The organism is Microcoleus sp. Z1_B2 (assembly GCF_036700325.1).
Classification (GTDB): domain Bacteria; phylum Cyanobacteriota; class Cyanobacteriia; order Cyanobacteriales; family Microcoleaceae; genus Microcoleus.
The window spans coordinates 1-115,050 of record NZ_JAUBOQ010000023.1 but is presented as its reverse complement, the minus strand read 5'-3'; the positions used below and the strand labels follow the sequence as shown (position 1 = coordinate 115,050).

Sequence of the window (115,050 nt, the reverse complement as noted above, 5' to 3'; positions counted from 1 at the left end):
TAATAGACCGAGGGCTTGACCTCTCTTTCTACATGGTGATGATGATGACTTAATTCTCTGCAGTCTTCAGGGTTTTTTACCCTTATTTTTTTTCCGTCTCTACAAAGACGCAGTGGGATCACTGGGATACTATTCCTTTTTCCGTTGTTAAAACTCCGGGTTGCTAATCTGAGGGAATAGGAGCTGATTGCGTCTAATTTTCATCAATTCCGCAATAGGTGCATGGCAAAGCTCCCTCCCTACTCCCTCCGCTTCGCTGCGCCCACGATTTACCGTATAATCATTCAAAAGCTACTATGACGGCGTTGCGATCGCCTCGACGACCGTAAGGCTACCGATCTATTTCGGAATTCCCATAAGCTTGAGCTTGTGTCCTTGTAAAATCGCACAACTATCAGCAACTCTAAGCTAAAGCTATTAAAAATATTAAAGTTTTATAATATTAAAGTTTTGAGAAAGTTTTGAGGCGGTCGTCACAAGGGTAACTTTTTTCAAGATTATAGCCTCCTGTTTTACAGTCCTTAAACATTGCTTCGATACCACTGCGACATTTAAACGCTGTTACAGCTTGTTTCAATTTGGCGATATTGGTGAGTCAATACCAGTCTTCATCTTCGCCACTATTTCGATATTTTCGTTGCCCATAACCAGCGACATCAAAACAGCCCAATCCTTGCTGCTGATTTTAACTCCTGTCACATAAAAGCTCGTACCTGCGACTAAACCACCCTCACTCAACCGCTTAAATTCTTCTCCTTCTTCTTGAATATAGCGTCCCTGTTTTACTCTCAAAACACACCTTATGTTCTTTTCACACAGCCCACTTGCCAGCTTAACGATCGCAAATTCAGGCGTTTCCTAAAAGGACCATTTTATATTTTTTTAGCAGACCAAGAATGCTGCAGATTAAGCTTTGTTGTTCTCGGATGTTGCTACAGCCACAGCGAAGGCAATATCTGCTAGTACAACGGTCAAGCTCTCTTGTTCCCAATCAGGCTAATCATCAACAGATTTTTATCTCGCCACGGCGTTCTATCAATGGCGACCTTCAACTCTTGTTTCTTTTTAAATTGACTTCTCCAGATATATTTAAGCACAGGAAACCAAAGCTTTTCAATCTTGAGCAGAGGTAGCTTGAGAAATCGTTGAATAGAACGTCGTCCGCTCTCAAACATGATTGGGTATCGCATCAATTTCGCCAATAACTCAATACTCACTTGTTTATGGGTTGGGAGCAGAAAAACTAAAATAGTCACAGTCAAGTATTCGGTGTTTTTGAGCTGCTGTTGGAAACAAATTTGGTATGATTGAGGTAACATTTTTAACTGATGGGGCTTCTTAACAAGACTGACCCCATATTTTTTTACCAAAAATCGGTTCTAGCCCCGTCATCTGTATTGGTTGATATATTTTACCATAAGCTCAGGAGAGCTAGAAACGTTATATATTCCTGCGTCTCGGATTGATATAAAAAAAGAAAATTAATAGTGTAGGTTTTGTTTCTCAACCTAACCTACACTATTAATAATTTGTGTAAGGGGAATGTTTATTCCTAACTCTCATTCTTCACGACACGGAAGTTACGGAAATACGGATAACTGTTGTTTTCCTGATTCCTTCTTCTTTTTTGCTTATTCCTTCTTCTTTCAACCTCCCAATTCCTCGTTACTAATTCCCAAATGACTCGCTTAGCCACAACAATAGAAGCCATACTTTACCTAAAAGGTCAGCCAGTGTCGATCGCAGAAATTGCCGAGATTGCCAAGTGCGATCGAGCCGAAGCCGAAGACGCCATCATCGAACTCATGTCTGACTCGTCCCACCGCGACAGTGCATTAGAAGTCGTCGAAACCCCCACAGGATACAGCCTGCAACTCAGAGAAGAGTTTGCCAGTTTAATGCAAACTTTAATACCTCCAGAATTAGGTGTGGGAGCTTTGCGAACGCTGGCTGCGATCGCCCTCAAAGGCGGCATCGCTCAGCCAGACTTAGTTAACTTGCGAGGTTCAGGCGCTTACCAACAAGTGCAGGAACTTGTAGAGATGGGTTTCGTCCGCAAACGGCGACCGAGTGAGGGGCGGTCATATTGGTTACAAGTTACCGAGAAATTTCATCGGTACTTTCAAGTAGACCAACTGCCAAAACAATTGCAACTTGACTTTCAGGCAAATTTGTACCCAAGCAATGACGAGTAGTTTGAAGTAGAATGTAACCAGCCAGAAATTAAGAATCGCCAAATGGTTTTTCACCCTGACTTTGACACATCCAATGCCCAACAAACCGCAGTCAATCCACTGCTGAAGTACCTCCAACACCAATCCCCGGAGGTTCTAGCCCGCGTCGCCAAGTCTGTGAGCCCCGACATCAGAGAAATAATCTCTCATAACGTTCAAGGACTTGTCGGCGTTTTGCCTTCAGAAAATTTTAACGTCGAAATTACCACCGATCGCGAAAACTTAGCAGGTTTGCTAGCTTCAGCGATGATGACAGGCTATTTTTTGAGGCAAATGGAGCAAAGGATGCACCTAGAAGAAAATTTAGCAAGCACCAGCTCGATTCAACCAAACTCACCCAAAGACAAGTAAAAAGATCAACGGGTTGGGGAAGCCAGAAAGATGAAAGTTGTTCAGAAAAATCCATAATCCTGAATCATGGAGGCACAGGGAATTAAGAAACCGGGCTGTTAACCGGATATCCCTAGCGCTACACCGAGGCTTTTGGTAAAAAAACCCGGTTACTGCTTCCAGGACTATAAAGCATCAGATTCATCTTCCATCCTCCACCCTTGCAACTAATACCAATTTCAAAAAAGAATGCAACTGTAAATAAGCTCCAAATCCTTATGCAGTAAATCATTCTTAATTCTTTAATCGAAAATCGAAAATCGAAAATCGAAAATGGTATTACCCACTGGTCGAGCTACCCGATAGGGGAAAAGCACCCGGACGTACTTTAATGTTCTGAACTTGACCCAAACGGTTAATTTCCACTTCGAGTTCTTTGCCCACAGCAGTGTTTTCCACCCGTTCTTGCACGTCCCCAGGAGTGTTAACCGCAATTCCGTCAACTTTTTGAATGACATCTCCGGCGCGCAAGTCGGCTTTTTGAGCGGGGGAATTTTCCACGACTCGCGTCACGGCTACGCCTCGATCGAGGGTAATTTTATTATTATCGAGCTGTTTGTTGAGTTCTGCCTTGGTGGCGGCAGTCAAGCTGACCATTTGAATGCCGAGATAGGGATGTTCGGCTTTACCTTTGGCGAATAGCTGATCGGAAACTCGTTTGGCGGTTTCGATCGGAATTGCAAATCCCAAGCCCTGAGCGTCCGCGCGAATGGCGGTATTGATGCCAATTACTTCGCCTTGGTCATTGAGCAGGGGGCCACCAGAATTGCCGGGGTTGATGGCTGCGTCGGTTTGGATGAAGCGGACTCGCTTGTCGGGGATGCCGACTTGAGAACTCGATCGACCCGTAGCGCTGATAATGCCCACAGTCACGGTATTGTCGAGACCTAAAGGATTGCCGATCGCGATCGCCCACTGTCCCGGTACAATATTGTCCGATCGACCCAAAGCCACCTGCGGCAGTTCCTTAGCATTAATCTTAACCACAGCCACATCCGTCAGCGGATCGACTCCCTGCACCTTACCCTCAAACTCCCGGCCGTCTTTGAGCGTCACCTTGACAGTATCCGTCCCGGAGACAACGTGAGCATTAGTAACGATGCGGCCGTCAGAAGTGAGAATAAACCCGGAGCCCGTACCTCTCTTGACTCGTTCTTCCGGCTGCGGCAAATTCTCCCCAAAAAACCGACGAAACAAAGGATTTTTGAATGCTTCGGGCACTTGATTCGCCACCTTGCTTGATGCGTCAATCCGCACTACAGCCGGACCGACTTTTTCGGCTGCTTCAGCAATAAAATTGGGATTGCTGCGATCAACCGCCCGATTTTCCTGAAGTGGAGGAGACGCATAGGGGGGGATTTGCTGGCGTACTACTGGCAAAACCAATCCGGTTTCCAGATTGTTTGAGCCTTGCAGATAGCGATTTCCCAACCATCCCATACCTCCGCCGATTGACAGCAGAGTCACATAAAGGGTCGCTTGCTTAAAAGATAAACTCATTTAATAACTCCCGCTAAATACCTCATCCCCGCAGACAGGTTCCGAATCAAGCATTTTTGTCTTGGCGACGGGAAGGAAGCGGGGCGGGGCGTACCGCTTCCTCAAGAACATAGCTGCTGTTAACAGGCAGGCGCTCATAGGCATCACAGGCAATTTTTGCCGGATTTGCCAAGAGCGACTCAAACTAATAATTCTCATCCTAACTTGGCTTAGCCTGGGATTTACAGTCTGGGGGTGGCTAGAGCTTTCAAATATGCAATTTTACAGGATTTTAAAATTGTCAACTGTCCGAAAGGAATACTTTTTTATGTACATAATGACTTTTAAACGCTTATTTCCGCTGATTTTTGCACTAATTTGGTCGATCGCACCCGTTGGGAAAACGGCGGCAAATACCGAAATCCCACCTGCAAATCTTCCTTTAGGTACACCTGTGGAAAACCCCGACCCAGCCCGCGATTGCCCGAGTCCGGCTATGTCTCGGTTGCGCCGCCACACTGTGGCCCAGGGCGAAACAATAGAAAGCATCGCGCGGCAGTACAGTGTGATTCCTGGGGCGCTGATCGGGATAAATCCGATGTTGCGGGGCGGTGGAGTATCTGCTGGAAGTGCGATCGTCATTCCTCCGTACAGTGGCATCGAGGTAGAAGTGCCTGCGGGATCGAATTGGCAAAAACTGGCAGAAGCTTACAAAGTGCCTGCAGATTTGCTATTTGAGGCGAATGGGTGCAGGCCTTTGGGGAAAACGGTGTTTGTGCCAGCGGTGAATAGGTCGATCGGGCCTTCTATCAATCCCGATGCAACGCCATCGGTGGAAGGATTTCCGCTGCCCGCCCCTGCAGTGGAAGCTTTGCGTTACGGGCGGCAATTGCATCCGGCGCGGCGCGAATTTTTTTTCCACAGTGGGGTAGATTTTTTGGCGTCGGAGGGTACGCAGGTTTTGGCGGCGGGCGAAGGGACTGTCGCCTTTGCCGGGCCACAGGGGGATTACGGGAATTTAGTGGTGGTGAACCATCAAGCGGGGAAGCAAACGCGCTACGCTCATTTGAAAGATATTGCGGTAAAAGTCGGTCAAAAAGTGCAGTCGGGAGAAGTTTTGGGAACTGTGGGGACGACGGGAAAACGGGACATTCCGCCATCTCATTTGCATTTTGAAGTTCGGTACAATTCGGGTTTGGGTTGGGTTGCTGAAGACCCGCTGCTTTATTTGCAAGCGACTATTAAAAAATAGGATTGTTAGTGTGCTGGGGGTGTGACAACCCGCCCCAAATCCAGACGGGGCAAGGATTAATCTGTGTTGTGGTAAAAAAAGATAGGCAGCAGAATTATTACACGATTGCCTATCCCAAAAAATATGTTACCAACATTTTACGAGACTCACTGACAGAAACAACTGACGCAAACCCCGTTTATTTTACTCACAATCTTTTTGAACCTGATAGAATCCGAGAAACAAGTAACGATCGCACTAATCGGGTTCCCATTAATCACTTATTGGTGAACAACTTATTGCCCGGTCGCACATTTCTCTCAAATTCGATCGCCCATCCACCAAAAACTCGATCGCACATTTCTCTCAAATTCGATCGCCCATAAACCAAAAATCCGATCGCACATTTCTCTCAAATTCGATCGCCCTGAAACCGAGTGAAAATTTGTCTGCTTTGTGACACAGCCCGCCGGGGGTTGAAACCCCCGTCTCATAGCTAAAGTCGGTTGAAACCGACTGAAAATTCGCATGAAACCGATACACATCAACTAACTCTTCAGTCCTCTTTCAGAGGACTTTCGCTATGAGACAGGGGTTTCAACCCCTGGCGGACTCGGCAACGAACCAACTAGCCCCAGGCGCGGAAAAACTAAGGGACTAACAAATCAAATTCGATCGCCCATCCACAAAAAACCCGATCGCCCATCAACCAAAAATCTGATCGCCCATCAACCAAAAATCCGATCGCCCTTAAACCAACTCCACATCACACTGAAATTCCAAATGATGACTGTAGGGGCGGTGCCCCCGTGCCCGCCCGACTATATCCATTATCGCCGCCGTGTCAAACCCTCTACAGAACTAACCGTATAGACATTAGGTAAAAAGTCAACATTTGGACCTGAAGCTCCTAGAAGATCGAATGATTGTGGACGATAATTAACAGTATCAAATAGTTCTCCTCCCGCTCCATTCCCAATCGAAACTTCTAATAAATCCTCCCGGCTTGCACTACCCGGCCCTCCTAGCTCTGTGCCGATATTGGTTAAAATGAAATTAAACTCGCCTTGACCTTTTTTATCTTCTGGAATTAGAAAACTGTTAAGTCCAAGACCTTTTTGAGCAGCACCCGTGATATCTATATTTCTGCTATTGTTGTCTGGATTCGAGTATTTGACATTCAGGTTAGCAGTCCCCTGATAAGGGATAGCAGAAGGTTTTACCTCTATTTTTAAGAAGGGAGTGGATGGTGTTGGTGGAGGCGTTACAGGAGTAGTCGAAGGTTCATCGCAGAAGTCTAGCCCCAGATTCTTTCTGAACGTCTTCATTATTTCGCCACTCTTAGCTCCAGTTATATTAGCAACATTGTTGTAAAGCCCAGAGGTAAAGTTATAAGCAGTATCTTTTGCGAAATCCTCTACTTTGCCGAATAGCTCGTTGACATATCCTTCTCCTATTTTTTGGGTTATCCGACGACCCACCGTGCTATTGATTGCAGACCGAACTGCTTGTCGTGTTACCTTTAATGCACCTGCTTGCAGAGGACGAAGAGCGTTAAGTGGTTTAAGTAGTTTGTTGAAAGGAATCTGACCATAGACTGCTTCTGCTAGATCTTTGTCTTCACCATACAGGGCGACGCAAGCAAGGTCTAACACTTTCACACCAAGGGCAAGCGCTCCTAAAACACCACCTACCGATCCTCCTATTAGTGCACTAGCACCTAATGACACTGGAGCTATTGCGAAACCAACTCCTGTAGAGATCGTAGCTGCTAGAGCAAGTCTGTCAGAGACATCATTTTTTTCCAGAATGTTACAGAATTCCTCACCACGTTCACAGGGTGTTTTTTGATTTGATGTGGTTGTCGGCGTGGTTGGTATTTGATTGGGCGTGCCACTTGGGTTGACTACGGTATCGATTGTTTCCTCACGACCGCTGGCATCTTGCTGCTTGAGAATAATCGAGCCGTCATCTTGCCGATCGAAAATTGATTTGCTGGTCGATCCTTGAATTTGACTCTCAATGCGCTTACCGTCAGCACTCATGGTAAGGGTGTGAGCGGGCATACTGCTTTGAGGACCTGGTTGGTAGCGCAACTCACGAGCGCTGATTTCATCACTTGATCGCTTAATATTGACAACATATTGACTGCCATCGCTGCCGTTCAAAATGAAATCATAGGTATTCGGCCCGGTACTGCGGACAACTGGTGCTTCATAGGTAACAGTCTCTCCTGGGAGGGCGGGATTAGCATCCAGATTAACGAAGCGACCGCGTAAATCGTCAGGTGCCGCTCCCTGAACAACTCCCAATACTGAATTGGTGGCAGCAACACGAATAATCGTACTCGATCGATTGTTGGCGACCGTTGGTTGGAGAACTAAATCTGCCTCGGTGAGATCGAGATCGATACCAATGAAATCTTCGCTTTTATTAAAGTCTGTCAGAATGTCTGCCTCGCTCACGACAGACGTAGCCGTATTAGAGCGCAGCACGAAGGCATCGTTTCCAGAGCCACCCGTTAGTGTATCAATGCCAAAATCGCCTATGAGCAGATCGTTACCAGTTTCACCGTTGAGAAGGTCATTCCCAAGACCGCCCCGCAAAACATCGTTACCTTCGTCGCCAAATAGCGTGTCGTCTCCCTGATTGCCATTTAGAGCGTCTACGCCCGTTCCACCGCGCAATATGTCGTTGCCCTCGCTACCGCTAATAGCGTCATCGCCTTCGTCGCCCGCGATCGTATCCGCACCGACACCGCCGGAGAGCAAATCGTCACCAGCACGACCGGAGATGAAGTCGTTTCCTGCGTTACCATTCAAAAAGTCTTGTGCGGCAGAGCCTTCTAGGGTATCGTTACCCCCCAGGCCGAGGATACCTTGGATATACTGACCTGACAGATCGGGTGTCGCCGTAAACAGGTCGCCACTCTCAGATAAGCGAAAAGCCCGACCATCGCTGACTTGAGAAGCCGATCGCCCGATATCCCCATCAACACTACCGGAGATAAAGTCCTTTCCCGTGTTACCATTCAAAAAGTCTGGCGCGATCGAACTTTCTAGCGTATCGTTGCTTCCCAAGCTAAAGATATTCTGGATATTCTGAGCATTCGATACCGTCTCTTGAGTGGTGGCTTTTTTCGAGCCACAGCCGCAATCCGCTTGATTCTTGGCGCTGCTACCGTTCAATATGTCATCGTTCTTGTCCAGCAAAGCTAAATTGTCAGGCATATACTGTTGCTTTGTGTTGGTGATTTAAGAAATCTACCTCACCTGTCTCATCTATGTCATGGCTGAAAAAGCCCGAAAAAGACTGAAAAAGCCCGAAGTTTCCTTAACTTTATATTTCTTCACTTAACCCATGCAGCCCAACGACGATCGCCCGTTGCAAGCCGTCCCTGACGATAACGAATTGCTGAAATTGGTCGATGGTCTAATATTTGAAAAAACAGGTAAACATCTCAACACGCTACAGCAGTTAGTGTTGCAGGGAATGTATGATGGCAAAACCTACGAAGCGATCGCCCGCGACACCCGCTACACTACAAAATATGTCCGAGAAGTCGGCTACAAGCTACTCAAAAGTCTCTCCGCAGTGATGAATGAAGAGATGCAAAAAGGCAATCTCAAAGCTGCGATCGATCGCAGAAATATTAGCAATACCTCAAACTTCGGCAGAGATTATATTCAATACGTCGAATACGTCCACACCCTCAATCTCAACCCCTGTCCTTCTTTGCCTAGCAAATCTAACAACGAATACGCCACTGAATCCAGCAGATTCACAACTCAGATCGAACGGCTCGAAATTGATGTAGCTGATGTCGTTTGTAAGTTGCACAGTCAAGGTATCGAACCCTGCAAAATCGCTCAGTTGCTTGGTCTGCCAGATGTGACGATAGAAACAATATTGCGTGAATTATCATAGCTAAGATGCGAGATATTTGTAGGGTGCGTCGCTGGGAGATTTTCTAGTTGATTTAGAGATTGTCGATCGCGACTAACCCTAGGATATAAAGTAAAATATAATTAATTATCTCGAAGTTCTTTTTCTTGCAAAAGTTGGGTAGCCCAAACCCGATCTTCTTCCGATAGAGACGGTACGGGTTCTCGCTCGTAATCGATCCGATAATCATAGCCAGCGCGATCGTAAACACCTGCAAATAATTCTGGTAAGTTAACAATAGGTTCTACATCTTCCTCGCGCAAGGGAAGCGGAAATATAGGTAGAGAATCGCGAAGATTAAAAGCATAAAGTTCGGCAAACGGACGGCGATTACTGGGACTGACCAAAACCCGATAATCGCTTTGAATAGAATTATTAAGAATGGGCATAGATTCCCATTTTCGTAGTAAATCGATTTCGACTAAATTGGTTAAACTACCTAAAATACTCTGGCGTTTTTTCAGATAAGTAATTCTTCCTTCTCCACTACGTTTGTTGACAGGAGAAAGAATCTCAATTGCAGTGACAACTTGTTTCGTTGCCATTTCTCGCACTTCCAAGTAAGTCTGTTTAATTTTTTCAGGAGCAGGCACTTTAACAGTAGTCGGAAGTGTTATACTTACAGTGGCAACTGAACCTGTAGGAATATTCGGGTTATTAGATTGACGCTTAATCGCGACATCGGGGATACCTACTAAAAGGGAGTCGCTGTTACTGTCATTTGGATCGGTAATTTCATAGATTCGTTTGTCGATTGCAACCTCATATTTAGGCCGAATTTGAGGCATGATGGTATCAGCGATCGCGATAATCAATCGATTGTGAGTTTCCTGCCAGAAATCGGGGTGTTCTAAGTAGGGGTCCATTCCAGGAAAAGGTGAAGGCATAGGACTGTTCTCCGATGTATTGACTCTCAAATCATTTTAGCATTTTAAATTTTGTAGGGTGCGTCGCTGCGAGATTTTCGAGTGTCCCTCAAAAGTAGGGACACGGCAATGCCGTGTCCCTCCAAAAGCAATGCCGTGTCCCTACAAGAGCGACGCACCCTACGGTATCTACAACAATGTCGTAAATATCAACTACAAAACAGCCGCCACAGTAGCCATCAGCAACCCTTGAAACAATTTGACCCCATCAGTTTCGCCCAACATCGGATCGGAAGCCCTCTCAGGATGCGGCATCATTCCTAATACATTGCCTTGGCGATTGCAAATACCGGCAATATTATTTAACGAACCGTTGGGATTCCCAGCATCGCTAATTTTGCCCGCCTCTGTGCAGTAGCGAAACAGCACTTGCTCGTGCTCTTCTAGTTCTGCTAATGTATCCGCATCAGCATAATAATTGCCTTCACCGTGGGCGATCGGCAAATCGATGATTTCACCCGTAGTATAAGCCGCAGTCCAACGAGTATTACCGCGTTCGACTTTCAAAGAAGCGCGATCGCAAATAAAATTCAATCCCGCATTCCGCACCAGAGCACCGGGCAACAAACCAGCTTCAGTCAACACCTGAAAACCGTTGCAGATGCCTAATACAAGCTTTCCTTGTTTAGCGTGTTCCGCCGTAGCCCGCATCGCCGGAGAAAAACGGGCGATCGCGCCGCACCGCAAATAATCTCCGTAACTGAAACCACCGGGAATTACAATGATATCAATATCCGAAATATCGGTATCTTCGTGCCAAATCATGCGAGTTGGTTGGTGCAGTAACCCTTGAGTCACCCACACCACATCGCGATCGCAATTTGAACCCGGAAAAACAATAACTCCAAATTTCATAAGCTCAAGGAAGAAGGAAGAAGGAAGAAGGAAGAGGGAAGAAGGAAGAAGGAAGAAGGAAGAAGGAAGAGGGAAGAAGGAAGAGGGAAGAGGTGTAAACTTAAGACTGAAATCTTATGTTTCTCTCGCTTGTATCTAAGTCTCGATCCCCCTAAATCCCCCTTAAGAAGGGGGACTTTGAGTGTTCCGAATCCCCGCTTTTTAACGAAGACTGTGAATGCTCTTGTCCCCGCTTTTTAGCAAAGACTTTCAGAACCCTCTTGTCCCCCCCTTATTAAGGGGGGTTAGGGGGGATCGAAGAGCTACGGGCGATCGAATTTAGGCCGCCGCTGTCTCCACAGCAACAGGAATTTCAGTCAAATCAAAGCGATAATTTTCAATCACTGGATTGGCCAAAAGTTGGTCGCAAACGCGATCGAGTTGTTCGCGGGCCTGGGACTCACCAGCAGCAGTCAGCGTCAATTCAACGTATTTCCCGATTCGCACACGCTCAACATTGTCGTATCCCATGTGTTGCAAACCAGACTGTACGGCAGTGCCGGCGGGATCTAAAACAGAAGGGCGGAGGGTAACATAGATTTGGGCAAGATATTTCTGAGTCACGGGAATGTTGCGGTAGGTGATGTGAAAGTTAGCCCCATTGTATTCTACAACCGAGCTGCGCGCCGATCGCCATTTGGTTCGCCCAAGTAAGATAGCCTAGAAACAGGGACAGATGTGATTCCAGCAGATTACACAAAAAAATTATGAGAACCAACCGCACCCGCAGTCAGGAGCGTATTTTACACTTGCTCAAGCACTTGAATCGATCGCTCTCAGCGCAAGATATCTACTTAGAACTGCGTAACAGCGACCAAAGCATGGGCCTAGCAACCGTTTACCGTTCCCTCGACGGTTTAAAGCGAGAGGGGTTCGTTCACGTCAGAACTCTCGCTAGTGGCGAGTCTCTCTACGGTGCCGCCCACCAAGACCAACACCACCTAACTTGTCTGGAATGTGGCGCGTCCATTACGATCGACGAATGCCCCGTCCACCACTTAGAAAGCCAACTACAACAATCTCATTCTTTCAAGATTTATTATCACACTTTGGAGTTTTTTGGATTGTGCGATCGATGTACTTTGGCTCAAGAATCTTAGGATCGCGAATTAAATAACTTACAATTTTAATTGTTATTGTGGGATGGGCGTCCCGCCCGTCCAAAAAGAACGGGCGGGACGCCCATCCCACTTTCAAGAGTGGAAGTTATTTAATTCTCATTCCTTAGAGAAGTTATTAGTCATGAGTGATATCAATTCCGGTTGCACGAGCGAAATGATTGTTGACTGTTGATTGCTGAGTGTTGACCGAAAGCATCCAGGATACCCGCCACGTGATTCATTCCGAAAGCAGACTCAGGACCGGTGAAATAAAAAACCTGTATCCGATAAAGGAGCCCCCGAATTTATCGGTGGGGTCAATGCTTCAATTCTTTAATCTAAAATCTAAAATCTAAAATCGATTGACTGGGTGTTAAACCGCCGAGGCTGGTTTTGTTTGTGTAGGGACAGATTTCAACCTGTTGTTTTATTAACTAGCTCAAGGATGCAAAAACTCTAAATGGTCTCCTGGAATCGATCGCAATTTTGCAGCCGAGCCTTGCATTTTCAACCTACCCCGTTCTAACATGATAATCCAATCGGCGCGATCGATCACTCGCGGCCTGTGACTGATAAAAATCGTCGTTTTCCCGTGCCGATACATCAACAACTGTTCTAAAACTTCCGCTTCGCTTGCGGGGTCAAGCCCTGCGGTAGATTCGTCTAAAATCAATACGGGTGGGTTGTTGAGAATGGCGCGGGCGATCGCCAATCTCTGTCTTTGTCCGCCAGAAATATTCGCTCCAAACTCCCCTAAAACAGTTTGATATTTATCCGGCAATTGGCTAATAAATTCATCCGCGCCCGCAATTTTACACGCTTTCACAATCTGTTCAAAGCTGATATCTGGACTGCCCAATCGAAAATTTTCTAGAATCGAACGGCTCCAAAAATGCGCTTCTTGGGGAACCAATACTACCTGCTGTCTGAGACTGTCAAGAGACAAATCCTGCAAGTTGTAACCGCCTATTCTAATATTACCAGCTTGCAGCGGGTACAGACCAGCAATTACTTTGGCTAGCGTACTTTTTCCGCAGCCGGAATGGCCGATTAAAGCAATTGCTTGACCGCCGGGAAATGTGACAGAAAAATTTTCCAGCAAATCAAGTCTGCCGGGGTAGTGAAAATTAACACTCTTGCAAACAATACCGTCGCGGTCTTGAATAGTTACAAAAGGTTTATTCGTATTGTCTTTAGTTTCCGGTTCAGCATCGATCACTTCCGACAGCCTTTGAGTTGCTGTCTGCACGCGAGTCATTTCATCAGTAAATCCTACTAGCGAATTTACCCAATTAGTAACGTTTTGATTCATACTAATAAACGCTAGCAACTGACCGATACTCAATACCTTGTCAATCACTAAACCGCTACCAAGCCACAGCAGAGTAATGCTGCCAGCAGAGGCAACAAAACTCGAAAATATATTGTTGAGAATGCCAATTTGTGTAGTGCGGAAAGTCAGCTTTGCTAAGCGACCGAAGCGGGTTTGAAATTCTTCCCAAAGTTGCTGGCCGCTGCTAGTAGTTTTGACCGTCAGCGCGCCTTTAAAAGTTTCTACTAAAACGCCTTGAGTTTCGGCTTCCAACACCAATAAACTGCGCGTTTTTTGCTGCAATGCGGGCAGAAATACCACTGTAGAGGCAGTCATTAACAGAGCTATAGCTGTAGCGGCTAACGTCAGCTCCTTGCTGTAAAATAACATAAAAATAAAAGAAACTACAGCTATAAAAAATTGACTAGGCAAGCTGATAGCGACTTGAGAAACTAATTTATTGATTTCTTGGATATCTTGTAATCTACTGACAATTTCGCCACTGCGTCTAGTTTCGTAAAAACTCAAAGGCAATCGCAGGAATTTGCGCGCGAATTCCATCACCAATCCCAATTCTAAACGCTGGGAAAACTGAGCAATTAAGTTCGATTGTACCAATCCTAAACTGCTGCTAAAAAGGTTCATAACTATAACTGCGATCGCCACGCTTGCCAGGAGTTGTCTGTCTCCCCGCACCAGGATGTCGTCGGTGAGCATTTGAACTAGAAAAGGCGAAGAAATTGACAGCAAACCCAACACTGCATTTAGCAAAAATGCTTCCATTAAAAGCGGGCGATAAATCCCAATCCGGCGCATCCATTTTTCTAAAGAATTGGCGGGCGGTTGACCCTCTGCTGCTGCAAAAAACCGCTCAGCATCGGGTTCTACTAGCAAGCACAGCCAATCTGTCCAAGCTGCTGCTAATTCTGCTTTAGAAACATAGCGCATACCGACGGCTGGATCGCCGATCGCATATTGGTTGCCCTGTTTTCCGTACAAAACAACCCAGTGAGAGCCGCTCCAGTGAATAATCATCGGTAGAGGGGCATCATCGAGCTTGTCTAAAATTGCAGCGGCTGCTCGCACCGATCGAGCATTAAAGCCGATCGCCTCAGCACCTTGTTTCAAGCCAAGTAAACTCGTCCCTTTTTGGTCGGTGCCCGCACATTCTCGCAAGCGGCTAATAGTAAAATTTTGTCCGTAAAATTTCGCGATCGAAGCCAAACAAGCCGCCCCGCAATCTTCTTCGCTCTGCTGGAGAACAACCTGATATTTCTTAAACCTGTTAACTTGTCCGAATAATGGCACTTTGCCGATCAAAGGGATGTTCTTTAACATTTTGCAAAATGAATAATGGTAGAGCATAAAGAAGATTACTCATCACCAACTACCCAATCAGCAAAAAGCACCCATAAAGTTATGGGTGCTTTCTCGATTCCACAGTTATAAATCTGAATTGACTAGCACTAAACTTTAGTAGTAGGCGTAGCGGACTACTCTTCTGTATGAACCGTCGTAATTCCGGCGGTACACGACCCAACTGCGCCGCTGCCGGTGACAATTGTATCGATTGGCATAATAGTGACCGCCGTTGACGCTAGCTGATTCTTCAGATGTAAGTTCAGCAAACAGTGAATTGTCCTTTGTTTCTTTCATGATTGGACTCCGTTTAACTTAATAAAATTGAAGGAAAACTAGAAATATTATTTAATTTCTAGACCCTAGTGTAAATACTGAGTAATACTTCTTGTGGTTCTGTACGACCTCCGGAATACTACTGATAAAATTTCAAAATTTACTCGATCGCACAACTTGACTCAGCTATCTAAACCACTAGGGTTGGGTAAGGGCGATCGCGGCTCGGATCGTACAGATAAAACTGCCTAGGCGGTGGCAGGAAAAACAGCATATTCAGGCCATAGCTGCTGCTGTTATCCGTCTCGCTGTTGTTATTAGCGCTACTAACACCGCTGGTAATGCAGCCACCGTTGACAGTAGCAGATTCTCCATCGGTTAGTTCGATGAAGAGTGAACCTTGTTGGTTTTCTGGCATAAATAACTCCTATTGATACCTATGTACTTACTTACTACCTACGCATACAGTAAAAACCCGGTAACAGCGCCAAAAGTTATGGCGGAAACGCCGTATTTTCATGACCGCGAATTTCTTCATGTGATACCCGCCACGTGATTTATCCGTGCAATCAATCCCAAATCGAAAATCCTCAAGAAAGAGCATTTATCTCGCGCAAGTCAATCCAAAATCTAAAATCTAAAATCTAAAATCGAATGACAGTAGCCCGCTGGCTTCACTCCTCTTGATATTTGGCGAACTTTGTGGGTGGGAACGGCAAAGCTGTGCGGATTTTTACCTTTACCCTGTGAATTTTGATTTAGACTTCTAAACCTATTCTTGGTTTCCGGAAAGGTGAGAGTAAAAGTGACAAAAGAAATCAGCGATCTCTCCCTCTTCCCCAACTCAAAACTCCAAACTCCAAACTATTCCCCTCTCCCCCTTGCCGCCATGTCTCTGACTCCCGAAGCCACACCCGCTGAAACCTTTGATAACGACCAGTTTTTGCCCCCTGTCAGCCGCTGGACGACTTTGGGGGGCATTTTGATGGTGGCGACCTTTGGCGGGGCGATCGCCCTTGCTAGCGTCACCAAATACAGCGCTACAGTCAAAGCAGACGCGATCGTCCGTCCAGCCGGAGAAGTGCGCGTCGTGCAAGCCGCCACCGAAGGAACCGTCGAAAGCATTGCTGTCAGCGAGAATCAGAGAGTACAAGAAGGAGATGCGATCGCAGTTGTAGATGCTTCGCGTTTGGGCGCTCAACAACAGCAGTTACAAGAAATAATTAATCAGTCTCAAACCACAGCACAGCAAATCAACCAGCAACTTCGCGACTTAGAAAATCAAATTTTGGCCAGCGCCCAATTTAAAAGCATCCAAAGTGAAACTTCCGCCCAACAGGAATTAATCGAATCCGCTTTAGTAAAAATCGCCACACCGCTGCCGGATGTCGCCGAGAGACTGGGCCGAAGTCGGCGGGTTTTGCTCGTCAAGCGATCGTCCATTCAACAACAATTAATTCAAGCTAAAAAAGAACTAAATCAAATTGAGTTAAAACTCGAAAATAGCGTGATCCGCACGCCCACGGATGGTACAATTCTCAGATTGGAAGTACGAAATACTGGTCAAACCGTACAAGCCGGCAGTGCGATCGCCCAAATCGTCCCCAGCGACGTACCCCTGGTAGTCAAAGCCAAGGTGACATCCCAAGACATCGCCCGCATCCAAATCGGTCAACCCGTACAGATCAGGATTTCGGCTTTACCTTTCCCCGATTACGGCACATTAAAAGGAACTGTCAGCGAAATCGCCCCAGATGCGATCGCCCCTCAAAATCCCACTAATAATTTAGGTACAGCTTATTACGAAGTGGCAATTAAGCCCGAACAAACTTATTTAACAAAACTCAAATCCGCCAAGGGCCAATTCTTCGGCAACCCCCAGGCTAATGTCCCCCGCCAGTATTCGATTCAATCGGGAATGGAAGGCAGAGCCGATATTATTACCGGCGAAGAAACTATTCTGACATTTGTTTTGCGGAAAGCAAGGTTGCTGACAGATTGGTAATTAGTCAGTTGTCAGTTGTCAGTCGTCAGTTGTTAGTTGTCAGTCAACAGTCAGCAGTCAGCAGTCAGCAGTCAACCGCCAGAAAATTAGTGGCTCTGAAATTGAAATAACGTGTCAATATAGAAATGTGAGTTCAATTCTATTCTTTCCTCATGGGCAAACAGCGCGTTCTTTCTGGAGTTCAGCCAACCGGCAATCTTCACCTAGGCAATTATCTCGGTGCCATTCGCAACTGGGTAGAAAATCAAAGTCAGTACGAAAATTACTTCTGCGTAGTCGATTTGCACGCAATTACCGCACCGCACAATCCAGCAACTCTAGCCTCCGACACTTACACGATCGCCGCACTCTATTTAGCTTGCGGCATCGATTTAGAATATTCTACTATTTTCGTGCAATCCCACGTCTCGGCGCACACAGAACTAGCATGGCTGCTCAACTGTATTACGCCGATTAACTGGCTCGAAGATATGATTCAGTTTAAAGAAAAAGCAGTTAAACAAGGCGAAAATGTCAACGCTGGTTTGCTAAATTATCCGGTGTTAATGGCAGCAGACATTTTGCTTTACGATGCCGACAAAGTGCCAGTGGGAGAAGACCAAAAACAGCATTTGGAACTCACCCGCGATATTGTCATCAGATTAAATCACCAATTCGGCACACCCGAAAAGCCCGTATTGAAACTTCCCGAACCCTTAATTCGGACTGACGGTGCGAGGGTGATGAGTTTGACAGATGGCACGCGCAAAATGTCGAAATCTGACCCTTCCGAACAAAGTCGAATTAATTTATTGGATTCGCCAGATGCGATCGCCAAAAAAATCAAGCGCTGCAAAACCGATGCCGTGCGCGGTTTGACTTTTGACGACCCCGATCGCCCCGAAGCTAGAAATTTGCTGACACTTTATCTCCTGCTTTCCGGCAAATCTAAGGAAGAAGTAGCCACAGAATGTGAAAACATGGGTTGGGGAGATTTTAAACCCTTGCTGACAGAGACGACAATTAATGCCCTCAAACCAATTCAGGATAAATACAAGGAAATAATCGACGATCCGGGATATTTAGAGTCTGTACTACGTCGTGGAAGAGAACAAGCAGAAGCTATTGCTAATCAAACTCTAACTAAGGTTAAGACAGCTTTCGGTTATTCTTTACCTGTTTAGTGGTTTGTGGTTAGTTGTTATTGGTTACTGGTTAAGAATAACAACTGCCAACTGTCAACTAACAACTGTCAACTGTCAAATAACAAATAACCAATAACAGAAAAATAATCATGAACCGTTTTCGCACAGCCTGCACCACCCCCGGAGAATTTATAATTACCGCCGAAGTGGCCCCGCCAAAAGGTGGCGACATGACTCACACAATTCAAATGGCCCAACGCCTCAAAAACAGAGTGCACGCCATTAATATCACCGACGGGAGTCGCGCAGTGATGCGAATGTGCCCCCTAGCAGTTTCGGCAATTTTAGTGCAGCACGGAATTGAGCCAATTTGTCAAGTTGCTTGTCGCGATCGCAATCAAATTGGTCTGCAAGCCGATCTCATGGGAGCCCACGCTTTAGGCATCCGCAATGTATTAGCACTTACAGGCGATCCCGTCAAAGCGGGCGACCATCCTAAAGCAAAAAGTGTATTCGACTTGGAATCAGTACGACTGTTGCAAGTCATTCAAAAAATGAATGGCGGCAAAGACTGGAATGACAAACCTTTAACAGACGGATTTACCGATTTATTTGTCGGTGCTGCCGTCGATCCGCAATGCCCCAGTTGGTCTGGTTTACAAAGTAGATTTGAGAAAAAAGTAGAGGCTGGAGCACAGTTTTTTCAGAGTCAATTAATAACAGATTTTGAACTTTTAGATAAGTTTATGCACAATATTGCTGCGGGCTGCAACAAGCCAGTTTTAGCAGGAATATTTTTGTTTAAATCAGCTAAAAATGCTGAATTTATTAAAAAATACGTGCCGGGAGTTCACATCCCACAAGAGACGATCGATCGTTTAGCAAAATCTCCAGAACCCTTGCAGGAAGGCATAAAAATTGCTGCCGAACAAGTCAAGCTAGCGCGGCAGATTTGTCAAGGAGTTCACATGATGGCCGTCAAACGAGAAGATTTAATTCCTCAAATTTTGGATTTGGCGGGAATCGAGCCACTGAGCTAAAATTAACCCACGGGGCGGGTTTGAGCAACCATCAATGTTCTAAAACTAACGATCTCGTAAACCCGCCCACCCCGCTACCATTTTGAACATCAATAAAAAAATCATGCTTCAAACTGTAGACAATCCAACAATTTCTCCTGCGGCCGAACAGCGTTTTACTTGGCGCGGTTTGACATGGCATCAATTCAAAGCAATTCAAGCTAGTTTTGAAGACGTGCCGAATGTACGCTTATTTTATTGTGATGGAGTTCTAGAAATTGTGGGAATCAGTAAACCTCACGAGGCAATTAGATGTCTGATTGCAGCGCTACTGAGCAATTTTTTTCAATTTAATAGAATACAATTTTTTCCGAGTGGCAGTTACAGTCAAATTGTTGAGGGGAAAGTCGAGTATCAGGCAGATTTGTCTTATTGTTTCGGAACAGATAAAGATGTTCCCGATTTGTGTATTGAGGTAGTCATTACTAGCGGTAGTCCGATTAAACTTCAGAAATATCGACTGATGGGAGTCCCGGAAGTCTGGTTTTGGGAAGATGGCACTCTAGAGCTTTACCATCTGCGAGAGGAAGGTTACGATCGCATTGCTAGCAGCGAAATACTGCCGGAGTTAGAGTTGTCTTTGCTGAAGCGCTGTATTTTGTTTGCTTCGCCTTTGGATGCGCTTGAGGAATTTTCTAGAGGAATGGGCGATCGGGAAAATTAATCGACCAACTACTTTTGAAATAGCTCGATCGACTAAACGGTTATTAAATAGGAGCAACTGGCAATGACTGACTCAGAAATACTTAATTCTGATACCATTAAAACACTAAATACTAGCATATCCGAAGTTACAGTTTACACCGATCGCGCTTTGGTGACGCGCCGCGGTACGGTATCTCTGACGGGAAACGAGCGAGAATTGGCGATCGCCTCTGTACCCGCAACCCTCGACACAGAGTCAGTCAGGGCCACGGGTGCGGGTACAGTTGCAGTGCGATTGCTGGGAGTGCGAACCGAAACAGTGTTTAGCAGCGAACCAGTGGGCGATCGCACCGCCGAATTAACCCAACAAATTCAGGAGTTACAAACCCAAAGACGGGGAATTAACGACAAAATAACCGCCAGAAAAATTCAGCTCAAATTTGTGGAAGGTTTGAGCGAAAAAAGCGTCGGATTCTTTTCCAGCAGCATCGCCAAACAGCAGGTAGGTTTAAACGAAACTGGCGAATTGCTCAACTTTTTAGGAACTAATTACCTAAAATACATAAGTGCGATCGCCCAACACGAAAAACAGCAGCGCGAATTAGACAAGCAAATAGAAGCTTTGCAGCAACAGTTGCGCCAAGTACAAACTCCCCATTCTCAGCAAAGCTTTAACATCATTGTTGCCATTGAACCCAGCGGCATCGGCAATTTTGAACTAGAAGTTTCCTATGTAGTCATGCGAGCCCGTTGGACTCCCCTTTACGACTTGCGAGTCAACACTAACAACAACCAAATTAATCTCAATTACCTAGCCGAAGTCAATCAAAATACAGGCGAAGATTGGACGGGAGTAGCGCTGACTTTATCTACAGCAAAACCCGGAATGGGAATGCTACCCCCCAAATTAGAATCCTGGTATATCGATATTCTTCGCTCAAAATCGCCTCCAGCAGAATTTCACAGAGCGGGAATGACAAGAAGTATGGCATCATACGATTCTAAATCAGGTGCAAACGAAGTAGCATTAGCCATGATGACTGAGCCTAGTGTTTCTGCAGCACCCGAACCCATAGAAGCTCAAACCGCCACAGCCCAAATATCGAAAGAAGGCGGCACCGTCTCATTTCAAGTAGGCGGAAATACCAAGATTCCCAGCGACGGCACACCGCACAAAGTTACTATTTTCGGCGAAAATTATCCGTTTAAACCTGAATATATAGCCGTCCCGCGATTAGTCAGTTTTGCCTATTTGCAAGCAGTTGTTGTGAATCCGCTGACAGGTGCAACTCTGCTTCCCGGTAAAGCAAATATCTTTCGCGATAACACTTTTGTCGGCAGTTTGCAGTTAGAAAATGTTTCCCCCGGCCAAGAATATAAACTGAATTTAGGAATAGATGAACGGTTAAAAATAGAGCGGGAATTAGTAGAAAGACAAGTAGATAAAAAACTGATCGGTCAGCAGAGGCGCACGAGTTACGCTTATCGCTTAAATGTGACAAACTTGCAGCAGGTGCAGGTACACCTGACACTACAAGAGCAATTGCCAGTCAGCCGCAATGAACAAATTAAAGTGCGATCGACTCTCACTAATCCGAAGATAGTAGCAGGTGAAATGGGACTGCTAGAATGGATAATGTCTCTGCCGCCGCAAGCAAAGCAAGAGTTATATTACCAGTTTGTTGTCGAACATCCTCCCGACTTAACTGTCACGGGTTTAGATATTTAATATTAAGTAGGTAAAAAGTTGTTTCTAATCAGGACTAAAGTCCTGATTCGTCACCACGTATGAGGACTGAAGTCCCGATAAACTATCAAATTTACCTGTAATTGGTAAACTGCAAAGCCATCGGATAGTCTTCTTGCTTCAAGCGTTGAATCACCAACTGCAACTCATCCTTATCCTTAGCCGAAACCCGCACTGCATCACCTTGAATCGAGCCTTGAATCTTTTTAAACTCATCTCGAATTAATTTAGTGATTTTCTTGGCAATTTCCTGGTCAATCCCTTTTTTCAGTTTGATTTCTTGGCGTACTCTAGTACCACTAGCAGCTTCAATTTTCCCATAATCAAAAATTTTCAGAGACAAATTGCGCTTGGCGGCTTTAGTTTGCAAAACAGTGTGAATTGCGTCGAGAGTAAATTCGCTGTCCGTATTGACAGTAATTGCTTCAGCGCCCAATTCTAGAGTGGTTTTTGTATCTTTCAAATCGTAGCGGCTTTGAATTTCCCGCACAGTTTGGTCAACAGCATTGACTAATTCTTGCCGATCGAACTCGCTGACAATATCAAAGGAATAACTAGCAGCCATAAATTAGTAATTGGTAATGGGGCATTGGGCATTGGGCATTGGGCATTGGGCATTGGCCAAACAGGGCATTGGGCATTAACAACTAACCAATAACCAATAACCAATAACCAATAACCAATAACCAATGACTACTGAAAATTAGCCGTTAACAGCCATTAAACTGAAATAGAATAAAGAAACAGTGCAAGAAGAACTAATCGCAAACATGAGCGATCGCCCCAGTGGCACATTGAGAATATAGAAAACCGAAAACAACAACCGGGCGATCGTAAAAGCGATCGCAGCCCAACCCGCCGGTTCCGAATCTACCCCCGTCACAAAAGCCATCAAAGCCGCCGCTGAAAACAGCATAAACGTCTCAAACGAATTTTGGTGAGCCCAAGTTGCCCGCTGAGCGTAAGCAGGCAACCTCTCAAACATAGCGCGGGGGGCTGCTTGGTCATAGCCTAGCTGCAAGCGGGCGAACGCCACCACCAAAAACGGTGCGTACACCAGCGCAGCCGCAGCAGCAATACAATCAAGCAGAATAACCGACACAGGTAATCCCAACAGCATCATCCGCCTCGCAGTTCAATCAAAATAGAACAGAGTAACCACCTTGCGCTGTTCCTCCGCATCCTGGCAAGTTTTCAGCAAAGTGTGGCTTTCGTGAAAAGCAAAACATATCAGTTGCTGGCAGCGAGAAATAATCTCCTGATTGCACATGGCGCTTGCTTCCGGGAGAGACAAGCTATCATTTTTGGGATTTTCTACCAAATGTATCACTTGTTCGAGTTGGTCGCGAGACTCCCGAGGCTGGCGACTCATGCTTTGTGGCAAAATCACCGTCAGCAGATTAGGATCTGCTCGCATTGCCCCCCGAATTGCGGCTGAATTGGTGCCTGTAGCGCCAGAAGTGATGAGCTGATTGCCTCCCAGAACTATGGCGTAGCTCAGCATCTCAATTAGCTGCTGGTGGGTAATAGGAACGTGGCGAGAACCCAAAAGAGCAATCCGCTTGGAGCCGGTTTGCTGGATCGCCGCAAGTTCTTGTAAAAAATCATCTACTCTGGGTAGCTCAATTGATTGACTCAAAGAATTTATTAAATTAAATAAAACTACGTTGTGGATTTTAGCAGACTCACTAGCCATTGCCGCCAAAAAGAAGTTAAGAATTGCTGATTTACGGGATCAGACTAGAGGAGCGGGAGAGTTGAGGAAGCCAGAGATCAAGGTAGAATTCAAGAAAAATTGAGAATTTAAGAATTTTACCTTTTTATTTATTTAAACAAAAAGTTCTCTCTGCCGAATACCTTCTTCTCTCAGCTCCGGCTCTCTTCTTAATGGACTCGATCGCCCAGGCCCAAGGATGCCATCATGCCATCAAGGTCAAAATGTTCTGCCATTAGCTGAGTAACGCATTCCACCTTGATCGGTTCGTGCAGGCGCACGCTGCCAAAGGTGCTGTCGATAATTTCTACCGTGGTTAAGGTATCCAAATCAACAGACAAAACCGGAATTTCCATTTCTTCTGCCCTGCCAATCACTAGGGGAGAAGGAGGCAAGTGGCCTGTCAAAATTAAGCACTGAGTCGAGCTCTCCAGAGCAGCTAGCTGAATGTCCGTGCGATCGCCCCCCGTCACCACCGCCATATTTCTCGCTTTGCGGAAATACTTCATAGCCGAACTAACATTCATCGCGCCAATTGTCAAGGTTTCCACCATCAAGTCCAAACGGTCTCGACGGCACAGCACATCAGCTTTTAATTGGTGCACCAATTCTTTGACGCTGACACTTCGCAGCAAAGCACTTCTCGGCAGCATTCCCAAAACTGGAATACCCGCAGCCTCCAGAAAAGGCCGCACAGTCGCCGTTACCGATTCGAGTTTGTCCGAGGGAACGTCATTGAGTACCACGCCCAGCAACCGCGAACCCAAACGCTGTTTAGCCGACAGCAAATCGTCTATATACAGATCGATCGGGCGAGCTACCAACAGCACAGAGGCATCAACTGTCTCAGCGATTTGAGCCAAAGACAAGTCAAACAGACTGCCTTCCTCCAAATTAGCTGGGCCTTCTAACAGCGCCAAGTCTCCGCTGGGAGCTTGCAAATATTGCGCTAAAGACTGGCGGTAATCTGTCTTGTCTTCTCCCCGCAAACGCTTGTGAACCGTCTCTTCATCCAAATACAGCAGTGTTGACGGCATCTGACTTTCTGAGAGATTCAGCGTCTCTACGGCGAACCGCACGTCTTCGTCCTCTATCCCAGCTCCGGGCGAGCTCAAACAGGTTCCCAGAGGTTTGCCGTAGGCGACTGCCAGTCCTTTTCCCCGGAGTCCGAGTGCCATCCCTAGGGCGATGGCAGACTTGCCACTGTAAGCTTTTGTGGAACCGATCAGCAAATATTTAGTCAATTTGGGTACGCCTTCAATCCTCAATGTGCACCTGTCTATTTCAATAAATTTAGTTTTTCAACAGTATTTCTGAACTGAGCCTCAATTTAGAAATAATATATTATACTCGATTATACTCGATTATACTCGATTTTGGGCAGATTGTTTTTTGGCGAAAATTTTTTATTTACCTGTTCGCAACCATTTTCTTCCCATTCTTTTTACTTGATTTTGGAAAACCAGTTTTTAAATTGTTTGTTTTGCCAGCAGTTTTTGATAATTATTTATCGCTGATATTTTTTTAATCAAAAATTTTAAATTATAAATTTTTAGTCATGTTTCTTGCTATAATTAGATATTAATACCGACTTTTATCAAATAAATATAACAGGGTATAAGTGGGAATTTGACTAGGAATAACCTATTAATAGGGCTTGGTGCAGTTTTTGTTGGGTATATACCAATCCTCGCATCATTTGTGAATTTCTTACCCCCTCCGCTTCGTAAGGGAGGGTTGGGGTGGGGTAAAAAAAATACGACTCCTGCAAGGATTGTTATAATACAGGTATTTTGTAGGAATCAAGCCCGGTGCTTGCCCGATCATTCTTGCATATAATCGACAATCGATATAGCAATCATAAATAATTCATGTAAATTTGTAGGGGTAGTGCTAAGAGTGCCTACCCCCTATCTATCGGGGCAACTGGGCGTGGGATTGCCCCTACAATAATTACGCGAATGATTTAGGGTTGCTATATGTATTATTAGTTATTCATTATTAGTGCGATCGCCCGCGTTAAAGCTGAACACTGGCAATGCGAGCAATAAGCTCCTTATAATCGGGATTCTAGCTTCTAAACACATAAATTGTCGGGCGGCGCGGGCTGGAATTTCGGCAGCCTTTGGGCTGATTGCGATGCTAGGCAGATCGCCGTCAAGGGCTGTAGATTAATTTTCCTTGGGCGGATCTACAGCGCTTTCCTCTCAGCTACCGAGTCGCAAAATTTGAACGAAATCGGACGGCGCGATTCGCCTAACGGCGATAGCTTCGCTCGCGCTTACTCGCACAGCACCCATGTCCGAAATAGACTTTTGGACTTTTACCAGAACAAAGTACAGTAGTTTTCAATTGGATGAAATACAGGTAGCGAACTCTGTATCACGCTCAACTGAAAACTGCGGTAGATTTACTTTAGCAATGGGGATAAGTGCTGACCCCCAAAGGGATTATTGAGAACGATCCAACAACTCACTTACTATTTCCGCTTCTCAAATAAAATTGGCTCCCCAATCATGTAATGTTGCCGTCGTGGCTTTACACTATTGGTGGGTCAGTTATAGCGCCCGTCAATCGATTTGAGATTTGAGATTTGAGATTTTAGATTGAAGAAAGCAAGCCCACTGATAAATCCGGGGGCTGGCGATCGGGATTCTGAGCTTTTTTCTCGATCCCCGAATCAATCCGGGGGCCCCGGATTAAATTGCTTGATTGTCAATTGCGGACTTTCGGGAGTGCGACTATCGATTTTAGATTTTAGATTTGAGATTTTAGATTGAAGAAAGCAAGCCCACTGATAAATCCGGGGGCTGGCGATCGGGAGCGAGGAGCTTTTTTCTCGATCCACGAATCAATCCGGGGGCCCCGGATTAAATTGCTTGATTGTCAATTGCGGACTTTCGGGAGTGCGACTGCGGTGAAAGTTATTCATCCATTCGCATCAGCTTGCGGTAAAACGTTTTAGAAAAATCGACAGTACGAGTTCGCTGAAAAGTCAGGAGAACCTCAATTAAGCAACTAACAAACTCAGAGCTTTGCATAGTCACTTCGTAGCTGAGTTCAGCATTGCCGTCAAACAACACCCGACAGCGGGTTAAGTCGATCGGCAGCGACGAGATATTCCAACTAGCGACAAACGGCACGCTCTCCCCGCCGTCAATTTTTCTTGCTCCCTCCAAGGTTTTGAGCTTGTAGAGGCCAATAGCGTGCGGTAAAAACTTACGCCTGGGCTCTTGACAGAAAGGCGCGTAGACTTTCACTTCTTTGTCATCGGCTGGCTTGAGTTGAGGAATAGACATATTTCCACCTCAGACAATTATTACTAACAGATAGTTTAGATCCCCTGAAAAAACTAGCAGATATTCCAGGTCGATCGCAAGCAAAAGTCAAGCTAAATACTCTATGCAGTACCTGTTTACCAGGGCCGTACAATCACCGAACCCGCTGGTTGTCCTCCCGTCCGCTTTCGACAAAAGCCCAGAAACTGATACAGTAGATGCTTATATCTAAAATCAAAAACTATTGGTGGTTGAATCAAGTAACCTATGCAGGAGAGTTCTTGGCCAGAAAACGACGCTCGCAGCGAGCTTAACTTGGACATCTCTGATTTAGCTCAAGAAGAGCTCAAGAGTTTGACCTCGAACTCGAAGCTGAGCAAAGTATTTGCTATATCAGACATTGGCGACAGGGTGTTTGACGCGGAAACAAAAGCAGAGCTCCCGGTGGCGGTGTCTGTGCCGGGAACTCCCTCCTTTCCTCAAAATCTGTACCGGGGAAGGCGCGGAAAAGCTGCCGCAGTGCTGGCTGCGATTTGGGCCGGCACGATCGCCCTGCACTTGATTTCTTGGGGTGCGTGGGTAGTGTGGGGGTTGACGGGACTGCTGTGGATGCAAGCATTTCGAGTTTTGTTTGCCCAGCCCAAGCCCGCACTGCCGCCTCTTGCGGATGAAAGTCGAGAGGATTGGCCCTATGTGTCGCTGCTGGTAGCGGCGAAAAATGAGGAAGCGGTGATTGCCCGATTCGTAGAATCCATCTGCAATGTAGATTATCCGATCGACCGCTACGAAGTTTGGGCGATCGACGATCACAGCAGCGACGCCACGCCGCTAGTATTGGAACAGCTAACCAAAAAGTACCCCCAGCTCAAAGTATTTCGCAGAGGAGCAAATGCCAGCGGCGGCAAGTCGGGAGCACTGAATCAAGTGTTACCGCTGACTCGCGGGGAATTTGTGGGAATATTTGACGCCGACGCGACGGTAACGCCAGACTTGCTGCGCCTGGTACTGCCGGTGTTCGATGCAGAAAAGGTAGGGGCTGTGCAAGTCAGAAAAGCCATCGCCAATGCTTCGGTAAATTTTTGGACTCGCGGCCAAGAAGCAGAAATGGCTCTCGACAGTTTTTTCCAGCAGCAGCGGATTGCGATCGGCGGCATTGGAGAATTGCGCGGTAACGGCCAATTCATGCGCCGCACCGCCTTGGAAGGCTGCGGAGGCTGGAACGAGGAGACGATTACCGACGACCTGGATTTGACGGTGAGGCTGCACCTAGACCGCTGGGACATTGAATTTCTCTCTTTCCCAGCCGTGTCAGAAGAAGGAGTCACTAACGCTCGCGCTCTGTGGCATCAGCGCAATCGCTGGGCAGAAGGTGGCTATCAGCGTTATCTTGACTACTGGCGGCTAATTTTGCGGAACCGCATGGGAACTGGGAAAACTTGGGATTTATTTGGATTTTGGGTATCTCAATATTTCTTACCCACAGTAGCCCTACCCGACTTTGTGATGTCAATTGCGCTGCGCCGGATGCCGATCGCCAGTCCCATAACTTTTATGACCCTTACATTGTCGGTGGTGGGAATGTTTGTCGGTTTGCGCCGCACTCGCAAAGAAACCAAATTTGACGTAAGGCGAGTTTTTCTCACCGGGCTGCAAACGCTGCGGGGTACTGTGTATATGTTCCACTGGCTGCTGGTAGGGACTGTAACGGCTCGGATTGCGGTACGGCCCAAGCGGCTCAAATGGGTCAAAACCGTCCATCAAGGCGCTGTTAATAGCCTCAAGTAAACAATTCGCAGAAATATCTCGGCACAGTATGGCCGAAAGTCCGAAGATTTTGCGAGACAAAAAAACACCAACGCTCGCCAAATATCTCCCTGCCAGATCCTAAGAGTAAAATTTGGCAATTTCGAGAAAAAAACACTTTGAAACAGCTTAGGTAATAGGTAATCGGCGAGCGGTAATAGCGAATAAGTAATCGGCCATACAAAAGTCTAAAATTAAAAGATAAAAGCGAGAATTTTTAACTTTTAACTTGACAAAAAACCAATTACTATCTATTAATTATGAATTGCCAATTAGGACGAATTGCTTGTTGCCAACTACCCGTCACCCGTAATTGATAAATGGATTTGTTAGAGTACCAAGCTAAATCATTATTTCGCCAGATGGCAATTCCGATTTTGCCGTCGCAGCGGATTGACAATCCCGCTGACCTCAAAGGACTGAAAATTCCTTACCCCGTTGTACTCAAATCGCAAGTGCGGGCTGGGGGACGGGGCAGGGCCGGCGGTATCAAGTTTGTAGAAAATACGATCGATGCAGTAGCAGCAGCCCAAACAATTTTTAATTTGCCGATCGAGGATGAATATCCCCAAGTCCTGCTGGCAGAAGCAAAGTACAACGCCGACCAAGAATTGTACTTAGCGGTACTCCTAGACCCCGTAGCGCGACGCCCGGTGCTTCTGGGGTCGAGCCAAGGAGGTATGGATGTCGAAGGGTCGATCGACCAAATGCAGCAAGTTGCCGTAGATCAAGAATTTTCCCCATTCTACGCGAGGCGTCTCACGCTGAAAATGGGATTGCAGGGAGACTTGATTCAATCGGTGAGCACTATTGTCGAAAAAATGTACCGACTGTTTGTCGAAAAAGATTTAGATTTAGTAGAAATCAATCCTCTCGGCATCAGTCCAAGGGGAGAGGTAATGGCTTTAGACGGTAAAGTCACCGCCAACGACGATGCCTTGGGACGACATCCAGATTTGGCAGCACTCTCGGAGAAGAAGCTCTTGGGCGGGTTGGCACGGGAAAGAAGAAGTCCCCATGCTGGGGGCGATCGCTCCCATTCCCAGTCCAAGGTTCAGCAGTCGCCGGAGTTTGACCCCAAATCTAAATCCCCAATCTCGAATTCCGAATCCCTGCAATTAATCGAACTAGACGGGAATATTGCGATTTTGTGCAACGGAGTGGGCCTGACAATGGCAACTCTAGATGCTGTAACCCACCAAGGAGGAAAACCAGCTAATTTTGTGAATATTGGTTCCCTAGACCGCTACTATGCAGCAAATGCCCTGCGCGATCGCGTGGAGTTGGGTCTGGAGTTAGTCGCTCAGGATAAAAGCGTTAAGGTGATACTTGTAAATATTTTGGGCAGCGCCTCCAAGACTGAGGAAATAATCGCTGCAGTAGCCGGCTATTTGGAACGGAAAGCTCGCGCTAACCGCCACATCCAAGTTGTGCTGCGACTGGTAGAGATCGATGCTGATGCTGTTAAAAAGCGTTTGGGACAGTTGCCGGTGCAGCTAGCTAGCACTTTGGATGAGGCTGCGGCCGCTTCTGTATCCTCCGCCAAGTAGGGGCAGTCGATCGGCAAAAAATGAGATTTCTTTACAGATGAAGGCCTTCTGCTTTTTACAGATCGAGTGTCAAGTGGGAAAAAGTCAATCACCCGGCGCTGCTCGGAGTACCGAGACAGCGCGGGCACAGAAATTGCCTAGTTGACCAGTCTAAGTGGTTCGCCCACTACGTTTAAGGTAAGTGTTGAAGTACCTACCGGAGGATGCGTGCTAGTCTTCCGCTCTAGAACTTAAAAGTTAAACAGGTGTAAGGGTTAAGCCAGTGCTTTTAAGATAGTTACCGACCTTAAACATTGACGAAGCAAACATTACCCCGTAAGGGAGGACTTAAATGTCTAATTTGGTTTTTGTACTTGATACCAAAAAACGACCGCTCAATCCAATCCGCCCAGGATTGGCACGTAAATTGCTAACTATTGGCAAAGCTGCTGTCTTCAAAAGGTATCCATTTACGCTAATTTTGAAAGTAGAGGTAACAGTACCGCAAAAACCAATCACTCTCAAAATAGATCCTGGCTCTCGAACTACTGGAATTGCGTTAATACAAGGAGAAAACGTAATCTTTGGTGCAGAGCTAACACACCGAGGACAAGCTATTAAAGCCAGCCTTGAATCTCGCCTTTCATTGCGTAGAGTCAGGAGAAATCGCCATACCCGCTATCGTCGGGCTAGATTCTCAAACAGGACTCGCCCTAAAGGTTGGCTAGCCCCAAGTTTGCAGCACCGCGTCGAAACAACACTGACATGGGTGACTAGATTGATGAAACTCGCCCCCATTGCTTCTATTGCTCAAGAGCTTGTCCGATTTGACTTACAGCAATTAGAAAACCCAGAAATTTCTGGAATCGAGTACCAACAAGGCGTTTTGCATGGCTATGATATCCGCGAGTATTTGTTGAACAAATGGGAGAGAAAATGCGCTTACTGTGGTGAAATAAATACACCATTACAAGTCGAGCACATTCATCCCAAAGCCAAAGGCGGAGCTAATCGCATTTCTAATCTTTGCCTTGCTTGCGATGCTTGCAACAAAAAGAAAGGTACTCAAGATGTTGAGCAATTCTTGTCTAAAAAGCCAGAGATTTTGAAGCGGATTCTATCTCAAGCAAAACGTCCGTTAAAAGACGCAGCAGCCGTCAATTCGACTCGTTGGACATTATTTAATCGACTCCGTACAACTGGCTTGCCTGTTTCTACAGGTAGTGGTGGCTTAACGAAGTTCAACCGCATTCAATTAAATTTACCTAAAACTCATTGGCTAGATGCAGCTTGTGTCGGAAAGGTTGAGTCATTGAAGATTTTAACAAGCAAGCCACTATCGATCAAAGCAACTGGTCACGGGACACGTCAAATGTGCCGCACTGGCAAATTCGGCTTTCCATCTCGCTATGTTCCCCGGTTTAAGTTTGTTAAAGGTTTTCAAACGGGAGATATTGTCAAAGCGATTGTAACCTCTGGCAAGAAAATTGGTACATACGTTGGACGTGTTGCCGTAAGAACCAGTGGCTCATTCAATATTTCCGCCGAGCGAATTAGTGTCAGGGATTAGCCACAAGTATTGTTCAGTTATTCACAGAAAAGATGGTTATTCGTATGCAGCATAAACCTTGCCCCCCTTTTCCTCTCGCCGCTGACCTGGGTACAGGTACAGCGGGAGTCTCCAAGGGGGAAGAAAGATGAATTTAACTCCTGAAAGCAAAGTCCTAGTACAGGGCATTACAGAATCTCCCGCGTCCACCCGCGCCGCCCTGATGATGAAAGCATACGGCACGAATGTAGTCGCCGGTGTTAGTCCCGGTCGGGGGGGGCAGGAAGTGGAGGGAATTCCGATTTTTGATTTGGTAGAACAAGCAGTGGCGGCAGTGGGTCAGGTTGACACTGCGGTAATTTTGGTAGACGCTTACTCCGTGCTGGATGCGGCTCTAGAAGCGATCGCCGGAGGAATTCGGCAAATCGCGATCGTCACAGGGGGAGTGCCTCCTCTGGATATGGTGCACTTAGTCAGAAAAGCAGAAGCCACCGAAACTTTGGTAATCGGGCCCAACAGTCCGGGGATTATTGTGCCCGACAAACTGCTGCTGGGAACTCACCCCAAGGAATTTTACACTCCCGGCCCGGTGGGAGTAATCAGCCGCAGCAGCACTTTGACTTACGAAGTTGCCCTAGAACTGACGGAGGCCCGGTTGGGACAGTCGATGGCGGTTTGTATTGGCTGCGACGCGATTGTCGGTTCTTCTTTTATGCAGTGGCTGCAAATTTTGGACGAAGACGACAGTACGGAAGCGATAGTTTTGGTGGGGGAAGTTGGCGGGTGGAGTGAACAAGCTGCTGCTTCTTACATCGCTTCGGCGATCGACAAACCCGTGGTTGCTTATCTGGCCGGCCGCTACGCTCCCAAGGGGCCGTCTTTGGGCCACGCCGGCATCCTGATCAGTTCTAGGGCTGCTGCCCAGAAAGCCTTTGGAGTTTCGGCCCCAAACAAAATGGCTGCCTTTGAAGAGGCGGACATACCTGTGGCGGCTCGACCTTCCGAGATTCCTAAGTTGCTCAAAAAATTGCTCAAGAAAAATTGATTGCTTTGGGAGTTTTCACACAAGTCCTAACCCTCTTGGGGGTTGGGATAAGGGTAGGGCGGGGGCGGGTTTGGTCTCATATCATTTCCGGTTAAACCGGAATGATGGTTGACTGTTGACTGTTGACTGTTGACTCGATTTTATGATTCTGATGCAACCGGAAACGATATCAAAAGTGTCTGCAGAATGCCACAACAGCCGCTTCAACCCGCCTTTAGGACACATTTATGATTTTTTTACCAAAGCCCTCTGACCGGCATCACAGGCTGCGGTTGGGGTGCTGGCAATGGCGCGGCGCGGCGCGGCGCTGGAGGCGGAGTTGTTGGCTGCACGCTGGGGCGAGGTTCGATCGGCCTTTCGGTGGGATTTGTTTCAGTTGTGCGAGTTGTCGATCGCGTCACATCTTCAAGCAGGCTTCGCAGAGTTCCAGCTATACTCTGAACTTTCCCAACAGCGGTGCGAAGGCTGGCAACATCTACGTAAACCTCCTTGAGAGGATACTTTTTCAGGATTTCTAGCAGCGATACCTTACCGTCATCCCCGGATGCCAGGATCACCGCTGCCCGCAAAGCTTTCCCGCTTTCTGTGCGGCGCTGAGTCCGAATTGCTTGACCGATGTCGTCAGTGATCTTTTCTCCTGGGGTGCTGTAAACTACCCTCGCCAGATTAGCAGGCTTTAAACCAATTTCTAAACCCATGAACCCCCGCAGTAATTGCGCGTCCATTTTGGAGAACCGGATAATTTGTTGGAGGGTTGGCGTCGTCGTGCCGTTTTTAGCAAATTCTTCTAAGTCGCTGACATTGATGGCTTGTCTGATCGGGCCAAATGTGAGGACTACTTTTTCGGCCCCTAATGCTCTACTGCTGCTAGATAATATGCTCCCGCTTGCTCCTAAAACTAGGGCAATGCCGATCGATACAAATTTTGTTAATTTCATATTCACCGCAACATTAAAATTATTTTTTCGAGATTTGTACATTTTTGTACATTGTACAGTATAGATGCAGCAGTTATATTCTACAAGGTCGCCAGTCTAATTTGTGCCCGCGTCACACCGACAATCTCGACCGAGACTTTTTCTTATCTTGACTTTAAGAATAAGTAAGGATAGTCAATTAAATCATTTCCCTTTTTTCTTGTGGGATGGGCCTAAGAGCCCGCCCAGAAAGGACGGGCTCTTAGGCCCATCCCACAACAGTCATGAAAAGTGGATTTTATTTAATTCTCATCCCTAACCATATCTGCCGACCTATTTTTGATTCTCTTCATTCTGCCTTCTACCTTGTACATCAGAGTGCCTTCTACATCAGAGTGCCTTCAGCCTTCTACATAAGTGCCTTTTAGAAATTATGTTGAAAACCAAGCGCAAATCCAAGAAATCCAAACACAAGCACAGCGAAAAAACCACAGCGCTCAGCAAAAAAGAAGTAACTGCACAAAAACGCAAAATTTCCCAAAAGCGCAATGAAGTGGTGCAGGCGATCGCCATAAGCTGCTTAATCACCTTTGCTCTCAGCATTCCCCTGTTTTTCGTAGCCGGCCCTAAGATTGCTATTGGAGGAGGCGCAGCCGCAGCCATCTTGCTGCTTTCCTACAAATACCCCCGTCAAGCTTTGTGGACTTTTCTAATTTACCTGCCTTTCAGCGGTACAATTACCTACGCAATTGGCGGCGGCAATCCTGCATTTCAAGTAGCCAAAGATGCTTTCTACATACCAGCTCTCATCGCCCTAATTCAAAGCTGCAAAAATAAACAGTTGCCCCTGTTCATTCCCAAACAAATGCTTTCTACCTTCAGCATCCTGTTGATGATGGCAATGCTGACTTTAATTTTTGTCAACGGGGAGATGCAGCTCAACCCTAGGGGCGGCGACAAACCAATTCTGCAAGGAATTCTCGGCTTAAAAGTATTGATAGGTTATATACCGCTGATTGCTTGTACCTATTATCTGCTCCGCACTAAGAAGGATTTGGTGTTTTTTAGTCGAATGCACATCGTTTTGGCGATCGTTTGCTGCCTTCTCGGTTTGATTCAGTACCTGTTGCTGCAAAGTGGAAAGTGTGCGGGAACCAGAGGCATGATCGGAGCAGAATTATATAAAGCAACGCTGGAAGCTAGATGTTTTGTCGGCGGTTCTTTAGTGTTCAGTCCAGAAGTCAAGTTTGTCCGCTTGCCGGGAACTTTTGTCGCGCCTTGGCAGTGGGCGTGGTTTTTAATTTCTAATGCTTTTTTAACCTTTGCCTCTGCCTTTTGCGATCCTTCATTCTGGTGGCGCGTTATCGGTTTATTTGGCATGGCATTAGTATTTGCCAATGCAGTTATTTCCGGTCAAAGAGCTGCTTTAGTTATGGTTCCAGTTGCTACAGCAATCCTGCTAGTTCTCACCGGTCAATTAGTTAATTTAAAACGATTTATTCCCATTGGTGCAGGACTGGCGATTCTGCTATTTGTCGGTGCAGCTATTAACCCGGGAATTATCGAGCAGCGGTGGGATAGTTTTGTTAGTCGCTGGAATGCTGCACCGCCCCAACAGTTTCTCTTTAATCAGTTCGAGCAGAGCAACAATTTTATCATTGATAGACCTCTGGGCAGAGGTGTGGGACGAGCAACTAATTCAACGCGAATATTTGGTGCAACGCAGCTAATTGAAACTTTTCAACCTAAGTTGATATACGAACTAGGTTATCCGGGAATGATTAGTTTTCAGATGATGCTTTTACACTTAGCTTTTCTAACTTTTAGAGCTTACCGATCTGTCAAGGACAAAAGTTTGCGGAGTTACGGAGCTAGTTTTTGGGTGTTTGTTGCCTTTATTACGATCAATACTCAATACTATCCGCTGGATGTAGATCCAGTGTCGGTGTATTATTGGGTTTTAGCTGGAGCGATTTTAAAGTTGCCCAAAATTGATAAACAGGTACAGGATGAAAAACAGCAGGAAGTTGAGTCAAATGAATTGCAAGTTCACCAGCCATTAAAGGAGAAAAAAATTCTTTCATCTTCCCCAATTTGAGAATTATTCTGAGTGTTGAGTTTGGTGGATTTTTTCTTGTTAAGTAACCCGCTTTCGCTGCGGGGGAATGCCAATATAGCCCGCCCTGCTGGGTTTATCTGTGCTAAAACTCACCCCTACAGCATATTGTTGCTCTTAAGTTTACTGCGGTTGCCAAACCGGATTGCTAGGATACAAATCTTTGTCATTTGTCAATTTATTCAATCCTGAACCGTCCAGGTTAATTACATACAAGTGGCTTTTTTCGCCTTCGGTTTCATTATATATAAAAGCAATTTGATTGCTGTCAGAATACCAAGCTAATTCTGAAATTTTTGACGGTTTTAGCCTGGTGGCTAGTTGATTTAGCTGGTTGCCGTCAGCATTGATTGTGTAGAGTTTTTGATTGTTGAACTCTCCGGCGACGAAAGCAATAAATTTGCCATCCGGCGACCACGAAATTTCGTCGTAGTTTCTGGGTTTTTGGGTGAGGTTCTTGGCTGTCCCCCGGTTAATGTCGATCAGGTAAATATCTTGCTGTTCGCCTGATAAATCGCCGAGTTTATTGTAATAGTAAGCAATTCGGCTGCTGTCTGGCGACCAAAATAATTTGACGTTGTAAACCTGATGTTGCGGGTTGTTTGTCAAATTTTTGAGGTTGGTTCCATCGGCATTAATTGTGTAAATTTGCTGTTTCGGATAAGCGCCGAACAGGAAAGCAATTTTTGTGCGATCGGGCGACCAAAAAAGTTGACTGCCGCCGGATATATATTCGCCGGGACTTTTAGTTAGTTTGGTCATTACCGAACCGTCGGCATTCATTTTGTAGATATTTTTATCCTTGACAAATGCTACTTGCTGACCGTCCGGCGAAAGGTAAAATTCTGATGAAATTTCTGTTTTAGGCGGCTCTCCTCCTACTTCCAAATTCCTAACTAATTTAGTTCCTTGGATGCCAGAAGTGTCGCTTGTATAAAGTGATTGACTGCCGGGAGTATCAGAGGTAAACCCGTCGCAAGAACGGGCAAAAATAAATTTCTGGCTGTTGGAAAACCAAGCTATTTCAAAATTAGGTGCTTTGCAACCACCCTCAGCAAACTGTTTAGTTAGTCGAGAACCGTCAGCATTGACTGTATAGATGTCGCTGTATCCGCCAACGAAAGCCAGTCGCTGGCCGTTGGGCGACCACACGAGGGGACTGTTAACATCTATATTAGGTGTAAGTTCGCGGCGACCGGAACTGGTAGCATTGAGGGCAAATAAACTGTTTCTGGGCTCGCTGCCCCGCATCTGGAGGGCGGTAAACGCTAGTATCCTTGGTTTTTGGGCTGCGGTTGGGGGAGGGCTGTGAAGGCTCAAAAACAAGCTGATTAAGACTGTTAGGGAGATGAGGGCGATCGCACTTATCGGCCATAATTTATGGAAGCTGAAAAGTTGCAGAATTTGCCACAAGCTTTTCAGGGGCGGCCAAGATTCCCAACCCCTAGTCCCCACACTCAACTGAAAATCTTGTGGAACAAGCTTTTGTGGAACGGGCATCTTGCCTGTTCCATATCGCAGAGGGAAATGCAAGTTAAAACGCATTTTATCGATTCCTCTGCTAATTTTCAAAGTGTTTGTCGGTCTATATGCCGCGACAGCCTCAAACTCTGTTTAATTCTGCCAATAATTAGCTCAAACATTTTTTTGCGGGACGGATTCTTGCTGCTGGGTGGCATCCCTAACTCGCAACACATTAAGTTCAAGTCAGTTGCACTCATGGCCAACAACTTTTGCCTCACCTCTTCTTCATTACCATTCTTAGCTTGTAAACGCAGTTCTTCATAAACTTCTAGAACATTAGCCGCCGATAGATTAACAGGTTTATTAACATCAGCACCCCTGGGAATATCCGAAGTTTTTGAGCCAGCAGAAATCACTCCCCGCTTGACTTGAGTCTCAAGCCGGGTTAATTTTCGAGCAACGTCCCGCAAGATTTCCTTAAGTTCGCCAATTTCCTCAACCAACCCCCCGCTTTCTTGTTCGGAAGCAGCCAAAATTTCTTTTTTACTCATTTCAGATACTCCTCACACTCGCGCCATAGTTTTTCAAATTCTCTAACTAATTCTCGCGGCAGTTCTCCCTCATTAATCGCCCGTTTTAGCCCGACGCTTTCCCGAATCGTCGATTCTAAAAATCTAACTTCTATGTTATTATCTTTGGATATCTCATCGCAAAGTCTCTTTACTTCTCTCATGTAAAACTGAACTTCATTTGTCAGCAATCCTCCATAGGTTTTAGCTTTATTCATAAAGACTGCTATCTTGGGAAACGGATAAGGCTCAATCCGTTTCTGAAGCGAGTTTAAAACTAAACTCAATCCCCTAGAACCAAAATAATCGGGATTGACGGGAATTAATATTAAGTCGCAGCAAGAGAGTACGCTGTAGGTGAGGAGACTGAAGGAAGGCGAACAGTCAAAAAGCATCAAGTCGTATTTGGGGAGATTGGCAGAGTTGGCGATTTTGCCGATGAATCGGCGGATGAAGTCTTTAACACTTTTCCCCTCAAATCCATCGATATCCAACCAATACAATTCTTCAACTGAAGGGACAAAATGCAACTGTTCGTCAATCTGATAAATGGTGTCGAAACCAACGGGAAATTTAAAATTCTGTCCGGCTTTTTTAAAGACTTCTAGGGCGTCGTAAATTGTAAGTCTATGCTTGAGAGATTTTTCGTACCACTTACCAAATTTGTCATCTAAATGACCTGTATTTTCGTTAAGTCCGATCGCCTCTGTGAGCGACATTTGCGGATCTAAGTCTAACATCAAGACTTCTAAGTCGGTTCCTTGGGATATAATATTTCCCAGACTCCAAGTGACGGTAGTCTTTCCGACACCGCCTTTGAAGTTGATTACGGCTATTGATTTAGGACTCATGGCTGGCTTTGTTTGGATTTTGCTCAAATATAAATTAAAACATATTGTGGCGGTTAGTCGATCGCGCGATCGGCCACTAGCGGAGCCCTCGAAGAGGATCGTAGGCCCGATGTGTCAATTCAGATGAAAAGAAAAGTGCGATCGAGAAATTAATAATAAAATAAACATCAAATTATGTCAAATAACCGGCAAGTAAATATTTACAGAGATAGATGCACAAATAAATCGGAATGCGTAAGCTGAAATTGCAGAATCATCAGACAAGGTATGACGCGAGAAGTTACAGATTCAGAAGGGATTGTTTGGAGTTGCCAAGAGGCATATTCTGGTCTTTATGACAAGCCCCTGAACCGCGAAAAAGCTCAAGTAAAAGGCTCGGATGATGCTTATTGGGTTGTCTGCACTCCGGCTGGCGGCGCAAAGTCCGTGCGGCTTCAGCTACAGGGCGATTGGGAAAATTCCTGTTCCGATGAGGCATTGCTAAGCTCGATCGAAACACAGCAGCAGGAAGATGGATGATAGTTCGATCGCTACTTTGAAACACGACTTACGCTTATCAACCGGGTTTTTCTGAATAGTCGATCGATGTAGGTTGGGTCCAACGCCAACTTGAAGTCTTTTTTGTGCAAGCGCGTTGCGGAGGGTTTATTCTTTAACCCAACCTACGTATATGATATGCGATAGATCGGGCGCGATCGAAGTTTTATTAAAGTAACATCAAGCACACAGCAGCAATCCTTCTCTATAAAGAGGCAATTACGCGGAAGTATTCCTAGAGTTGTCTAAAGTCGATCGCTCCCAAAAGTCGAATTTGCGACAGAAGATTTATGAAAATTCACCATTTAAATTGCGGGTGTATGTGTCCGATTGGCGGGGCGCTGTTTGATGGCTTCAGATGGAGTCTGACGGCGCACCTCGTTTGCCACTGTTTGCTAGTCGAAAAAATCGAGGACTTGTTCTCGCGGATATCGGCTTCGGAATCCGAAATATCGAGTCGCCTTATTCGCGTCTGATTCCGTTTTTTATTAATTTAAATCGCATTCAGTTCGATCGCAAATACACCGCAGTCGATCGAATCCAACAACTCGGATTTCCCCCCCGAAACGTGCGCCACATCGCGATCGCCCACCTCGATTTCGATCGCGCAGGCGGCAAGCGAGGATTTCCCAAAAGCGACGGTGCACGTAAAGCAGTTCCTGATGGAGGGCGCGCAACACCGCTTCCGCTTCATCGGGCGGGGGCGCTACCGCGCGCAACAGTGGGAGGATTCAAAATTTTTTTAGCGACGCACCATACCACTTCTAACGGGGATGAATAGCTTTCGCTTAAAACAATAGAAAATTTTCGATCGCTGCCTCGATCGCCGGCAATTTCTACCCGAGTTTGTGCCCGAGTAATTTTTTTATCGCAATTGTTCCCTATCTTAGATTATACCAATTTAAAAAAAAATGCAACAGTATTCTCGTCTTTTCCCTTTGCAATGGATGGTTAGGGGATCGAAAAGTGTTGCATAAGTTTAGAGAAATAGTTTTATAATAAAAAACAAGACAACAATAAGAGGTATCGAGAGCATGGTGACAAATATTGGAGGATTGCCAGTCAGAGAAGATGTTATCGTGACAATTGCTGGCACTGTATCGGGTTTCCGTGAAGATGAATTTTTACTCCGAGATAATACCGGCGAAATTTTGGTCGCACCGAGGAACGGAAACCAGGTGAATTTAAATATCGGCGATCGAGTAACTGTCGTTGGCGATCGCGACGATCTAGAAGATTTTGATGCTATTAGCATTACCCGTACCGACTCGCCACCACCCGTACAAAACTTGCCGCCGAATTCTGCGAACAATCAACCGCCAGCATCAAATACTCCTCCGATATCAGCTAATTTGAACAACAATTCCCTGCAAAATATTGGAGGATTGCCAGTTAGAGAAGATGTCATCGTGACAATTGCTGGCACTGTATCGGGTTTCCGTGAAGATGAATTTTTACTCCGAGATAATACCGGCGAAATTTTGGTCGCACCGAGGAACGGAAACCAGGTGAATTTAAATATCGGCGATCGAGTAACTGTCGTTGGCGATCGCGACGATCTAGAAGATTTTGATGCTATTAGCATTACCCGTACCGACTCGCCACCACCCGTACAAAACTTGCCTCCGAATTCTGCGAACAATATCATTGGCAGCGAGGGTAACGATAACTTATTCGGTGGAGAAAGTAATGATATCCTCACGGGAAAGCGCGGCCAAGATCGGCTATTTGGCAATCTAGGAAACGATACCATTTTCGGAGGAAAAGGCTCAGATACTTTGGATGGAGGAGGAGGAAACGATATCCTCAGAGGGGATATGGGACAAGATTTTCTCACGGGAGGAGCCGGGAATGATATCTTTGTCTTGTCATCCGCAAGTGCTGCCGCTAATTTAGATATTGCCGATCGCATTGTTGATTTTGAAACAGGTATTGACCGCATTCAACTTAGTCCGGGGTTAACTTTTGCTGACCTCAGTTTAGAAATAATTGACGGAGGTACTGTGATTCGATCGAATCGAGTCAATCTAATTTTGGGAATTGTTGATAACGTCACTCCTGGGATGCTTAGTGCCAATGATTTTTTTGCCTAAATCCTAAAATAAGTCAACGGGTCAGAGAACAAAAAAACCGAGTTTCTGCTTCTGACCCCGATCTTGTAATAAATGAATTGTGGATAATAGATGACTGAAATTTTGCCTTGGGGTCAACTCTTCGCGACGGATGCCGCAGGATTTATCATCAATGATTGCCATGCCGATAAAATACTGCCGCCTTGGAAAGCTTTAGTAGAAGAACTGAAACAAGCTTGTCTGAAAGTTTGGTCAAATCGCTTGCAGGGGCTTTATTTGCGCGGTTCTGTACCTCGCGGTTTGGCAATTCGGCTGGTTTCCGATTTAGACAGTTTTGCTATTTTGTCCGGCGAAATCACCGACAAAGATATTACTTTGTCTCGGAAGATTGGCCATCGACTCAATCAGCGTTACCTATTTTGTAAAAAAGTAGAAATTCAGCTATTAGATTTGTCAAATATCCAGCAACCTGATTCGATTTGGCAAACAGTTATCCAGACAGCCAGCTTGAAAATAGCCGGAGATATCAAATTCAACTTTCCCAAATTTAAGCCGGGAAATTCCCCGATCGACTATGCTGTTACTTGGGAAGCAGATTTAGCCAAAACTCTGGATATTTTACAAAAGTTATCCCCCGATCGGTTGAATTTTTCGGCTCAAGTAAAAAAACAATGTGCCTGGATTGCGAGGCGCGCGATCCGAACGGGGTTTGAGTTGGTTATGGAACAAGACCAAAGCTATACCGTAGATTTATATTATTGCTACGAAAGGTTTTCTGCTTATTTTCCCCAGCAACAGAGTGCGATGAAAAAGACTGTAGAATTAGCCCTAGAACCTAGTCAAAATCGCCCGGGTTTAATCGTATTTTTCCGGGAATTTGGCGGTTGGTTAGTTTCTCAAGTTCGCCAGGAATTTTACTCTTCAATAGAGGCCGAAGCTTCTACCAGTAAAATCCCCTGAGTCACTAACCGAGTTAAAAGCGGAATGACTTCTGTTTCTACATCCAGGGAGGGACACAAGTCTGCTAAATCTAGCAGGCTAAATCCTTCTGGCTGAAATAGTTTGGCTGTTAAATCCGCAGGAATTCCTTTGATATTCGCTTGTTTGGAGGCGATGGTAATTTTAGTTTCGTTTTCCCCCCTGGGTAAAATTTGAACCGGATGTAAGTTGGAACAAATAAACCGGGTTTCCAGTCCTCGATCGAAAATATTGCTGCCCAGTTGATAGGGAAAAGAAAATGGCAGCGGTGGGCGATCGCTGTAGTCTAAATAATCGAGATAGCGATCGATCGACTCCGGGGATTGCAGCCAGGAAATCAGGCGATCGCGCAACTTTTCTAAATCAGGTTGAACTGCTGCAACATCCCCTTGACGGATCGGCGGTAAACTTGACCGCCATTCTGAATTTTGCCGCAATTCTTCTCCCAGCCAATTCAACCAATCTAACCCGGTTTGACAATCAATTCCTAAACTTAAATGCAGGGAAGGAGAAGATTCATCACTTGACGGATTAGTACGGGCGATCGCATAATGCCAATGTCCCCTAGGAATATATAAAACATCTCCCGGTTTGAGGGTACATTGGAGATAAGGGGGTTCATCGGGAGGAATTTGTTGTGCCGATCGCATTGCAGAAACAGGAGAGGCGATCGTCTCTGGAAAAATCCACCATTCTTTCTCGCCCTCTATTTGCAAAACCAGCACTTCATGGGTATCGTAATGACAATTAAATCCCTTTTGGGAACGGGGCGAACAATAAAGATTAATCTGACTTCGATAACCTATTTCTTGACGGATATGGGCGGCAAATTCCCCTAATTCTGGAACCCGACTGTGTACGCTATTAATAATTAAGGTTGCTCCTTGCTGAAGCATTTCCAGCCATCGCTCCGCTTTGGCTGATGGTAGAGATTCTCCATCCAGGGAAAACCGCAAATCGGGATAATTAATTTCCTGGTAGTTCAACAAATTATTCAGCTTTTTCCAATCAAATAAATGCTGGAATTTAGCCGAATTGTTACCTGGGATAAATACAGCTTGCTTTGTCCAAAATTCTTGAAAAAATTTATCTACGGAATGGGGATGCAGCAGAACTTGTAAAAGTTTCATAAATTATATCCCGCCGTGCAAATAATAATTTGTGAGTTGTTTCCAGGTAGGTCAATTCATCGAACTGAGAACATTTGACCGCAGAATTCATGCTTTGAAAAATATGGGATGCTTCCAGAAGAATATCCCATATAAAAAAAGTTTTGTCCTGTATTTGATGGCAGATTTTATGCCTGCCGGGCTTGACGGCCTTGACGACCTCGATCGTAATCCTGACCTCGATCGTAATCCTGACCTCGATCGTAACCTGCATCAGCAACTAACATTAAGTAATCTGAGGAGTCTGAGTCGTTGGTTGCGAGGTTAACAACTTCTATTTCTATGCGAGAATTTGCGGTATTATCTTGTGAATAAGCACTCAAAGCTCCTTGAACTGGAGCGATTAAGAACAAGCTAGCTTTGGTACTTAAAAGACAAGCCAAGAGTAAATTGGAAGATTTGAGGTATGACATAACCTGGTAAGGATTTAAAAGGCATATTTTACGGTAGTATATGACAATTTTTAGAAAAAGTCAATCGATTTTAGATTTTAGATTTTAGATTTTAGATTTACTTGCGCGAGATAAATGCTCTTTCTTGAGGATTTTAGATTTTGGATTTTGGATTGATTCCACGGATAAATCACGTGGCGAGTACCACCTTTGAAATTATTGGTCAATGAAGGGAAAAACCCGGTTTCTGGCTACCCCACGACAAGCAAAGAAACGGGGTTTTTCGCAGATTTTACGAGGTGTGACGAGTATTCAAGGGAAAACCCCGGTTTCTGATTGCGCGAGAAGCAAAGAAACGGGGTTTTTCGCAGATTTTACGAGGTGCGGCGAAATATTCAAGGGAAAAACCCGGTTTCTGGCCACCCCGCAAATCTAAGAAACCGGGTTTTTCGCAGATTCTACGAGGTGCGGCGAGTATGCTCGAAAAAACCCGGTTTCTGGGCCCCCCGCGAGAAGCAAAGAAACCGGGTTTTTGGGAGTTTCTACGAGGTGCGGCGAAGTATTCAAGGGAAAAACCCGGTTTCTGGCCACCCGCGATTTGAGATAAAATATAGACAAGCCCTCAACATAACGAACAATGACTCTAGCTAACTATCAACTTTCCCTAAACTTTGAACAAATCTTAGCCCTAGTCAAACAACTGCCTTATCCAGAAAAATTGCAGTTATGTCAATAGCTGGAAAAAGAAGTATTAAACAGTAAATTAACTGTTCTTACAGAAGCCCTAGAAGATATAGGGATGGAAAATGCTATCCAAGAAGGCGAAAATACTGAAACAGTCAGTCGCTATCGAATCTTCCAAATTCTCAAACAACAAGCATGAATCTTGAATTTAAAAATAGTTTTGAAAAGGATTTGCTTAAGATTCTTGATGCAGACTTATTTCAAAGAATTCATGAAGCTATCGAAGAAGTTGAGAATGCAGAAAAATTTATAGAAACATAATTATTCAAAATATAGTAAAGCACTGATTAAAACATTCGTGTCTAGTACAAATCTACTCGTCATTATTATCTGCTAAAAGCTCTTGTAAAATTTCTGGTGTTAAGCCTCGCTGCGCGGCTCTGTCAGAAATTTCTGCCATAACCTGGGTTAAAGTTTTGTTGTGTAAATTTTGTCTAAAAAACAATTGAATAATCGAACTTAACTCTTGCTGAGTCTTAAGACTGGCTTCTTCAAACGCTGTCTTAATATTGTCATCAACTTGAATCGTAATTATTGCCATAGACCTTAAAAACAGTTAACAGTTGAGAGTGAGATTTTTAGGATGGGGATTTACACCCCACCCTAGAATGGTTTTACCGTTTGACCAACTTCTTAGAAACCTTCCGCAAGCGAATTGATTGTGGCGTTACTTCCACCAATTCATCCTGACCGATGTACTCCAAAGCGCGCTCCAAACTCATATCGACTGGTGCTTGCAATTGCGCCAATTCTTCACCGCCAGATGCGCGGTGGTTTGTCAACTGCTTCGACTTACAGATATTCAGCTCCATGTCATCATCTCGGTTGTTTTCTCCGATAATCATCCCTCTGTAAACCTTGGTTCCGGGGGTAATGAAAAACACGCCGCGGTCTTCAGCATTTTTCAGTGAATAAGTAGTTGCAACTCCTTCTTCAAAGGAAATCAATACTCCGTTGCGACGGGCGACAATTTCTCCACCGAGGGGGCGATAGTCGAGGAAGCTGTGGTTCATAATTCCAGCGCCGCGAGTCAAGCGCATAAACTCGCCTCGGAATCCAATCAAACCGCGAGCGGGGACCGAAAATTCGATTTGGGTGCGACCGGTGCTGCTGACGTGCATATCTTGCATTTCAGCTTTCCGCTGACCAAGGCGTTCGATGCAGCCGCCGACTGCTTCTTCGGGTACGTCTAACACCAAACATTCAAAGGGTTCGCAGGGACGACCGCCGACTTCGCGGAAGATTACTTGGGGCTGGGATACTTGAAATTCGTATCCTTCGCGACGCATATTTTCGATCAGGATTCCGAGGTGGAGTTCGCCACGGCCGGATACGAGGAATTTGTCGGGAGAGTCGGTTTCTTCGACGCGCAAGGCGACGTTAGTTTGGAGTTCTCGCATTAGCCGATCGCGAATTTGCCGAGATGTCACAAAACTTCCTTCTTGACCGCAGAACGGCGAATCGTTCACGGAGAAAGTCATCTGCAAAGTTGGTTCGTCTACCTTGATTAAAGGCAGCGCTTGCGGGTCGTTCGGACAGGTAATTGTTTCGCCAATATAGGCATCAGCAAAACCGGCAACGGCGACAAGATTACCAGCAGAAGATTCTGGGATATCAATCCGCTTCAGGCCTTCAAAGCCCATCAATTTGGTAATTTTTGATTTGACAAGCGCGCCGCTTTCTGTGATTAAGACTGCTTGTTGACCGATTCTAATCGTGCCGTTGTGGATGCGGCCGATGACGATACGACCGACGTATTCTGAGTAATCTAATGTGGTTACTTGCAGTTGTAGTGGCTTGTTGGGGTCGCCTACGGGGGGTGGTACGTGGTCGAGGATTTCTTCAAAGAGGGGCTTCATATCTACCCCTTCGTCTTCGAGGTGTTTTTTGGCGTAACCGGTTAAGCCGGAACCGAAGAGATAGGGAAATTCGCACTGATCGTCGTCAGCACCTAGTTCAAGGAACAGATCCAAAACTTTATCGACGGCTTTGTGGGGGTCGGCTCGATCGCGATCGATCTTATTCACAAAGACGATCGGGCGCAGTCCTTTTTCTAGGGCTTTTTTGAGCACGAACCGCGTTTGGGGCATCGGGCCTTCGTTGGCGTCTACGATCAGCAAACAGCCGTCAACCATGCCGAGAACTCGTTCGACTTCTCCGCCGAAGTCCGCGTGTCCGGGGGTATCGACGATGTTGATCAGGGTTTCTCCGTACCTGACGGCGGTGTTTTTGGAAAGGATGGTAATGCCGCGTTCGCGCTCGATGTCGTTGGAGTCCATGACGCAATCTGGGATTTCTTCCCCTTCGCGGAAGATCCCGGACTGTCTGAGGAGAGCGTCCACAAGGGTGGTTTTGCCGTGATCGACGTGAGCAATGATGGCGACGTTGCGAATGGGAAGACTCATAATGCGTCTGGAACGTTAAACGGATCGAACTAAAGATTTCTTAATAATTGTAGCGCATGGAGTCAAGGGGCGATCGGGCAATCTGCGGGATTGGCCTCTTGCCTGACTTACTGAGACCCGCATTTTTATAATTTGAGTTATAATAAGCACCAGTGTCTGCGAATCGCGATCGCGGTAGCTCAGCAGCGCTATAGAGCTTATACGCTGACATGTAAAGCATTTAACTTCAGCTAAGCAGGGTCTTTGTATCCAGGAGTTTAAAAAGTGGTAACAATTATAACCAGAGCAGACGATTCGCGGTTTCAACAAGGGCAAATCACCTATCAAGGCAGATATTTAGATGAAATAGTAGCGTTGTTCCCTAATTTCCCAGCTATCACTCTTGACTCTATTGAAGATGTAATAGGTATTTATTGGAAAAAAGAGGAGAATATTCGGAAAGCTAAACAACTCAGAGTAAGTTCGTTTTATCGAACAGACACGCAAGTAATCATTCGGTTTTCTGTTGTAGCTGATTTAAATATTACGTCGGGGGATTTTTACAAACGTCTTCGGGGGCAAATGATCGGGGCAGGAGCGCTCGAACAAGGTGCTTATTTACCTTTCTGCTGTGTGCTGGATAACGACCAAATGAGAGCTGTAATGAAACCACCTAATTCTGGGGATTCAACTCTAACAAATGAAATTAACTTGTTGAAAAATCGCAGTGATTGGGGCGGTATATATAACAAGTTTTCCCCCCTGGATCGTCTCAGCCAGCACCCCCTATGGACAGATGCCGAAATCTTGAGCGAAGTCGGATTTGCCTGTGGGAAGTTAGCCGAGGTTTCGGTAGAAGATATTCCTCGAAAAGAGCCAGAAAAGACTGAATTTTTAAATCGCAAGAGTAAGTATCGCAGTGAAGCGGAAATGCTGCGCCTGCGGTGTGTCGAATTACTGCCGAACAATCCTACTTATTTAGCAAATTTAGCATATTTACACTATCAGAATGCGATGGAACTAAAAACACCTAGAAATAGGCGTGATGGAAAACTTCGACAAGAGGCAGAGCGAGCAATTAAATATTACGATATGGCAATTTCCCTAGCTCCTAATCGCATCAAAGACCACTACCGAAAGGGATATTTACTTGCAGAAGTCCTACCTAACACCTATTGGAAAGAGCGAAATTTAGAACTTGCAAAACAAAAACGTCTAGAAGGAATTGAATCTTTCGAGAAAGCTCTCCAAATTTGGGAATCACTAGATCCTACCAATCCACAGCAAAACCGAGAGCGCAGCCGTTGTCGCAAAGAATATATCAAGTCGCTATACAGCCTCGGCTCTGCCTACTATCAAATGATTGTCAATGAGTGGGACAAAGCAGTTTTTGCATTGAGATTGCGTCACAATATTCGTGAGGAAGATTGTATTACTTACGTTCCCAAAGATTTAGAAAATGCTAACAATGCGTGGCGATATTTTTATAAATGTTGGGAATGTGACAGGCCGGAGGGTGAATCTGCCACAACTGCAATAAATGGTGTTTGTGAGGGTGTTGAGAAGTTGTATTCTCTCGGCAAAACGGCATTTGTTCAATACTGGATTTTGAGCGGTTACGGTCAGTCAGACAAACCCGAAGCTATTGATTATCGCGACCAAGCGGAAAAGTATTTAGTTCAGTCGCTCAACTTGCCTCGTTCTCAGGAAAAGCAAAGGCAAAAAAAAGATTATATCGCTGAACGGCTGGCAAGACTTTACATCACCAAAGAAGAGTATGCAAAGGCTATTCAAATCATTGAAAAGTACCGAGAGCGTAAATTAGACTCCTATGTAATTCATACTTTATCTCTGGGACTAATATTGTTAGGTAGATCGGAGCAAGCAGAAAAAGAATTACAAGCAGCGCTAAATGACAAAGGAAATGTAGATCAAAAAACTTCTAAGTTTTTAATGGGTTGCTCTTTTTTGGGCGCGGGTAAATTCGACCGGGCAAATCAAGTATTTCAGGAACTAAAACAGGAAAAAGAAAAAGATATATTTCTAATTGGAGAAGCATTTGCTGTGGCGAAGTTGAACAGAACAGCAGATGCGATCGAGTGTCTGAGGCAAGCTAATGAAATGAATCCTTGGCGGCTCTCTGTAGGTAAAAGTTTGGAGCAATTGTCAAAGGGAAAGGTTCGCGCCGTGAAGCCCTCTAGATCGCAAAGGGCATTAGATGTGGAAAGCTGTAGGGACGTAGATGTGCACGATTCCGATGGCGAGGGATTAGAGTATTATAGAGCGGTAATGCAGGATGTTTTCGGCTACGATCCAGACGAAACCGACGAGACTTTTGAACAATATTTGGATACTCATGGATATTAGTAGATTCAATTTCCTTAACTCCGTCAAGACTTGTAGTCATTAGAATACAGGGGTCGATAAAATGCCTAAAAGTGTCCCTTACCATCCGTTTAAAATTAAAACTCTCAAAGACCCCAATTTTTCTGCTGGCTACCTCACAGAGATATTTGAGGAAGAATCAGGAGATTTGGAATTAGGAATCATGCTCAAAGCACTTCGAGATGTATTTGAGGCTCTTGGGGAACCAATTATGTCAGATGAGTAGGCCTCATTGCATCTGGAAAAATTAGCTGTTTTGCTGTCGCATCATGGAAGCGTGACAATTTATGCTTTGGCTAATTGGCTGAAGGTTTTGGGATTGAAGTTAACAGTTGCGGTTGATGAAGGGGAGAAAGGGGAAGACGAAGGTTCGGTTAGTGATGTTGCAGAATTAGCTGAGGTTAGTAAGGTTTGATTTTGGGAGCTCGCTCTTTTTATTAACCGGAGATGAACGCACATTAACGCGCTATGGGAGAGGATAATGCGATCGCCCCTTCTCAAAAAGCCGCTAAACACTCTTTCGCTACACAATAAATATTCCGCAGCCACTTTACCTGCGATGCTAACAACCCTTGCTTAATCTTACCTACTAATTTGCCCCAGTTGTAGAGTTCTTCCACACTACGAGACTGGCGAAATTTCCCCTCATAAAAATCTACCCAAAATATCGGTGCTCGGTGTTGGCTGCTTCTCCAGCGTTTCCGCCACCGAATGCAATCTTGCAGCGTCGGCGGTTCGACTCCTAAAATTGGCGGCATATCTCCGTAGCTGACAAACCGACTAATCCCAACTCCCACAACGTGGATGACGTAAGCCCAGCAGCGAATGTCCCGAATCTGTTCGGGCTTGACTTTCAAGACTTTGGCCACTGCTTCTTTGGTTACAAAGCGAGCAAGTGGATTTATTTGCTTGGCTTCTGAGTTTTGTTTTGGTATCATGGTTGGTGACTCGGTGACTCCGACTTGTTTGGGGTGACTGCGACTTGTTTGGGGTGAATCCGACTTGATTTTGGGTGAATCCGACTTTTTGTTGGTGAATCCTACTTTTTGTTGGTGAATGCCAAATTGTCGGTCATTTGAATAAATAGCTGTTCGCTCTTCAGTTTTCGAGGCCGGGGGGCGATCGCTATTTATGATGTAAATATTTTAAGACCAATACTGGCCTGTTGTCAAGAATGGGATTGATTAAGTTGCGGATTCGAGAGCTGGCTGCCGAGAAGGGTTGGACTTTGACAGAGGTTTCTGAGCGATCGGGAGTTCACTACAGCACGCTTAAGAATTATGCTCGTTCGCCCGGGTTAGCAACGGTTGACGTTACTCATTTGCAAAAATTAGCTCGAACTTTTGACCTGTTGATTGAAGATTTGTTTGATGTTGTGGAAGATTAGGCCCCGGGAGTGCGGTTGCGGTGGTCGGCGCTTTCAATCTCATATATACTATAGGTGAAATTTCACCCTAATGTCAAGAGGCGAATTGGTTAAATTGCGGATCAGAGAGTTTGCTGCTAGGGAAGGCTGGACGCTGAAGGAAGTAGCCGATCGCTCTGGAGTATCCTACAATACTGTTAAAAGTTATGCCCGATCGCCCGGTATGGCAATGGCTGACATCGGTGCTCTGCTAAAATTGGCGCGGACGTTTGATGTGTCGATCGAAGAATTGTTGGATTTTGTCGAACAACAGTAACAAATTACACTTAAAATAAACCAGCGCCACCAACGCCAACCAGTTCGACATCGCAGGGACGATCGACTGTGGGCCCAAGCAACAGATGCGAGAGTTGGCGGATGGGACGGGGCGAAGTGTGAAAGAGATGATATATTCTCAGCGGCAATTGTAGCTGTTCGATCGCCCATATCGATCTACAATTTGTAACGTTGAGCCTTATTGAAGTGCAGGAGTGGAGCTGGCTTGGATAACGCTAGTCTGTCAAGAAAACCCCCGCAAGCCTCGGAGCTTGTCGCCGACGAAATTCCAGAAGCAGTGCGAGATCACCCATACCCAGAAGCAGGGCAGAGTCAGTCTAAGAAAAAAGGGCTGATTTGGAAACTGCTAGGGTTGGCCGCCTTAGCCTTTGGGGTCAGCATCTGGCTGCACCTCAACTTTAACTTGTTCCCAGCCACCAGTCAGGCAGAGCAAACTCAACAAGACTCAGCGCCCACCAGTTCCGCGTCTCCGTCTGTCCCGAGTCCAGCTACCACCCCAAAAGTCCCCGCACTCCCAGAAAACCTGCTGGGACACTTGCCGTACCCAGAAGCACCAGCCAAAGACTTGGTAAGCGTCACCTCCGACGGTAGCGTCAAACTCCGCACCTCAGCAGCAGCAAAATATCAGGAAATGGTCAACGCCGCCGCAGCATCAGGCATCTATTTCGCTCCCATATCCGGCTTTCGCTCGCTGCAAGACCAACAGCACGTATTTTTTGATGTGAAAGCCGAACGCAGGCAAAACGCCAGCAAGCGAGCCGAAGTCAGCGCCCCTCCAGGTTACAGCGAACACCACACCGGTTATGCGATCGACATCGGCGACGGCAGCGCCCCGGAACACAACCTCAGCCCCAGTTTTGAAAATACCGAAGCATTCAAGTGGTTAGAAGCCAACGCCGTCGCCTTCAGCTTTGAAATGTCCTTCCCCAGAAACAATCGCCAAGGCGTCAGTTACGAGCCTTGGCACTGGCGGTTTGTGGGCGACAAGCAAAGCCTCGAAACTTTCTACAAAGCTCATTCGATGAAAAAGTAGAAGGAAGAAGGAAGAAGGAAGTTCGGCAACGGATTCGCTTGCGCGAGATGTAACGGATGTAACGGATGTCCGTCAGAAGAAGGAAGAAGGAAGAAGGAAGAAGGAAGATTTTCCACATCTCCCACTGCCCCACTCTCCCACTGCCCCACTATCCTACTCTCCCATTCCCCTACTCCTCCACTCCTCCACTCCCCCCCACTCCGTTGAGCCAAACTCGTGATTGCAATCTATCCAGGCAGCTTTGACCCCATTACCTTCGGTCACGCAGACATTATCGAGCGGGGATCTAAACTGTTCGATCGGGTAATTGTTACCGTAGTCAGAAACCCCAGCAAAACCCCTCTCTTCACCGTAGAGGAACGGATCGAGCAGATCCGGCGCTCTACCCAACACTTGCCAAATGTAGAAGTAGACAGTTTTGAGGGTTTGACAGTAAACTATGCTAAGATTCGACAAGCCAAAGTGCTGCTGCGGGGGCTCCGGGTATTAACAGATTTTGAAATGGAACTCCAGATGGCCCACACCAATAAAACCCTTCTGGGTGAAATTGAAACAGTTTTTTTGGCAACTTCTAACGAGTACAGCTTTTTAAGTAGTAGTGTAGTTAAAGAAATAGCCAAGTTTGGTGGCTCCGTAGATCATCTTGTTCCGAAACACGTCGCCCTAGATATTTACAAATGTTACGCCAGCAGGAACCAACTCGCATCGAACCCGACATTACCGGACGCGGCACTGAGAACGAATCACCTCAGAACACAGCCACCTTCGGAGATCCCACCCGAACCGCAGGAGTAGACATCCAGCGGGAATTGAATCGGCTTGAGGAAATTGTTCTCGACAGCCCGCGAATTCCCATGACCAGACGCACTCTGGTGGATGAAGAACAGTTGCTCGATCAGTTAGACTTGGTGAGGCTAAATTTGCCGATCGCCTTTCAGGAAGCCGAGACGATCATCCGGCACAAGGACGACTTGCTTCAAGAGGCAGAACTTTACGCTCAGGAAGTGATAGAAGCAGCAGAACAGAGAGCGGCAGAAATTTTAAACGATATGGGCCTGCTCCAGCAGGCGAAGATAGAGGCAGATCAGTTGCGCCAGCAAGTTTTGCTCGACTGCGAGGCAATTCAGCAGGCGACGCTGGCGGAAGTCGAACAAATTCGCTACCAGGCTCAAGAGGAATTGGAAGAGATGAGAGTCAGGGCGATGGCTGAATGCGAGGAAATTCAAAACGGAGCCGATGATTATGCCGACCAAGTGCTCGATAATATCGAGCACAAGTTGAGCGATATGCTGCGCGTGATCCGCAACGGGCGCGATCAGTTGGATAGTGTTTCTGCGTCCCACATTCATCACAACAACGGTTAGCCCACAGTGAACTCATTGCTTGAACATTTCTAAAAGTCTACCTAATTTAGGTAGATTTTTTTTCGCAGTAGATTTTTTTTCGCAATAGTCTCTATAGCAATCCTCGCATAATTTGTGAATTTCTTACTCCCTCCCCGAAACCGCGGGGAGGGTTGGGATGGGGTAAAAAATTTACGACTCTTTTAGGATTGCTATATAGCACTCCTCGCATCATTTGCATAATTATTGTAGGGGCAATCCCACGCCCGGTTGCCCGATAGATAGGGGGTAGGCACTCTTAGGAATGAGAATTAAATAACTTCCACTCTTGAAAGTGGGATGGGCGGGACGCCCGTCCGTTTTGGACGGGCTATAAGAGCCCATCCCACAATAACAATTAAAATTGTAAGTTATTTAATTCGCGATCCTTAGCACTACCCCAACAAATTTATCTGAATCATTTAGGATTGCTATATGTGTTGTTAGTGTTTTATAAGTTTATTGACGCGGTAAATCCCCTGCTGAAGCTCGGCTTTTTAGTTACGGGGACTTTGTTAGGTTGTTGGGCGATTATTTACCTGTTGCAGAAAGTTTTGCCCAAAAATTACAGCCAGTACATTTTGGGAATTTAATCAAATTTTGTGTTTCAGCGGATGTCTTCATAAAACTGCTTGAGATACCGGGGAGAAACGCCAAAGCCCCACAAAAAACCAATCGCAAGATAGATCGCAATAGCTTTAAATTCGCCCCAACTCGCAACTCGTCGATCGCTACTTTCCACTACCCGATTGACTAACTTAAGTCTCCCGCGTCGCACTAACTTCAAACACAAATCCGCTTCCTCCATAATTGGCAGCGCAGCATCGAAACCCTCGCATTCCCAAAAATCGGTACGGCGACAAAAAATAACTTGGTCGCCAAACAGCAGGCGCAATCCTTGGAAAAATAAATGAGGTCGAAATAACAGCGGCGCGTAATAAGTTTTGAGGTAATTGTGGAGGGAAAAACCCCATTTTGTTTGCTGCGAACCAGCCATCAGGGAGATAAACCCGCCACCGGAAATTTCGGCATCGGACAATGTTTTCTGGATAACTGCTACAATGTCGTCGGGAACTAAAGTATCGGCGTGCAGAAAGCACAGAATTTCACCGGTGGCGACTTGAGCACCTAAGTTCATTTGCAGGGAACGTCCGGCTATACTGCTAGAAATAACGCGGATGCCGGCGGAAAGTGCGATCGCCGTTGTGTCGTCTTGACTGCCGCCGTCTACCACCAACACTTCCCAAGCGGGAGGATTAAGGATGCTGAGTTGGCGGAGGGTGCGTTTCAGACAAGTCGCTTCGTTGAGGGCTGGGATGATAATAGAAACGCGATCCATCGGGTTGAAATTTATGCCAGAGATATTATAATAAAAAACTGTGGCGATTCACAACTAACGAGAACATAGAACTTACGCGCGCGGATTCAGAAACCTGGTGTCGGCCTGCGAACTCGTCAATCGATTTTCGATTTTCGATTGTAGATTTTCGATTGACTTGCGCGAGATAAATGCTCTTTCTTGAGGATTTTCTATTTTCGATTGTGGATTGATTCCACGGGTAAATCACGTGGCGGGTACCACATGAAGAAATTCTTGGTCACGAAACATCCGATTTTCTACAGAAATTGGTTTTTTTGGCGTCAGTCCTATAAAATCACGCAAAAGTGCAATCGCCATCTATATTTTCCACTAATCAGGAATGAAAAAATCGTGCAGAAAACAGAAGTAAAAAATGATTTAGAATTTTACGACGAAAATGCTGATAATTGGTGGGACGAAAAATCTAAAATCTATGCTCTTTACCACCTAAATAAACCCAGATTTGAGTTTTTTGACAGACACGCGACTAATTGGCAAGGGCTGAAAACCTTAGATGTCGGGTGCGGGGGCGGCTTTTCTTGCGAGTTTATGGCCGAGAGAGGTGCTATTGTTTCTGGAATAGATCGATCGGAGAAATGTATTGTAGCCGCTCAAAATCACGCAGTTACCAGCGGTTTTGAGATTGACTACAGGCAAGGTTTTGCCGAAAATATGCCCTACGATGACAATACCTTTGATGTGGTAATTTGCGTGGATGTTCTAGAACACGTTGCTGATTACAAACAAGTTGTGTCTGAGGTTCACAGAATTCTGAAGCCTGGAGGATTGTTCTTTTTTGATACCATCAATCGAACTTTTTCCTCGCAAGTGGTGATGATTGGCCTGATGGAAAATATTTTGCAAGAAATTAGGCGGGGGGTTCACGATTGGGAAAAGTTTATTACGCCGGAGGAACTGTCTGCGGTAATGCGAGATACGGGTTTTGGCAATATTGAAATTAAAGGTTTTGATATGTTTGGAGAAATGGGTTCTGTTTTAGCCCAGATGCACGGTTTTTGGGGGAATTTTACACGCGGAAAGCAGTTGTTTCCTTCCGGGGCAGTTTTCAAACAAGCGGCTCAACTTTTAACAGTTAATTTCGCTAACTATATTGATTACAAAAAGTCTGGGTTGTTTAAAATCCAAATCAATGAGGATACGTCGATTATGTATGTTGGCGTTGGGGCGAAGAATTAGTCGGTTGATTGTTGATTGTTGTCATTAGGGGCGAGTTTGAGACGGATTTGGGCGATCGACAAATCCGGCTATAACCCGCCTCTATTGCATTTTTTAGGGTACGCACGCAGCGGTACACCTTATCCTGTTGAGTGCAATACACATATTCCGTAGGCACTGCGCCGTATCCTTACTGTATTGCGGGCAATTGAGAATTGCTATATTGGCGATCGCACTACAAATATAATTTTAAGACCTAATTGCAAATAATTACTAACTATTTTTTAAGTTAAGCCCTTGCGTCGCGCTGTCTTAGCGTCCACAAACACCGCTCCGTGTGAATTTGGGGCTGCTTGTGCTGAGTTTAAACCTAGTCTGACAGCATTATGTAACAAATCTTAATGGTAGACTCTTGACAATTTATCTAAATTGCATGGTAGCTTATTGAATATTAATTGCAATAAGTGCCGGAAGTTAACAGTACCTGGAGGTCAATCACCGTGACAGCAGCAATAGTTTCCGCATCCGCCGATCGAATCAGCGACGGACAACCCGCCGACAGCCAAAAACTGATGAGTTTGGGTAAAAATTCCGAAATACCTGACCTCGATAACTCCAAAGATGTAACCCTCGCCGTCTTAGAAGGAGGGGGAACTCTCACGGTGTGCTCGCGAACAGTCACTTTAAAACCCGGAGTATTTGTGTTTGTACCCGCAGGCATCCCGCGCAGTCTAAAAGTACAAACGACGCTGAATCTGTTACTAATTGACGGAGAAGCAGACCCAGATATGAGCGAGTCAGCTTGGTTGATGAATTTTCAAATTTAACCCAATGAAAAAACAGTGTCCTTGCTGTCTTGACTCCCTGATTTCTCAGGTTTGCCACAATCGCGTCTACTGTTTTTGCATGAATTGCAGGCAGGAAATGCCAAATCCTGACTCAAAAAAAAGAAATCTCAAACCCTGTCAACTTTTACCTTCGGAGTAACAATGTCGAAATCAATTGGTCTTTTCTACGGAACTACAACTGGCAAAACTGAGTCTGTGGCTGAAATGATTCGGGATGAATTTGGTGGCGATATCGTGACTTTGCACGAGATAGGTAGCATTGAAAATGATGATTTTGCTGAATACGAATGTCTGATTATCGCTTGTCCGACTTGGAATATCGGCGAACTGCAAAGCGACTGGGAAGGTTTTTTCCCAGAACTTGATGATATTGATTTTAGCGGCAAAAAGGTGGCTTATTTGGGAACTGGCGACCAAGAGGGCTACCCGGATAATTTTATGGATGCCATGGGGGTTTTGGCTGAGAAAATCACGGAACAGGGCGGCGAAACTGTTGGCTATTGGCCGATAGACGGCTATGATTTTAATGAATCTAAAGCGGTAGTTAATGGCAAATTTTTTGGTCTTGCGATCGATGAAGACAACCAATCCGATCTGACGGAAGCACGGGTAAAATCTTGGGTATCTCAACTCAAGACAGAATTTGCGATCTAGGATTAATGGTGGGCAGGTTTTGCAATTACTCGTTACCAGGATCTGCCTCCAATTTTACTCAGCGATGCAAAGCCTTTGGACATCGGTTCCCAAGAAGAGTCTGGGAACCAGTTAAAATTATTAATAGCTCCCTTTTCTAACTTAAAAGTGATGAGATATACTTCAGATGATGTGCTATGGCTAAGTGCCAGTCCGAGTTTGCAATTATTCGATATTTCTCTCATTAACTACTTAAATCATTCAGTACCAATACAAATATGGGAATACGAACAAACGGAAGATGAAGCTTGTTCTTTAGATGTCGCTGTTGAGCTACTACATCACTATTTGAAAGCGCGGAATAGCCCAATTCATCTAATCGGTCACAGTACCAGCGGACTAATTGGTTTAATGTATGCCCGCCGCTATCCTCACAAAGTCAGCTCTTTGGGACTTTTAGCTGTCGGCTTGCCATCTGCTATTAATTGGCAAGCTCATTACTATACACATCTTTCAGCTTTTTCCTGGAGCCGCAAACAAATTTTAACTCAAATGGTTGGCGATATGTTGGGAGAACAAAATCAGTATATTAATCAAAAATTTGTATCATATTTTGAAGAAGATTTAGCACTTTCGCCTTCGCCTCACTCGTTATTTAGTACGACTAATTTATCCGATGGGGGTGTAGAAGTACCTTTGTTGTTATGCAGTAGCAAGACGGACTTTGTAGTATCTCCTATTGTCATGCGCCCCTGGCTTAAGTTTCTGAAAAAGGGCGATCGACTTTGGGAATGTAAAGAGGGTAGGCATTTTTTTCATCACTTCTATCCAGAACAAGTTGGGGAAGAAATACTAAACTTTTGGCTGTCTCTACACAGCCGCCAACCGATTTTAGATTTGAGGTTCTAGATTCGCGCCACTATTGAGATAAATAACTAACAAGTTTTGGGGTGCTAAAAGCAGTCTCCTCGCCAGCCTGCCAAAATTTACTACAGATTCAACTCTTTATATATCAAGACTTTGCAGCAGTAGCAGCTCCCCGTAATGAAAATTTACGGTTAATGTATTATGATATATTAATGAGTCTTATTCTTAATAATTATGAAAAATATAAGGAGTGCGATCGAGGGCGACAACAGCTCAATCAAGAGCCCGCCGTACTTTCGAGTACCGCTGAGCCTCAAAATTATCCTGCCGTTTCTAAGTGTATCCGTCACTCTATTGTTATTAGTCATACACACAGTCAAAATCGGATTTGCCAACACTCTCGAAAAAGGAGTGCGCGATCAAGTTGAAAACCAAGCATTGTTAGCCGTGCGAGACTTCAAAAGTCGATCGACTCAATTGATAATGCAAGCCAAACTGCTATCAGAAGAAGCCCAACTTATTCGCGCTATAGAAAAGAAAAACACAGACATCTTGCGTCAAGATATATTATCTCTAAAAACCACATTTAAACTAGATTTAGTCAAAGTAGTAGATGGGCGGGGCGAAATGGTAGCAGAGTTGCGAGAAGATTCGCTCATAGATAAGAAGTTAATCAATAGCGCAGCGATAAATTCAGCACTTAAAGGCTTAGAAAAGTCAAATTTTGTCAGCATTGATGGCAAAGCGCAAGCATTGCTAGTAGGATTTGCACCGATTAGAAGCAAGAATAGGATAATTGGTGCTGTACTCGTCGGTGACTTAGTGACAGACGAACAATTGCATAAAATCAACATTGACACTAAGAGTAAAAACTACTTCGCAATCTTTAAATCAGGAGAATTAATTGCTACTGATTTTCCCCAAATTCGCTCTAAATCTTGGAAAAAACCTACACCACAGACATCGACTACTAAAATAGATATTGAGCGCCTGTCTTACATAATGAAAACGGTAGAAATCTCCGAAATAGGCGATAGCATAGCTCTAGGTGTGTTTAGCCCAATGGCGACAGTGCAGCAAACGCAATTAACTTTATCTCAACGGCTAGATAGTTTCTTTTGGGCAGGGGTAATTCTAGCCACGATTGTTGGTGCTGTAGTTAGCCGAATCATCGGAAAACCAATTCTAGATTTAACTCAAAATGTGAATTGGATGGCAAGCAATGAATACTTTTCTGGTAGAGTACCCATTCCTTCCTCTGATGAGGTAGGTCAACTTGCGGAAGCTTTCAACTGTATGATAGAACAAGTAGAAAATCGCGATCGTACACTAAACCTACAATTGCACCAACTGCAACAAACGCTTCACGATTTAAAAAATGCCCAATCTCAACTAATTCAAGCCGAAAAAATGTCCAGTTTGGGGTTGATGATGGCTGGTATTGCTCACGAAATTAACAACCCAGTTAACTTTATTTATGGCAACCTTTCTCACGCTAACCAATATACTCAAGATTTGCTCAGGCTTGTAGGACTTTACCAGCAGGAATTTCCGAATGCAAGCGCGCCGATTCAAGACTGCATCGAGGAAATTGAACTCGACTTTTTATCAGAAGATTTGTCGAAGTTACTATCTTCGATGAAAATGGGTACTGAGCGAATTCAGCAAATTGTTTTGTCCCTGCGAAACTTCTCTAGGTTAGATGAAGCTGAAATGAAACCTGTCGATATCCATGAAGGAATTGACAGCACTCTATTAATTTTAAATAGCAAAATCAAAACAGCGATTAAAGTAATTAAAAATTATGGGAAATTGCCCTTGGTAGAGTGCTATCCGTCGCAGTTAAACCAGGTATTCATGAATATCATAGCCAATGCTGCTGATGCACTGTTGAGCAATCCAAATCTGCGAAACAATGAGATTGAAATCCTCACAGAAATAGCAGGAGTAAATCAAGTGGTGGTGAAGATTAGAGATAACGGTAATGGGATTGACCCGGATGCAATCAATAGGCTATTTGACCCATTTTTTACCACTAAACCTGTGGGTAAAGGAACTGGTTTAGGGCTGTCAATTTCCTACCAGATAATCGAGAAGCATCAAGGGAAAATAGAAGTGAATTCGGAAATAGGGCAGGGAGCAGAGTTTGTGATTTATTTGCCGATTAAAGCCCGCACCCAAGAAGCCGCTTGTTTGTGCCAGAGTTAATAGGGCTCGATCAATTTAATATCAGTTAGTGCATCTATGTTTTATGATTTTTTAACTGGTTCCCAGGCTCTGCCTGGGAATCAATATCTAGAGGCTCTGCCTCACTATCCTAGCAGGAAAATTGGAGGCAGAGCCTCCGGAGATGCGTTACTAGGCAGAGCCTAGTAACGAGTAATACCGTGATTAATTGTAGGGAGACGGCACTGCCATCTCCTGATTTGTTAATGGCAAGTTGCAGAAACTGGCTCTTTTGCTGACACCGACTCGCCAGGATTTACCCATACATAAATCTCCGTTGCATCGTCGGCGCAACTGCCACACCCGCCGCACTTTTTTGCTTCTGCCATTTTGCTAATTCTGCCTTTGCGAATTAGGCGATTTAACATTCCGCGCAAAGCATCACCATCCATGCGAAAGTGGATTTTTAGATCCGCGATAGAGGCTCTTTTGTTGTCAGCAATAAATTTTTGGATTTCGCTTAAAATCATGGCTTTTCTCCTTTGTTTGATTCTTAAACGTAGTTAACAGTCAACAGTCAACAGTCAACTAACTACTGATTGCTGCGCGTCGCTTGGGGCGTATTGCACCGATCATTTTTAATCCCGCAAGTGTCAGCGCCATAGCTATTACCAGTCTCACTACCCAAATAACTGAAGATTCTGGATGCTCTGCATATGTCGCGACTTGATAATAGAGGACTGCAATCCAGTAACCTAAACCAGTAGTCCATAAGCCTGCGAATACAGTCCATCCCAAGTTAGTTTCGCGGTAAAGCGCAGCCGTTGCGGAGACGCAGGGAAAGTACAGCAATACAAAAAGCAAATAAGCAAAAGCTGCTTGATTGGAACCGAACCGCTGGGACATTTGTCCGTAGGTGCTACCAGAGATACCTTGGTCTTCTTCCGCTTGTTTTTGGTCGGTAATATTAGTAGAATTTAAGCCGAGGGGATCGAAAAGTTGACCGGGAAGTTTTGTAAGATTCTCTGGTATGCTAAAAAATGCTTGGCCGATATTTCCCCAGAAACTAAATTCTTCTTCTTTCTCCGGTTCTCCACTTGCTGCTTTTTGTTCGTCTGCTAGTTGGGTGTACAAGGAATCTAAGGTTCCAACCATTACTTCTTTGGCAAATATTCCTGTTAGCAAACCGACGGTGGCGGGCCAGTTTTCTTGGGTGATTCCCATTGGTGTAAATACAGGTGTTGCCGCGTGGCCGACTGCACTAAGAATTGAGTCTTTGCTGTTGTCTTTGCCGAAGGAACCGTCGGTGCCCACTGAGCTCATGAATCCTAGTATAACCACCATGATCACGATCGCAATTCCGGCCTTTGTGATAAAAGCTTTCAGCCTGTCCCAAGTACGCAGCAGCACTCCTTTGAGCTTGGGAATGTGGTAGGGCGGCAATTCCATAACAAAAGGCGCGGCTTCTCCTTGGAGGATGGTATTCTTGAGGATTAGTCCGGTGAGAACAGCGGCTAGAATTCCGATTAGGTAAAGTCCTAATACCATGTTTTGACCGCCGACTTGGAAGAATGCGCCGCAAAATAGGGCGTAAACTGCTAATCGGGCGCTGCAAGACATGAATGGATTCATCATAATCGTCATTGTACGATCGCGCTTATTTTCCAATGTCCGCGTCGCCATAATTCCGGGGATATTGCAGCCGAAACCGACTATCATCGGCACAAAGGATTTACCGGGAAGTCCGACAAATCGCATCAATCTGTCCATCACGAAGGCAGCCCGCGCCATGTAGCCGGAGTCTTCTAAAACAGACAAACACAAGAACATCATCCCAATTTGGGGGATAAATGTAGATGTGGTTTGAATGCCACCACCAGCACCTTTTGCGAGAAGTCCAATCAACCATCCTGGTGCGCTGATACTTTCTAAAAGTTTAGCGAAACCATCTACAAAAATTGTCCCCAAGGCGATGTCAAAAAAGTCGATAAACACTGCACCAACGTTAATCGAAATGGTGAACATTAGGTACATTACCGCTAAGAATACGGGAATGCCTAAGAAACGGTTGAGAACAATTTGGTCAATTTTGTCGGAAACGTTGGTTTTGACTTCTCTAGAACATTCGGTGACGCCTTGGGTTAGGTTGCGGATGAAAGTGTAACGGCTGTCGGCGATGATAATATCGAGGTCGTCATCGAGGGTTTCATGGACTCGGCGGCGGTGCGGAACGACGATTTTTTCGAGTTCTGTACTGGCGACTTCCGGGGCGACTTCATCCTGATATTCTAACAACTTCAGGGCTGTCCAGCGGGCATCTACGGTGCGATTTGGGCTGTGTTTTTCGATGTGCGGGATGAGTTGGACGATCGCATCTTCGATCGTAGCCGGATAAGCGACATAGGCAGATGGTACGATCGGCTGAGACAGCGCCCGATTAATCGCATCACGCAACAGAGGCACTCCGTCATTCGAGGAAGCACTCATCGGCACTACCGTACAGCCGAGGCGTTCTGCAAGTTTATTGACCTTGATTTTGAAATCCCGTTCTTTGGCAACATCCATCATATTCAGCGCCAAAATTGTCGGTACGCGCATCTCCAAAATTTGGGTAGTGAGATACAAATTGCGCTCTAAATTAGAAGCATCAACAATATTAATAATTAAGTCAGATTCCCCAGATAGCAAATAATCTCGCGCTACCAATTCATCGAGTCCAGTATCTCCATCTTCCGCATCAAGAGAATAAACTCCCGGTAAGTCAACAATCGTAATTGCTAAACCATCGTGAGTGTATTTTCCCTCTTTGCGTTCGACAGTTACTCCCGGCCAATTACCTACTCGCTGCTTGGCACCAGTCAGGGCATTAAATAAGGTAGTTTTGCCACAGTTAGGATTGCCTACCAATCCAATAATTTGCTTAGCCATTATTTAACCTCTTCTACAAATAGAGTTTTAGCTTCATCTTTGCGTAAACTGAGTTTGAAACCCCGCACGAGGATTTCGATGGGATCTCCCAAAGGTGCGTAGCGGGTGATAGTAAATTCAGTTCCCGGTGTCAGCCCCATTGCCAACAATTTGCCCTTATAGGCGCGGGCTGTTTTCTCATAGCCAATGACGCGGCAGATTGCGCCGACAGCTAAATCCCCTAGTTGTTTTTTCTCGCTCATCTTTTGTTTGAATGCAGTCTAAATTGGTAAAAATTCAATGAAATTTCAGAATCTGCGAAAATCTCTCTCTTCTGGAGACTCTGCGCCCTCTGCGGTTAATAAAAAAAATCTTTTTCACCAATAAAATAGGATTGCTGTAGATGCAATTTTTCTATGGCAATTTTGAATTCCTACACATAATTTTCTGTGCCATCCCTGCCCCCAAACCGATGCGGTTGTCCCCAATTGCCACGATGACGGAACCGCCAGAGGTGCTGACGATTTGAACTTCAATAGTGGGGACTAATCCCATACCAATCAGACGGCGTACCGTGCCTTCTGAACCTTTGAGTTTGACAATCTGCAGTGTCTCGCCGATGCTTGCCATTGCTAGGGGAAATGATTTACCTTCACCCAAAGCAGGCTGAGTTTCTGTGCTGCTGTCTTCGCTTTGAGAGACTTCTGGTGTCTCGCCGTAAAAGGTGAAACCCTCGAAAGACTTGGGGTTTAACTCTTGCTTCTGTTGGCTGTATGCTTGGTTTTGTTTCATGGGTCTTCTCACAGTCGATCGGTTTTAGCAGCAAGTTTTTTGGCGTTACTCCCAGGAAACAATTGAGATATATTCTCAATAAACTTTACACCGCAGTCCACGCATCGCCAAACTTCGGTTGTCAGGCTACTTGTTTTCTGGGAAGATTTCGGATACAGTTGTTCCCCGCGATCGGAAATTTGATGCTTTTTTTGCGATCTAGAGTTGAAATCTCTCTTAGGTTAGATGCCAATTTGCGGTTAAATTGCGCGATGGTCAAACTTACTGCTCTTAAGCATCTTATCTGAAAAATTGTTTATTAGCAACAATTCTCAAATATATTAACCAGAAACAGAATCAGCCATTGGTGGGACGCCGCGATACTAAATATCGATCGAATTTTAATGACTCGCCCCAACTCCTAAAATAGCGATCGAGCAAGCATATATACTTAAATGTTAGGGCGGACAGAGTGGCATCGCCCCTACCGATTCACAATTTATCAAGAATTATGCCAGCAAGTTTTCTGCCAAAGTCGATCGCACAACTCACAGAATCTACCTCAATTGCCTTAGCCCAAAGCATTCAACGGGAGGCAATTACAACTCCCCTATCTTCTGAACCAATTGCCACAACCTACGTGCGCCAAGGCAGCGGCAACACACCGATTTTGCTACTTCACGGCTTCGACAGTTCCTTGTTTGAATTCCGCCGCCTGTTGCCGCTGCTGGCTGCCGAAAATGAAACTTGGGCGGTTGATTTGTTGGGTTTTGGCTTTACAGAAAGAGCAGCAGGTTTGGCATTCAGCGCGAGGGCAATTGAAAGTCACCTTTACTATTTTTGGAAAACGCTAATTTCGCAGCCTGTAATCTTAGTCGGTGCTTCAATGGGAGGTGCAGCAGCAATTGATTTTACTCTCAATTATCCCGAAGCTGTAAAACAATTAGTGTTAATAGATAGCGCAGGTTTTGCCATCAGTTCTAATAAGGGGAAGTTTTTAATTCCTCCTTTAGGATATCTGGCAACTTCATTTTTACGCAATCCCAAAATTCGCCAGCGAATTAGCGTCAATGCTTATTTCGATAAAAATTTGGCTTCTGTTGACGCTCAAACTTGTGCTGCTTTGCACTTGGAAATGCCCAACTGGAATCAAGCTTTAATTGCGTTTACCAAAAGCGGCGGTTACGGTGGTTTTGGGGAAAAATTATCGCAAATTCAGCAGCAGACGCTGATTTTGTGGGGAAAACAAGACCGGATTTTGGGGACGGCGGATGCGGAAAAGTTTGCAAGGGCGATCGCAAATTCTCAACTAATTTGGATACCCGACTGTGGGCACGTTCCCCACTTAGAAAAGCCACAGATTACCGCGCAGCATATTTTAGAATTCATCACCAAAAGCGGACTCACGCAAAAAAATTAAACCTAGGGTGCGCTGCGGCGCACCTTACATATATGGTTTCCCTGGAAAATTTGGTATAGTTTGAGGTCAAATAGACAGGTTTCAAACTTTCGGCAAATACTTTTGTACGATCGTCCATCCTGTGAGCAACACAGTCACAAATCCCCCAAACAAGGCCAAATTAGTGCCGATGTGGAGGGGACGTGCCCAAGGATGTTTAGGGCCAATTTGCAGCCCGCTTCCAACAGAAACCAACACCAAAGCCACAACAGCTAACCCCGCCGGTAAATGAGCCGAGTGACCCAAATTGCCGTAGTATCCTAGGGTGCCGACTACACCAATTCCCAGCAGTAAAATTACCAAAGTCGCCATCCCCGCACCAGTGGCTAAATGAAAGGGACGCAGCCATTTTGGGCGCGGTTTTTTGGTACTCCTAGCGGCAAACATCCACGTTCCAGTAACGGCCAGCAACAGGTAAGCCAACAGGGAAACACCCATTGACCAAGCCGCTATTTTCCACAACCACAAGAAAGAAGGCAGATTCATCGGTTGCATCCCTAATTAGGATTTTCCACAAAAGGTTTCTTTCCGATTTTACCTGGACTTGAAAGCAAAAATGAATTATTTTGAGATCGAGTGCGATGTGCGATCGGACTATCCACAGATTGCATCAGTCTTACCTTGAAGTCAAACCCACTTTCTCCGATACTCAGCTTAATTTACGCTCGATATTGGTGGAGCACCTTTTTAGGAGCCACCTTTCCATTCTAGCTGGCTGGTTTTGCTCTCCATGAAAGGCATTTTATAAAACCCTAATTTTTGTTCTAAGATTAACCGGAAAAAAGGCAGACCTTCAATCAAATATCTTTTCCACAACCTTCTCGGTTCACTTAACAGTCTGTACGCCCATTCTATGCCGACTTCGCTCATCCATTTTGGAGCTCTGGCTTTGCAACCAGCTTCAAAATCAATGGTTGCACCTACGGCTAAGAAAATTTTGACGTGTGTTAATTTGCTCCTGTATTTAACCAGCCACTTCTCTTGCTTTGGCGCTCCCACTCCGATAGCCAGAACTGTCGCTCCTGATTTATTGATCGCATCAATTATTGTTTCACATTCTTCCTCATTTTTTTCAAATCCAAAAGAAGGAGAAAGTGCTTCAACCACTATTTGTCTACCAATTTTTTGGTTAATTTTTTCCTGGGCTTTCCTAGCAATACCTTCAGCCGCTCCTAGCAAAAATATTTTAATCTTCTCGTTATCTTTGTGATACATATAAAATGCCGGAAACAAATCCGAACCAGAAATCTTTTCTTTGAGAGGAGTACCCAAAAACTTGGAGGCATACATCAATATTTGACTGTCGCAGACTCTGTAAGTAGATGTATTGTAAGCTTCATAGAAGTCGCGGTCATACTGCAACTTAATCAAGTGGTCTACATTTGGTGTAAATACGACACCACCTTCGCCGTCGAGTTTTTCAAACAACTCTGTGATTGACAAGTTATCTATCGAGACATTCAATAAATTAACTGTTTTCATTTATTATGCCCTTCCCGGTTTATATTAAACTACAACTCAAACTATTATAGCCCACAATACAGTTGCGTGTTGTAACTAGGCGCTTCAGTGAACATAGTTTTCTCAGTATATCCTCCTATGCCCTACCTGTCTAGTCAGGATTTTTAAAGATTATGTAAAGAATCAGCTCGTTTTAGAAAAAGTGTATAAAGCCAATTTTTAAGTTTATAAGTCGCAAGACAGTTTCAAGTAAAAAGCCATCCAGTGCTAATACTTGTTGAAGCATTGCAAATGAATGTAAAAAAAAGAGTTTATGAGATTAAGAGTTTAACCTAGTGACAAATATCTGGCAACTTCCGAACGGGATTTCATCCAAAAGTGGTAGATTTTTGAGTTTTTGGTCTCTAGGGAAGGCAATATAGTCTCCAGCTTGAAGTGAAGTGGCGATCGTATTCCTGAAAATCATCCTGATTTTTGGTGAACCAGCGAATGTCTTCTTGGTGGCGAACTGGTTTTCTTGGCCTTAAGACTTTCTGGAGCTTTTAAGACGAGACCCGATATTCCTCCAGCAATCAGCGCAAAAATCGGGTTAGTCATAGCATTCAAAACACAGTCAAACACGTACATAGTTAAGGCTACTCCCAGGACGGCAGCGGGCGCTACTTTGGGATTTGACCAGGTTCTGGCGGGATACTTGAACAGGGTAAAGACGATAACAGGAAGTAACAAAGAAGAAAATAAACTAGCTAAACCGACTGCACCGTTGACGCCAAATGCAATAATCCATAAGCTGTCGGTGACCGAGATATCTTTACCCGACTCGTCGTAAACGCGGTTTCCGCCGGAATCTCCCCAGCCAAAAAGAAATCTTTGCCGCGCTTTTTCCCCCAAAATCTCTTCCATGTCAAATCTAAACTTCAGAGAGGCGGAGCGTTCTTCGCCAAATATTGGAGTGATGAAGTCCATCACGTCTTTGCTCGAAAATTGACCCGATGCAGCGACGTACAGATAAAACACTATATATCCAATTATGAATAGCAGGGGCAAAGGGGTGCGAAACCACTTGGCAGAGAATAATACGAGTAACCCCATTGCAAATAAACTGTAGGCGCCAGTAGAACGGCATAGGAAAAAAGCGATAGTTAATATAATTGCTAAAGTCTTGATGTTACGACCCTGAAACTTTTTGAGCGTCCCAGTTTGCCAAAGCCAAAGTGCGATTAAGGCGGCTGTCATCATCCATAGACCCACCATCAAACCGTGCTGCATAAATACTACCGGTCTCCACCCCCCCAGGCGCCTTGCTTGACCCCAGTCCTCAAAGGCATTGACGCCGTAAATCATTAGGTGCAGAATTGGGCCCCTAACCCCTTCAATTAAAGTAAAAGGAATGTAGGCCAACCCACCTGCAAAAATCCCGATCGCCAATTGTCGCAGCCCGTCTAAACTACCTAGATACAAGCGTCCTAAAAAATAAGGCAGACCCCAAGTAACGATTTGGTTGATAGTCGGAGAAATTGGACTGCCGCCATTACTAACTTGTGAAACAATTGGACACAAACAGTAAATTACCACTGGCACGTCCAGCCAACCGGGCTTAAAAGATGTGAGGCGCGCAGGATCGTAGATAAGAGTCCCCAACAAAACGCCGTAGCAAGCAGCCGAGATTTTGGTATAGGATGGCAATGAGGGGATGGGATAAGAAGCTTGCGGCAAAAACAGCCACCCTACCACAAAACTTATAATTACTGCACGCTGAGCCGGAAACCTCACAAACAGGTAACAAACGACTGGAATAAAGCCGAACAGAGCAAGTGGGATTAATGCAACCATAGGTATTTTTTGGCAGTAAAATTTTAGAAAGACAACTCAAATTGCCCGCTCAAAATTCTTGATTAAACGATCGCCCAACCCCAATCTTTTCAATCAACCTCAATTTTACGTGTTGTTGGTTAATTGTGCCTGACGTTCCAAAGCAGTGTACAGTGCCGCATCGAGGAGATTAGTTGCATCGTCCATAACAGCAAGTTCGCACTTACCAGCCTATTTTTGCCTTTTCTGCGGGGTGCGGATCTCTGCAGGAGGCGATCGTCACTTGATAGTCTAGCCGATCTTACTTTGTCGTCAGGGACAAGTCCCAATTACAAATGGGCAGATGTTTGATGACTAGACAAGTTTAGCCTGTAACGGAGCCAGCCTGAAAACCTCCGTCGCCCTCTGGTTCAGATTTTGGCTGAGCAATTTATAACCAGTATTCCCACGTCAGTGCGGTCAGAACTCGTGTCGAGACTGCTGCGTAGAAAACAGGACACGGGCGATTTTAGTTGTGGCAGAAGAAACCCACCAGAGGATATTGATTTTCTCCCCAGAATCCCGCACCTAAAACGCCCGTAGCGCCGAGTTTCAAATGGCGGCGCGGCACTTAGCATCGAACTGGAATTTTTTCCTTCGCAGAGTAGGGAGAAAAGGAATCTACGTTAACGTCGCGCTGTTTAGATTTGTCTACAGCAACTTTCAATGCCGCTTCAAAATGATCCGTGGCATCTTCCCAAGTATAGTTGTTCACCTTGGCATAGGCGGCTTCAGACATGGCTTGCCACTTGGAATTTGGCATCTGACAGATAGACTCTATGGCTTTTGCCATTTCTTCGGGATCTTCTGGTGTTACAAGTATGCCAGTACCGCCGCTCAAAATTTCAGGAGCAGCACCTGCTGGGGTACTGATGACGGGAGTGCGGCACGCCATCGCTTCGATAATTGGCAAGCCGAAGCCTTCTGAGCGGCTCGCCAGCAGCCAAGCATCGCATTTGCTGTAATAGTCTTTGATTTTGTCTTGGTCGGGTTGAATTACATACTCGGCATTGGCCGGTAGGGGCAATTCCGAGGATGGGGCCCCTGTACCGAAGGCAACCAGACGCAGGTTGGGGATCTTTTCTGCCGCTAGGGAAAAAGCTTTGAGGGCGATGTCGGTTCCTTTCCAGTAGATTGTAGAGTACATTAGGCCAACTGTAGGAACCGATTGTTTGTTGCGAGGACAGGCGTAAAATTGCTTGGTGTCCACGGTAGGAGGAGCTAAGGAAACTTCGCGATCGCCATATTTAGTCCGAGCTAGGTCAACTAACCACTCAGAGATCGTAATTTTGTGCATGGGCAGCATCCAGGTTGCTTCTACTCTTCCTTGAGGTAGATAGTCAAAAATTTCGTGGTGCTGGATAAAATAAGCTTTTGCTCCTTTGCTAGGAGAGAGTTTGGCTACCCACTCGGCGGTTTCCCACCAGGTGGCCACTACTACGTCAGCGTCAGGTACATCTTTGTCTTCTACGGGGCGGTAGCGATCGGTAATTTTGTGTTCTACACCTAAGTTATCGAAAAATGAGGGTTCATTTTCAGGTGGGGAAATCCAACCCCCTCCTCGCAGCAGCGACTTGACTTGCTGGCGCATACTCGGCTGGGGACTGGGTACAGAGATGACGAACACGGAGTGTCCTCGCTTTCTCAAAAGTTCTGCGAAAATAGATATTACTCGTATTCCACCAGTTAGAGACAGAGTAGGAAGAACAAAGGTGATTTTCATTTTTAAGTCCCGCTGAAGACTTTTACTCGCTTTCGGCGCTGCTAGCAGCGCTGATGTTAGAGCCCAAAAGGAAAGAGGGGCGGGTGAATATTAATTACCGCTTTCCTGGTGTTTACATAGAATCGAACCGATCGACTGTTCGCAACACCCCAATATCTATCTGCCACAACTTGAATGTCGTTGCATTGATCATAAGGATTGATGTTAGCCAGAAACAGTTCCCATCGGGATAATTTGCAGATCGGCGAAAGTTCAGCCCGAAGATAGATACCTCATCAAATAGAAGCTTGTTTCGCGACAAACACCAAGCTCTGTAACAGCCTCTGTTCAAGATAACATCATTTGAGCCAACAGATAGGAATGTACGGTAAACCGAATAGCAGCAAACTTTTCATGTGAGGGATAAAGGTAGCATCTGCAACAATCTTCAGTAGATTGACATCGCCTTTGGCAAAATTTTATACTGGATTCAAGAGGGGACTTCTTACCTTGAGAATGTTGATCGATCCATGAAAATAACAGATATAAATACCATCAGTGGCTGTAATTTTTTGGTAAATGTGCTGTAGGTATTGCTTGACACAATATCCTATTTGGTCAAGATTCAGAGATGGTGGTTTTCTCAGAAACCTGCAGGGGCGCGATCGCGCGAATCATCGTCGTGGAGCCGCGAATGAGGGGATAAAGCGGATTTTTAAAGCGATCCCCCTCGCCCTCAGTTTTCGTCTGTTCATAAAAAAACCTAGTTGATGCGTCCACTGTTTGAAAAAATAGGTTTCCCAATCGTGCTACAGAACATAGAGTTTCACCAATATAAATTTAATTAGCGGCATGAGTTTTAAATTTGTTAATAAAAGGCGATCGCCTGAAAAAGTTCCCACAAGAGACTGCCAGTGGGGGGCAGAGTATATGTAGCGTTCCTGCCCAATTCCAGTCTAAGTAATTACCGTAACAAAAATTCAGCAGCAAATTATCAAATGACCCTATCAAGATCCAAGGAATACTCAAGGTGGATTGGTCAATATCGTGCAAACTTTGACTCCTAAGTAGTAGCAGCAGCTTCGTGGAATGTATCAAACGATTTCGCCTACAAAAAATTTGATGTTATGAAATCATAATTTTTCCTAAGTTGGCAATTCCCGATGACAATCGGTGTGATCTTGGGGGCCGGGCCGCCGATGCTTGTAGCGATATGTTGGCCTGTTTTTATGCAGCTAAAATTATGCGATCGCCAGCAAAACCAAACCTAGAATTAAAAGCAGATGCCTGAACGGAAAGCATCTTCCGGTGGGAAGATATGAACTTCGATTATTGCACAGCATCAATCAATAGCCGAGTTCGGATATTCCGGCTGCTGAAGAATGGATTAGTTTCACAGTCAGCGATACTGGAATTGGAATCAAGCCAGAGCAAATTGAGAGAGTATTTCAAGCTTTTACGCAAGCGGACGATTATACTCCTCGCAGGTACGGCGGTACGGGTTTGGGACGGGCAATCGCCCAGAAATTCTGTGTGATGATGGGGGGAGATATTAGTCGGGAGAACGATTTGGGAAAAGGGTCAATGTTTACTGTATAATTGCCGACGATTGTAGCTGAAAAAGCAGCTAGTTAAAAAGGATTTGCCAACCAATAATTGCCAGGGCTAAATCTGCGATCGCGTGGCTGATATAACTCGACCAAAGCGAACGGTAAGTCAGATAAGAATGCGACCAAATTATCCCGGCGGTGAAGACAGCTAAGGAACCTAAGATCACAGCCTGCCAGTCGCTGTAAGCTGCGATTACAAAAATGTGGTGGAGGGTGAAAAATAGCGAACTCAGAAATATTGCTTTTGTACCCGGTATGAGAATCTGGCACTTGTTGCAGACAAACCACCGCCAAGTAAATTCTTCAATCAGCGAGTTAACTAGCACAAAATATGCTTCGACAATCAAGTAAATAGTAGGGCTGCTAATACCTAACTGGTACGATTTTTCTTTAGCAACTACAGGATCGATCCACTGCTGACCAAAAAGGCTATAGATACCCAGAATTACCGCAAACATGAATATTCCCCAAATAGATCCAGCCAGCAATTCTTGGGGCTTGGGCAGGGATAAACTGAGCTTTTTGCGATCGACAAAAACAGACCACGCGATCGGAAAAACCAGCAACCAAACTTGACAAAAGACTGAGAGTGTTTGTCCCCAGCTTCCAGGGGCAAGATACAAGGCTGCTATGATACCGATACTAGCGGCAGGGACAAGCAATGTTAAAGCCAATAGTGCTGTTTTGCGATCGCCCATGTCCAACATTTTGCACGATTCCTTAAAAAATTGGATTGAGATCGAATGAAAAAGCTTGGTGGAGGCGGACAGATTATACCACTTTCAAGAAACAATGCAACTGTAGGGCCGCGATCCAAACCCTTATGCAGTCAGTCATTCTCACGTTTTTAATCTAAAAGGTATGAGTTGTGTGCAGTTTATAAAATTTGCGTTTATTTCTTGAAACTAAAAATTGGTAAAATGGCGATCGCACGGACGATCCTACTAACCCGGCATTACTCTAAATCTACTCAGTTGTCTGCTTTCTGAAATCCGAGCGATCGTTCTATTTCAGGTTCAGCACCATTTTGCAGCCAATCAAGGGGTTTTTCTGCTATTTGGGCTGGGTTTACCCATATAATATCTTTTAGCGGATCAACATCTACTGCTACTTTAGCAAAACATTGTCTCACTTTGTTATCAAGTGAAATTACTGTGCGATCTGTAGCGATCGCAGCTTCCACCAAGCGCAAATCTTTAACCATTACTTCCCGCTCTTTATCGCTCTCGGCTATTGCTTCAACTTGACACCACAAATCATTATCTACCTCGATATCGAAGAAACATAATTTATTCTTGGCCACCATCTGGGACCGCCATTTACGAGCAAATTTTGATTGATGTTTGTTCCACTCATCTCTAATATCTGGAGTCATCACAATTCGGTGAGAAAGATCCAAGACAGCTTGGAGAAATTTCCGACAGTAAACCGATGTGGGATAGGTTGCATCTTCTCTACCAGTAGCACGCGCAACAGAAGCATCTATTACCAGGCGTTTAGAAACTTTATCTGCCATATTAACGCTTCCACAAAACAGCTTCTGCTGCATCCAAATAGCGGCTTTCTAGATGCAAAGAAACATCGCCCAAATCTTCAGGCCACTCTCCAAAAGCTCCCGTCTCGTCTAAATCGGCACTGGTGACTTCTGTAACACCATCGTCGCGCCGTTTAAACCAGTGAAGTTTTACTAAATCCGGTAGTATTTTACCCTCGGCAACTAACGATTGAACTGCTAAAAGCAGCAATTCGCTGTGAGTTTCTAGAACTACTCGCACACCTCTATTTGCAGAATCCACTAAGATTTGTGCTAAAGCAACTTGAGCGCGAGGATGCAAGTGAATTTCCGGCTGTTCTAGATAAACTAATTGTCCTGGTTCTGCTACAAGCAAAGCAACTAAAACAGGCAAGGTTTGCGATACTCCCAAGCCAACATCAGCAATACTAACAGTATCGCTTGCACTCCCGCTGCGGGATAAACGACCTACTAGCAGTTCAATTTGTACGTCATTAATCTGTCTGGCTTCAACTTTCCAGTTAAGTCCTAATAACTCAAAAGCTTGACCCAATTTTATCAGTCGCTCGTCTTTTGTTTCTTGCCAGTAATTAACTATACTAGCAACATAATTTTCAAAAAGACCCGGAAATTCACTGCCAACTCCTGCGGTATTGTAGGTGCGTCCTGGATTGCCTCTCAACCCGGGAACGTGGACTATGCGGCGAATATGTTTGGGGAAATTCGCCGAATAGAGTGAATCAAACTGACTGTCGCCAAATTTCAAATCTAGAAAACATCGGACATTACTCACACTCAATAATGGCGGTTCTTCGTAGGAGTTATTATCTAACAATAAATTGTAAGTTTCAGCCAGATATTCGGAAATAGTTTTCAACAATTCTTGATGCTGCATTCCGGGAAATATAGTAATATTTTCACCATCGTAATAAGGAATACAGTAAGTCGCTTTAACAACTTTAATCCCGTGCTTTGGCTGCTTTCTGAATAAGCTGATAAAAAAATTATCTGTGTCTATATTCAGCCTGAGAGAAAACTCATCCCTGTATTTTTCTGGAGAAAGTTTAGACAATACCTGTTCTGCTGATGTAAATTTAACATTAGGCCCGTCAAGTTTCAAACCACCTGGGTCGTAAGGGGCTTCTAGCGTTTGCTTCATCAGCAATAGTGGCTGCATGATGCTAGACTTACCAGAACTGTTGGCACCGGCTAGAATTGTCAGCGATCGCACTTCAATCTGGCACTCTTCGTAAATAGACTTGTAGCCGCATACTGCAATTTCAGTAATTCCCTGTACAGGCTCTTCGTTCTCGGTTTCAAAGAAAGTGGATTGAGTCATAATATTATGTTGGTCTTTGCCGCTCCAAATACCATATTATAATCTAATCCCTAGTAGCTGTGTATTTTGGCTGAATGACGATCGCAATTGATTTTGGAACTAGCAACACCGTCGTCGCTCGCTGGAATCAAGTCCTCCAGCAGCCCGAAACTTTAAAATTACCGGGATTGTCGGCAATCTCGGCTCAAAATCCGCCCCTAATTCCGAGTTTACTCTACGTTGAGGACGCTGCTGCAAATAAAGTAATACTCGGTCAGCAAGTCCGCGACAAAGGTCTGGATTTGAGCGGAGATTCTCGGTTTTTTCGCAATTTCAAGCGGGGAATTGGCACTTCTGTTCAGGGTTTTGTGCCAGAATTTGACGGGCAACTAATTACTTTTGAACAAGTAGGCGAGTGGTATTTGAGCCAAATTGTAAACTCAATTCGCGAAGTGCCTTTGCCGATCGACTCTTTGATTTTTACAGTGCCGGTAGATAGTTTTGAAGCTTACCGCCATTGGTTGGGCAAAGTGTCTCAATCTCTGCAAGTAGAACAGGTGCGGATGCTGGACGAACCTACGGCGGCTGCTTTGGGTTACGGTTTAGCCGATCGCGAAAATCTGTTAGTCATTGATTTCGGCGGCGGAACTCTCGACCTTTCTTTGGTGCGTTTGGACGCTTCCTCCAACAAAAAGCCCCTCGGTTTTATTCTCAAGTGGGGCGAAAAGCTATTAGCTGAATCTTCAGCGCAAAAAACAAAAGTTGCCCGGGTTTTGGCTAAAGCCGGACAAAATTTAGGCGGTTCTGATATTGATAATTGGCTAGTTGACTATTTTGTTCAAACAAAAGGGCTGGCAAAATCTCCGATTACAACGAGATTGGCAGAACGGTTAAAGATTCAGTTATCTTTAGTAAATCAGGCAGTTGAGGTTTATTTTGATGATGAAAATTTTGAGAGTTACGAATTAGAATTAGATCGATCTCGTTTTGAATCTATCCTCGGTGAACATCAGTTTTTTGACAAACTCGACGAGTGCATGAATCAAGTATTGCAGCAAGCGCGGCGCCAAGGCTTAGAAATTGGCGACATCGACGCAGTTTTGCTAGTTGGCGGTACTGTACAAATTCCCGCTGTTCAGCGTTGGGTGCAGCAATATTTCGAGCCGACAAAAATTCGCTGCGACAAACCCTTTGAGGCGATCGCCCAAGGTGCTCTGCAACTGAGTCAAGGCATAGAAATCAAAGATTTTCTCTATCACAGTTACGGAATTCGCTACTGGAACCGCCGCGACAATTGCCACAGTTGGCACAGTTTAATTAAATCCGGCCAGTCTTATCCGATGAGCGAACCGGTAGAATTAGTCTTGGGGGCTTCTTTAGAAAGTCAGCCAAGTATAGAATTAATTATCGGCGAATTGGGAGCGGAAACTGGCGGCACGGAGATATATTTTGATGGCGACAGACTAATTACTCGCCAACTCGCGGGCCAAACATCGGTACAGCCCTTAAATGATAAAGAAGGAGCCCGCAGCATCGCGCAATTGACGCCGCCTGGGTATCCGGGGAGCGATCGCATCAAAATCTTCTTCCGCGTTGACGAACAGCGCTTTTTACGAATTACCGTGGAAGATTTGCTGACAAATGAAACTTTGTTAGAGGATAAACCCGTGGTGCAGCTAAGTTAAGCATTCCTGAACGCATAGGAGCTCAGAAACCGGGTTTTTTAGGAAAATCATTCGTTGCAGCCCGCCGATTAAGTGAAAAACCCGGTTTCTTTGATGGAGTGTGTCCAAGACTAAAATTATTAAAAGCAGATGAACTACAAACTAGAATGTTCACTCTCTCCAGAACTAGAAAAGTATCGCGACAGAATCGAAGCTACCATTAAACCTTACATCGAAATTCAAACCCAGAATAATGATGACGTTAATTGGTGGCAGAGTAAATTTGGGGGATTGCCCTATTTACCTAAAGGCTTTGAATATCCCAAAACTTGTGACGGTAAATATTTATTTTTGCTAGCGCAACTCAACTTTGATGAAATACCGCCTTTAGATGGTTTTCCCGATCGGGGTATCTTACAGTTCTATATAGCTGACGATGACCTATATGGTTTAAATTTGGACAATTCTGCTAATGCAGATAATCATACAATCGAAGACAGATTCAAAATAATGTATTTTCCTCAGCCCGACTTCAAAGTTGAAAACATTATTACCAATTATGATTTTTTGCCGGAACCAGAATATTTTCCCGTGCATGGCTGCTGCAACTTGCAATTTACTAAAAAATATGCGCCGATTAGTATCAGTGACCGCCAATTTACCCAACTTTTAGGAGAAATTGATGAGTTTTTTACCACCGAGCATAAAATTTACCTTGAGTACCAAGACATATCATCTTTTCGAGGTCATAAAATAGGTGGTTATCCTGATTTTACACAAGAGGACGTAAGAAAATATAGTAGTAACTCCGAGCAAAAACCAAAGCTAGACATTCTTATATTGCAAATGGATACCGATTGCAATGAGACAGTAGATATCATGTGGGGAGACACTGGTGTAGGTAACTTTTTTATTGATGAATCAGCACTAAGAGAATTAGATTTTAGTAAGGTTTTATATAATTGGGATTGTGCTTGAAGGCAGTAATGAAGTAAGCAAGCTACAAAAACCAGAACTGATGAACTCCGATCGAAGAAACCGGGTTTTTGACCGAATCTACGGCTGTAACGCAGTATTTCCCAAAAAAACCCGGTTTCTGACCACCGGTGCATCAGTTCTAATAATGTTCGACTATGCCCAATTCCCTAAACCTGAGATTTGTGCACCACCACGGGTGTTCCCACCGAAGCCCATTCAAATAGCCATTTAGCGTGATTGACAGCTACATTTGTGCAGCCGTGAGTAACGGGATTGCCAAACAAATTGTGCCAGTAAGCGCCGTGAATTGCCATGCCTCCGTCGTAATACATTGTATAGGGAACGTCGGGCACGTCGTAGTCATCCCCAGTCATTCTAGTAACGCGGTGCTTGGTTTGAACGGCAAAGGTTCCCGTGCGGGTGGGAGTCGATGATTTGCCGCTGGAAATAATCACCGCGTAAACAGGTGTATTTCCTTCCCAAGCTATTAACCTTTGTCTTGACAAATCTATTTCAATCCAGCGTTCGCTGGATTGCTGCAACAGCATAATTTTATTGGCAATTATGTTGTGCTGTTCGCTGGCAAATGCGGTCATTGAACCGCCGCAGAATGCAGCAAAAGTGAGGGCGCAGCCGGCACAGAAAGTTCCAGCGCGGCGGAAGTAAGTTGAGTTGATAATGCTGTTCATTTCTCACACCTCGTACTATTTTAGATTTTAGATTTTAGATTTTAGATTGGCTTGTCCTATTTTAGATTTTAGATTTGAAATGTTGGATTTGGAAACAGGGCTTAACAAGTTGTTAAGTTTTGGGAGAGAGTTTGGGCAATTTGGACGATCGCCCGCCAATCGCTATTTTCCACTAAGTGTTTAGGAAATAAGTCTCCGGCTAAACCCACGGCGATCGCCCCGGCGTCAATAAATACTTTCGCATTTTCCAGCGTCACCCCGCCAGTGGGAATTAAAGGAATGTTTCCCAGGGGGCCTTGCAGGCTTTTCAGGTAAGCCGCGCCTCCCAAAGCCGATATCGGAAACACTTTAACGCAGGTAGCGCCTGCTTGCCACGCGGTCACAATTTCCGTGGGAGAAAAAGCACCGGGGACGATCGGCACTCCGGCGTCAACGGCTGTTTTAATCATAGCTAAATCGGTGTGCGGAGTAAACAGAAATTGAGCGCCGCAGTCTATTGCTTGTTGCAACTCTTCTAAGTTTAATAAAGTACCGGTTCCAATACTAAAAGTAGGGAATTCGGAGCGGAGTTCGGCAATTAATTCAGCAGATTTGTGGGTATTCCAAGTAATTTCAATAAACTGGATTCCTCCTGCTGCTACCGATGATGCCATCTGCCGAGCGAGTTCTTTTTCGGAGGAACGGATGACTGCGATCGCCCGGTGTTTTTTTAGTAGTGTCAACCAAGATTGATGATTCATACAATTTTAGATTTTAGATTTTAGATTTTAGATTTGGGAAGGCTCCCAAATTGTAAACTCATATGATTGTGACTCGCATCTAATTTTAATACAGGTTGCTAACTTCGATATATGGCAATTTACAATATGTGCGGCGTTCAATTTTTAACGGACAATCTAGGCAACAAAACCGCTGCAATTGTTGACCTCAAAAATCACAGAGATTTTTGAGCTGACGTGCTGGCTGAATGCGGCGAACCGACAGATTTTCAGTTTTTATATCAATTCCTGTTGTATCGGAATGATGAAACCACAGAGGACACAGAGGATACAGAGAAAGGGAAGAGAGAGATGAATAATACGGATTTGATATTAGTTGAGTCTCAAGGCTAAAAAGTCGTGGTGCTGCTTGACTTCCAGTACCCAGACGATATCTGGGAGGATGTTGAGGACTGTGTGATTATTGAATCTAGAAAAGATGAACCAAGATTTCTCTGGGAAGAATTTAAGCGCTAGCTGCTGGAAAAAGGTATGCTGAATGTCTGATATCATGTCCGATCGATTGACCGTAATATCCCGGCCGGGCGGGTTTTTGAGATTGTCAATTATTGGCCGATATTATTGGTGAACCCGCCCCTACCTGATTTCGGGCGAAGCGACCGGACATAATATCATTCTTTAGATTTAATCTAAAATCCAAAATTTAAAATCTAAAATCGATCGATCGATCGCACTCATAAAAAAATCGGGGCGATTCCAGACAATCCCAGAATCACCCCCATTATCGATTTCAAACTTTAGATTTAATCTAAAATCCAAAATCCCAAATCCAAAATTGATTAGGCGATCGTCGCCATTTTCACATCGCTATTAGCTAACAAATTTTGCAATTCATCAGCATCCACAGTTTCCTTTTCAACTAGCATATCTGCCAAAGCATTAAGGACGTGGCGGTTGCCAACGAGTACATCTTTAGCGCGACGGTAAGCTTGTTCTACCAACAAACGCACTTCATCGTCGATCGTGGCTGCGGTTTCTTCAGAGAAATCGCGTTCAGCCATGATATCGCGACCCATGAACATATTGCCTTGTTGGCGACCGAGAGCTACAGGGCCTAGCCGATCGCTCATTCCGAAGCGAGTCACCATTTGCCGCGCTACTCTTGCCACTTGCTGCAAGTCGTTCGACGCCCCAGTCGTTACTTCTTCCTCGCCGAAGACAATCTCTTCAGCAATGCGGCCGCCCAAAGCTACCGCCATTTGATTTTGCAAGTAAGACCGAGAATACAAGCCAGAATCCATCCGATCTTCGCTGGGTGTGAACCAAGTCAAACCGCCAGCGCGGCCGCGGGGGATAATGCTAATTTTCTGCACGGGGTCATAGTCGGGCATCAGCGCGCCGACTAAAGCGTGACCGGCTTCGTGGTAAGCTACCAAAGTTTTGCGCTTTTCGCTCATCACGCGGTCTTTCTTTTCTGGGCCTGCGAGCACGCGGTCGATCGCATCGTTGACTTCATCCATCGAGACTTCGGTCAAGTTGCGACGGGCGGCTAAAATTGCTGCTTCGTTGAGTAGGTTGGACAAATCCGCACCTGTGAAACCGGGTGTCCGGCGGGCGATTTTTTCCAAGTCCACGTCTTTGGACAAAGTTTTGCCGCGGGCGTGAACGTTGAGAATTTCTAGGCGACCTCCGAAGTCGGGGCGATCGACCACAACTTGGCGATCGAAGCGACCCGGACGCAGCAGCGCCGCATCGAGCACGTCGGGGCGGTTCGTAGCAGCAATCAAAATGATGCCAGTATTACCCTCAAAGCCGTCCATTTCTGTCAGCAACTGGTTCAGGGTTTGTTCCCGTTCGTCGTTACCACCGCCCAAACCAGCTCCCCGCTGGCGGCCTACGGCGTCAATTTCATCGATGAATACGATACAAGGAGCGTTCGATTTAGCTTGTTCAAACAAGTCGCGGACGCGGGAAGCACCGACACCCACGAACATTTCCACAAATTCTGAACCGGAAATCGAGAAGAAGGGAACGCCTGCTTCTCCAGCCACTGCTTTTGCGAGCAGGGTTTTGCCTGTTCCGGGAGGGCCCACTAGCAGCACGCCTTTAGGAATTTTTGCTCCGACTGCGGTGAAGCGGTCTGCATTTTTCAGGAAGTCCACGACTTCTGCGAGCTCTAGCTTGGCTTGTTCGATGCCGGCCACGTCGCCGAAAGTCACCTGAGTTTGCGGCTCCATTTGGACTCTAGCTTTGGATTTGCCGAAGTTCATGGCTTGGTTGCCGGGCCCGTTTTGGGCGCGCCGCACCAGGAAAAACAGTCCGACCAAAAGCAGAATTGGGAAGAACAGGCTGCTGAGGGCTTTTACCCAGAAGCCTTCGTCGCTTTGGGGCAGAACTGAAATATCTACGTTATTTTTGGTCAGGATGTTGATCAGTTCGGGGTCGTTGGGCAGGTTAACGAGTACCTTGTTGCCGTCCTGGGCTGTGACCAGGGCTTTGCTGCGATCGGAACTGATATTTATTTTGTCTACTCTCTTGCCTTCGACTTCCTGAATGAATTGACTGTACTTCCAAACTTCCCTACTTGGGGGCTGTTTGTCAAAAAATGCCGTTGCTAAGGCAATGACTACAATAGCCAGCAGTGCGTACAGGCCAGCGTTTCTCCAGCGTTTATTCACCGAGGTCGATCCTCCTAATTTTTAGTCCCTGTGATTTGGGATTTTTTATTTATGTTCATCAATCTTAACGTAATTGTAACTTGTTTTTGTGTGGTGAGGAATCCCGGCCATGCTGCGGCGGTCTCAGGTGAGGTCGTGGGAACGGAACAGCCCTGGGCGCTGTCTGGAGATGCGGCTGCTGTCCTCACGAGTTACCTATAGCATGAATTAAACTTTGTCAAGCCTTTAGTAGAAGTAATTTTTAGGGAGCTGACTCCTGATAAGATATCTGAGTCGGGGCTGCATTGGTGTAGGATGTTCCTGTTGATTCACAAGTTGTATGTATACATAACGGTAAACCCTTGAGGAACCGTCCGAAGAGTTCAATCGTCAGCATAAAAACAGTCTAGCCGATCGCACTGCAATCACTTAGGACTATTATAAACTTAGTTAAGTCTCATAAATATTCGGCATTCCAACACAGGCAGTTACTTGAATAAATTTGTAAGTTTAAATAATTAAAATGAAATGCAATATTTGTGATTTTCCAACCAACACCTTTGCTGCAGCTAGGGTACTAAAAAAATATAACGTCGAGTATTTTCAATGCTCAAATTGCGGCTTTGTTCAAACGGAAGAACCCTACTGGCTTGAGGAGGCTTATTCAGAAGCCATAGCTAGCAGCGACGTGGGAATGTTATCGAGAAGCACGATGTTCTCAAACGCCGCCAATAATATTATTTTTAATTTATTTAATCACCAGGCTAAGTTTTTAGATTATGGAGGTGGCTACGGTGTATTTGTTCGGATGATGAGAGATTTTGGATTTGATTTTTATTGGTACGATAAATATTGTAAAAATATATTATCTCAAGGATTTGAGGCAGACGAAAACAGCAGCTACAGCTACGAATTAGTGACAGCTTTTGAAGTATTTGAGCATTTTGTTAAGCCGCTGGAGGAGATCCAAAAAATCTTCAAATTTTCCCGCAATATTTTATTCAGTACCAAACTGCTGCCAGCCAACAATCCCAAGCCCAGCGAATGGTGGTACTATGCGCTAGATGAAGGTCAGCACATTTCTATTTATACCAGCAAGGCACTCTCGATAATTGCCGAAAAATTTAATTTAAACTTTTACTCTAACGGCGATTCTTTGCATATTTTTTCAGACAAGGAAATTCAGCCTCAACTTTTTCATAGCTTATCATCTTACAAAGAGCCGGAATTGAAAAAACCCTCATTACTCCAACAGGATTACGAGGAAGCCCTGAGAAAAATCGCAGACAGAGAGAACCGCAAATCAATGATAACTCCTGCAGCCATGCCTCCTACTAAAACAAGTAGAAAAATTGTTATAGACGGCGTATTTTTTCAGCTCAACAGCACTGGCATTGGTCGAGTCTGGAAATCGCTGCTAGAAAACTGGGCAGAAAATGGTTTTGCCAAACAAATTATAGTTCTTGACAGAGCGGGAACCGCCCCCAAAATTCCCGGCATTCAGTACCGGAATGTAGCTCGCTACGACTACAGCAAAACCGATGCTGACCGCCAAATGCTCCAACAAATCTGCGATGAAGAAAAAGCCGATTTATTTATTTCTACTTATTATACAACGCCTTTGTCAACGCGATCGGTCTTCATGGCTTATGACATGATCCCAGAGTTGATGGGGCAAAATATTGGTCATTCCGAGTGGAGAGAAAAGCATTGCGGTATCCGCCACGCCTCGGCCTACATCACCATTTCCGAAAATACAGCCCGCGATTTAGTAAAGGTTTTTCCGCAGATTTCTTCAAATTCGGTCGCTGTAGCGCACTGTGGCATTGATGCCAATTTTTCGCCATCCGATAGAGAAGAAATTTCAGGCTTTAAGTCAAAATACAGCATTACCAAGCCCTATTTTCTTTTGGTAGGCGAAAGGGTAGGCTGGCATGGTTACAAGAACGGAATATTATTCTTCAAAGCCTTTTCTCAACTTGCCAACAAGTTTGACTTTGATATAGTCTGTGCAGGTGGCAAACCTGCATTAGAACCAGAGTTGAAATTGTACTGTTCTGGGAATACTGTCCACACGCTGCAACTAAGCGACAGCGAACTGAGAGCTGCTTATTCTGGTGCTTCAGTGTTAGTTTATCCGTCGAAATATGAAGGCTTTGGGTTGCCAGTCCTTGAGGCAATGGCTTGCGGTTGTCCAGTCATCACCTGTCCAAACGGTTCGATTCCTGAAGTAGCAGGAAAAGCAGCGGTTTATGTAAATGGAGATGATGTTATTGGGCTTGTCAATGCTTTGCGGGAAATACAGAATCCCGGTGTCCGCAACTCATTAATTGCGGCGGGTTTAGAGCAAGCTAAGAAGTTTTCCTGGTCGAAAATGGCTGCAATTGTTAGTTCAGCTTTGGTTCAAGTAGCCGATCGCGCACATTCGGAGAATGCTTCCGTTCAACAGCAAACTGATGCAGCTTTGCAGAGGGAATTCGGGAATGGTGAGAACTCCCAGCCTGTCCCGTCCGCTTTTAAAGTATCTGCGATCGTTTCTACTTACAATTCCGAAAAATTTATCCGCGGCTGCTTGCAGGACTTGGTAGAGCAAACGCTGTACAAACAAGGCCAACTCGAAATCATAGTAATTGACAGCGGTTCCCAAGAAAACGAACAGTCTGTTGTGCGGGAATTTCAAGCGAAATATCCGAATATTGTGTACGATCGCACTTCTGACCGCGAAACATTATATGCAGCCTGGAATCGAGGCATTAAGATGTCGCGCGGAGCTTACATAACTAATGCTAACACCGATGACAGACACCGCCCCGATGCCCTAGAATTCATGGCGAAATACTTGGATGAAAATTCCCCAGTAAGTCTGGTTTATGCTGACCAATTAATCACCAACACAGCGAACGATACTTTTGCAAAAACCCAAGCAGAAAAGCGTTGGAATTGGCCAGCCTTTGACTACAGCGAACTCGAACGGCGCTGCATTATTGGTTCCCAACCGATGTGGAGAAAATCGCTGCACGAAAAATACGGCTATTTCCGAACCGAATTTACGGCTGCTGGCGATTATGAATTTTGGCTGCGGATTGGCAAAAGCGAAAATATTGTGCACTTGCCCGAAATTCTCGGTTTGTACTATAAAAATCAACAAGGTTTGGAACATGGATCGCAATTATCCCAGCAAGAAGCTTACCAAATATGGGATGAATACGGCATCCGCCAACGAGGGATCCTACATATTTCTTCGGTTCCTGTCTCGGTTTTTGCCTCGGAACTGAATGCGTTACCTTATCGCACACCCCCACAGCCACTTATCAGCGTAATTATCCCGTGCTACAATCACGCGAAATATGTCAGAGAAGCTGTTGAAAGTGTTGTCAGTCAGACTTATCAAAACTGGGAGTGCATAATTGTCAATGACGGCAGCACGGATGATACCAGCAACTTCGCAAATTATTTAATTCAACTGTATCCTCAAACATCGATTCGCCTCATAGATAAACCCAACACGGGGCCCGCTGATTCGAGAAATGTTGGCGTTCAGCAGTCGTCAGGAAAGTTTATTTTATTCCTAGATGCTGACGATCGAATTCATCCGAATTTTCTAGAGGAGTGCTTGGAAATTTTATTAGCAAAACCGCAGGTGGGTTTTGTCTATACAGATATGCAGCACTTCGGAGCCAACTGTGATTTAGTTATCCACGGTGATTTCGATCCCAATAGGTTTTTGAGAGACAATCAAGCTCCCGTTAGTTCTTTATTTAGAAAGGGAATTTTCGAGGAAGTAGGCGGGTTAAAAAAAGTGATGAAGCTGGGATGTGAAGACTGGGAATTTTGGGTGTCGGCCTATGAAAAAGGCTGGTTAGGGTATCGATTACCTAAGCCTTATCTCTATTATAGGCAGCACGGTGACGGCTCTAGCCGAACCCAAAAAATGGCTAGCGTTCGCGCAAAATTATACTTAATGAGAGCCCTCATTATTCACCTGCACTCTCAACTTTACCAACCCGAAGAAGTCCGTTGGTCAGAGGAAATTTTGCAGCAACATAGCTACTTAATAGCTGATGAATTAGTTCCCGAAAACAAAATAGCGCAACTTTTAAATTCGCTATCTCAATACTTGGGAGAGTATCAAAAAGACCAGTCTAACCCAGTAAGCCTCGCTAACATCAGCCAATGTCGTACGCAACTTACCAATTATTGGCTGAATCTGCCCCCCGCTCAACTGGTAAATGCCTATGCTGGCGATGCAGGTAAGGCACATCAGATACTCCTGAAGAGCGACATTAAAGATGAACCGCTAACCCACGCAGAACAGAGTTTTGTTAATGAAGTAGCTGCAAATATTGCCAAAGGATTTAATGAGCCAAAAGCCATCAATTACCTGCTAGCAGCGATGCTTTACCGACGTGCAGATCAATTGCAGATTAAGTACGAGCGCGCTCAAATTCCCAACTGGTTTGCCAATGACTATCTCAAATTTATGTTTGGCAGTCCCAACCTGTTTCAAACAGTTGGAGAAGCAGACAACTACTATGAATTTATGCAAAGATGGGTGAATTACATTCATAGCAATATATTCACCAATCCCGATTCGCAACTTTGGCAAAATATTGCCTTATTTTTCTCGCAAGTTGCGAACTTTATCCCGGTGTATTTTGCCACGGCAAACCTGCGCGATATTTACACCAAACGGGCGGAAATTATTGAGTTTTCGCTAAAAAATCGCGGCAGTTCAATTGATTGTATCTTCCCGGCGCGATCGCCAAATCGGACAAAAATCCGCCTCGGCATCATCAACGACCATTTCACGCCCCAAACCGAAACCTTCGCTACCATCCCGGTTTTCGAGCATTTAAACCGCAACCAGTTCGAGATATACCTGTACGCGCTCAACACCAGCGGCCACCAATTAGAACAATACTGTCAAAGTCGCGCCGACAAACTGGTTGCACTCCCGAAAGACTTTGCATCGCAAGTCAAAACAATCCGCGCCGACGACTTAGATATCCTGTTTTTCGGTACGAATTTAACAGCTATTAACAAACCGCTGACTTCACTAGCAATCCACCGTTTAGCGCGGGTACAAACTACATCTTTCTGTTCCCCGACAACCACGGGAATCCGGCACATGGATTACTACATCGCAGGTCAATTTACCGCGCCAGATGCTAGTTATCAAGAACAATATCGCGAACAGTTGGCTGTTCTCGAAGGCAGCGGTTTTTGTTTCAAATACGCAACAGAATCCGAAGTTGCTACAGTTAAACCTACGCGCCAAAGTCTGGGAATTTCAGACAATACAACCGTTTTTATCTCCGGCGCCAACTTCTACAAAATTCTGCCGGAGTTGAGAGAGAGTTGGGTAAAAATTCTAGCTGCTGTACCCGATTCAATCTTGATTTTATATCCCTTCGGGCCGGCTTGGACTCGCACCTATCCGGCAACACCTTTTGTCAACAATCTGAACGCTGTCTGCGCTAAATACGGCGTCAATAACAACCGCTTGCGGTTCGTAAAACAACTGCCTAGTCGCGCGGATGTGAAAGAATTTTTGCAGCTAGCAGATGTTTATCTCGATTCCTATCCTTATGCTGGGGCAACATCGTTAATTGATCCTTTGCAAGTAGGATTGCCGGCGGTGGTTGTGGAAGGAAATGCTTTGCGGTTCCGCCAAGGTTCGGCGATGCTGCGGGAACTGCAAATGCCTGATTTAATTGCCAATAGCGAAGCATCTTACATTCAGCTAGCCGTTACCCTCGGCACTAACCCGCAATTGCGGCAGCAAAAACGGCAGGAAATTCAGCAAAAAATGCAAGCTAATCCGGCTTGTTTTGACAGTGTTGCATACTCTGGGGCGATCGGCAAATTATTCCAAGAACTCTTTGGCAACTGGCAAAGCAGCCACCTGGAAGCATCGCGCAACTTACAGGATAGCATTCCCAAGCAGCCAGCTTTGGACGAGATTCTCTCGAACACCCTCAACCTTTATCAGAGAAACTCATCAAACATCTCAGCAATATCCGAATTGCGTCAAATCCGCAAACAAATCGCTGATTTTTGGCTGAACCTTCCCACCGAAAACCTCGAAGCAGCCTACAAAAGCGCTTCAGGTAAGAGCTATCAAATCCTGCTAAAGAGCGATTTTCAACGTCAAGCGATGATCGAAAGCGAGCAAATATTTTTGCAGCAATTAACCCAGATTAGCAAAGGATTAGTGCATCCCAAAGCTGTCAATGCCTTGCTTGCCGCGATGCTGTATTTCCCGCCGGGAACCATGCGAATTCCCGACGCTCGCAACCGTTTGCCGCACTGGTTAATTGGGGATTACGAACAAGTTTTTGAGATGGAAGCCACCGTCAAGTCTGAGTCCACTTCTGACTTGCTCGCTCAATATATTCAATCCCCGCAATTTGCGAATCAACTGTTAGGATGCGTCAATCTTTACCGCATCGATCCGTCTGACGAATCGGTTGTTTTGGAACTCCGCCAAATCAGAAAACAAATGGCAGATTTTTGGCTGACTGTTCCTTCAGAGAAACTCGAAACTTTTTACCGAGGAGAAGTTCGCAAGGGATATCAAGCAATACTCGGATGTGGCTTGCAAGCAGAATCAATGAGTGAAGCCGAACAAAAATTTTTGCAGAGATTGACTGAAATTAGTAAAGGGTTGGTGCAGCCTCAAGCTATCAATGCTCTGCTGGGGGCGATGCTGTATTTTGTTCCGGGTAAAATGCGGGTTCCCGATGCTCGCACCCGCTTGCCGCAGTGGTTGCTTGAAGATTACGAAAAGGTGTTTGAGAGCGCATTTGCGACAACCGAACAAACAGTTGTCAAACAAGATTATATGCCGCAGTTTCTCAATCAATTAACTGCTGCCGTCAATCTTTATGAAATCGACCCGACGGCTGAATTGGTAATAGCAGATTTGCGGCAGATTCGCAAGCAAATTGCCGATTTGTGGCTGAGCGTTTCCGGCGAACAAGTAGAAGTTTTGTACCGGAGCGATTTTGGCAAGGGTTACAAAGCAATGTTGGGCAGCGGGTTTATTAACGAGCCATTGAATGAGAGCGATCGCGAGTTTTTTAAATCGTTGGTTGTTGAGTTGAGTAAAGGGTTTGGAGCGCCTAAAGCTGTGAATAATTTGTTGGCGGCGATGCTGTATTGTCGCCCTGGACAGTTGCGGGTTCAGGATGCGAATACTTGTTTGCCTCCGTGGTTGTTGGCGGATTACGAGCAGTTGGTTGGGGGTGCGGTGAAGGTGGCTGTGGGGTAAACGAAGGCGGAGTAGGCGATATCTGTAGGGAAACGGCACTGCCCATTAGTGTCAACTTAAGCTTTTAGTCCGCCAGTTCTCCCGCTCACCCGGCAGTCCGCCAGGGAATGAATTCCCTGTCTAATAGCGAAAGTCCTCTGAAAGAGGACTGAGAAGAAGAATTCTTAACTCATTAGTCCTCTTTGAGAGGACTTTCGCTTTGAGGCAGGGGTTTCAACCCTTGCCGGACTATGGGTTTTACCTTAAGTTGACACCCCTTGGGCACGGCGCCGTGTCCGTAAGAGGAGACGGCAGTGCCGTTTCCCTACTGGAATACGCTTGATTGTTAAGGGCAAAAGAAATGCTTCAATTATATAGAAACGGTGAAAATGGAGAAATAATTCGGGGTAAAGGGTTGTCGGCCTTTATACACAACGGCGACTACTACCAAACCATCATCCGAGTTTTTGAAGACGGTATGATCGATTGTTGGGAATGGGTTAACTTTGAGGAATTCAAAACCAAAGTTGCCGAGGGATGGGTTGTTACCCAAGTTCCCAAGGGTGCGAGGATAAGCTGTCACCATCTCTACTACGGAAATTCGACTTTAGAGTTTTATTATATAGAGATTGATGAGTTTGTAAAAGAAGTAGAAGATACCATCGCTCAGCTTCAGGGAAAGCAAACAGTTGCAGATACTTGTGTTCAAGCCTTTGCTAAATTCCTAACATTCCCAACAAAAGAAAATAAAAGTAGCTTGCGAGAAGCTTACAATGCTATTCCAAAACATCTGAGAATTTATGTTCTTGGCGATATGGATTGTAAAGATTCCGCTATCATAACCTGTGTCAAAGATACAGAAGTTTCCCAGGAAATACTAAAAAGCGTCTATAGGCGCTATGAATATATCTGGAAAAGGTTAAATTAAGCCAATATCTGAATCCTCAGTATTGTCCCAAACTGTATCTAGTGATGTTTGACTGGCTTGAAGCCAAAACTCAGCTTCTTCATCAGGTAAAACTGTTACTAATACTTTTGCCCCTTCGGGTAACTCTGATAACTCCAGCAGTTCTATTTTCCCTTGTCGAACAGTAGCCCAAAGTGTTTTCAGCATATCCACCTCATAAACTGTGCTTTATCCAATCTGCAGATTTCTGGTACATTGTCGCACTGAGCGACTAATTACAACCTCACATACATAGATCGAGGAAGTATTTAAGCCTGATTTAGGATCAATTTAACACAAGTTCTGGCTGCTGAGTCTCAAACAAAGGGCGAGTTACCTGACGCACTAGCACTGTTTCTAAACTGCCTTCTACTACATTTGCTGCTTCTATTTCCAACTCGCCCCACAATAGCCGATCGCCTTGATTGGGCATTTTACCTAAATTGTGGATTACGAATCCGGCGATTGTTTGGTAAGCTTGGTTAGTTGGCAGGTTTAACCCTAGTTTTTCGTTAACTGCTGTCACTTCCCATAGGCCAGAAATGAGTGCCGAATGAGCATCTTTTTGAACGAAAGTTGCCTGGGAAGATGACACCAGCGGTTGAGACTCTTTACTGGTAATCCAACCAGTCAGCAGCCACACGGTACCGTTGAGAATTACTAGCAGCGGCCACAGTAATTTTGAGCAGAGTTCGAGGGCCGGCATCAGCAGCAAAGCGGTACGTTCTGGGGCGTGGGTTGCTAATACTTTGGGGATTAGTTCTCCTAAGACTATTTCTACGTAAGTTACTAAGATAAAAGCTACGGGAACTGCGATCGAATGAGCAGTCAGCACGGCAGAAAAATGACCGATCGGCAATTTGTCGATCCACGGTTCAATCCAGTGTACAGTCGCTCCCTCACCCAACCAACCCAACAGCAAACTCCCTGCTGTTGTGCCAGTTTGAGTCACAGACAGGTAATGCGGTATGTTGTTTTGAGCTTGGTGGACGAGTTGGGCGGTTTTGGCGGTTGGGCGATCGTGCAAGTGGGCGAGTTGGCGGATTTGATGGCGATCGGCTGATACTAATGCTAGTTCTGACGCCACAAAAAAGGCGATTAAAAGTGTTAAGCCCACCAACATTGCTAAACTCAGCATTGTTTGGGCTACTTCTATTTCCAGGCAAGTAAGGTTGTTCAAGATAGATATCTAATATGATAGATGTTTTATGTTCATGCTTTTATTTTAGCTTGGGACTCAGATAGGTTTATCCCCCGACATTTCGGATATCCCCACTACCCATATTCCTAGGTGTGCATTGCACACCTTACCCGTAGAACTTGTGAACTCTTTCTCTTCTCTTCCTTCGCGCCCTTGGCGTCTTCGGGGTTCGTTTTAACTGAGATATTGCACCATTCTCAATTACTTTTTTAGGAACAGGCTTTTCGGCCTGTTCCACAAGAAAATTCATCTCTTGTGGAACAGGCTTTTCGGCCTGTTCTTGACAATGGTGCAAGATGCGAGTAAAAAAAAAGAATCTAATTCACAACACCGGAACTCATTGCAGTATCAACTCTCCCTTACTCCCCGGAGCGAGTTAATTTCCGTAAAAGTCTGCACCGGATCGGACTTCAACCCGCCTTGAATGTAATTCAACTTCACTTCTTCTAACAAATCCGACAGCAGCGACTGCAATTCCGCGAGAGTTTTCTCATCTTGCAATTCCCGCCGTAAACTTTGATTAAATTCTTGGCTGAAATTATCGAGAATTTTTCTACCTTTATCGTCTTCATAAGTAGTAGCTACCACATCCACCGCAGTTTGAGCTAAATAATTTGCTAGCTGTTCAGTCATCTCCGTCGGCAAAATATTAATCGGAGAGAAAGTTTGCAGGATTTGATAGAAATCAGACTGTTTGATTGTTGTTTCCAAATTGTGGTGCAGCAATTCTTCTAAATCCGGTTGCACCTGTGGCAAAACTTTGTAAATTGTCAGATCCAAAATCCGTTTGGTAATTTGTTCGATCGTATTTTCCTGATTGACGTGAAGGTACGGCTGCTGCGCCAGCAACATCTGTGCCACGTCGCCCTGTTTGATCGAACTTTTAGCTTGATTGATAAACCGCACCATCATGTATTCCGACATCGTATTGGCTAAATAAGCCACCGGTTCATAGGTAACTTGAGCAACTACGCGATCGAGATTCACCAAACCAGACTTGTGCAGCCGCACCAATACTGGCAGAATCCGCCACCCCTGCCAAATCGGCATCACCAGAAACACCTCGTACCAGCGCCTCAGCACAAAATCAAACCAAGTTACCCCCGGTTTACGGCGGGTGTGGAACAAACTTTTAATCAAAAATTCCGCCCCAAAAAAACCAATAAAAAACGTATCTATTCGCCAAAACTGGTCAGCACTTTTCAAATATTCGGGATTAGCTAAACTCGAATCAATGCCTTTAATCGGGTCATAAATTTTAACTAAACCCGGAAAATAGCTCTGATAAACAGGGCGCAACTGAAGGTAACTGAAATGAAAAAGCACCAGCAAAAAATTGACCACCCCTACTAATGCGCTAATTTTTGCCCAAGAAATTGCTTTTTTGGACAGTTTTACCTCGGTGTTGTTAACAGTTGTGTGGGAATCTGACATAAAAATAATCTTCCGAATTTGCTAATCGATAAATCTATCTTGTGGCTGAGGCTAAAAAACTCTTAACCTAGTATAATTCTTTATACTCTAAGTATAAGGAAACCAAATGCCGTGAAATTAAAAACAGTCATATCCCTGCTCAAAGAAACTTTTACTCAATGGCAAGAAGATAGAGCGCCAACCCTAGCAGCCGCCCTAGCCTATCACACAGTCTTCTCCCTGGCCCCGCTGCTAATTATCGTAATTGCGATCGCCGGTTTAGTCTTTGGTGCAGACGCAGCCCAAGGTCAAATCGTCGGTCAACTCCAAAGTTTAATCGGCAAAGATGGCGCCGAAACCATCCAAGAACTCATCCTCAAAGCCTCCGAACCAAAGTCGGGAATGATTGCTACTTTACTCGGTATCGCTACACTTTTGTGGGGGGCTTCCAATGTGTTTACTAATCTCAAAGAAGCCCTCAATACTATTTGGAATGTTTCACCGCCTCCCGGACGCGGGATCTGGGGATTTCTGCAAGACCGCGTATTGTCTTTTGCAATGATTTTAGGCATAGGCTTTCTACTGCTAGTATCTTTAGTCCTGAGCGCCGTTTTAGCGGCCGTCAGCTTTTGGTTGAACGGCTTGCTGCACTTACCAGTGGGTATTTGGCAGATTGTGGACTTTGCTCTCTCCTTTGGCGTAGTTACGCTGCTTTTTGCTTTAATTTACAAAGTTTTGCCCGATGTCCATCTTGCCTGGAATGATGTTTGGATCGGCGCCGCCATCACCTCAATGCTGTTTACGATCGGCAAATCCTTAATTGGAGTTTACCTAGGAGGTAGCGGTATTGCCTCTACCTACGGTGCTGCTGGCTCGTTCGTGATTATCTTACTTTGGATCAATTATTCAGCTCAGATTCTCTTCTTAGGTGCTGAGTTTACTCAAGTTTGGGCTAACCGCTACGGTTCCCTGATGCTGGCAAAACGCAAAAATTTGCTCAGCATTCAAGCTGAGGAATCCTCCGGGTCCAAACACCGACAGAATTCTTAATATTAGATACAAAAAATGCGATCGCTCACTTTTGAGTCAGCCGAATGCCAGCACCTTGAAACCTATGTCAGTTGGGACGGCGAGACCTGTGGAATCACTAAATTTTAGACTCAACCCATCGCCAAATCTGCCCGTGAACTTGACCGGGCGAACACTTAGTAGTATCACTGGATATGGTTGAAACCAGTTTATCTTGATCCCTGTCGCTCCCCTTCGGTGATGACCGAAAAATTTGAAGTTTGCGATCGCCCCGAAAGAGATTTTTTTCCTTGCCAGTCCCCAATTTCAAAGGTGAAACCAATCTCAAGTCCACAAACTGGGATATTTCAACCTGAACTGATATCAGGAGGTACTTTTGTACGCATCAAAACATCTGGGAAGCCACCTGCTCCCTATGTCAGACATGGAGCTAATTCGCCTGTGGGTAAACCGCAAATCCCCCCGCAACCGGCGCTTTAGCTGGCAGGCGGCCAACCATTTTCGAGTGTTTGTCGCAAAACCGCTGGCACAAGTTACTCTGACTGATGTCGAGACTTTCGCAGCAGCGATGAGAGCTCGGAAACTTCCACCGCGTTTCTACCAGCAAACCTTGCTAGCGCTGAAATCGCTGTTCGCCTTCGGCCAGCAAACGAAAATTTTGCCCGCAACACTCCCCCTTCACCGGTGGCCGGTTCTGCGCCGGAATCGGTCTAAACGCCTTCGTTTTCAACTCTCTTGGGGTTTCTTAATCTGTTTGTGCTTTTTCTTAGGTAGAATGACGCCGAGACTGTGGGGACAATCGGTCTCGGCAGGAAGCTCGCCCGCCCCGAAACGGCTGCCGGAAGTTGCGACGATCGACTCACCAGACAAACGAGAGAATAACATCGATCGCGATCGATCGCCCGAAACTCCAACCCAGAATTCACCAGAGCCCAGACTCGATAGCAGACTCGATAACATCAGCCCCGAACGTCGAGTCAAAGCCTTTCTCGACACCATCGCAGCCGCCGAAGGAACCGCTAGCCCCGACGGCTACCGCACCCAGTACACCGGCACGAAATTTGTCAGCTTTCAAGATCATCCCAGAGAAATGAGGTGCGGCCGTCGCTACGGCAAAAAACTCTGTTCCGACGCAGCGGGGCGATATCAGTTTCTCAGCACCACTTGGGACAGATTTGCCAAAAAATTTGGCGTCCGCGATTTCAGCCCAGAAAATCAAGATTGGATGGCTATAGAGTTAATCCGAGAAAAAGGTGCATTAGAAGATATAGAAGCGGGTCGATTGGAGCCAGCAGTCAGAAAACTCGCTTACATCTGGCCTTCTTTTCGCCGTTATGGTGGTTCTGTAGAATCGTCGATGCCCAAACTCGAAGCAATGTACCTGCAAAATTTGGGAATTTACCGGCAAGGATTGGTGGTTAGCAATTAGTCAAAAGTTCAAGGACGAGTTTAGATTCGAGTTTGGGAATTTTGGATTAAATTTTGACATCCAAAATTGAAAATGGGGTAGTTATGGGTGATGTCTATTCCGGTTGTATCGAAATGATTAAACCACAGAGGGCACAGAGGACACAGAGAAAGAGAAGAGAGAGATAATAATTCCGATGTCAACGGATTAGATAGGATGTCTATTCTTCGGAAATTTAAAAATTAGGCTAATTTTCCATCTTCCATGTGAAGGATGCGATCGGCAATATCCAAAATTCGGTTATCGTGGGTTACTAACAAAATAGTACAACCCTGTTCTTTGGCTAGTTGCTGCATCAAATTCACCACTTCGCGACCGGATTTGCTGTCCAGGGCGGCTGTTGGTTCGTCAGCTAAAACAATTTGCGGTTGACTGACCAAAGCGCGGGCGATCGCAACTCTTTGTTTTTGTCCTCCAGACAAATCATCTGGATAATAGTTAATCCGCTGTTCCAGTCCTACTAACTCTAGCATTTTTGCAGAGCGATCGCGCATTTGGGAACGCGACAAATTCCCGTGAACTTCCAAACCCATCTGCACGTTTTGTAGCGCTGTCAAACTGCGATGCAAGTTGTGCGCCTGAAAAATATAGCCAATTTTGCGTCGCGCCTTTACCAATTGGTCTGAACTCGCATGGCACATTTCTTGACCGATTATTTTGAGACTTCCCGATTGACCGGATCTCAGTCCGCCAATCAAAGTTAAAAGCGTAGTTTTTCCAGAACCAGAAGGCCCCGTCATCAGCACGATTTCACCTGCATTAATGTCGAGATTAATGTCAAAAAGTACCTGTTTTCGCAGTTGACCTTGACCGAAGTAGTGGTCGAGTTTGTGCGCGGAAATTATAGGTGAAGGAATCTGTAAGGCGTTGGTTGTCGGGTCGAGAGTAGTAGAATTCATAACTTCTTGGTTTGAGGTTTGAGATTGAATGATTCATCGCTTACATCGCCTAAATAGCCGAGTAAAAAGAAGAAAATAAGTTGACAAAAAATATGTTGGCACTCAGGAATTTCTACCAAATTTAGCTTTAATACCCCTTTATTTTTTAGTCTGCGGAGGCGGACTTCATTTGTGTAGGAAAGGTTTCAATCACCGAGTATGATAAAGTGTTTTATAACCCGGATTTAGTGTCCTTCAGACTCACTTATATCATGTCCGGTCGAGCGACCTCGATTTTTGTAGGGGCGGGTTCACCAACAATACCGGCCAATAATTGACCATCTCAAAAACCCGCTCCGACCGGAATATTATGGTTAATCGTGAGGACATGATATTCTTCATTTTCCCTTAAAACATATCTGCTGGATCTGCTGATTGCAGCTTGCGAGTGGCAATTGCTCCCGAAATAGTACACATAATCACGTTCAAAAGTAATACTATAAATGCTCTAATCAGCGTCATATAAAGGGGTAAGTTTGTAGCTTTGCGAGTTAAAGAATAAAGTCCGAAAGAAACTCCTACTCCTGGCAAAAAACCGAGGACAGAAAGAATTAGAGCTTGTTCAAAAACGATGCCCAGTAAATAAACATTGCGGTAGCCCATCGCTTTGAAAGTAGCGTATTCTCCCATGTGGTCGCTGACATCGGTTGAGAGAACTTGATAAACAATAATTACTCCTACTACAAAACCCATCGCGACGCCTAAATTAAACACAAAGCCGATCGCAGTATTCTTAGCCCAATAGTTTTTCTCAAAATCGATAAATTCTTGTTTGGTTAATACCTTGACATCCGGCGGCAAATATGCTTTCAAAACTTGTTGAACTTCCACGGGGTCAGCACCCGGTTGCAGTTGAATTAATCCGGCATTAACACTCGCGGCGTTTTGTCTCGCAAACAGGCGCAGGTAATTTTGATCGCTAGTCATCAAAATACCGTCGGCGGCAAAAGATGCTCCAACTGTGAATAAACCGCTGACGTTAATCCTGCGCCGCTCTACCTCAGCTTTAACAGCTTTTCCTCGATCGATTTGCGCGATCGTCCCTTGGTAATCTCCCCTAGAAGCTCGATCGAACAACACGGTATCCGGCAATTTAATCGCGTTCAAATTTTGGTTAACTTCGGGAAGCGCAAACGCAGGGCGATTCGGATTGAAACCCACCACCATCAGCGACGTTTCGCGCCGAGTTTCGGGATTTTTCCAGTTAGCAATTTTCACGTAAAGCGGCTCGGCTGATTTCACGCCCGGTACATTCATTGCTTGATACAATCTACGCCTGGGGAAGGAAGACAAATTAATCAAATTTCGCGCTTGGGGGTGAATCAAAACTAAGTCTGTTTCCAAGCTTTGATGCAGCCGCGTATTGCTGGTGTAAAGCGCATTTTGAAAGCCTAACTGCATGAACATCAAAACGTCAGCAAAGGCAATTCCGGCTACTGCAACCAGCATTCGCCCTTTGTCGTGACTCAGTTGCAGCCATCCGAGGGAAGTTCTGCGTCTTAATTGTTGTAAGGGTTTGATTAGTGCAATCATAGGATTTTAGATTTTAGATTTTGGATTTTGGATTAAAGACAGCAACCTGATATTGGAACAATTCTTAATCTTTAATAATTAAGTCAGAATGATTCATCTCTCTATTCTCTTCCTCTGTGTCCTCAGCGCTCTCTGTGGTTAAAAAATTCTTAATCCTTAATTTCCCCGATCGCCACCTTGACTTGCAAATTGGTTAATCCCGCTACTTTCTGGCTGGAAGCTTCATCTAAGCGCACTTTTACTTCCACAATTCGACTATCAATATTCGCAGAAGGATCGGTGTTAACAATGTTTTGCCGCTGCACTTGCAAACCAATATGTTCGACAGTTCCCCGCAATTCGCCGGTCAAAGCATCGCTAGTAATTTTGGCGGTTTGTCCGAGGCGTACTTTGTCCACATCGCTTTCGTAGATTTCCGCAACAGCCAGCATCTCGCGAGTTTGTCCGAGTTCGACAATGCCGTCGTTTCCCACTTTTTCCCCCGGATGCGTATGAATTTTCAGGACTTGGGCGTCTCTGGGAGCACGGATGTAAGCTAGATCCAGATTGGCTTTGGCTTGTTTGGCGGCTGAAGCGGCGGCACTGACTTCGGCGGCGGCTGCTGCTATGTCAACGGGACGCACTTCGGCGATGCGATCGAGATTTGCCACGGCTTCATTAATCTGCTGTTGTCGAGATTGCTCAACTTGGCTGAGTTTGGCTTGCGCTTCGTTAATTTGCTGTTGGCGAGATTGTTGAATTTGATTTAATTTGGCTTGGGCTTCGTTAATTTGCTGTTGGCGGGATTCCTGAATTTGATTTAGTTTTGCCTTTCCTTCGTTGAGTTGCTGTTGAGTTGTTTCGGCGGCGAGGCTTTTGCTGTCGCTAGTTGAGGCGGAAATTGCTCCCTGTTTATACAGTTGGGAGTAGCGCCGATCCTCGCTTTGGGCGTTGCGGAGTTCGGCTTGTAGACGGGCAATTGCGGCTTTTTGGGTTTGAATTTCCCCTTGCTGTTCGGCCCTGATGCGGGCAATTGTGGCTTGTTGCGCTGCGATTTCGGTGCTGCGATCGACTTCTAGGCGGCTGACGATCGCCTGTTGCGCTGCGATCTCGTTGCTGCGATCGGCAGATAAACGGCTAATAGTCGCTTTCTGGGCTTGAATTTCGCCGTTTTTGGCTCCAGCTTTGACTTTTGCTAGATTTGCCTCAGCGACGCGCACTTGTTCTTGAGCTTGGTCGAGGGCGGCTTGCAGGCGATCGCGACTATCCAAAATTGCGATCGCTTGGCCTGTTTTCACCCTGTCTCCCTCTTTGACCAAAAGTCGATCGATCCGGTTTCCTTCCGCGGCACCGGAGGCGGAGACTTTAATTACTTCTCCTCTGGGTTCGAGTCGCCCCAAGGCTGTAACTGTGGTTAATTGGGATGCTGTGACGGCTGCTGCTGCGGCTACTGCGTTCGGATCGGGTATGCGCGATCGCCAGATCGTGTAGCCTGTGGTTCCCGCTGCCCCCAGGGTTGCTACTGCTGCCACAACTAGGAGTTTTTTAACTAGGGATGGATTTGAGGATAAGCCGTCCGCTGTTGGTTGGTGTACCATGACATACCTCTTTGTGAGAAAATAAAACTAAACGGTTTAGTTACGATGTCTCCTAATACTAAACCGTTCAGTATAATAATGTCAAGCTCCCAAATAAAAATTACAGAAGCAAGGTATGGCAAGGACAAAACCGATCGAACCAGACGCAGCAGGAGGTGACAAAACCGAGCAAATCCTGCAAGGTGCGATGCAAGAATTTTTAGCCCACGGCTACGCGGGCACGAGTATGGACAAGGTAGCGAAGACGGGGGGAGTGTCCAAAGCCACGGTTTACAGCTATTTTCAAGATAAAGAGGGATTGTTTGCGGCTTTGGTACAGCGGCTGGCGCGAGAAAAAGTCCATTTTACAGTTCTGGATGAAGAACCTGCCGTAGCGCTGCGATTCGCTGCCACAACTATATTGGATCAGGCGACCCAGGAACCAGAATATCTCAATTTTGTGAGGTTAGTGATTGCGGAGTCAGGGCGTTTTCCCCAGCTCGCGCAGACTTTTGTGAGAAACTTAGGTAAACCGGGTATCGAGCGGCTAGCGGAATATTTGGCATCGCATCCAGAGTTAAAATTGCCCGATCCGGAGGCAACGGCGCGAATTTTTATCGGATCTTTGGTATATTTTCAGTTAATGCAGCATATGATGCACGGTAAAGAGATTATCCCAATGGAGCGCGATCGACTGATCGATGGTCTGCTGCACTTGATTTTAGGGCCGGAGTCCAATTCCTAAGTGCGACAAAATCTAGGATTTTTTTTCGAGAATCATTTAAATGCCATAAAGAGCGAGATCCCTTTATGGCTGCGATCGCAGGTTTTAGTCAGGTGTTTTTCCTAACCTTTCCCTCAATTCCTCCGCCGATAACTGCGGCAGTTGTTCTACAAACAATGTCAATTCTGCCACAGGCAATGCCAATAAATTAGTAACTGCAGCAGGCAGAAGATCGCCCAATTCAGGCGATCGTATTTGCAAGACACTTTCAGCCAACAATTTCACTGCTGATTCCCGCCCAGATTCATCGACTGTTAACATCGATATTGCCAGCAACAGCACTGTAAATTCCGCCGCCGCCAACTTGGATATTGGAGATAGAAAAAGTGCCATTTTTGGACTTAATTCTCCAAATCTAACTCGCAGAAAGTTTTCTAAGGATCGTCGATTAAATAACTTCGTAGGTTGGGTTGAGGAACGAAACCCAACCTACAAAAAATGCAAGTTATTTAATTCTCATTCCTAATATTAAGCGCTGTTGTTCTTGTCGGCCTTGTTCTAGTCCTTGTTCTAGTCCTTGTTCTAGTCCTTGTTCTCTAGCTTGTTGCTGTGCTGCTTGTATTTGTTGTTGAAAAAGTGGTGCAATGGCCATAATTAACTCCCGCTCTTCTGGCTCTAATACTTGTGGCGCATCGGTTACTAAAATAATTGGGTTTAAAGCCCCGTCCTTGTAGGACGGCTTTCTGTGTTATACTTACGCTGACACGACAAGCGTAACTATGTTGGTATTTGAGGCAAAACTTGAGGGGACGAAGCAACAGTACGAGAGGCTAGACGAAGCCATCCGCACCGCTCGCTTCGTTCGCAATAGCTGTCTGAGATACTGGCTCGACAACTTGGGAATCGGCAAGTACGAGTTAAGCGCCTACTGCGCTGTCCTAGCCAAAGAATTTCCTTGGGCTGCTAAACTCAACTCTCAAGCGCGTCAGGCTTCTGCCGAAAGAGCTTGGTCTGCAATTGCGCGGTTCTACGACAACTGCAAAAAAAGCACACCAGGGAAAAAGGGCTTCCCGCGTTTTAAAAAACATCAGACGCACGACTCTGTTGAATATAAAACAACAGGCTATAAGTTGTCGGATGATAGACGTACTATCACTTTCACTGATGGGTTTGAAGCCGGAAGTTTTAAGTTGTGGGGAACTCGCGACTTGCACTTCTACCAATTAAAGCAGCTTAAGCGCGTGCGTGTTGTTCGTAGAGCCGACGGTTACTACGTTCAGTTTTTGATCGACCAAGAACGACTAGAAAAGAGAACGCCAACTGGTAAAACACTAGGTTTGGACGTTGGTTTGACTCACTTCTACACAGATTCAGACGGTCAAACAATTGAAAACCCGCGTCATCTGAGAAAGTCCGAGAAAGCTCTCAAACGACTGAATCGGCGTCTTTCGAGAACAAAAAAAGGCTCCAAAAATAAAGCCAAAGCAAGAAACCGATTAAGTAGAAAACACCTCAAAGTAAGTAGACAACGTAAAGATTTTGCCGTGAAATTGGCAAGATGCGTAATCCAGTCTAGCGACTTGGTTGCCTACGAAGATTTGCAGGTGCGAAATATGGTCAAAAATAGAAAGCTAGCTAAATCTATTTCGGATGCTGCATGGTCTGCTTTCCGTCAATGGTTGGAATATTTCGGCAAAGTGTTTGGAGTGGTAACAGTTGCTGTACCACCGCACTACACTTCGCAAAATTGTTCTAACTGTGGGGAAATCGTCAAAAAGTCTTTGAGTCAAAGAACGCACCGCTGCCAACATTGCGGTGTTGTACTCTTACGTGACTGGAATGCCGCAATCAACATACTTGAGTTAGGACTTCGTACCGTGGGGCACACGGAAACGTTAAACGCCTCTGGAGACATCGACCGCTGCATTGGTGAGGCAACTCCTCAATGTAAGTCGAGTCGTGGAAAGAGGAAGCCTAAACAGTGATGTTTAGAATCCCCGACCGTTTACGGCGGGGAGGATGTCAATAAATTTGATTGTAACCGATACAGCAATTCTAGCGCGATAATCCGCAACGGATCGTCTGTTGCTAAAGCGCTTAATTGGGAAATAGCCCTTTGCTGCACTCCCCCTTTGCCCAAAATCCTCAACCACAGAGTTTCTGGAGTTTCGGGCAACTGGTGAATCGCCACAATTGCAGTCCGCAAAGATTCCCCCAAGAAATAAATTCCCTGCATCCAATTCTCTGTGTCTGGTATCGCATTAAAGCTATCTACCAATGCTTTCGATGCTGTGGGCATCGATCGATTTTAGATTTTAGATTTTAGATTTTAGATTGAAGAAAGTGAAGTACACATCGATTTCTCCGACTTCTGAAGTCACATCGCGGCCGATATTAACCGTTCCGAGCGGTGACAGCAATTCCTCCAGGTATTCTTTGGCAAAGAGATCGTGAATAAATCGCGTCATAGAAATTATTTCAAACAGTAAATATATCTTTTAGCCGTTTTCTCACCCATTCTACAGGATTTTCATCCTCTTCTGCTGCATCTACCAATTCCATTTCTCGCAATAATTGCTGTCTCTCGCTGAGTTCTTCTTTGTGTTTGACTATTTCTTTAATAATCTGTTCAGATAAATCCGGTCGTTCAGTTAAAACTTTCTGGAAACCTTCTTTATTGATGGCAAACAAAATTGTTTCTTCCAAAGCTCTTACCGAAGCAGTTCTGGGGATTCCCAACATTAAAGAAAGTTCACCGAGAAACTGACCACTACCGAGGTTATTCAGATGTTTGTCAATAGCTTCTACAAAAACTTCTACTGAACCTGAAAGAATCATGTAAAAAGCATCTCCGGGGTCGTTTTCGTGAAACAAATATTCTTGCGATCGCAGCCGTTTCCGGTATCCAACTTCAATCAATTGCCGCAATTCAAGGTCAGTCAGGTTTTCAAAGTATTCCACCTCTCGTAGCAAACAGCTAAGCGACGATGGCTTTTTCAGTTTCTCTGCAAAAATAGGCGGTTTTTGCTCATTTTCTGAGTAACTGTTCGGGAGGTCAATTGCAGTTTCTTTTTTGTTAAACATGGACAACAGAACTTCGGGATTTTGCAAATAAATTTCACGGTCATTGAACGGAAATTCGATTTTATGCTGGCGGAAATTGTATTCAATTGCAAAATTCAAAGAACTTTTAATTATTTCTCTTTCAGTCGGCTTGTCCGTCCAAACTAAAAGTTCAAATTTAAAACTATCATCACCAAACTCGACAAACAATACTTTCGGATTCGGTTCGTACAATACTCCAGCTTCTGCGTAAGCAATATTTAACAGAGTTTCTGTCACTAACAGGGGGTTACTATTCTCGGCTACTTCTACGGGAACTCGCAGACAGAGTAGGGAATTTTCGTAACTCCAGTTAACAATTTTGTTGCTAATCATTTTGCTGTTGGGAACAATGACGCTAGAGTCTTCAGTAGTTTGGATGATGGTCGATCGAATCGAGATTTTTTTGACGATTCCCATTAATCCTTCTAATTCCACAAAGTCTCCGACTTTAACCGGCCTGTCTAAAAGCAGCGTTAAGCCGCTGACAAAATTAGTTGTTAAATCTTGGATTCCGAAGCCAATTCCGACTCCCAATCCCCCCGCAACTACTGCAAAAGAAGCGAGGTTGAAGCCGATGCTTTGGATGGCGACTATTACTCCCAAAGCTACTATTAAATACCCAATAATTACTGCGATGGCTTCCCTGTTTCCCTCGTCAATTCCCAGTCTGACGAGCAAGCGTTCCTTCAGGAAATTCGTAAATGAGCGTGCTATGACAAGGATAGCCATAAACAACACTATTAGTTCTACCAGTGACTGCAGGGATACTGGATTGTCACCTATTTTAAATAGGGTAGCTGTAAATATTTGCGATATCTGTGTCAACACTTCTTCTGGTATTGTATTCAATTTAAATTCCGGGAATAAGGTTTTTTGTGTGGTCATTTTTAAGGAGAGGAGTAAAAAATAAAGTCCTCAGTACCCAATGTAAAAATCAAATACTGAACTCGTTATCATAAATTTTAACCTATTTTTATGGTAAAAAAACTTAAGTCGTTACATAGAGATGTTGTTCCTCATACTACGCAGTTATCCCTATTGCCAATTTTTCGGATACTTGGTCTTCGCAGGCCTGCGGTTAGTGTGCCACTTTTTCGCGTTCTGAGAGCCGACTCATCTATTATTAAAGCGCTCTAGTAACTTTAGTGAATATTAACTCGATTCGAGTTTATCATACTCTCCACTATTTTTTTTTGAAGTCCCGTTATCAAGTTAAGCAGGGATTATTCAATGACTCTTTAAGTGGACAAGTCAAATATCCAAGTATTACAATGACTTTAACTGGTGGGAGAGATATTGCTATTACTCTGCCAGTTGCGTCCGTTTTATGTATTATCTAAGTAAAAATTTAACGGATCTAGCTAAAATTGATAACGTTTCAAGAATACTTGGCATTCTACCGATATGGGGGACGAAATATAACTTAATCGCATTTGTCAATCCGTAATTTTACTTAAAATATTGCTTGTTTAGGAGTGGAAAATTGGCGATTTGAGGGTAGGTGGACATAAATATGGCGCGAGACATGATTGCTCGATCGCCCAAATCAAAGTTGTCCACCCAAAACCTGAGTAAAGGCTGAGCATAATTACTGATTGACAAATGCTTCCCTAGGTTAAGTTGTCATCAATGTTCTACCGATAGGATTGATTAGCAATAGAATTGATGAGAAATAGAAATACTTGGCGATACATCCGAATAATTAAAAAACATAGTGTCGCAAGGGATACATATCTCGCAGATTGAAAGCCTAATAGTCGCGCTACTGAACGTTTTATTCAGTACCCAAATTGGAGGCAACGAAAACCTTGCGATCGCACAATTGGACAGAAGTTCTAGAATAAAAGCTGAAATGCACGAGCCAACATGAGCAAATTCCCACCAGAGAAAACCCAACCGCCACAGCAAGAGAGCACAACAGCAGAGGTATTGCGACAGGCTCACTTCGAGGCTTTTTTTGCTGCTGCGAATGCCGGACTGATGATTTTAGACCGCCAACTCCGGTACGTCCAAATTAACGAAGCTATGGCCGAGATCAATGGCATTTGTGTGGCAGATCATATTGGTAGGTCGCTGTGTGAAGTGCTGCCAGAATTGGCTGCGAATCTGGGACCAATTTTGCAAGAAATTCTGGATACGGGCAAGCCAATTCTCGACTATGAAGTAGTGGGTGAAACTCCGAGACAACCGGGCCTCCTGCGCTACTGGCAAGCATCTTACTATCCTTTGCGGGATGAAAATGACCTGGTTTTTGGTGTTGGTGCCCTTGTGATTGAAATTACCGATCGCAAGCGGGCAGAACAAAAGCAGGCACGACTGACGGCCATTTTGGAAGCAACTTCCGACTTAGTAGGAGTTTCTGATACGACAGGGCATAGCGTCTATCTCAACAAAGCCGGACAGGAAATGCTGGGGATGTCCCCAGAGGAAGCACGAGCTTCGTTTAGTATAGATTCTGTGTTAGCTCCCTCAGCAACGGCAAAATTCCACAACGAAGTAATTCCCACCGCCTTGCGAGAGGGCCGGTGGACTGGTGAAACTCTGTTTTTGTCATGCGATGGGGAAGAAATTCCAGTCTCCCAGGTTTTGATCGTTCACAAAACCGCAGCGGGTGAAGTCGAGTTTATCTCCACTATTGCGCGGGATATTCGCGATCGCAAAAAAGCAGAGGAAGAACGGCAATTGCTCGCTACAACGATCGAGAACAGCCGTGACTTTATTGGCGTTGCCTCAATGGATGGTCGCCCGATGCTAGTGAATCAGGCTGGTCTGGATTTGGTGGGACTCAGCAGTTTGGACGAAGCCAAAACCAAACACATGAACGACTTTTTCATGGCAGAAGATTTGGACTTTGTACAGCAGTTTATTATGCCTGCAATAATGCAAGAGGGAAGTTGGCGGAGTGATTTCCGCTTCAGACATTTCGTGACAGGTGAACCCATCGCGGTAGATTACACCCTATTTTTGATCAAAGATCCAGAGACTAATGAACCCATAGGAATTGCCACTATTACGCGGGATATTCGCGATCGCAAAATCGCAGAAGATGTCCTGAAACAAAGTGAAGAAAGATTTCGTTCTTTGATGGAAGCCAGCGCTCAAATTATTTGGATCTGCAATGCCGACGGCGAAATGGCGATCGAGCAACCTACTTGGAGTGCATTTACAGGACAGACATTTGATGATTACAAAGGAGGGGGTGGGATCAAGGCTATCCATCCAGACGATCGCTCGTCTATGGTTACTGCCTGGTCAACTGCTATTGCCAATCGATCGCTCTATGAAGTTGAATTTCGTATGCGCCGTCATGACGGGGTATATCGGTACATGAGTTGTCGTGGTGTACCAATTCTGAACGCGGATGGTTCAATTCGGGAATGGATTGGAGCTAATACAGATATTACCGATCGCAAGCAAGCAGAAGAAGCTCTGCGCCAACAGCAAGCTGCGCTGCGCGATCGCAACGTCTTGCTGAGCTCTATTTTGGAAAGTACGCCAGACATAATTGTGGTTAAAGACCGGGAAGGCCGATATGTTGCCCTTAATTCCGAGGTCGCAAAATCCTTTTACGGTAGACCCATTGAGGAAATTATCGGTAAAGATGATTCGGAACTCCTTCCTCCGGCTGCCGCCGTTGCAATAATGGCAAAAGACCGCCAGATCATGGAAGCAGGCCTTACTGAAAGCTACGAAGAAGAGGTTTTCAATGGTAAAGAGAATACTTCTTTTTTAACCACAAAAGCCCCTTGGCGGGACGCTCAGGGCAATATTATCGGCCTGATCGCCATAGCACGAAACATTAACGATCGCAAACAAATGGAAGCAGAGTTGCGCGATCGTAATGCACTGCTCAAATCTATTTTGGAAAGTACACCAGACTTCATTGTCGTTAAAGATCGGGAAGGTCGTCATGTTGCCCTTAACTCCAATGCAGCAAACTTCTTGGGCAAGCCAATTGAGGAAATCATCGGCAAAGATGATTTGGAATTAATGTCGCCTGACACTGCCCGTGAAATGATGGCAAAAGATCGCCACATCATGGCAGCAGGAATCACTGAGAGTTACGAGGAAGATATCTCTTCTCATGATGAAAGCCCTACGACCTTTTTAACTACAAAAGCTCCTTGGCGGGATGCTAATGGTAATATCCTGGGCATCATCGCCACAACACGAGATATTACCGATCGCAAACAAGCCGAAGATGCTATCAAACAAAGCGAAGGACGCTATCGATCGCTAATCCTTGCCATGTCCCAAATTGTCTGGACAGCAGATGCTGAAGGAAGATGCCCAGATATACCGACTCTGAGAGCTTACACCGGACAAACCGAAGCGGAGGTCGTTGGTTTTGGCTGGTTAGATGCAATTCACCCGGACGATCGCGAACGAACGGATCAGGTGTGGATGGAAGCAGTGCAAACGAAAACCATGTATGACACAGAATATCGAATCCGGGGAGCGGATGGAAACTATCGTTATTTTCAAGGTAGGGCGGTGCCAATTCTGAATGAAGATGGCAGCATCCGGGAGTGGATTGGCACTTGTACCGATATCCACGATCGCAAACAAGCCGAAGATGCTATCAAACAAAGCGAAGAACGCTATCGATCGCTAACCCTTGCCATCTCCCAAATTGTCTGGACAACGGATGCTGAAGGAAGATGCCAGGATTCACCGAGTATGAGAGCTTACACCGGACAAACGGAAGCTGAGGGGGTTGGTTTTGGCTGGTTAGATGCAATCCACCCGGACGATCGCGAACGAACAGTTCAGGTGTGGATGGAAGCAGTGCAAACGAGAAGCCTGTTTGAGATGGAATATCGAATGCGCGGAACGGATGGAAACTATCGTTATTTCCAAGCTAGAGGGGTGCCAATTCTAAATGAAGATGGCAGCATCCGGGAGTGGGTTGGCACTTGCATCGATATCCAGGATCGCAAACAAACAGAAATCGTACAGGCAAAAGCCAGGGAAGCCGCAGAAGCAGCTAGTCGGGCCAAAAGTGAATTCCTTGCTAACATGAGCCACGAATTGCGGACTCCGCTTAATGGCATCATGGGATACGCGCAGATTCTTCAGCGTTCCAAAGTCTTGAATGAAGAAGAGCGATCGCGCATTGATGTTATTTATCAGTGCGGTTCGCATTTACTGACCTTAATCAATGATATTCTCGATTTGTCGAAGATTGAAGCACAGAAAGTCGAACTAATGCCCACGGATTTTCATTTTCCGGCGTTCCTGCAAGGTGTCGCAGAAATGTGTCGCATCCGAGCTGAACTCAAGGGAATTCACTTTCATTTTCCATCCAGCCCCGAACTCCCGATCGGTATTCGTGCAGATGAAAAACGCTTGCGACAAGTGTTATTTAATCTTTTGAGCAACGCTATTAAATTTACGGATGAGGGCAGTGTTACTTTTATAGTCAGTTTTGCAACAGAAGGAAAAATTCGCTTTGAAATACGCGATACAGGTACCGGCATTGCACCCGATCAACTCCAAGCTATCTTTCAGCCATTCGAGCAGGTAGGAGATCGCAAACGGCAGACGGAAGGCACGGGATTAGGACTGGCAATTAGCCAAAGAATTGTAGAACTAATGGGCAGTACCATTCAGGTTCAAAGTGAGATGAATGTTGGCAGTATTTTCTGGTTTGATGTTAGTCTGCCTCAAGCCGATGAATGGGTAAAAACGTCTCAAATCGACCATCATGGGCAGATTATCGGCATCAAAGACCGCCAACCTAAGATTGTGGTTATTGATGACAAATGGGCTAACCGTTCGGTAATTAACAACTTGCTCAGTCCGATCGGCTTTGAGGTGTTTGAAGCCAACGATGGGCACGAAGGCTGGGAAAAAATTCTAGAGGTGCAGCCCGATTTAATCGTTACCGACTTAGTAATGCCCGAACTAGATGGCTTCGAGCTAATTAAGCGGGTTCGAGAATCGGAAAATTTCAAAGACATCATCATTATTGTGTCTTCTGCCAGCGTATTTGAAACAGATCAATACAGAAGTTTAGAGGCAGGAGGCAACGCCTTTATTCCCAAACCTGTTCAGGCAACGGAGCTCCTGCAAAAATTGCAACAGTATCTTCAGTTAGAATGGCTTTACGAAGCCAATGAAGCTCAACTGGCGATCGGCTCAGACACCAATGAGCTAATTGCACCGCCTGCTACAGAAATGGAAATCCTATACGAGCTGGCTATGAAAGGAAATTTCCTAGAAATAGTTAAGCAGGCGGTATTACTTGAAGAACTAGATCCCCAATACATTCCCTTTGCTAAAAGATTGCATCAAATGGCAAAGGACTTTCAAGACGAAGAGATTTTAACGTTTATTCAGTCCTACAAGTAAGGTTTATGACTTCAGAAATTCAAGCAAATGGTACGATTCTTATAGTTGATGACAATTCAGCTAACTTAGGTGTCTTATCTGATGCCTTAAGCCAAGAAGGATTTGAAGTTCGGGTTGCGAAATCTGGCAAAATGGCACTAGAGCGAGTCAAATATGCTCTACCGGATCTAATCTTGCTAGATGTCATGATGCCAGAAATTGATGGATTTGAAACCTGTCGTCGATTACAGGCTAATCCAGAAACTAAACAGATTCCCATTATATTTATGACTGCTCTCTCGGATACGGCTAATAAAGTTGAGGGGTTTAAGCTTGGGGCTGTAGATTATATTACCAAACCCTTCCAACAGGAGGAAGTATTAGCTCGCGTCAAGCTGCATTTAAAGCTTCATGTTTTAACTGAGAAGTTAGAAGAAAAAAATACATTATTGGAGCAAAAAATTTTAGAGGTTAGCCAAGCCTATGAAGATTTAAAACAACTGCAACTTAAGTTAATTCAAAGCGAGAAAATGTCCGGCTTAGGGCAAATGGCGGCTGGAATTGCTCATGAAATAAACAACCCTATAAATTTTATCTCTGGCAATCTGGGTTATGCCCAAGAGTACGCTCATAACTTACTAAAAATAATACATCTCTATCAAGAAGATTATGTAAATCCCACCCCTCGGATTCAAGCAGCAATGGATGAAATAGAACTGGAATTTGTGGAGGAAGATTTTATCAAAGTTCTTAACTCAATCAACTTAGGAACGCAGCGCATCCAGGAGATTGTTAAGTCTATGCGAATCTTTTCTCGCCTAGATGAGGCAGAGGTGAAATCTGTAAATATTCATGAAGGAATTGATAGTACACTCACCATCCTGCATCATCGTTTAAAAGCAAAACCAGAGCATCCTGAGATTGAACTAATAAAAAAGTACGGTCAGCTTCCACCAGTAGAATGCCATGCCGGACAATTAAATCAAGTGTTCATGAATATTCTTTCCAATGCCATTGATGCTTTAGAGGAATCGAATCAGCAGCGTTCCTTTGCAGAAATTAAACAACACCAGAACCGCATTCAAATTGCTACAAAAGTAATTGACGATAATTGGGTTGCTATTTATATTAGTGACAATGGTCGGGGAGTTTGCGAAACTCTACAACAGAAGCTATTTGACCCATTTTTTACTACCAAACCTATCGGTAAAGGAACTGGGTTGGGATTATCTATAAGTTACCAAATTATCGTTGAAAAGCATGGGGGAAGATTATACTGCCAGCCTGGATTAGGAAAGGGAATAGAATTCGTCATTGAAATTCCTATTCGGCAGCAAGCTTGTAAAGCTGCTTAGGATCGCGAATTAAATAACTTACAATTTTAATTGTTATTGTGGGATGGGCGTCCCGCCCGTCCTTTTTGGACGGGCGGGACGCCCATCCCACTTTCAAGAGTGGAAGTTATTTAATTCTCATTCCTTAGTTTCCCGGTGCAATATCTCTTAGGAACTTTGGTTAATTTCTCGCTGACAGCGGGGACGACAAGGTGTTCCTGTGCAAATAAAGCCTGCAGGCATATTTTTAAAGACGCTGCTGCGAGCTCCAATTAAGGCATTTGCACCGATTTCTACACCAGGGCCAATGAAGCAGTCGGCGGCAATCCAAACGCCGTTATTAATGATAATAGATGCTGTTATTAAGCCAAAGGCTGGGTCTTGAGGGTCATGAGTGCCGGTGCAGAGGTAGCTTTTTTGAGAAATGACGCAGTGTTTGCCGATCGCAATTCGATCGAGACTGTACAATACAACATCATCTCCTATCCAACTGTAATCGCCGATTGCAATTTTCCAAGGATAGGTAAAACGAGCCGTGGGGCGAATAATCACACCCCGACCTATTTTCGCTCCAAATAACCGCAGCAACCCCCTTCTGATGCCGTTAAAAGGGTGTGGAGTGAGAGGAAATGCGATCGCCTGGACGAACCACCAAAGCAAAATTAGCCAACCAGGCTTTCCTCGATCGAACTTTGATTGGTTGTACAGCCGCAAATCAACTAAAGATTCGCCTGTCAAAGTATTTGCGTGATTGTCGCTAATTGGACGATCGTTTATTTGAGAATTGGGGGAATTTGCGCTCAAATTTTCCGGATCTTGGTGCGGATTTGGTATATAATCGGTCATTGATAGTTAATTTAATGTTTAATTTAAAATCGAGTTTAACCTTAAGGACTGCTGCATGACATTTCTAGTTAGGGACAATTTTGACTCGGAAAACGCCAAGGATATCGCACAATGCGAGAAGACAAATCCCAGAATTGGCAAAGTGCGACTTTTACAAACAGCATTGGTACTGCTTAGCAGCTTTTTTGTAGCAGAGTTAATCGCCGCACTTAATTCTCATAGTTTGTCCCTATTAGCAGATGCGGGTCACGTTTTTTCAGATGTAGCAGCTTTAGCAATAACTTTGACAGCGACTTGGTACTCGTCACTTAAAAACAGAAGTAAATCGGTGGATTGCGCGATCGAATTGAGTTCGGGTACTATTCTTAAGAACAGGCAAGATGCCTGTTCCACAAACAGTGAATTTGATTGTGGGGTGGGCATCCTGCCCGCCCGTGGAGAAATCATTGCTGCTTTAATTAATAGTATCAGTTTAGTGGCGATCGCCCTTTGGATTGCCGCCGAGTCGATCGGCCGTTTGCAGTCCCCAACACCCGAAGTAGAAGGGCTGCCGATGTTAATTACCGCCATAGTCGGTTTAAGCATCAACTCGATTAATGCTTGTTGCTTGCATTCCTGCTGTCACGGCGACTTAAATCTCAAAAGCGCCTTTCTGCACGCAGTCGCCGACATTTTTTCATCGGTTGGAGTAATTATAGCTGCGATCGCCGTAGCGTGGCTGCACTGGAATTGGGCTGACGGCTTAATTAGCTTGCTAGTCTCTGCATCAATTATTTTATTAACTCTACCATTGCTAATCGAAAGCATCCAATTGCTGCTGGGAAAAGTATCAGCAATATCCGCAAATCAACAGCCTTGTGATTGCGAAAAAGTGAGCGCAGAAAAATTGCTTTTTCCATCCCTCGAAGAACTTATTAAATGATCTCTCCTCATCTGCGTATATCTGCGTAGATGCGCTGAGATATGCAGTTAAAATACTTAAGTAATTAACAAGGGCGATGTCTAGATTGTAAAGATATCGTAAACCTTATTATGTCCTCATGGCAAAGATCCGACTTTTCCGACTTTAAGATCCGACTTTTCCGACTTTACAAAGGCAGGGGCCCGAAGCAATGATAGAGACAGGGAAAGTCAACCCACGATGTCTAGATTGTAAAGATATCGTAAACCAGAAGTGTTATGTTGCGAAATGTTAAATAAAAATATTATCTGAAAAATATGTCTTTAGTATGATACATTGAGGTTGCATCTAAGTTAAACAAAGCCATTCCAACGCGAGGTCAGTGAAAGTTCACTTCTGATCGGGATTACCTCGCTCACGTTCTACTTTGCTGGCGGCTTTATTGCGCCAAAATCCGAGTTTCACGCTGCTATGACGATCGCCCAGGGGGGGCGCAAGTCGATCGAATGTTGTCAGCTATGAGCGAAGACAATCAGTTTTTCGTGTTCATTTTCCGTGAACAAAAGGCAACGGGCTAACAATTTTACCGATCGAGCGATTTGAGCAATAAAACTAATAAATTATTCAGTCCTATGCAAGAGCACTTAAGATTTGAGGCGGGGTTTCAACCCCGACCAGACTTGGATGTAAACGATACATATAAAGGATTTCAGCAATTATGAACTTATCAACTATGAACAAGCAAATTATTTTCGTAGACTCTTCAGTACAGGATTATCAAAGCCTGATCCAAGGCATCGATCCCGCTCTAATTGTGATTTTAAATGAAAATTTCAGCGCGATCGACCAAATTACTAACGCCTTGGCAGATCAAAAAGATATTGAAGCAGTTCATATAGTTTCTCACGGCAGCGAAGGCATCTTAAAACTCGGTGCTGACGTACTCAATGACAATAACCTAGAAACTTTCAGCAATCAGCTAAAACAGTGGGGAAGTGCGCTGACAGCAAATGGGGATATTCTATTATATGGATGCGATGTAGCCGCTGGAGAAGTTGGAGAAAACTTCGTAAAGCGCCTCAGCGAAATAACCGGGGCAGATGTGGCAGCATCCACCAACAAGACCGGTAATGCAGCACTAGGGGGCGACTGGGAATTAGAAAAAACAACAGGGGCGATCGAAGCCTCCCTTGCCTTGTCCAGCGAAGCAATGGCAACCTATGGCGGTGTTTTAGCCTCACCCGTTCAATTTGACTTCACATCAGTATTCGATCGCGATGTCATTATCAACTACACGGGAGGAGCCATAGACACCCTACAAGGCGAATTGGGTTACGCAGCGGGAGGGGCTAACATAGATACCTTAATCACTCAGTCCTTTGCAACCGAGAAAGGCGGTGCTAGTGGCAATGGTTTACCCGACAACGGCTTTTTCGCAGCAAATGCCTTCCGTCCCGACGTTCAGCTAGGCTACAACAACACCAATAACGGCAACAACGCCAAAGTTCTTACAACTAACGGCACATCCTTTAACTTTGCTGTTACGCCCAACCAGTATTCACAAATCCACCTGTTCGCCACCAGTACAAATGGCAGTGCTGAGATGCAGGTGACATTTAACTATAGCGATGGCACTAATGGGACAGGCACAGCCACAGTAGTTCCTGACTGGTTTGACGAAATTACCGAAACATCGTCGAGTTACTATCTAATCGACGGAATGGATCGAAGCAGTGATACAGCAGGAACAGGTTATCAGAATGCCAATGATCCTGCCCTATTCGGGTTCATGTTTAATCCTAACCCAGCCAAAACGCTGCAGAGCATTACCGTCAGTAAAACAAGCGGTACCAGCCTTGCTAATTATCTGGGAGTTTTCGGAGCCACAGGTGTTTTAGCTGACATCACAGCGCCGACAGCCGCCAGTTTCAGCCCCGCAGACAACGCCACCAGTGTTGCAGTTGCTGCTGATTTAGTTGTCACCTTGAGTGAAGCCGTACAAAAAGGCATCGGCAATATTGTCATCAAGAAAGTCTCCGACAACTCAGTGGTGGAAACCATTGATGTCACATCAGCCAATGTCACCGTTAGCGGTTCTACTGTCAGCATTAATCCTACCGCTGACCTCGCACCAAGTACCGAATACTATGTAGAAATTGCTAGCGGGGCGATTAAAGACTCGGCTGGTAACAATTATGCCGGGATTACAGGGCCAACCAGTTGGAACTTCACAACCCTCACCGCTTCCACGCTGCCGATTCCTCCCATCCCACAATTAACCCAAAACGGTAGTGCTAATACCAGTCATCAGGGACAGAGCTTCACAGCTTCTGAGAATGGAACAATTAGCGAGATTGCGGTTTATACCGGAGGTGCTTTTACTGGCAATTTATTGATTTACAACAGCAGTAATGGCAGCGGCGCTGGCGGGAACAAAGGTACTCCTACCTATCAACAGAGCATATCACTCCCATCGGGCATGGGTTGGAAAACAGTTAAATTAGACACTCCTTATTCGGCTACCAGTGGGCAAACCTACTCCGTTATTTTTGAGGGAACAGGTACATTCTCTTTCTCGAATACCAACCCTTATGGGGGTGGGAACTATATCTTCAACTACGGCAATGCCAATGCCTCTAATGATTTAGCTTTCTTCATTAACCCGCCGGAAATTGATCTCAAAGGTAATGGTACTTCCATCGCCAATCAAGATATTACACCCACGACAATTGATGGCACTGCTTTTGCTGATACCCCAGTTGG

At 45.1% G+C, this 115,050-nt stretch carries 101 protein-coding genes and 1 pseudogene; 48 read left to right on the top strand and 54 right to left on the bottom strand.

Annotation, left to right across the window (positions count from 1 at the left end; genetic code table 11):
- Positions 1–573 precede the first annotated feature (573 nt).
- Both QT984_RS15665 and QT984_RS15660 read right to left on the bottom strand, forming a co-directional pair.
- Positions 574–792, bottom strand: coding sequence for a hypothetical protein (locus QT984_RS15665; protein ID WP_333055486.1), 219 nt, complete (start codon positions 790–792; stop codon positions 574–576).
- Positions 793–971: 179 nt separating this feature from the next.
- Positions 972–1,370, bottom strand: a complete 399-nt coding sequence (locus QT984_RS15660; protein ID WP_333055485.1) for a hypothetical protein — start codon at positions 1,368–1,370, stop codon at positions 972–974.
- 309 nt (positions 1,371–1,679) lie between these two features.
- On the opposite strand from QT984_RS15660, the gene scpB reads away from it, so the two are divergent.
- Complete coding sequence (gene scpB, locus QT984_RS15655) at positions 1,680–2,195, top strand: SMC-Scp complex subunit ScpB (protein ID WP_333055484.1); 516 nt, start codon at positions 1,680–1,682, stop codon at positions 2,193–2,195.
- Between the two features lie 42 nt (positions 2,196–2,237).
- Entirely contained in the window at positions 2,238–2,585 is a 348-nt protein-coding gene (locus QT984_RS15650) for a DUF760 domain-containing protein (RefSeq protein WP_006635907.1), read from the top strand.
- 318 nt (positions 2,586–2,903) lie between these two features.
- On the opposite strand, the gene QT984_RS15645 is transcribed toward QT984_RS15650, so the two are convergent.
- A complete protein-coding gene (locus QT984_RS15645; protein WP_333374368.1) occupies positions 2,904–4,124 on the bottom strand; it encodes an HhoA/HhoB/HtrA family serine endopeptidase in 1,221 nt (406 codons plus the stop codon).
- On the bottom strand, positions 4,125–4,322 hold the full coding sequence (locus QT984_RS15640) for a hypothetical protein (protein ID WP_333374366.1): 198 nt from the start codon (positions 4,320–4,322) through the stop codon (positions 4,125–4,127).
- A gap of 118 nt (positions 4,323–4,440) precedes the next feature.
- Between QT984_RS15640 and QT984_RS15635 the strand changes: the two genes are divergently transcribed.
- Complete coding sequence (locus QT984_RS15635; protein WP_445305858.1) at positions 4,441–5,355, top strand: peptidoglycan DD-metalloendopeptidase family protein; 915 nt, start codon at positions 4,441–4,443, stop codon at positions 5,353–5,355.
- 299 nt (positions 5,356–5,654) lie between these two features.
- On the opposite strand, the gene QT984_RS15630 is transcribed toward QT984_RS15635, so the two are convergent.
- Both QT984_RS15630 and QT984_RS15625 read right to left on the bottom strand, forming a co-directional pair.
- A complete protein-coding gene (locus QT984_RS15630) occupies positions 5,655–5,828 on the bottom strand; it encodes a hypothetical protein (protein WP_333374362.1) in 174 nt (57 codons plus the stop codon).
- A 336-nt stretch (positions 5,829–6,164) separates the two neighbouring features.
- Positions 6,165–8,564 carry a calcium-binding protein gene (locus tag QT984_RS15625; RefSeq protein ID WP_333055480.1) on the bottom strand — a complete coding sequence of 800 codons (2,400 nt, stop codon included), beginning with the start codon at positions 8,562–8,564 and terminating at the stop codon, positions 6,165–6,167.
- 130 nt (positions 8,565–8,694) lie between these two features.
- Here QT984_RS15625 and QT984_RS15620 point away from each other — a divergent pair, with 130 nt between their 5' ends.
- Positions 8,695–9,261 carry a hypothetical protein gene (locus QT984_RS15620; RefSeq protein ID WP_333055479.1) on the top strand — a complete coding sequence of 189 codons (567 nt, stop codon included), beginning with the start codon at positions 8,695–8,697 and terminating at the stop codon, positions 9,259–9,261.
- A gap of 101 nt (positions 9,262–9,362) precedes the next feature.
- Here the strand turns inward: QT984_RS15620 and QT984_RS15615 are convergent, their stop codons facing one another.
- The 3 genes from QT984_RS15615 to purS all read right to left on the bottom strand — a co-directional run bounded on the left by QT984_RS15615 (position 9,363) and on the right by purS (position 11,663).
- Positions 9,363–10,166, bottom strand: coding sequence for a DUF4058 family protein (locus tag QT984_RS15615; RefSeq protein WP_333055478.1), 804 nt, complete (start codon positions 10,164–10,166; stop codon positions 9,363–9,365).
- A 192-nt stretch (positions 10,167–10,358) separates the two neighbouring features.
- Positions 10,359–11,060, bottom strand: coding sequence for a phosphoribosylformylglycinamidine synthase subunit PurQ (purQ, locus tag QT984_RS15610; RefSeq protein WP_333055477.1), 702 nt, complete (start codon positions 11,058–11,060; stop codon positions 10,359–10,361).
- Positions 11,061–11,378: 318 nt separating this feature from the next.
- Positions 11,379–11,663 (bottom strand): phosphoribosylformylglycinamidine synthase subunit PurS, encoded by a 285-nt coding sequence (gene purS, locus QT984_RS15605; RefSeq protein ID WP_333055476.1) that lies wholly within the window; start codon positions 11,661–11,663, stop codon positions 11,379–11,381.
- Positions 11,664–11,806: 143 nt separating this feature from the next.
- On the opposite strand from purS, the gene QT984_RS15600 reads away from it, so the two are divergent.
- Complete coding sequence (locus QT984_RS15600) at positions 11,807–12,199, top strand: Fur family transcriptional regulator (RefSeq protein WP_333055475.1); 393 nt, start codon at positions 11,807–11,809, stop codon at positions 12,197–12,199.
- 439 nt (positions 12,200–12,638) lie between these two features.
- Here QT984_RS15600 and QT984_RS15595 read toward each other — a convergent pair whose 3' ends face one another.
- The 3 genes from QT984_RS15595 to QT984_RS15585 form a co-directional block, all read right to left on the bottom strand.
- Complete coding sequence (locus QT984_RS15595; RefSeq protein ID WP_333055474.1) at positions 12,639–14,849, bottom strand: peptidase domain-containing ABC transporter; 2,211 nt, start codon at positions 14,847–14,849, stop codon at positions 12,639–12,641.
- Between the two features lie 135 nt (positions 14,850–14,984).
- A complete protein-coding gene (locus QT984_RS15590; protein ID WP_333055473.1) occupies positions 14,985–15,167 on the bottom strand; it encodes a hypothetical protein in 183 nt (60 codons plus the stop codon).
- Between the two features lie 169 nt (positions 15,168–15,336).
- On the bottom strand, positions 15,337–15,564 hold the full coding sequence (locus QT984_RS15585; RefSeq protein WP_333055472.1) for a secretion protein HlyD: 228 nt from the start codon (positions 15,562–15,564) through the stop codon (positions 15,337–15,339).
- A 387-nt stretch (positions 15,565–15,951) separates the two neighbouring features.
- On the opposite strand from QT984_RS15585, the gene QT984_RS15580 reads away from it, so the two are divergent.
- The 5 genes from QT984_RS15580 to QT984_RS15560 all read left to right on the top strand — a co-directional run bounded on the left by QT984_RS15580 (position 15,952) and on the right by QT984_RS15560 (position 21,728).
- The gene (locus tag QT984_RS15580; RefSeq protein ID WP_333208989.1) at positions 15,952–17,151 is read left to right on the top strand and encodes an HlyD family efflux transporter periplasmic adaptor subunit; all 1,200 of its coding nucleotides are present in this window, start codon (positions 15,952–15,954) and stop codon (positions 17,149–17,151) included.
- Positions 17,152–17,303: 152 nt separating this feature from the next.
- A complete protein-coding gene (trpS, locus tag QT984_RS15575; RefSeq protein WP_333234038.1) occupies positions 17,304–18,314 on the top strand; it encodes a tryptophan--tRNA ligase in 1,011 nt (336 codons plus the stop codon).
- Between the two features lie 110 nt (positions 18,315–18,424).
- Positions 18,425–19,315 (top strand): methylenetetrahydrofolate reductase, encoded by an 891-nt coding sequence (locus tag QT984_RS15570; RefSeq protein WP_333263606.1) that lies wholly within the window; start codon positions 18,425–18,427, stop codon positions 19,313–19,315.
- Between the two features lie 103 nt (positions 19,316–19,418).
- On the top strand, positions 19,419–20,018 hold the full coding sequence (locus QT984_RS15565) for a Uma2 family endonuclease (protein ID WP_333263609.1): 600 nt from the start codon (positions 19,419–19,421) through the stop codon (positions 20,016–20,018).
- A 63-nt stretch (positions 20,019–20,081) separates the two neighbouring features.
- Positions 20,082–21,728, top strand: coding sequence for a mucoidy inhibitor MuiA family protein (locus QT984_RS15560; RefSeq protein ID WP_333208992.1), 1,647 nt, complete (start codon positions 20,082–20,084; stop codon positions 21,726–21,728).
- A 91-nt stretch (positions 21,729–21,819) separates the two neighbouring features.
- Here the strand turns inward: QT984_RS15560 and QT984_RS15555 are convergent, their stop codons facing one another.
- From QT984_RS15555 to ebsA, 5 genes are all read right to left on the bottom strand, one after another.
- Positions 21,820–22,311 carry a YajQ family cyclic di-GMP-binding protein gene (locus tag QT984_RS15555; protein ID WP_333208994.1) on the bottom strand — a complete coding sequence of 164 codons (492 nt, stop codon included), beginning with the start codon at positions 22,309–22,311 and terminating at the stop codon, positions 21,820–21,822.
- 138 nt (positions 22,312–22,449) lie between these two features.
- Positions 22,450–22,866, bottom strand: coding sequence for an MAPEG family protein (locus QT984_RS15550; protein WP_333055489.1), 417 nt, complete (start codon positions 22,864–22,866; stop codon positions 22,450–22,452).
- Between the two features lie 15 nt (positions 22,867–22,881).
- Positions 22,882–23,385 (bottom strand): DNA recombination-mediator protein A, encoded by a 504-nt coding sequence (locus QT984_RS15545; protein ID WP_190744281.1) that lies wholly within the window; start codon positions 23,383–23,385, stop codon positions 22,882–22,884.
- Between the two features lie 245 nt (positions 23,386–23,630).
- A complete protein-coding gene (locus QT984_RS15540; RefSeq protein WP_333055465.1) occupies positions 23,631–24,728 on the bottom strand; it encodes a phosphotransacetylase family protein in 1,098 nt (365 codons plus the stop codon).
- 1,656 nt (positions 24,729–26,384) lie between these two features.
- Positions 26,385–26,759 carry a type IV pilus biogenesis protein EbsA gene (ebsA, locus tag QT984_RS15535; RefSeq protein ID WP_190737140.1) on the bottom strand — a complete coding sequence of 125 codons (375 nt, stop codon included), beginning with the start codon at positions 26,757–26,759 and terminating at the stop codon, positions 26,385–26,387.
- Between the two features lie 246 nt (positions 26,760–27,005).
- Here ebsA and QT984_RS15530 point away from each other — a divergent pair, with 246 nt between their 5' ends.
- The 4 genes and pseudogenes from QT984_RS15530 (at position 27,006) to QT984_RS15515 (ending at position 32,664) form a co-directional block, all read left to right on the top strand.
- Positions 27,006–28,523 (top strand): glycosyltransferase family 2 protein, encoded by a 1,518-nt coding sequence (locus tag QT984_RS15530; protein ID WP_333055464.1) that lies wholly within the window; start codon positions 27,006–27,008, stop codon positions 28,521–28,523.
- Positions 28,524–28,861: 338 nt separating this feature from the next.
- Positions 28,862–30,091: a succinate--CoA ligase subunit beta gene (locus QT984_RS15525; protein WP_333055463.1), complete on the top strand. Its 1,230-nt coding sequence runs from the start codon at positions 28,862–28,864 to the stop codon at positions 30,089–30,091.
- 331 nt (positions 30,092–30,422) lie between these two features.
- Positions 30,423–31,695 (top strand): annotated as a pseudogene (iscB, locus tag QT984_RS15520) (RNA-guided endonuclease IscB).
- Positions 31,696–31,767: 72 nt separating this feature from the next.
- Positions 31,768–32,664: a CoA-binding protein gene (locus tag QT984_RS15515; RefSeq protein ID WP_333055462.1), complete on the top strand. Its 897-nt coding sequence runs from the start codon at positions 31,768–31,770 to the stop codon at positions 32,662–32,664.
- Positions 32,665–32,900: 236 nt separating this feature from the next.
- On the opposite strand, the gene QT984_RS15510 is transcribed toward QT984_RS15515, so the two are convergent.
- Complete coding sequence (locus QT984_RS15510) at positions 32,901–33,602, bottom strand: alpha/beta hydrolase (RefSeq protein ID WP_333055461.1); 702 nt, start codon at positions 33,600–33,602, stop codon at positions 32,901–32,903.
- A gap of 412 nt (positions 33,603–34,014) precedes the next feature.
- Between QT984_RS15510 and hpsL the strand changes: the two genes are divergently transcribed.
- Positions 34,015–35,679 carry a hormogonium polysaccharide biosynthesis protein HpsL gene (gene hpsL, locus QT984_RS15505; RefSeq protein ID WP_333055460.1) on the top strand — a complete coding sequence of 555 codons (1,665 nt, stop codon included), beginning with the start codon at positions 34,015–34,017 and terminating at the stop codon, positions 35,677–35,679.
- Positions 35,680–35,820: 141 nt separating this feature from the next.
- Here hpsL and QT984_RS15500 read toward each other — a convergent pair whose 3' ends face one another.
- From QT984_RS15500 to QT984_RS15490, 3 genes are all read right to left on the bottom strand, one after another.
- Entirely contained in the window at positions 35,821–37,197 is a 1,377-nt protein-coding gene (locus QT984_RS15500; RefSeq protein WP_333209000.1) for a DPP IV N-terminal domain-containing protein, read from the bottom strand.
- A gap of 68 nt (positions 37,198–37,265) precedes the next feature.
- A complete protein-coding gene (locus tag QT984_RS15495) occupies positions 37,266–37,712 on the bottom strand; it encodes a hypothetical protein (RefSeq protein ID WP_333374359.1) in 447 nt (148 codons plus the stop codon).
- Positions 37,709–38,581, bottom strand: coding sequence for a ParA family protein (locus QT984_RS15490; protein WP_333029965.1), 873 nt, complete (start codon positions 38,579–38,581; stop codon positions 37,709–37,711). The genes QT984_RS15495 and QT984_RS15490 overlap by 4 nt, the downstream gene beginning before the upstream one ends.
- A gap of 267 nt (positions 38,582–38,848) precedes the next feature.
- On the opposite strand from QT984_RS15490, the gene QT984_RS15485 reads away from it, so the two are divergent.
- From QT984_RS15485 to QT984_RS15470, 4 genes are all read left to right on the top strand, one after another.
- Positions 38,849–39,100: a hypothetical protein gene (locus QT984_RS15485; RefSeq protein ID WP_333055457.1), complete on the top strand. Its 252-nt coding sequence runs from the start codon at positions 38,849–38,851 to the stop codon at positions 39,098–39,100.
- A 376-nt stretch (positions 39,101–39,476) separates the two neighbouring features.
- Positions 39,477–39,899, top strand: coding sequence for a hypothetical protein (locus tag QT984_RS15480; protein ID WP_333055456.1), 423 nt, complete (start codon positions 39,477–39,479; stop codon positions 39,897–39,899).
- Positions 39,900–40,152: 253 nt separating this feature from the next.
- Positions 40,153–41,211, top strand: coding sequence for a M10 family metallopeptidase C-terminal domain-containing protein (locus QT984_RS15475; RefSeq protein ID WP_333055455.1), 1,059 nt, complete (start codon positions 40,153–40,155; stop codon positions 41,209–41,211).
- A 90-nt stretch (positions 41,212–41,301) separates the two neighbouring features.
- Positions 41,302–42,150, top strand: a complete 849-nt coding sequence (locus QT984_RS15470; RefSeq protein ID WP_333055454.1) for a hypothetical protein — start codon at positions 41,302–41,304, stop codon at positions 42,148–42,150.
- On the opposite strand, the gene QT984_RS15465 is transcribed toward QT984_RS15470, so the two are convergent.
- Positions 42,105–43,298, bottom strand: coding sequence for a JmjC domain-containing protein (locus QT984_RS15465; protein ID WP_333055453.1), 1,194 nt, complete (start codon positions 43,296–43,298; stop codon positions 42,105–42,107). The genes QT984_RS15470 and QT984_RS15465 overlap by 46 nt on opposite strands.
- Positions 43,299–43,465: 167 nt before the next feature.
- Positions 43,466–43,750 carry a hypothetical protein gene (locus tag QT984_RS15460; RefSeq protein ID WP_333055452.1) on the bottom strand — a complete coding sequence of 95 codons (285 nt, stop codon included), beginning with the start codon at positions 43,748–43,750 and terminating at the stop codon, positions 43,466–43,468.
- A gap of 858 nt (positions 43,751–44,608) precedes the next feature.
- Between QT984_RS15460 and QT984_RS15455 the strand changes: the two genes are divergently transcribed.
- Positions 44,609–44,734: a hypothetical protein gene (locus QT984_RS15455; protein WP_333055451.1), complete on the top strand. Its 126-nt coding sequence runs from the start codon at positions 44,609–44,611 to the stop codon at positions 44,732–44,734.
- Between the two features lie 52 nt (positions 44,735–44,786).
- On the opposite strand, the gene QT984_RS15450 is transcribed toward QT984_RS15455, so the two are convergent.
- The gene (locus QT984_RS15450; RefSeq protein WP_333055450.1) at positions 44,787–45,014 is read right to left on the bottom strand and encodes a hypothetical protein; all 228 of its coding nucleotides are present in this window, start codon (positions 45,012–45,014) and stop codon (positions 44,787–44,789) included.
- 73 nt (positions 45,015–45,087) lie between these two features.
- Positions 45,088–46,878 (bottom strand): translational GTPase TypA, encoded by a 1,791-nt coding sequence (typA, locus tag QT984_RS15445; protein WP_333374357.1) that lies wholly within the window; start codon positions 46,876–46,878, stop codon positions 45,088–45,090.
- A 264-nt stretch (positions 46,879–47,142) separates the two neighbouring features.
- Between typA and QT984_RS15440 the strand changes: the two genes are divergently transcribed.
- From QT984_RS15440 to QT984_RS15430, 3 genes are all read left to right on the top strand, one after another.
- Entirely contained in the window at positions 47,143–49,224 is a 2,082-nt protein-coding gene (locus QT984_RS15440; protein ID WP_333209010.1) for a hypothetical protein, read from the top strand.
- A 61-nt stretch (positions 49,225–49,285) separates the two neighbouring features.
- A complete protein-coding gene (locus QT984_RS15435) occupies positions 49,286–49,468 on the top strand; it encodes a hypothetical protein (protein ID WP_333209012.1) in 183 nt (60 codons plus the stop codon).
- A 6-nt stretch (positions 49,469–49,474) separates the two neighbouring features.
- Positions 49,475–49,657: a hypothetical protein gene (locus tag QT984_RS15430; RefSeq protein ID WP_333209014.1), complete on the top strand. Its 183-nt coding sequence runs from the start codon at positions 49,475–49,477 to the stop codon at positions 49,655–49,657.
- 82 nt (positions 49,658–49,739) lie between these two features.
- Here the strand turns inward: QT984_RS15430 and QT984_RS15425 are convergent, their stop codons facing one another.
- Positions 49,740–50,180, bottom strand: a complete 441-nt coding sequence (locus tag QT984_RS15425) for a hypothetical protein (protein WP_333374354.1) — start codon at positions 50,178–50,180, stop codon at positions 49,740–49,742.
- Positions 50,181–50,416: 236 nt separating this feature from the next.
- On the opposite strand from QT984_RS15425, the gene QT984_RS15420 reads away from it, so the two are divergent.
- The 6 genes from QT984_RS15420 to QT984_RS15395 all read left to right on the top strand — a co-directional run bounded on the left by QT984_RS15420 (position 50,417) and on the right by QT984_RS15395 (position 53,952).
- Complete coding sequence (locus tag QT984_RS15420) at positions 50,417–50,629, top strand: helix-turn-helix transcriptional regulator (RefSeq protein ID WP_333055443.1); 213 nt, start codon at positions 50,417–50,419, stop codon at positions 50,627–50,629.
- A 70-nt stretch (positions 50,630–50,699) separates the two neighbouring features.
- Entirely contained in the window at positions 50,700–50,924 is a 225-nt protein-coding gene (locus QT984_RS15415; protein ID WP_333055442.1) for a helix-turn-helix transcriptional regulator, read from the top strand.
- A 225-nt stretch (positions 50,925–51,149) separates the two neighbouring features.
- Complete coding sequence (locus QT984_RS15410; RefSeq protein ID WP_333055441.1) at positions 51,150–51,977, top strand: M15 family metallopeptidase; 828 nt, start codon at positions 51,150–51,152, stop codon at positions 51,975–51,977.
- 216 nt (positions 51,978–52,193) lie between these two features.
- Complete coding sequence (coaD, locus tag QT984_RS15405) at positions 52,194–52,772, top strand: pantetheine-phosphate adenylyltransferase (protein WP_333055440.1); 579 nt, start codon at positions 52,194–52,196, stop codon at positions 52,770–52,772.
- On the top strand, positions 52,655–53,341 hold the full coding sequence (locus QT984_RS15400; protein WP_333055439.1) for a DivIVA domain-containing protein: 687 nt from the start codon (positions 52,655–52,657) through the stop codon (positions 53,339–53,341). Before coaD ends, QT984_RS15400 begins: the two co-directional genes overlap by 118 nt.
- A 455-nt stretch (positions 53,342–53,796) precedes the next feature.
- On the top strand, positions 53,797–53,952 hold the full coding sequence (locus QT984_RS15395) for a hypothetical protein (protein ID WP_333055438.1): 156 nt from the start codon (positions 53,797–53,799) through the stop codon (positions 53,950–53,952).
- 14 nt (positions 53,953–53,966) lie between these two features.
- Here QT984_RS15395 and QT984_RS15390 read toward each other — a convergent pair whose 3' ends face one another.
- On the bottom strand, positions 53,967–54,698 hold the full coding sequence (locus tag QT984_RS15390) for a TIGR04283 family arsenosugar biosynthesis glycosyltransferase (protein WP_333055437.1): 732 nt from the start codon (positions 54,696–54,698) through the stop codon (positions 53,967–53,969).
- Between the two features lie 372 nt (positions 54,699–55,070).
- On the opposite strand from QT984_RS15390, the gene ubiG reads away from it, so the two are divergent.
- The 5 genes from ubiG to QT984_RS15365 all read left to right on the top strand — a co-directional run bounded on the left by ubiG (position 55,071) and on the right by QT984_RS15365 (position 60,451).
- A complete protein-coding gene (ubiG, locus tag QT984_RS15385; protein ID WP_333055436.1) occupies positions 55,071–55,916 on the top strand; it encodes a bifunctional 2-polyprenyl-6-hydroxyphenol methylase/3-demethylubiquinol 3-O-methyltransferase UbiG in 846 nt (281 codons plus the stop codon).
- Positions 55,917–56,395: 479 nt separating this feature from the next.
- Positions 56,396–56,722: a hypothetical protein gene (locus QT984_RS15380; RefSeq protein ID WP_333209023.1), complete on the top strand. Its 327-nt coding sequence runs from the start codon at positions 56,396–56,398 to the stop codon at positions 56,720–56,722.
- Positions 56,723–56,884: 162 nt separating this feature from the next.
- Positions 56,885–57,397: a flavodoxin FldA gene (gene fldA / locus QT984_RS15375; RefSeq protein ID WP_333209025.1), complete on the top strand. Its 513-nt coding sequence runs from the start codon at positions 56,885–56,887 to the stop codon at positions 57,395–57,397.
- Between the two features lie 150 nt (positions 57,398–57,547).
- Positions 57,548–58,285 carry an alpha/beta hydrolase gene (locus tag QT984_RS15370; protein ID WP_333339653.1) on the top strand — a complete coding sequence of 246 codons (738 nt, stop codon included), beginning with the start codon at positions 57,548–57,550 and terminating at the stop codon, positions 58,283–58,285.
- Positions 58,286–58,477: 192 nt separating this feature from the next.
- Positions 58,478–60,451 (top strand): ATP-binding protein, encoded by a 1,974-nt coding sequence (locus tag QT984_RS15365; RefSeq protein ID WP_333374351.1) that lies wholly within the window; start codon positions 58,478–58,480, stop codon positions 60,449–60,451.
- Positions 60,452–60,672: 221 nt separating this feature from the next.
- Here the strand turns inward: QT984_RS15365 and QT984_RS15360 are convergent, their stop codons facing one another.
- From QT984_RS15360 to QT984_RS15345, 4 genes are all read right to left on the bottom strand, one after another.
- Positions 60,673–60,939: a FeoC-like transcriptional regulator gene (locus QT984_RS15360; protein ID WP_333232888.1), complete on the bottom strand. Its 267-nt coding sequence runs from the start codon at positions 60,937–60,939 to the stop codon at positions 60,673–60,675.
- A 58-nt stretch (positions 60,940–60,997) separates the two neighbouring features.
- Positions 60,998–63,337 (bottom strand): Fe(2+) transporter permease subunit FeoB, encoded by a 2,340-nt coding sequence (feoB, locus tag QT984_RS15355; RefSeq protein ID WP_333374349.1) that lies wholly within the window; start codon positions 63,335–63,337, stop codon positions 60,998–61,000.
- Positions 63,337–63,579, bottom strand: a complete 243-nt coding sequence (locus QT984_RS15350; RefSeq protein WP_333374347.1) for a FeoA family protein — start codon at positions 63,577–63,579, stop codon at positions 63,337–63,339. Before QT984_RS15350 ends, feoB begins: the two co-directional genes overlap by 1 nt.
- A 151-nt stretch (positions 63,580–63,730) precedes the next feature.
- Complete coding sequence (locus tag QT984_RS15345; protein WP_333232886.1) at positions 63,731–64,108, bottom strand: FeoA family protein; 378 nt, start codon at positions 64,106–64,108, stop codon at positions 63,731–63,733.
- A 490-nt stretch (positions 64,109–64,598) separates the two neighbouring features.
- On the opposite strand from QT984_RS15345, the gene QT984_RS15340 reads away from it, so the two are divergent.
- Positions 64,599–65,507, top strand: a complete 909-nt coding sequence (locus tag QT984_RS15340) for an alpha/beta hydrolase (RefSeq protein ID WP_333055425.1) — start codon at positions 64,599–64,601, stop codon at positions 65,505–65,507.
- A gap of 81 nt (positions 65,508–65,588) precedes the next feature.
- Here QT984_RS15340 and QT984_RS15335 read toward each other — a convergent pair whose 3' ends face one another.
- The 4 genes from QT984_RS15335 to QT984_RS15320 form a co-directional block, all read right to left on the bottom strand.
- The gene (locus QT984_RS15335) at positions 65,589–66,032 is read right to left on the bottom strand and encodes a DUF4079 domain-containing protein (RefSeq protein ID WP_333055424.1); all 444 of its coding nucleotides are present in this window, start codon (positions 66,030–66,032) and stop codon (positions 65,589–65,591) included.
- Between the two features lie 201 nt (positions 66,033–66,233).
- Positions 66,234–67,028, bottom strand: a complete 795-nt coding sequence (locus QT984_RS15330; RefSeq protein WP_333055423.1) for a WecB/TagA/CpsF family glycosyltransferase — start codon at positions 67,026–67,028, stop codon at positions 66,234–66,236.
- 441 nt (positions 67,029–67,469) lie between these two features.
- Positions 67,470–68,840: an O-antigen ligase domain-containing protein gene (locus QT984_RS15325; RefSeq protein WP_333055422.1), complete on the bottom strand. Its 1,371-nt coding sequence runs from the start codon at positions 68,838–68,840 to the stop codon at positions 67,470–67,472.
- A gap of 589 nt (positions 68,841–69,429) precedes the next feature.
- Entirely contained in the window at positions 69,430–70,581 is a 1,152-nt protein-coding gene (locus QT984_RS15320; protein ID WP_333055421.1) for a glycosyltransferase family 4 protein, read from the bottom strand.
- A gap of 1,344 nt (positions 70,582–71,925) precedes the next feature.
- Between QT984_RS15320 and QT984_RS15315 the strand changes: the two genes are divergently transcribed.
- A complete protein-coding gene (locus tag QT984_RS15315) occupies positions 71,926–72,159 on the top strand; it encodes an ATP-binding protein (protein ID WP_333055488.1) in 234 nt (77 codons plus the stop codon).
- A 28-nt stretch (positions 72,160–72,187) separates the two neighbouring features.
- On the opposite strand, the gene QT984_RS15310 is transcribed toward QT984_RS15315, so the two are convergent.
- From QT984_RS15310 to QT984_RS15300, 3 genes are all read right to left on the bottom strand, one after another.
- A complete protein-coding gene (locus tag QT984_RS15310; RefSeq protein ID WP_333055420.1) occupies positions 72,188–72,877 on the bottom strand; it encodes a CPBP family intramembrane glutamic endopeptidase in 690 nt (229 codons plus the stop codon).
- Between the two features lie 263 nt (positions 72,878–73,140).
- A complete protein-coding gene (locus QT984_RS15305) occupies positions 73,141–73,686 on the bottom strand; it encodes a hypothetical protein (protein ID WP_333055419.1) in 546 nt (181 codons plus the stop codon).
- Between the two features lies 1 nt (position 73,687).
- Positions 73,688–75,022 (bottom strand): AAA family ATPase, encoded by a 1,335-nt coding sequence (locus QT984_RS15300; protein ID WP_333055418.1) that lies wholly within the window; start codon positions 75,020–75,022, stop codon positions 73,688–73,690.
- A 74-nt stretch (positions 75,023–75,096) separates the two neighbouring features.
- Here QT984_RS15300 and QT984_RS15295 point away from each other — a divergent pair, with 74 nt between their 5' ends.
- Positions 75,097–76,686, top strand: coding sequence for an Hsp70 family protein (locus tag QT984_RS15295; protein ID WP_333055417.1), 1,590 nt, complete (start codon positions 75,097–75,099; stop codon positions 76,684–76,686).
- Between the two features lie 129 nt (positions 76,687–76,815).
- The gene (locus tag QT984_RS15290; protein WP_333055416.1) at positions 76,816–77,643 is read left to right on the top strand and encodes a DUF1963 domain-containing protein; all 828 of its coding nucleotides are present in this window, start codon (positions 76,816–76,818) and stop codon (positions 77,641–77,643) included.
- A 167-nt stretch (positions 77,644–77,810) separates the two neighbouring features.
- Here QT984_RS15290 and QT984_RS15285 read toward each other — a convergent pair whose 3' ends face one another.
- The 4 genes from QT984_RS15285 to ftsH3 form a co-directional block, all read right to left on the bottom strand.
- Positions 77,811–78,332: a L,D-transpeptidase gene (locus QT984_RS15285; RefSeq protein ID WP_333055415.1), complete on the bottom strand. Its 522-nt coding sequence runs from the start codon at positions 78,330–78,332 to the stop codon at positions 77,811–77,813.
- Between the two features lie 101 nt (positions 78,333–78,433).
- Complete coding sequence (locus tag QT984_RS15280; RefSeq protein ID WP_333232878.1) at positions 78,434–79,072, bottom strand: bifunctional 4-hydroxy-2-oxoglutarate aldolase/2-dehydro-3-deoxy-phosphogluconate aldolase; 639 nt, start codon at positions 79,070–79,072, stop codon at positions 78,434–78,436.
- A 351-nt stretch (positions 79,073–79,423) separates the two neighbouring features.
- Entirely contained in the window at positions 79,424–79,603 is a 180-nt protein-coding gene (locus tag QT984_RS15275) for a hypothetical protein (protein WP_333055413.1), read from the bottom strand.
- Positions 79,604–79,890: 287 nt separating this feature from the next.
- Positions 79,891–81,729 (bottom strand): ATP-dependent zinc metalloprotease FtsH3, encoded by a 1,839-nt coding sequence (gene ftsH3, locus QT984_RS15270; RefSeq protein WP_006633639.1) that lies wholly within the window; start codon positions 81,727–81,729, stop codon positions 79,891–79,893.
- 502 nt (positions 81,730–82,231) lie between these two features.
- Here ftsH3 and QT984_RS15265 point away from each other — a divergent pair.
- Entirely contained in the window at positions 82,232–88,981 is a 6,750-nt protein-coding gene (locus QT984_RS15265; protein ID WP_333374343.1) for a glycosyltransferase, read from the top strand.
- Positions 88,982–89,321: 340 nt separating this feature from the next.
- Positions 89,322–89,888 carry a DUF7638 domain-containing protein gene (locus tag QT984_RS15260; RefSeq protein ID WP_333055411.1) on the top strand — a complete coding sequence of 189 codons (567 nt, stop codon included), beginning with the start codon at positions 89,322–89,324 and terminating at the stop codon, positions 89,886–89,888.
- Here QT984_RS15260 and QT984_RS15255 read toward each other — a convergent pair.
- The 3 genes from QT984_RS15255 to QT984_RS15245 all read right to left on the bottom strand — a co-directional run bounded on the left by QT984_RS15255 (position 89,880) and on the right by QT984_RS15245 (position 92,541).
- Positions 89,880–90,074, bottom strand: a complete 195-nt coding sequence (locus QT984_RS15255; RefSeq protein WP_333055410.1) for a hypothetical protein — start codon at positions 90,072–90,074, stop codon at positions 89,880–89,882. The genes QT984_RS15260 and QT984_RS15255 overlap by 9 nt on opposite strands.
- A 118-nt stretch (positions 90,075–90,192) precedes the next feature.
- Positions 90,193–91,086, bottom strand: a complete 894-nt coding sequence (locus QT984_RS15250; protein ID WP_333055409.1) for a CNNM domain-containing protein — start codon at positions 91,084–91,086, stop codon at positions 90,193–90,195.
- Positions 91,087–91,455: 369 nt separating this feature from the next.
- Positions 91,456–92,541, bottom strand: a complete 1,086-nt coding sequence (locus tag QT984_RS15245; protein WP_333055408.1) for a hypothetical protein — start codon at positions 92,539–92,541, stop codon at positions 91,456–91,458.
- A gap of 111 nt (positions 92,542–92,652) precedes the next feature.
- Here QT984_RS15245 and QT984_RS15240 point away from each other — a divergent pair, with 111 nt between their 5' ends.
- Both QT984_RS15240 and QT984_RS15235 read left to right on the top strand, forming a co-directional pair.
- Positions 92,653–93,570 carry a YihY/virulence factor BrkB family protein gene (locus tag QT984_RS15240; protein WP_333055407.1) on the top strand — a complete coding sequence of 306 codons (918 nt, stop codon included), beginning with the start codon at positions 92,653–92,655 and terminating at the stop codon, positions 93,568–93,570.
- Between the two features lie 355 nt (positions 93,571–93,925).
- Positions 93,926–94,978, top strand: coding sequence for a glycoside hydrolase family 104 protein (locus QT984_RS15235; RefSeq protein ID WP_333374342.1), 1,053 nt, complete (start codon positions 93,926–93,928; stop codon positions 94,976–94,978).
- A gap of 221 nt (positions 94,979–95,199) precedes the next feature.
- On the opposite strand, the gene QT984_RS15230 is transcribed toward QT984_RS15235, so the two are convergent.
- The 3 genes from QT984_RS15230 to QT984_RS15220 all read right to left on the bottom strand — a co-directional run bounded on the left by QT984_RS15230 (position 95,200) and on the right by QT984_RS15220 (position 99,065).
- On the bottom strand, positions 95,200–95,916 hold the full coding sequence (locus tag QT984_RS15230) for a DevA family ABC transporter ATP-binding protein (RefSeq protein ID WP_333339671.1): 717 nt from the start codon (positions 95,914–95,916) through the stop codon (positions 95,200–95,202).
- A gap of 387 nt (positions 95,917–96,303) precedes the next feature.
- A complete protein-coding gene (devC, locus tag QT984_RS15225) occupies positions 96,304–97,488 on the bottom strand; it encodes an ABC transporter permease DevC (protein WP_333374338.1) in 1,185 nt (394 codons plus the stop codon).
- A 149-nt stretch (positions 97,489–97,637) separates the two neighbouring features.
- Positions 97,638–99,065, bottom strand: a complete 1,428-nt coding sequence (locus tag QT984_RS15220; protein WP_333374336.1) for an HlyD family efflux transporter periplasmic adaptor subunit — start codon at positions 99,063–99,065, stop codon at positions 97,638–97,640.
- Between the two features lie 115 nt (positions 99,066–99,180).
- Here QT984_RS15220 and QT984_RS15215 point away from each other — a divergent pair, with 115 nt between their 5' ends.
- Positions 99,181–99,789, top strand: a complete 609-nt coding sequence (locus QT984_RS15215) for a TetR/AcrR family transcriptional regulator (RefSeq protein WP_333055402.1) — start codon at positions 99,181–99,183, stop codon at positions 99,787–99,789.
- Positions 99,790–99,873: 84 nt separating this feature from the next.
- Here QT984_RS15215 and QT984_RS15210 read toward each other — a convergent pair whose 3' ends face one another.
- Together QT984_RS15210 and QT984_RS15205 are read right to left on the bottom strand one after the other, a co-directional pair.
- A complete protein-coding gene (locus tag QT984_RS15210; RefSeq protein ID WP_333055401.1) occupies positions 99,874–100,161 on the bottom strand; it encodes a hypothetical protein in 288 nt (95 codons plus the stop codon).
- 112 nt (positions 100,162–100,273) lie between these two features.
- Positions 100,274–100,420 carry a hypothetical protein gene (locus tag QT984_RS15205; RefSeq protein WP_333055399.1) on the bottom strand — a complete coding sequence of 49 codons (147 nt, stop codon included), beginning with the start codon at positions 100,418–100,420 and terminating at the stop codon, positions 100,274–100,276.
- Between the two features lie 127 nt (positions 100,421–100,547).
- Between QT984_RS15205 and QT984_RS15200 the strand changes: the two genes are divergently transcribed.
- Complete coding sequence (locus QT984_RS15200) at positions 100,548–101,753, top strand: transposase (protein WP_333055397.1); 1,206 nt, start codon at positions 100,548–100,550, stop codon at positions 101,751–101,753.
- Positions 101,754–101,773: 20 nt separating this feature from the next.
- On the opposite strand, the gene QT984_RS15195 is transcribed toward QT984_RS15200, so the two are convergent.
- From QT984_RS15195 to QT984_RS15185, 3 genes are read right to left on the bottom strand one after another with little or no spacing between them, the layout of a single operon-like run.
- On the bottom strand, positions 101,774–102,067 hold the full coding sequence (locus tag QT984_RS15195) for a hypothetical protein (RefSeq protein ID WP_333055396.1): 294 nt from the start codon (positions 102,065–102,067) through the stop codon (positions 101,774–101,776).
- Positions 102,068–102,083: 16 nt separating this feature from the next.
- Entirely contained in the window at positions 102,084–102,236 is a 153-nt protein-coding gene (locus QT984_RS15190) for a hypothetical protein (RefSeq protein WP_333055395.1), read from the bottom strand.
- A 10-nt stretch (positions 102,237–102,246) separates the two neighbouring features.
- A complete protein-coding gene (locus QT984_RS15185) occupies positions 102,247–103,758 on the bottom strand; it encodes a mechanosensitive ion channel domain-containing protein (protein ID WP_333374334.1) in 1,512 nt (503 codons plus the stop codon).
- Positions 103,759–104,739: 981 nt separating this feature from the next.
- Here QT984_RS15185 and QT984_RS15180 point away from each other — a divergent pair.
- Together QT984_RS15180 and QT984_RS15175 are read left to right on the top strand one after the other, a co-directional pair.
- The gene (locus QT984_RS15180; RefSeq protein WP_333374332.1) at positions 104,740–109,227 is read left to right on the top strand and encodes a PAS domain S-box protein; all 4,488 of its coding nucleotides are present in this window, start codon (positions 104,740–104,742) and stop codon (positions 109,225–109,227) included.
- Positions 109,228–109,232: 5 nt separating this feature from the next.
- Positions 109,233–110,561 (top strand): response regulator, encoded by a 1,329-nt coding sequence (locus tag QT984_RS15175; RefSeq protein WP_333374330.1) that lies wholly within the window; start codon positions 109,233–109,235, stop codon positions 110,559–110,561.
- 147 nt (positions 110,562–110,708) lie between these two features.
- Here the strand turns inward: QT984_RS15175 and hpsU are convergent, their stop codons facing one another.
- A complete protein-coding gene (gene hpsU, locus QT984_RS15170; protein ID WP_333374328.1) occupies positions 110,709–111,386 on the bottom strand; it encodes a hormogonium polysaccharide biosynthesis acetyltransferase HpsU in 678 nt (225 codons plus the stop codon).
- Between the two features lie 55 nt (positions 111,387–111,441).
- On the opposite strand from hpsU, the gene QT984_RS15165 reads away from it, so the two are divergent.
- Together QT984_RS15165 and QT984_RS15160 are read left to right on the top strand one after the other, a co-directional pair.
- Positions 111,442–112,308, top strand: coding sequence for a cation diffusion facilitator family transporter (locus tag QT984_RS15165; RefSeq protein ID WP_333374326.1), 867 nt, complete (start codon positions 111,442–111,444; stop codon positions 112,306–112,308).
- Positions 112,309–113,005: 697 nt separating this feature from the next.
- On the top strand, positions 113,006–115,050 hold a 2,045-nt coding region (locus QT984_RS15160), incomplete at its 3' end, for a DUF4347 domain-containing protein (RefSeq protein ID WP_333374324.1).

Bases quoted from the DNA above. Each gene is read 5' to 3' on its own strand.
- trpS (WP_333234038.1), top strand. From the start codon at position 17,304: ATGGGCAAACAGCGCGTTCTTTCTGGAGTTCAGCCAACCGGCAATCTT.
- QT984_RS15525 (WP_333055463.1), top strand. From the start codon at position 28,862: ATGGATTTGTTAGAGTACCAAGCTAAATCATTATTTCGCCAGATGGCA.
- QT984_RS15510 (WP_333055461.1), bottom strand. From the start codon at position 33,602: ATGAAATTAACAAAATTTGTATCGATCGGCATTGCCCTAGTTTTAGGA.
- QT984_RS15420 (WP_333055443.1), top strand. From the start codon at position 50,417: ATGGGATTGATTAAGTTGCGGATTCGAGAGCTGGCTGCCGAGAAGGGT.
- QT984_RS15190 (WP_333055395.1), bottom strand. From the start codon at position 102,236: ATGACGCGATTTATTCACGATCTCTTTGCCAAAGAATACCTGGAGGAA.
- QT984_RS15585 (WP_333055472.1), bottom strand. From the start codon at position 15,564: ATGCCAGAAAACCAACAAGGTTCACTCTTCATCGAACTAACCGATGGA.
- QT984_RS15450 (WP_333055450.1), bottom strand. From the start codon at position 45,014: ATGGCAATAATTACGATTCAAGTTGATGACAATATTAAGACAGCGTTT.
- QT984_RS15650 (WP_006635907.1), top strand. From the start codon at position 2,238: ATGGTTTTTCACCCTGACTTTGACACATCCAATGCCCAACAAACCGCA.
- QT984_RS15230 (WP_333339671.1), bottom strand. From the start codon at position 95,916: ATGAATTCTACTACTCTCGACCCGACAACCAACGCCTTACAGATTCCT.
- QT984_RS15645 (WP_333374368.1), bottom strand. From the start codon at position 4,124: ATGAGTTTATCTTTTAAGCAAGCGACCCTTTATGTGACTCTGCTGTCA.
- QT984_RS15555 (WP_333208994.1), bottom strand. From the start codon at position 22,311: ATGGCTGCTAGTTATTCCTTTGATATTGTCAGCGAGTTCGATCGGCAA.
- QT984_RS15350 (WP_333374347.1), bottom strand. From the start codon at position 63,579: ATGAGCGAGAAAAAACAACTAGGGGATTTAGCTGTCGGCGCAATCTGC.
- QT984_RS15470 (WP_333055454.1), top strand. From the start codon at position 41,302: ATGACTGAAATTTTGCCTTGGGGTCAACTCTTCGCGACGGATGCCGCA.
- QT984_RS15600 (WP_333055475.1), top strand. From the start codon at position 11,807: ATGAGAACCAACCGCACCCGCAGTCAGGAGCGTATTTTACACTTGCTC.
- QT984_RS15500 (WP_333209000.1), bottom strand. From the start codon at position 37,197: ATGCCCGTTCCACAAAAGCTTGTTCCACAAGATTTTCAGTTGAGTGTG.
- QT984_RS15285 (WP_333055415.1), bottom strand. From the start codon at position 78,332: ATGAACAGCATTATCAACTCAACTTACTTCCGCCGCGCTGGAACTTTC.
- QT984_RS15290 (WP_333055416.1), top strand. From the start codon at position 76,816: ATGAACTACAAACTAGAATGTTCACTCTCTCCAGAACTAGAAAAGTAT.
- QT984_RS15320 (WP_333055421.1), bottom strand. From the start codon at position 70,581: ATGAAAATCACCTTTGTTCTTCCTACTCTGTCTCTAACTGGTGGAATA.
- QT984_RS15480 (WP_333055456.1), top strand. From the start codon at position 39,477: ATGGAGTCTGACGGCGCACCTCGTTTGCCACTGTTTGCTAGTCGAAAA.
- QT984_RS15310 (WP_333055420.1), bottom strand. From the start codon at position 72,877: ATGTTGGACATGGGCGATCGCAAAACAGCACTATTGGCTTTAACATTG.
- purQ (WP_333055477.1), bottom strand. From the start codon at position 11,060: ATGAAATTTGGAGTTATTGTTTTTCCGGGTTCAAATTGCGATCGCGAT.
- QT984_RS15400 (WP_333055439.1), top strand. From the start codon at position 52,655: ATGTTACGCCAGCAGGAACCAACTCGCATCGAACCCGACATTACCGGA.
- QT984_RS15460 (WP_333055452.1), bottom strand. From the start codon at position 43,750: ATGTCATACCTCAAATCTTCCAATTTACTCTTGGCTTGTCTTTTAAGT.
- QT984_RS15570 (WP_333263606.1), top strand. From the start codon at position 18,425: ATGAACCGTTTTCGCACAGCCTGCACCACCCCCGGAGAATTTATAATT.
- QT984_RS15335 (WP_333055424.1), bottom strand. From the start codon at position 66,032: ATGAATCTGCCTTCTTTCTTGTGGTTGTGGAAAATAGCGGCTTGGTCA.
- ebsA (WP_190737140.1), bottom strand. From the start codon at position 26,759: ATGTCTATTCCTCAACTCAAGCCAGCCGATGACAAAGAAGTGAAAGTC.
- QT984_RS15530 (WP_333055464.1), top strand. From the start codon at position 27,006: ATGCAGGAGAGTTCTTGGCCAGAAAACGACGCTCGCAGCGAGCTTAAC.
- QT984_RS15185 (WP_333374334.1), bottom strand. From the start codon at position 103,758: ATGACCACACAAAAAACCTTATTCCCGGAATTTAAATTGAATACAATA.
- QT984_RS15370 (WP_333339653.1), top strand. From the start codon at position 57,548: ATGAGATATACTTCAGATGATGTGCTATGGCTAAGTGCCAGTCCGAGT.
- QT984_RS15485 (WP_333055457.1), top strand. From the start codon at position 38,849: ATGACGCGAGAAGTTACAGATTCAGAAGGGATTGTTTGGAGTTGCCAA.
- QT984_RS15210 (WP_333055401.1), bottom strand. From the start codon at position 100,161: ATGGCACTTTTTCTATCTCCAATATCCAAGTTGGCGGCGGCGGAATTT.
- QT984_RS15280 (WP_333232878.1), bottom strand. From the start codon at position 79,072: ATGAATCATCAATCTTGGTTGACACTACTAAAAAAACACCGGGCGATC.
- scpB (WP_333055484.1), top strand. From the start codon at position 1,680: ATGACTCGCTTAGCCACAACAATAGAAGCCATACTTTACCTAAAAGGT.
- QT984_RS15295 (WP_333055417.1), top strand. From the start codon at position 75,097: ATGACGATCGCAATTGATTTTGGAACTAGCAACACCGTCGTCGCTCGC.
- feoB (WP_333374349.1), bottom strand. From the start codon at position 63,337: ATGGCTAAGCAAATTATTGGATTGGTAGGCAATCCTAACTGTGGCAAA.
- QT984_RS15595 (WP_333055474.1), bottom strand. From the start codon at position 14,849: ATGTTAAAGAACATCCCTTTGATCGGCAAAGTGCCATTATTCGGACAA.
- QT984_RS15560 (WP_333208992.1), top strand. From the start codon at position 20,082: ATGACTGACTCAGAAATACTTAATTCTGATACCATTAAAACACTAAAT.
- QT984_RS15340 (WP_333055425.1), top strand. From the start codon at position 64,599: ATGCCAGCAAGTTTTCTGCCAAAGTCGATCGCACAACTCACAGAATCT.
- QT984_RS15435 (WP_333209012.1), top strand. From the start codon at position 49,286: ATGCCTAAAAGTGTCCCTTACCATCCGTTTAAAATTAAAACTCTCAAA.
- QT984_RS15590 (WP_333055473.1), bottom strand. From the start codon at position 15,167: ATGAAAGAAACAAAGGACAATTCACTGTTTGCTGAACTTACATCTGAA.
- QT984_RS15515 (WP_333055462.1), top strand. From the start codon at position 31,768: ATGAATTTAACTCCTGAAAGCAAAGTCCTAGTACAGGGCATTACAGAA.
- QT984_RS15455 (WP_333055451.1), top strand. From the start codon at position 44,609: ATGAATCTTGAATTTAAAAATAGTTTTGAAAAGGATTTGCTTAAGATT.
- QT984_RS15625 (WP_333055480.1), bottom strand. From the start codon at position 8,564: ATGCCTGACAATTTAGCTTTGCTGGACAAGAACGATGACATATTGAAC.
- QT984_RS15175 (WP_333374330.1), top strand. From the start codon at position 109,233: ATGACTTCAGAAATTCAAGCAAATGGTACGATTCTTATAGTTGATGAC.
- QT984_RS15475 (WP_333055455.1), top strand. From the start codon at position 40,153: ATGGTGACAAATATTGGAGGATTGCCAGTCAGAGAAGATGTTATCGTG.
- QT984_RS15415 (WP_333055442.1), top strand. From the start codon at position 50,700: ATGTCAAGAGGCGAATTGGTTAAATTGCGGATCAGAGAGTTTGCTGCT.
- hpsL (WP_333055460.1), top strand. From the start codon at position 34,015: ATGTTGAAAACCAAGCGCAAATCCAAGAAATCCAAACACAAGCACAGC.
- QT984_RS15635 (WP_445305858.1), top strand. From the start codon at position 4,441: ATGACTTTTAAACGCTTATTTCCGCTGATTTTTGCACTAATTTGGTCG.
- QT984_RS15465 (WP_333055453.1), bottom strand. From the start codon at position 43,298: ATGAAACTTTTACAAGTTCTGCTGCATCCCCATTCCGTAGATAAATTT.
- QT984_RS15195 (WP_333055396.1), bottom strand. From the start codon at position 102,067: ATGCCCACAGCATCGAAAGCATTGGTAGATAGCTTTAATGCGATACCA.
- QT984_RS15260 (WP_333055411.1), top strand. From the start codon at position 89,322: ATGCTTCAATTATATAGAAACGGTGAAAATGGAGAAATAATTCGGGGT.
- QT984_RS15200 (WP_333055397.1), top strand. From the start codon at position 100,548: ATGTTGGTATTTGAGGCAAAACTTGAGGGGACGAAGCAACAGTACGAG.
- QT984_RS15345 (WP_333232886.1), bottom strand. From the start codon at position 64,108: ATGAAACAAAACCAAGCATACAGCCAACAGAAGCAAGAGTTAAACCCC.
- QT984_RS15550 (WP_333055489.1), bottom strand. From the start codon at position 22,866: ATGCTGTTGGGATTACCTGTGTCGGTTATTCTGCTTGATTGTATTGCT.
- QT984_RS15360 (WP_333232888.1), bottom strand. From the start codon at position 60,939: ATGATTTTAAGCGAAATCCAAAAATTTATTGCTGACAACAAAAGAGCC.
- QT984_RS15330 (WP_333055423.1), bottom strand. From the start codon at position 67,028: ATGAAAACAGTTAATTTATTGAATGTCTCGATAGATAACTTGTCAATC.
- QT984_RS15165 (WP_333374326.1), top strand. From the start codon at position 111,442: ATGACATTTCTAGTTAGGGACAATTTTGACTCGGAAAACGCCAAGGAT.
- QT984_RS15630 (WP_333374362.1), bottom strand. From the start codon at position 5,828: ATGAGACGGGGGTTTCAACCCCCGGCGGGCTGTGTCACAAAGCAGACA.
- QT984_RS15565 (WP_333263609.1), top strand. From the start codon at position 19,419: ATGCTTCAAACTGTAGACAATCCAACAATTTCTCCTGCGGCCGAACAG.
- QT984_RS15265 (WP_333374343.1), top strand. From the start codon at position 82,232: ATGAAATGCAATATTTGTGATTTTCCAACCAACACCTTTGCTGCAGCT.
- QT984_RS15640 (WP_333374366.1), bottom strand. From the start codon at position 4,322: ATGAGAATTATTAGTTTGAGTCGCTCTTGGCAAATCCGGCAAAAATTG.
- QT984_RS15300 (WP_333055418.1), bottom strand. From the start codon at position 75,022: ATGACTCAATCCACTTTCTTTGAAACCGAGAACGAAGAGCCTGTACAG.
- QT984_RS15305 (WP_333055419.1), bottom strand. From the start codon at position 73,686: ATGGCAGATAAAGTTTCTAAACGCCTGGTAATAGATGCTTCTGTTGCG.
- QT984_RS15220 (WP_333374336.1), bottom strand. From the start codon at position 99,065: ATGGTACACCAACCAACAGCGGACGGCTTATCCTCAAATCCATCCCTA.
- QT984_RS15365 (WP_333374351.1), top strand. From the start codon at position 58,478: ATGAAAAATATAAGGAGTGCGATCGAGGGCGACAACAGCTCAATCAAG.
- QT984_RS15425 (WP_333374354.1), bottom strand. From the start codon at position 50,180: ATGATACCAAAACAAAACTCAGAAGCCAAGCAAATAAATCCACTTGCT.
- QT984_RS15275 (WP_333055413.1), bottom strand. From the start codon at position 79,603: ATGATATCAGACATTCAGCATACCTTTTTCCAGCAGCTAGCGCTTAAA.
- QT984_RS15390 (WP_333055437.1), bottom strand. From the start codon at position 54,698: ATGGATCGCGTTTCTATTATCATCCCAGCCCTCAACGAAGCGACTTGT.
- QT984_RS15245 (WP_333055408.1), bottom strand. From the start codon at position 92,541: ATGTCAGATTCCCACACAACTGTTAACAACACCGAGGTAAAACTGTCC.
- QT984_RS15205 (WP_333055399.1), bottom strand. From the start codon at position 100,420: ATGGCCATTGCACCACTTTTTCAACAACAAATACAAGCAGCACAGCAA.
- fldA (WP_333209025.1), top strand. From the start codon at position 56,885: ATGTCGAAATCAATTGGTCTTTTCTACGGAACTACAACTGGCAAAACT.
- QT984_RS15180 (WP_333374332.1), top strand. From the start codon at position 104,740: ATGAGCAAATTCCCACCAGAGAAAACCCAACCGCCACAGCAAGAGAGC.
- typA (WP_333374357.1), bottom strand. From the start codon at position 46,878: ATGAGTCTTCCCATTCGCAACGTCGCCATCATTGCTCACGTCGATCAC.
- QT984_RS15215 (WP_333055402.1), top strand. From the start codon at position 99,181: ATGGCAAGGACAAAACCGATCGAACCAGACGCAGCAGGAGGTGACAAA.
- QT984_RS15615 (WP_333055478.1), bottom strand. From the start codon at position 10,166: ATGCCTTCACCTTTTCCTGGAATGGACCCCTACTTAGAACACCCCGAT.
- QT984_RS15620 (WP_333055479.1), top strand. From the start codon at position 8,695: ATGCAGCCCAACGACGATCGCCCGTTGCAAGCCGTCCCTGACGATAAC.
- QT984_RS15490 (WP_333029965.1), bottom strand. From the start codon at position 38,581: ATGAGTCCTAAATCAATAGCCGTAATCAACTTCAAAGGCGGTGTCGGA.
- hpsU (WP_333374328.1), bottom strand. From the start codon at position 111,386: ATGACCGATTATATACCAAATCCGCACCAAGATCCGGAAAATTTGAGC.
- devC (WP_333374338.1), bottom strand. From the start codon at position 97,488: ATGATTGCACTAATCAAACCCTTACAACAATTAAGACGCAGAACTTCC.
- QT984_RS15495 (WP_333374359.1), bottom strand. From the start codon at position 37,712: ATGAGTAAAAAAGAAATTTTGGCTGCTTCCGAACAAGAAAGCGGGGGG.
- QT984_RS15255 (WP_333055410.1), bottom strand. From the start codon at position 90,074: ATGCTGAAAACACTTTGGGCTACTGTTCGACAAGGGAAAATAGAACTG.
- QT984_RS15325 (WP_333055422.1), bottom strand. From the start codon at position 68,840: ATGGTTGCATTAATCCCACTTGCTCTGTTCGGCTTTATTCCAGTCGTT.